Here is a 115,343-nt window from a genome sequence, read left to right on the forward strand (position 1 = left end):
TGGGCACTGTAGTATTCACTATGTCTTCAAGTGATGCTTTAATTGATATTGCTAAAAGTGATTTTGAGAAAAACTTACAAATATCAGACGTTATTAGTAATGTTATTCCGTATGTTGCCGCTGGCGTTGGTGCACCTATGCCAATAAAAAGGGAAGTTTAAAAAACCTTATCATAATTTAGATATGCTACTTTGTTTGTAGGCTTGAATTATGTAGAGTAGCAGCACTTTTAATTATTGTAGTGCTGTTATGGGTCCAGTCATGATTGATGTGCAAGGCACATCACTTTCACAAGAAGATAAAGAAATTTTAAAACACCCACTTGTTGGTGGGCTTATTTTCTTTACTCGCAATTACCAATCTCCTGAACAAATCTCAGATCTAAGTGCACAAATTAGGGCGGCGGCAGATAAATCTTTGTTAATCGCTGTCGATCATGAAGGTGGGCGAGTACAAAGGTTTCGTGAGGGTTTTTCCCGTATCCCAGCTATGGGGACGCTTTGGCAAATGTCAGGTGAAAACTTAACACGAGCAAAAAATTTGGCTGAGCAAAGTGCGATTCTAATGGCATTGGAAGTGCAAGCGGTTGGTATTGATATTAGTTTTGCCCCTGTGCTTGATATTAACAACATTAGCGATGTTATAGGTGATAGAAGTTTTCACCCTGAAGCTAGCTATGTTAGCGAGCTAGCGCAAGCGTTTATTGCTGGGCTGCACCGAGTAGGTATGAAAGCTACAGGTAAACATTTTCCCGGACATGGCAGTGTTAAAGCGGATTCGCATATCGATTTACCTATTGATAACCGGCAGCGAACGGAAATATTTCAACAAGATCTATTACCTTTTAAGCACCTAATCGCCAAGAAAAAATTGGACGCGTTAATGCCAGCACATGTTATTTTTCCTGATGTTGACAGTCAAGCAGTTGGTTTTTCTCGTTATTGGCTGCAAAATATCTTACGTGAACAATTAGGCTTTAATGGCGTTATTTTTAGTGATGATTTATCTATGGAAGGCGCGAGCAGTGCAGGTGGCTATATTGAGCGTGCGGAAGCGGCGCAAAATGCCGGTTGTGATATGTTGTTACTTTGTAATAATCGCCAAGGATGTATAGAAGTACTTGATGGTGCAAACATAAAGACGAGCCAAGAAAGTAATGCCCGCTTAACTAAGCTACTAAAAAATAATCACAACACTGAGAGTTGGGCAAGACTTAACCAAAGTACCTTATGGCAAAATGCTAATAAATTACTGAGCAGTTTCCAGTAAGTTGAAGTAAAAGTTCTTTTTAAAAATAATAACAACGGACGAATGTATGAAGTTATCTAAACAGTTATTTATTCCGCTGGCGCCAATACTTGCACTAGTATTTTACTTTTTTTTACAAACAATCGGCTTAGAAAGTAAGCCAGCAGCTGCGGCAGCTATCACCTTACTTACTGTTATTTGGTGGGTGAGCGAAGCTATTCCGATTCCGGCAACATCTTTGGTTCCATTTGCCTTATTGCCTTTATTTGGCATTGTTGATCATAAAACCGTTTCATCTGCGCTAGGTAGTCATGTAATTTTATTGCTGATGGGGGCATTTATGCTTTCTAAAGCCATTGAAAAAAGTGGTGCACATGAACGTTTGGCTGTTTACATGGTGAGGCTAGTTGGGGTAAATAGTGGTCGACGTATGGTGTTTGGTTTTATGCTGGCGAGTGCATTTTTAAGTATGTGGATATCAAATACCGCTACAACCTTGATTATGTTGCCGATAGCGCTGGCTATTTTAAAACATATAGACAATCAAAACTTAAAAGTGGCCCTTATCTTAGGCATAGCATATGCCGCAAGTGTTGGTGGTGTGGGTACGCCGATTGGCACACCGCCTAATGTCATATTTATGGGCATATATGAAGAGCAAACCGGAACTGAATTTGGTTTTCTACAATGGATGAAAATTGGTGTTCCTGTAGTTTTACTTGCAATACCACTGATCGCGTTTTGGTTAACACGTAATGTAAAACTTGAGCAGGAATTACATTTACCGACATTAGGCGCATGGCGGGTGGAAGAAAAACGAACACTTTGGGTTTTCGGCTTAACCGCGCTTGCATGGATAACGCGAAAAGAACCTTTTGGTGGCTGGAGCGGAGCGCTAGACATTAATATAGCAGGTGACAGTACAGTAGCATTATTCGCTGTTGTGATAATGTTTCTTGTGCCTAATGGTAAAGGTTCGCGCTTACTTGACTGGGAAAGTGCTAAAACGATTCCGTGGGGAATGTTATTGTTATTTGCCGGTGGTATTGCATTAGCTAAAGGTTTTGTCGCTTCTGGTTTAAGCGGCTTATTAGGTGAATGGTTGTCATCATTTTCAAATTTACCGGTTATTCTAATGATAATTACAATTTGTTTAGTGGTTACCTACCTTACTGAAATTACTAGTAATACCGCAACAGCAACCTTATTGATGCCTATACTAGCCGCAGCAGCAATTGCATCGGGTTATGATCCTAAAGTACTTATGATCCCTGCGGCGATATGCGCAAGCTGTGCATTTATGTTACCGGTTGCCACAGCGCCTAACGCAATAGCTTATGGTACTGGCGAAATAGAAATTAAAGAAATGGTTAAGGAAGGGGCAATACTAAGCTTTATTGTCGCTTGTTTGGTTGGAATTGTTTGTTATTGCTTTTTGCTTTAAACCAACACGGCAATCATAGTTAATTAGCAAAGCGACATTTATTGTCGCTTTGCTGTTTCTGCGTTAGCTATTTAACCGATGGCAAGATTTTCTTTGTGGTTTTGCTGTTGGCTATTGTTATTATGCGCTTGTTGCCATTTTGGTAACCATTTAATTTTAAAAATAACCAAAACAATAGCGCTAATAACACCAATAGTGGCGAACATTAGCCACATTAACATCGGGCTATTTAACTCTTTAGCAAAGTAACCGTAGCTCCAACCAGAAAGTAACCCAGCAAATAAGTTACCTAGCGCCATTGAAACAAAATAATAGCCCATGTACATAGCGGTATTTTCTTTTGGTGCAATTGCGGCAACATATTCCTGACTTTTAGGGGAAGCAATCATTTCTCCAAATGCAAAAACAATTATGGCTGTTACCATAACCGTGCCGCCAAGCAATAAACCATGTGCTAGTCCGCCTAAAAGTAAACCAAATGCTACAACTAATGTTCCTACAACAATCACTGGCAAGGCCTTATATTTAGCGCATAAGTTACTTATAAATAACTGGCAGAATACAATCACACCAAAATCTAAATTAATAATATACTCGGGGTTAATTTGGCGATAATTTTCTGCCCATTGTTTTGCAATATCCAAAGTACTAATTTTATTTTGTTGAATAAGGCTAAATGCTCGTTGAATTTCGTCGATAGGTACCATTACTTTGTAGTTGACTAATTCAAAGTAAAGCTGCTGTAAGTCGCTTTGGTTTATGCTATCACTCAGTATTGTTTTAGCCCTGATAAATTCGGTGAGTTGTTCAAGATTCACTGCTGCAAGAAATGGTAGCCATGAAGGCATATTGTTACGCAAAAATACGACCAAATCTTGCGTATTTATAAAGTCACGAATATATAAAGGGGTAGTAATAAAAAGTTGCAAATACATTGCCCAAAAGCCAGTTAAAATAAGTAAATAAACGATAAAGGGCTTATTGCCTAATTTTATTGGCGAGCAGTACCAAGCAGAGGAATATTTGTTTTTTGCAGCTTCGGCTCGTTTTAATAATTTGTCCCAAATGACGTTAATGGCTAACCAAGTGGCAATAATTATCAGGCAGGTATTAAAACTAAAAACGCCTTTTGCACTAACCATTAGTAAAATAATTAACGGCACTACGAGTAACGCTAAGCGGCCATTGCCAAGTACTTCTTGAACTTCTGAAAATACGGTTTTAATCGACTTTGAGCTTTCTTTTGTAGTTGGCTCTTGATAGAAAAATATTGCAGGGATAAAGTTAATTGCTATCCAAAGTGATGACATAATAAACACCATATCCCAGCCTATTACTCGAACGTATCCCGCTATTAATGGCCCTAAAAAGCCACCAATATTTACCATGGTATAGAAAATACCAAAGCCTAAACCTCGGTTTGAATTGTCGGTTACGCGGCCTACAGTGCCCACCACAATAGGTTTAAAGCACGCAGCCCCTATAGCAACCGCTAAAAACACCATGCAAAATGACCAAAACTCGGTAACTTGCCCAAGTAAATAATAAGAAGGGGTCATAATAATGAACGACAATATGAACATCTTTTTATAGCCATATCGGTCAGCGAGTGCACCAGTAAATACAGGAAATAGATATAAAAGAAAGGGGATCATTCCTTGTAAAAAACCGCGCTCTTGGTCGCTAAATCCTAAGCCACCTTGGGTACTTGGGCTCGTCATATATAGCGAAGACAAAGTGAAGAAGCCATACCATGCCAAGCGTTCGAATATCTCCATGGTGTTGGCAATGTAAAAAGTTGAATTAAATGGTGTTCGTTTATTATTGTTATTAGCCGTATTTTCCATATTTACCTACACTGCAAGTATACTGTATACAATTTAAGTCATGGTAAAAAAATAAGCAAATCAAATATTCCTGATTTGCTTAAGCTATAGTTTATTTGCTAAAGCGAGCCAATATGCATGTGGCTTGCTTGTAATTGGTAGTTATTAAAACATCTTTTCTTTTTGCAAGCGTGCAAGTAGCACTGCGGCAAATGCAACACTGTACACGGCAAATATTGCTACCATAACTTGTGGCATAGTGAAGCCAAAAAACTGCCATTTAATATCACCACAATCTCCCGTTGCTTCAAATAAAGCAGGTAGCCATTCATGTAGTGGTGCCCAAGATGGGAAGTTAGGGATAAACTCACAACTAAATAGGAATGACATGGTTGTTGACTGCATTTCTACATGCTCTAAGGCAATAAGTAATCCCCATATCGCGCCAGTTGCCCAAAGTCCATATGCGAGTATACGAGCTAATACAAATTGACAGCCTAATGCGCCTATAACACCAGCAAAAAATACACCCCAAATTGCGGTTCGTTGATAAATACACATAATGCAAGGCTCAAGCCCCATTACATATTGAAAATACAGTGCACATAATTCAAAGCACAATGCACTAACAGCTAATAACTGCCATGCACGTTGATTTAGCGATAATTGACTTAAGAAATTCACGAAATACTACCTATGACTGAAGTGTTATTATTATTAATATCTGCAACGCATGCTATCAATAAACAAAAAGCGCCACAAGGGCGCTTTTGTTAGTTTTTATATCTGCTTACAACTTTATAGCTTAGTGTCCACCAGGTGCTTCTGTTGCTGGTTTAGTACTATGATGTTGAATCAAGTTTGAGTCATAGTATGACTGTGTTGTATCAACTAAATGGCCTGATGAAATAGCGATTAAGCCAACAATGGTTAACACAACAGTATATGGTAATGCCATAATCACCATGCGACCGTATGACAAACGAATTAACGGTGCTAATGCCGACGTTAATAAGAATAAGAACGCAGCTTGACCATTTGGCGTTGCAACACTTGGTAGGTTAGTACCTGTATTAATTGCTACAGCTAATAAATCAAATTGATCACGTGATATTTGGCCAGCAGCCAAAGCTTTCGTAATTTCAGTTATGTAAACCGTACCAACGAACACGTTATCACTAACCATAGATAACAAGCCATTAGCTAAGTAGAACATAACAAGCTGCATGTTACCTTCAAAGGTTAATACCCATGTAATAACAGGTGTAAATAACTGCTGGTCAACGATTACCGCAACAACAGCAAAGAAAACAGCAAGTAAAGCAGTGAAAGGTAAAGCTTCTTCAAAAGCATGGCCAATTTGATGCTCTTCCGTTACACCAGTAAAGGTAGTAGCTAAAATAATAACAGATAAACCAATCATACCAACAGGCGCTAAATGTAACGCTAAACCTATAATTAACCATACCGCAATAACACCTTGCATGATCAATTTAACGTTATCACGACGGTTACGTTTTTTGCTTTCTGCAATATCAAAGTCGTTTAGAATTTTATAAACGTTTTCAGGCATGGCAGCACCGTAGCCAAACCATTTTACTTTTTCTAAAAATAAACAAGTAAGCATACCCGAAATAAATACAGGGATGGTTACCGGTGACATGCGAATCGCAAACTCAGCAAAATTCCATCCTGCCTGTTGGCCAATAACCAAGTTTTGTGGTTCACCAACAATTGTACAAACACCACCTAACGCCGTACCTACACCTGCATGCATTAATAAGTTACGTAAATAACCGCGAAACTGTTCTAAATCAGTACGCGAATATTCAGCTAGTTCATGATCACTGGTGTGATCATGGCTGTGATTATTATCTTTTCCTGACGCTACTTTGTGGTACACAGAGTAGAAACCAATCGCAACACTAATAATTACAGCAATAACAGTTAATGCGTCTAAGAATGCTGATAAAAGGGCACCTGAAAAACAAAATAATAACGAAACCAACATTTTAGAGCGAATTTTTGTCACTATTTTAGTAAACAAAAATAGCAGTAAGTTCTTCATAAAATAAATACCAGCAACCATGAAGATTAGTAATAAAATAACTTCAAAGTTGAGCACCATTTCATGCATAACTTGTCCTGGTGTCGTCATACCTATGGCAACGGCTTCAATGGCAAGTAAACCACCGGGTTGCAACGGATAACATTTTAATGCCATTGCTAAAGTAAATATAAATTCAATAACCAATGCCCAGCCAGCAACATAGGGGTCTACAAGAAAAAATAAAATGGGGTTGATAACTAAAAATGACAGTATTGCGAGTTTGTACCATTCTGGTGAATTACCAAGAAAGTTTTTATAGAACGCACTCATAAATGATTGCTGCATAGTGAACCTTTTAAAAAAAATAAGAGCTAGGAATAGTGTTTGGGTTTAATCTATTGAATGATTTTTATATAAATTTATGACTGTGGGAAGTTTAAGCGTAATTATATATATTGTAAATAAGTCATATATTGCTCATGTGATTGATTTGTACTTAGATACAGGAAAACTTTCATTTCAATAATCTAGATCAACTTTAACAATAAATTACTATGAATTTTTATACGATGTTGCTTATGTTAACTCAATAAACTTTATATGTGATAGGCACTCTGAGGACAAAATTTATTTACGTTTTGTTAAGAAATCATTAATTCTAAAAATGTGATTTATAAAATTCTCGTTCTGTCTCGAATTCTCAATTTAAGTGGCACTCGCCATAATTAAATTGCGATTTATAGCGCTTGTGTCAATTGTCTGTTCTGGTACAATCAGTTTCAATTACAGTCAACTCTAAGTGATGTGGAGCCCTATGGTTATAAAAGCGCACAGTCCAGCAGGATTTGCCGAGCAGTATATAGTTGAGTCTATTTGGAATGGAGGTTTCCCTCCTGGCACAATTTTACCCGCTGAACGTGAGTTATCAGAACTTATTGGCGTTACCCGTACTACGCTGCGCGAAGTGTTACAGCGATTAGCGCGAGATGGTTGGTTAACGATTAAGCATGGTAAACCAACGAAAGTAAATAATTTTTGGGAAACGTCAAGCCTAAATATTCTTGAAACCTTAGCGCAACTTGACCAAGAAGGTATTCCTGATTTAGTTGATAACTTGATGTCAGCGCGGACAAATATTAGTGCTATTTATGTACGTGGTGCGATTAAGAATAACCCGGAAAAGGCTATTGAGTTATTGTCAGCATTTGAAAATGTTGAAGACAACGGCGAAGCGTTTGCTGAGTTTGACTATCAGTTAAATAAAGAGCTGGTTGTTGCATCAGGTAATTCCATTTATCTACTTATATTGAATGGCTTTAGAGGCTTATATTCTCGCTTAGGTAGCTTGTATTTTGCTCATCCAAGTGGTCGCGAAATATCACGTGCTTATTATAAAAAGTTGATAGAGCTTGCCAAGGCTGGGCAATTTGACGAGTCAGTTTTTGCGGTTAGAAAGTACGGTGTTGAGTCAGGTAAACTTTGGCTTGAGCTCAAAGATGAAGTGTTAAAAGAGCTTGCTGAATAAATTATTATTCAGCGCATGTGATAAGTTTTCTTAATCTAGACTTACCAATAAGCTAATACCGAGTGGCAAGTAGGGCAATAGACGTATCATTCTTTTATATGATCACGCGGTTGCCTTTTTTTCTGTCTCTGTTTTTGGGCATTGGGCAATAACTTCATCTATACCTTGGTTATTCTCTTGCAATAGTTTTACCTCAAATTGCCACAAGTAGTATAGGTGCTTTAGCACTTCGTCTTTTGAGTCGGCTAAATTAACGCCTTGGTGTGGTATATAACGCAGTGTTAGTGAACGATCGCCCGTAATATCAGCATTGGTAATTTGAATATTTGCTTCTAAATTACTCAAGTTATATTGATTTGATAACATGGCTCTAATTTTTTGATAGCCACTTTTATTGTGAATAGCACCAACTTCAATATAATTTTTGGCATTGTTATCATGTAAATGGAATAGTTTGAAATCACGCATTAATTTCGGTGATAGAAACTGGCTTATAAAGCTTTCATCTTTGAAATTTTCCATCGCAAAATGCACGGTATCTAACCAGTTGCTACCAGCAATTTCAGGAAACCATTCCTTATCTTCTTCTGTTGGGTGTTCGCAAATTCTACGAATATCAACAAACATATTAAACCCCAAGGCATAAGGGTTTATGCCTGAGTAATAAGGGCTGTTATATTCAGGTTGTGCAACAACATTAGTATGGTTGTGTAAAAATTCCATCATGAATTTATCAGTGACTAAGCCTTCATCATACAAGTGATTTAAAATAGAATAATGCCAAAAGCACGCCCAGCCCTCGTTCATGACTTGTGTTTGCTTTTGCGGGTAAAAGTATTGTGATACTTTGCGCACAATTCGCACTAATTCTCGCTGCCAAGGTTTAAGTAGTGGTGCGTTTTTTTCAATAAAATACAGAATGTTTTCTTGTGGCTCTGTCGGAAAGCTAGCCTTTGTTTTATCTTTTTGTTTATCGTTATCTGGCACTGTTCGCCAAAGCATGTTTACTTGCGATTGCAGGTAAGATTCTCGCTCTTTCTGACGTTTTATTTCTTCCTCCATCGAGATTTTTTGTGGGCGTTTATAACGATCAACACCATGATTCATTAAAGCGTGGCAAGCATCAAGGCAAGCTTCTACCTCATCTATACCGTATTTGTGTTCGCAATCTGCAATATAGTTTTTGGCAAATAATAAGTAATCAATTATTGAGCTGGCGTCGGTCCAAGATTTGAATAAATAGTTACCTTTAAAAAATGAATTATGACCATAGCAAGCATGCGCCATTACCAAAGCTTGCATGGTCATGGAATTCTCTTCCATTAAATAGGAAATACAGGGGTCAGAGTTTATTACAATTTCATAAGCTAAGCCCATTTGCCCGCGTTTATAGGTTTGTTCTGTTTGAATAAATTTTTTGCCAAATGTCCAATGGTTGTAGCCTATTGGCATACCAACACTGGCATAGGCGTCCATCATTTGCTCTGCGGTTATCACTTCTATTTGATTGGTATAGGTGTCTAAGCGGTAATGTTCAGCCACTCGTGCAATTTCCGTTTGATACTGCTCAAGTTTGGTAAATGTCCAATCACTGTTATCGTCAAGTGGTTTACGTTTTGTCATAAAACCCCCTTACTTATTATTAGGCTGCTTGTTCGCTTTTTTTCTTAAATAATGAACGAAATACTGGGTAAATATCTGACACGGTTTTAATGTGTTCAATAGAAAAGGACGGATCAGTATCAGCAAGCTGTGCGTACTGCTGCCATAAACTTTGGTGTGCGCGTTGAGTTATTTCAATGTAGCTAAAATAACGGGTTTTTGGCAAAATTTGATTACGCATTAATGCTTGGCAATGTGGGGAGTCGTCTGCCCAGTTGTCGCCATCGGAAGCTTGTGCGCCATAAATATTCCACTCATTTTCATTGTACCTATCATTAATAATGTCAATCATTAACTCGAGTGCACTAGACGCAATTGTGCCGCCAGTTTCTTGAGAGTAGAAAAACTCATGTTCATCAACTTCTTTGGCTTGAGTGTGGTGACGAATATAAACTACATCAATAGTTTTGTAGGTACGGGTTAAAAACAAATAAAGTAAAATATAAAAACGTTTTGCGATATCTTTTGTTGCTTGGTCCATAGAGCCCGACACATCCATTAAGCAAAACATTACTGCTTTAGATGTAGGCACGGGCTGTTTTGCATAGTTTCGATAACGCAGGTCGAATGAATCAATAAAGGGAACTTTGTTTATTTTGCGTTGTAGTTCGTCAATTTCGCTGGATAATTGTTTTTTTGCCTGTACATTATCATGAGGATCTTGTTCAAGCAGTGCCAACTCTGCTTTTAACACTTTTAACTTTCTACGCTTGTCAGAGGTCATGGCAATTCTTCTAGCGATTGAGCCTTGTAATGATTTAACTATGTCAATATTTGAAGGCACGCCATCTGCACAAAATCCAGCGCGCACGGTTTTATAATCAATCAGTTTATCTAATTGATTTTTTTCTAAATTTGGTAACTCTAAGTCTTCAAAAAGTAAATTCAGATATTCATCTTTAGATATTGAAAAGACAAAGTCGTCGCTTCCTTCGCCTGAGTCACTTGCATCCCCTGAGCCACTACCTTGCCCTTGTTGCTGCGGCGGGCGAGCAATTCTGTCGCCTGTGCTAAATTGGTCGTTACCCGGATGCACACGATCTTTTATACCGCCTTTACCTTGATGGAAAACCGGTTCACTTAAGTCTTTCTTGGTAATGGTTACATTTTCTCCACTATCGACGTCAGTGACACTGCGATGATTCACAGCGTCAGAAACAGACTTCTTTATTTGACTCTTATAGCGCCTGATAAAGCGCTGTCGATTGACTGTGCTTTTATTTTTACTATTGAGTCGTCTATCAATAAAATTTGCCATAAATACTCCTTACTTAGTTTCAATTTTTGCTACTAAGTACAGCTTAAGAAGATTTTCTGACGCGTAAATACCATTCAGAAAGTAACCTAACTTGTTTTTTTGTATAACCTTTGGCCATCATACGTTCAACAAAGTCATCGTGTTTTTGCTGGTCATCGTTCGAGGTTTTGGTGTTAAATGAAATAACAGGCAGCAAATCTTCCGTATTTGAGAACATTTTCTTTTCAATAACGGTGCGCAGTTTTTCATAGCTAGTCCAAAGTGGATTTTTACCATTGTTATTGGCTTTTGCGCGCAATACGAAATTGACAATTTCATTGCGAAAGTCTTTCGGGTTACTAATGCCTGCTGGTTTTTCTATTTTCTCCAGTTCATTGTTTAAAGCTTCTCGATCAAATAATTGTCCGGTTTCTGCATCACGATATTCTTGGTCTTGGATCCAAAAATCAGCATAGGTAACATAGCGATCAAATATATTTTGACCATATTCAGAGTAAGACTCTAAATAGGCGGTTTGAATTTCTTTGCCGATAAATTCAATATATTGATGTGATAAGTATCCTTTTATGAACTCTAAATAACGCTCAGCGGTTTCTTGTGGTAATTGCTCTCTTTCTATTTGCTGTTCAAGCACATAAAATAAATGTACTGGATTTGCCGCAACTTCTAAGTGATCAAAATTAAATACTCTTGAAAGGATTTTAAACGCGAAGCGCGTTGAAAGGCCTGACATTCCTTCATCTACACCAGCGTAATCGCGATATTCTTGGTAAGATTTTGCTTTAGGGTCGGTGTCTTTTAAACTTTCACCATCATATACTCGCATTTTTGAGTAAATGCTGGAGTTTTCCGGATCTTTCAATCGTGATAGTACAGAAAATTGCGCTAAGGTTTCTAGTGTGTCTGGTGCACATTGGGCGTCGCTCAGCTCGCTGTTTTCAAGTAATTTTTTATAAATTTTTACCTCTTCAGAAACCCGCATACAATAAGGTACTTTTACGATATACACACGATCTAGAAATGCCTCATTATTTTTGTTGTTTCTAAAAGTTTGCCATTCTGATTCGTTTGAATGTGCGAGCAAAATACCATTAAACGGCAAGGCAGAAAGTCCTTCTGTGGGATTATAGTTTCCTTCCTGAGTGGCGGTTAATAACGGGTGCAGCACTTTTATTGGCGCTTTAAACATTTCTACAAATTCCATGACACCTTGGTTAGCACGGCATAACGCACCAGAGTAGCTGTATGCGTCAGGGTCATTTTGGGCGAAATGTTCTAGCTGGCGAATATCAACTTTGCCAACCAATGCTGAAATATCTTGGTTATTATCGTCACCCGGCTCGGTTTTCGCGATTGCAATTTGGTCAAGAATAGAAGGATAAACTTTAACAACCTCAAATTTGGCAATATCACCTTTAAATTCATGTAACCTTTTCGCTACCCAAGGAGACATTATGGTACTTAAGTAACGCTCAGGAATATTGTATTCTTGTTGCAGTATTTTGCCGTCAGAGTTGGCGTCAAATAAGCAAAACGGATGATCGTTAACTGGGCTACGCTCTCCATTTGCACTTAACACATAAATAGGCTCTTGTTGCATTAATGCTTTTAGTTTTTCTGCTAAAGAAGACTTACCGCCACCAACGGGACCAAGTAAATATAATATTTGCTTCTGTTCTTCTAACCCTTGAGATGCGTGTGTAAGGTAAGCAACGATTTGTTCAATTGCTTCTTCCATACCATAAAACTCTTTAAAGGCCGGATAGCGGGCAATAACACGATTAGAGAAAATGCGACTTAATTCTGGCACAGTAGACGTGTCTATCATTTCAGGTTCGCCAATGGCTTTAAGTAAACGTTGGGCGGCGCTGGCGTATGCCATAGGATCTTTTTGGCAGAGACCTAAGAAGTCTTGAATTGAGTAGCACTCTTCTTGTGCTTCGTCGTAACGTGATTGGTAATGCTGAAATATACTCATAACCGCCTCCAGAAGATAAAACGTACAGACAGAGCTGATAATTCGACCGTATGCGTTACTATCAAACTCTACATAATTAATTAGACCGCGTTTTTCACAATTTCTATTTATAAGCGTAGTTGTAAATTTATAAAGTCGTTAAGAAATAACGAAAATAAATTGTAACGATAGAAGAAAATATGAGCTGCTATGTTGTTGAATAAACAATTAACTTTGACAGGTGATGAGAAATTTTAGCGAATAAAAAAGCCAGAATATATTCCGGCTTTTTTTGATTAAATGTTACTAGTTAGCATTAAGCGAAGTTGGCTGATGCAAAATCCCAGTTAGCTAATGCCCAGAAACCTTCCATGTAGCTTGGGCGAAGGTTACGGTAATCGATATAGTAAGCATGCTCCCATAAATCAACAGTTAAAAGTGGTGTTACACCTTCATCTGTTAATGGTGTGGCAGCATTTGATGTATTAACAATAGCTAAACTACCGTCAGCATTTTTCACTAACCATGTCCAGCTTGAGCCAAAGTTGTTGATCGCGCTATCAGTAAATTTAGCTTTAAATTCTGCAAAAGAACCGAAGTTCGCAGTAATGGCGTCAGCTAAAGCTCCCGTTGGTTCGCCGCCGCCGTTCGGGCTTAAGCTGTTCCAATAAAATGTGTGGTTCCAAATTTGTGCCGCGTTGTTAAAAACACCAGCTGAAGATGATTTTACGATGTCTTCTAAAGACTTACCTTCAAAATCAGTACCTTCAATAAGGCCGTTTAATTTTACAACGTAAGTGTTGTGATGCTTACCATAGTGAAACTCTAGTGTTTCTTGTGAAATGTGTGGTGCTAATGCATCCATTGCATATGGTAGTGCAGGTAATTCGATAGCCATTATATTCTCCAGGATATGATTATAAAAATTTATTCTTATGCAAACGTAAAGAAGTAGTTTGTTTTTTTCTAAAACCTAGTAAACTACTCGGGTATTAAAGCTTACATAGTTTACCCAAATATATAGGTATTACCACAGGTTTTATCAAGGCTATTATGTTTTAATATATAAATTTTTTGCTTTAGTATTTATTGCACTGTGTATTTGGTCAGTTCTTATTAAGTATTAAGGGCAATAAGTATTAATTTTTGAGGTTATTATGGATACTATCGAACGTATTAAAGAACAAATTAGTGAAAACACAATCCTTCTATACATGAAGGGCTCACCTAAATTACCAAGCTGTGGTTTTTCTTCGCAAGCTTCACAAGCTATTATGGCCTGTGGTGAAAAGTTCGCATATGTTGATATTTTACAAAATCCAGATATCCGCGCAGAATTGCCAAAATATGCTGATTGGCCAACATTTCCTCAACTTTGGGTTGAAGGTGAATTGGTTGGTGGTTGTGACATTATTATGGAAATGTACCAACAAGGTGAATTACAAACCTTGATCAAAGAAACTGCTGCAAAGCATAGTTCAGAAGAAAGTGCAGAATAACTATTGAATTATAAGTTAACGTCACCATACTAGGTGATGTTAACGTAAAACAAAAAATAAATATTGGAGAATATAATGAGCGTATTAGTCGGTCGTCCAGCACCAGATTTTACAGCAGCAGCAGTTTTAGGTTCTGGTGAAATTGTTGATAGTTTTAACTTAGCAGAAGCTATTAAAGGTAAAAAAGCAGTAGTATTTTTCTACCCACTTGATTTTACTTTTGTTTGTCCATCTGAGTTACTTGCTTTTGATCACCGTATGGAAGAGTTCAAAAGCCGTGGTGTTGAAGTTATTGGTGTTTCTATCGATTCACAATTCTCTCACAACGCATGGCGTAACACACCAGTAAACGATGGTGGTATTGGTCCAGTTCAATACACTTTAGTTGCTGATGTTAAACATGAAATTTGTCAAGCATATGACGTAGAACATCCAGAAGCTGGTGTTGCATTTCGTGGTTCATTCTTAATCGACGAAGAAGGTAACGTTCGTCACCAAGTAGTGAATGACTTACCATTAGGTCGTAATGTTGATGAAATGATCCGCATGGTTGACGCATTACAATTCCACCAAGAACATGGTGAAGTTTGTCCAGCAGGTTGGAACAAAGGTGATAAAGGTATGACAGCTTCTCCAGAAGGTGTTGCATCTTACCTAACTGATAACGCTGATTCACTTTAAATCGTCGTTAAATGTATCAGTGAAAAAAGCCGCTTAATTGCGGCTTTTTTGTCACTTTTATTTGTCGATTACAGTTTTTTAATTCGCTGAGGGATTAATAGGTAAATTTCAAGTTAAATAACAAAAGTAAAATAATTGTGCTAAAACAAAAGGTAGGGTTATTAAACTGATAACTCTTTAGTTGAACAAAAATAGAAGGACTTGTAGTGTTTTTTCCAAAAGCAATTTACGAAAACCTACCTTATTTTTACTTGCTCATTTGTGCATATTTACTTGCATACTATGATACTTGGCCAGTCTATGCTTCTGCTAGTTTATTTTATATCGCCGGTTGTATTACGTTAGTAACACGCTCTGATTATCGTCGGGTTGATCGGTTTAAAGATGGCAAAAATTGCAAACAAACGCTACCAACAGTGATATATGAATATTTACCTTATACATACTTTGCAGTAGCAATGCTCTTGCTACTCAAAACAGAACATCCAGCACTTAAATTTTCTGCATTTTGCTTAATGATAGTAGCGTTAAGGAATTTGCTTTTAAGAGTTAATAATCGCCGGAAAGCTAAATCCCTATTTTAAAAGCACTGCATTAGTTTAAAGAGCCAATCTATTGGCTACTCAGCTGTTTGATTGTTGCTATCATTGTCGATATTGGTTAATGGCCAACCACCTAACTGTTGCCATTTATTAACAATATAGCAAAATAGCTCAGCCGTTTTCTCTGTATCATATAAGGCAGAATGGGCTTCATTATTATTGAAATCGATGCCGGCAGTCGCGCAAGCTTTGGCTAATACCGTTTGACCAAGTGCTAAGCCAGATAAAGTAGTTGTATCAAAGCTAACAAATGGGTGAAAAGGAGAGCGTTTTATTGCACATCGCTCAGTTGCAGCATTCACGAAGCCTAAATCAAAGGCAGCATTATGGGCTACCATAATAGCGCGCTGGCAACCGGCTGCTTTCATTTTTTTTCGTATCAACTTAAATATGTCAGTTAGTGCTTTTTTCTCATCAACAGCACCTCGTAATGGATTGCTTGGGTCGATACCGGTAAACTCTAATGCTGCAGGCTCTAAATTTGCCCCTTCAAATGGGTCAACATTAAAATGAATGGTTTCATCTAGACTAAATTGTTCAGTGTTTTCATTTAATGATAATGTGGTTGCTGCAATTTCGAGTAAAGCATCAGTTTGGGCATTAAAACCAGCGGTTTCAACATCAATAACAACAGGGAAATAGCCTCGGAAACGTTGTGCAAATAGTGACTTATCGGAAGCCGCGTTGATGGAGCTTGAGTTATCAGACATAAAATTGAAAAAGCTAGAGATAGATTGTGAGTTCGTTAGATTATCTCAGAAATTTGTACGTAAGGCATCATTGAAAGTTAAAAGCCAGCAATTTAATTGCTGAAAATGCTCATTTACTGTTAAAGTTATCATTGATAGTGTCGATAGAGTGATTGTCGGAAGTTTTAATTTAGAATAAATGGCATGAATAATATTGTTATGAAAAAATTGCTCGCGGTAGTTAGTTTACTTATAGTCGTTGCACAAGCAAATGCTGGCATCAGGCAGTACCGTGCCGATATTGAAAACTCCCATTGGCAGCTTACCAGTAATTCACGCCTGCAATGTACCTTATCACACCAAATTCCGCGTTACGGCGAAGCAAAATTCTATAGTTCAGCAAATCGACAAATGAACATGGAATTTGAACTCGATATGATGCGTTTGCCCGATAGTTATTCGTTAGCTGAGGTGCGTTCAGAAGCGCCTAATTGGCGCCCAGGTATTTCTGGTAGAACTATTGCTGACATGAAATTACATAAGCAGTTTTCGCCAAGCTTGTCGAAGAAAATTGCTTGGAGCATGCTTAATGAGCTGGACCAAGGCATGAGTCCTACTTTTTATTATAACGATTGGTATAGTGACAATGAAAAAATTAGTGTTGGCTTATCCACTGCTCGTTTTCAAAAAGCCTACCAAGATTTTGTTAGCTGTGTAGGTAATTTACTAAACTTTAGCTTTGAAGATATTTCTTACACTGTATTGAACTATCAATTCGGCTCAGACAAGCTGACTAAGGCATCGCAAAAACGTATGAATATGATCGTCGAGTATTTGTCGTTAGATCCAGAATTAGAGCTAGTATTAATTGACGGTTATTCAGATAGTTACGGTGGTCGTAATACAAACTTGAAAATGTCACAACGCCGTGCCAATAAAGTTAAAGATTTAATTGTTAGTAGCGGTATTGATGCTAGCCGAATTGAAGCGGAAGGATACGGTGAAAAACGCCACGTAGCATCTAATGCGACAATCATCGGCCGAAGCAAAAACCGTCGCGTTGTGATCAGAATGGAACAACCTTGATATTTATATAACAATTAGCACTTGAAGAGGCCTGTAGATTCGCTGTAATCTACAGGCCTCTTTCGTTTTGGATACAATTTATGAAAATTTTTATTCGTCTTGTCGCCACAATGTGCTGCATTGTTCAGCTAGCTTGGGCACAATCGGCAACTGCACAAGTAAATGACGCATTAACCTATGCAAATTATGATCAGGTTAAAGTGGAGCATTTATATTTAGATTTAGCGGTAGATTTTGATGAAAAGTCACTAAAAGGTTTTGCTGAATTAAGTTTAAATTGGTTAAGTGATGATGTCGTTGATGTTTTTCTAGATACTCGAGATCTAGAAATTCATCGAGTTATGGCAAAAGCGGCGAATGGCCAATGGCGTAACGTGGCATTTGAACTCGCAAAACGTGACGATGTAATGGGTGCTAAATTAACGGTTAAAACTAGCTTTAAAACGCCAAAACTAAGAATTTACTATAACTCATTACCTCAAGCTTCGGGTCTACAATGGCTATCTCCTGAACAAACGGCGGGTAAGGATAAGCCATTTATGTTTAGCCAAAGTCAGGCTATTCATGCTCGTTCTTGGATCCCAATTCAAGATACGCCAAGCGTACGTATGACTTACAATGCACGTATTACCACATCAGATGATTTACTTGCGGTAATGAGTGCTAACAATGAGCCAAATACGGCTAGAGATGGTGATTATTCCTTTTCAATGCCACAGGCCATTCCTGCCTACTTAATTGCCATTGGTGTTGGTGATTTGCAATTTAAAGCAATGAGTGAGCAAACCGGTATTTATGCTGAGCAATATATTTTAGATCGTGCTGTGGCTGAGTTTGATGACACACAAGCCATGATTGATGAAACTGAAAAGTTATTCGGTGCTTATCGTTGGGGTCGTTATGACTTACTTATTTTACCACCAAGTTTTCCTTTTGGTGGTATGGAAAACCCACGTTTATCATTTATCACACCAACCGTTGTTGCTGGCGATAAAAGTTTAGTTAACTTAATTGCCCATGAATTAGCGCATTCTTGGTCGGGTAATTTAGTAACTAATGAGAGCTGGCATGATTTATGGTTAAACGAAGGTTTCACTAGTTATGTAGAAAATCGTATTATGGAAGCGGTATTTGGCGTAGATCGTGCGGTAATGGAACGCGCATTAGATGCCCAAAACCTAGGCTATGAGATTGCAGAGTTGCCGCCAGGCGATACCCAACTGTTTATTGATCTAAATGGTCGTGATCCTGATGACGCCTTTTCTGGCGTACCTTACACAAAAGGCCAATTGTTTCTTGTTTATCTAGAAGAAAAATTCGGTCGTGAAAAGTTTGATACCTTTATTATGCAATACTTTGATGATCATGCATTTGAAAGTTTAGGTACGAAAAACTTTGTTAAGTACTTAAACGCTAATCTTACCCATAAGTATGCAGGTATTGTAAGTGATGAAGAAGTGAATGAGTGGATTTACGAGCAAGGTTTACCTAGCTTCACTCCTAAACCTAAATCAGACGCTTTCGTTGTTATTGATGATTACATTGCAAAATGGACAAATGGACAGCTAGAGTTGACGCAATTACCAACGAAAAACTGGACCTTGCATGAATGGTTGCACTTTATCAACAATCTGCCATTAGATATTTCAACAGAGCGTATGGCGAGCTTAGATAAAGCCTATAATCTAACCAACAGTACTAACGCTGAAGTAGCACATGCATGGTACTTGTTAGCATTACGTTCAGGTTATGACGTGGTATACCCAGCAATGGCTGAATATTTAGAATCAATTGGTCGTCGTAAATTGATTGTACCTTTATATAAAGAGTTAGCGCAGTCAGCAAAGGGCAAAGAATGGGCCAAAGGCGTGTATGAGAAGGCGCGTCCAGGTTATCACCCATTAGCACAAGGCACGGTAGATGCTATTTTATTAAATTAAATAAATTGGTCATTTAGTAAAATAAAAAACACCGCAATTGCGGTGTTTTTTATTTGTAGCGAGTCAATAACGAATTACCTAACATTCGCTTATTAAATGAGTTTAGTTGTCACCTTCAACGATAACATCAACTTGACGAGCATTATTTTGCTGAGAAATAACCACACGAACATTATAAGGAGCATTATTAAAGTTTAATGTTAGCCGTCCGCGTTTACGCTCTTGTTGAATAGGCTCACCATATTGTGTGCTATAAAACTCAATAACTTGAGCCTCTTTAGCGGAAGTAAAGTAATTCACTACTGCGGGAATTTTATCGTCAAATTGCGCGAAAATACGGGCATTTTCAACTACAGGGATATCAATCTTTTCAGCCTCTTTAGCGTGAGCATTGACTGTTAGCCCTGAAATAGAGAAAAGTAATACGCCAACAATGACTGAGGCTTTATGAAGAGTGCTATGGCGTTGCATGGCTGATTCCTTGTAAATTTATTAGCAATTTTAATAAGCTAGCATATGTTCAGTTTGCGCTTTGATTTTTTAGCTGTCAAATTTTACCTAATAGTTCAAAGCGTAAGCGCTAATAACGCTATAAGTATAAACAAAAATGCTTAATTGAATAACTTGGCAAAAACTCTTACTTGTTCAAGCAAGCAGCAAATAATGTTTACTGCTTGCTCGGTTTGTATAAAACTTAGTAACTTGCTGATTATTATTTAATTTTATGTACGGTCAACAAATTCGTCACGATAATGGTCAACCCAAAGTGCAGTGGCACCACAAATTGCAACCGGCATAACTACTAAATTGATAAAAGGGATCATTGAAAATACGGCAGTGGTTATACCAAAACTATAACTTAAGCCTTGGCGTTGTTTTAATGCTTGGCGCATTTCATTGAAGGCGACTTTGTGATTATCAAATGGATAATCTTTATATTGTACAGCCATCATCCAAGCAAGAAATAAAAACCAAAGTATTTGCCCAACGACTGGAATTATCCAATACAGTAAGAAAAAGCCAATAGCACGTGGCAAATAATAACCAAGCTTACTCACTTCTCGTCCTAGCGTTCTTGGGATATCTTTAATAATGTCAAAGGCACCGCCGTTATTTAATGATTTATTCGTTAGTAGTGCTTCAACTTTTTCAGATAAAAGGCCGTTAAAGGGCGCGGCTATCCAATTAGCAACAGAGCTGAATATAAATGAGAAAATGATCAAAGCAAAAAAGATAGCAAGCGGCCAAATAAAATGACTTAACCAAGCAAATGATTCACCAAGCCAATCTTCTATGGTTAACATATAACTTTCCAGCTGTAAAAACATGTAGTAAAAAGCGCTAGCAAAAAGTAACAAATTGACCGTTAAGGGAATAAATACAAAGCGACGAATACCTGGCGTTCTGATCAATTCGAAACCTTTAAAAAAGTAACCGGCACCGCCGTTAGCTAATGGAGGATTATTATTGTAGCTCATTGCTGATTTATTAACCTAACTAGTTGATATTCATAGCTCGATTATAGGATCCTTAGCGCGCTATGAACAGCATTGTGATGTTACAAAGTACATCAATCTCTGATACAGTGAGCGCAATTACGCGAGTTTTTATTTATTGCCGTTAAATTGTTCGAATTTTACAAAATTATTGTTGAAATAATAACAACAGGCATCAACGACTAGGTTATTCGATTTAATGCGACTAAAGCATATAAAATTGGCAGGTTTTAAATCATTTGTCGATCCAACAAAGGTACCGTTTGAACAACAAATGACGGCTATCGTTGGGCCAAATGGTTGTGGAAAGTCAAATATTATTGATGCTGTTCGTTGGGTTTTGGGGGAAAGTTCAGCCAAAAACTTGCGCGGTGATGCCATGACCGACGTTATATTTAACGGTGCGGCTAGCCGTAAACCTATAGGGCAGGCTAGTGTTGAGCTGGTTTTTGACAACACCCAAGGGCGTATTCAAGGCAATATGGCCGATCGTAGCCAAGTATCAGTGCGACGAGTGGTCAATCGTGAAAGTCAAAATAGTTATTTCCTAAATGGTAGCAAATGCCGACGCCGAGATATTACAGACATATTTCTTGGTACCGGTTTAGGTCCGCGTAGTTACGCTATTATTGAACAAGGTACAATTTCACGCTTGATTGAATCAAAGCCGCAAGAACTGCGAGTTTTTATTGAAGAAGCAGCGGGTATTTCAAAATATAAAGAACGCCGCAAAGAAACCGAAAACAGAATTCGCCACACTCGAGAAAACCTTGCTCGTTTAAGCGACATTCGTGTTGAGCTCGATGTACAAATTGATAAACTGCATCAACAAGCACAGGCCGCTAAACGTTTTCGAACGTTAAAACAGCAAGAACGCAAGTATAAGGCTGAGCTAGCAGTTTTACGTTGGCAAAAGTTTGAGCAACAAAGAGAGCAGCACCATAAGCGAATTGTTGAAATTGACAACAAAATAGCCGGACAAAATGCGCAAATTAGCCAGCATGAGTTAGACGTTATTAAGTTAAAAGAAGCCGTAATTAACTGCAACGACACTAATCAGACTCTGCAACAGCAAAAGCTGAACTTGACGCAAGATATTACCCGTGCCGAGCAAAATATAAAGCACTTGAAACAACAAGCTGAAAAGTCACAATCGGATAATGTGCTTACTCAACAGCAATTATTAAATGCTCAGCAATTGGTATTAACAGAGCAAGAGCAGCTGCAACTATGTGTAAAACAATTAGCCGATAAACAACCGCAGTTGCAAGCCATAGAGTTGGCGCTAACCACAAACCAACAAGAATTAGCTGAGCAGCAAGAAAAACAGAAAAACTTAAACTCGCATTGGCAACAGCAACAACAGGCGCGTGAGGCATTTCAACAGCAGTCGTTAAAAATTCATGCCGAAATTAGCCAGCAGCAAACGATTGTTGAGCAAGCTAAGTTGCGAATTGAAAAAAGTCAGCAACAAATTGCAAAATTACCTCCTAAAAACGATAGTGCTACAACAAAATACCAACAAGAAAAAAATGTAATTTTAGCCACTAAAGAACAATTGCAACAACAAATCAAGAAGCTGACATTGACTCAAGAACAAGCGATTAGAGAGCAGCAGCAATTGCAGCAAGAGTTTTCTTTGTTATCGGCGCAACAAATGGTTAGAAAGCAAGTTGTTGCAGATCTTAAGGCTAAAGTTGCTGATCAAGCATTGTGGAGTGAACAACAAGAGCAATGGCTAAATAAACGGAATAATACCGCATATACAGCGATAAAAAATAACTTGCAAGTTTCCCCAGGTTGGGAGTTGGCTGCGGAGGTGGTTTTATCTCATCTTATGGCTGGCCACGTAGTTGCTAATTTACCTGATGCTGATCAAAACAAAAGTTTATCGGTAGAAACTCTATGCTTAATTTTTAAAAGTAATACCGCGGAACAAGTGCTAGAAAGCGTTGCAGCTGGAACTGATACGGTAAAAACGGGTGGAAAAACCAGTAAAAAAATAAGAGAAAGTTTAGCCAGCAAAGTGTCAGGAGTTGATGAGCTTTCCCCTTGGTTAAATAATATTTTCCTTGCCACAGATTATGCCAGCGCTGTAGAGCAATTAGATGCATTAGCAAGTTATCAAAGCTTTATTTGTCCTGACGGTACTTGGCTTAGTCCGCAAGTATTAAGAAAAGGGAAACTAGAGCAAGGCTACGACTATATCAGCTTACAACGCCAATATGAGCTTGAGCAAGCCCAGTTAACTAATAACCTTGAGCAACATCAAATATTAGAAAAAAAACAAGCCGAAAGCACTGAAAATATTGGAAAATTACAGCAACAAAAATTAGTACTATGCGCAGACTTAGAGCAACAACAAGACAGGCTCTATAACCTTGAGCAAGCACACTCATTAACTCAGCAAGAAAAAATTCACCAACAACGAGAGTGTGAGAATTTACTGGCACAAATTGAACAAGAGCAGAAAAACAGTGATATCGCTGAACAAGCATTGTTGTTATTAACACAACAACTGACATCATTATCTGATAATAATGATGTTGACTTGAATGACCATGGCCAACAACAAACTGAATTACAGTTAGCTATTGAGAAAATTCAGCAAGGTAGCCAAGAATTACATGCGCAACGCCATCAATTAAGTTTATTGGTTGAACAACTTAAAAGCCAGCAGGCGCAACGAGAACAAACCATCAGAGGCAATCAAGAAAGCATTAACGTGCTGACACAAAGATTAACATCGAATAGCCAAGTGGTTGATGATGGTAGTTCGTCATTACAAGAGTTAGAGCAAAACCTACCGCAGTGGTTGGATAACTTATCGGCAATTAATGAAAAGTTACAGTTTAATCAGCAAGTACTAAATGATAGTCAAACACAGTTATCTTCATTAGAACTGGCGCTGAAAACCAGTCAAAACAAGGTGAGTACGTTAAATGAACAACTGGCTCGTTTGCAGTTAGACAGTGAAGGATTTAAATTACGCGCAGAAAATGCCATGGAAGTCTTGACAGAGCTACAACAAAATATTGATAGTGTTATAGCTGATATGCCAGAGCATGCAAAAGAATCACTTTGGCAAGCACAGTTAATAAAGTTAGCGAAAGACATTCAAGTATTAGGGGCAATAAACCTAGCTGCGATTGAAGAATATGAAACACAGTTTGAGCGTAAAAATTACTTAGACCAGCAAGATCAAGATCTTAATAGCGCAATTGCTACTTTAGAAGCAGCAATAGCAAAAATTGATAAGGAAAGTCGCCATAAGTTTAAGGTTACATTTGAGAAAATTAATAGTGACCTTCAAACATTGTTTCCTAAGGTGTTTGGCGGTGGACAAGCTTATTTGGCGCTAACAGGTGAAGACTTACTTGATACCGGGGTGACAATTATGGCGAGGCCACCGGGTAAAAAAAATAGCACAATACATTTATTATCTGGTGGAGAAAAAGCGCTGACCGCATTATCATTAGTATTCGCGATTTTTCGACTTAACCCTGCGCCATTTTGTTTATTGGATGAAGTAGATGCGCCACTTGATGATGCTAATGTTAGTCGTTTCTGCAACTTAGTGCAGGAAATGTCGAAAACAGTGCAGTTTATTTATATAAGTCATAATAAAATTGCTATGGAGATGGCTTCGCATTTAACAGGGGTGACTATGTTTGAACCTGGAGTTTCACGCATGGTTGCCGTTGATATTGACGAAGCAATCGCTATGTCAGAAGTATAAAAAGAAGTAAAGAATAGGCTAGATAATGGAAGACAGTTTCAGAAACACATTAATTATAATTAGTGCTATTGTGATAGCAGCCATTTTCATCCATGGTTACTGGACCATTAGGAAACAAAAAAATCCTTATAAATTGAAAACCAAAGATGAGTCCATTGTGCCTGAGTCGCGCGGCTTTGACGGTTCGGGTTTTGATCAAGACGGAGTTAGTAAGCCTAAAGTTGTAGGTAATAACCCCTTGCACGATGAATCTACGCTTAAGTCTCATTTGGTGCAAGACAGTGAAGAGTTTCATTCAGATAAGCCTATGCCAGAAACTGTGCCGCCGGCAGCGTTTGAAGAAAAGGAACAAGGGCTTAACTTTGGTGCCTTACTTAACGACACGGAAGAAGTGCCTGAACACTTAAAACAGCAAGCGCTGTCAGATGCGCCTAATTATGGTAGTGAAAATAGCTATGAAGATGACTTGTTTCCTGAATCAACGAATGAAGAAAATACTGTAAAAGAACAAATCAAGCCTGAGCCAGAGCCTGTTTATCAACAACCCGTTACACATGCTAAGCCTAAAGTTACCGTAGAAAAAGCGCCAGCACGAAAGAAAAATGTCCGCAAGCATACGGCTAAACGTAATCAAATGGAAATTAACTTTGGTGATGAAGCTATAGATGACATGCCGAGTATGTCGGCAACTGATACTAAAATTACTGAAAAAGCAACGGAAGTAGAGCCACAAGTTATTGTGCTTTCAGTGGTGATGCCTGAAGGGCAAGTTATGTCAGGTGCTGCATTATTGCCAACATTACTGACCTTAGGGTTGAAATACGGTGAAATGAATATTTTCCATCGCCATCAAGACAATGCTGGCAATGGCAAAGTTACTTTTAGTTTAGCGAATATGATGAATCCAGGTACGTTTGATTTAGACGATATTGAAAACTTTAGTACTCAAGGTATTACCTTATTCATGACCTTGCCAAATGCGGGGGACGCATTTGAAGTGTTTGAGCAAATGCTAAATGCCGCCAAACAACTTGCCGTTGAATTTAAAGGGCAATTACTAGATGACAAGCGCAGTGTGATGACGAAACAAACTGAACAACATTACATTGGTACTATTCGAGAGTTTGAACGTAAAAGCCGTATCGGTTCATTCTAATCTTTCGCCACTATTTACTGAGCAAGCACATTAAACTTGCTCAGTAGCACAATGTTAACCACGCGCACCACTTTAACAGCAATTATCTAAAGTAAATTAATTATGTCAGAGCAAGCTCCTAAACACCGTATCGCTGAAATTTGTCAGCTTATCCATCAATACAATCATCAATATTATGTTCTCGATGAACCGAGTGTACCTGATGCGGAATATGATCGCTTGATGCGAGAGTTAGTAACATTGGAAACTGCTCATCCAGAATTGAAAACTCTAGACTCTCCGAGCCAAAAGGTTGGTGGTGAGGCACTAAAGGCATTTAGTCAGGTAACGCACCAATTGCCAATGTTATCGCTAGATAATGTTTTCTCGGCAGATGAATGGCAAGCGTTTGTTAAGCGTATAAAAGACCGTTTAAAGTCTGAGAATGAATTCGCCATTTGTGCGGAGCCAAAACTTGATGGTTTAGCGGTAAGTTTACGTTATGAAAAGGGGATTTTTGTACAGGCGGCAACACGTGGTGATGGCAGTGTTGGTGAGAATATTACAGAAAACATTCGTACTATCAAATCGATACCACTGCGCTTACAAGGGCAAAACTACCCTGATATTTTGGAAGTGCGTGGTGAAGTATTTATGCCAAAAGCGAGTTTTGAGCATTTAAACCAACAAGCAATTAAAAAAGGCGAAAAAGGCTTTGCTAACCCACGTAATGCGGCGGCTGGCAGTTTACGTCAACTTGACTCAAAAATAACAGCTAAACGCAATCTTGCTTTCTATGCCTATGGTTTAGGTTTTGTTGGTGCAAATGAAACTGATGATGACCAAGGTATTGATGAAACTTGGTTAGCAAATTCACATTATCAACGTTTATGCCAAATAAAAGCACTAGGTTTACCTATGTGTCCAGAAGTTAAGTTGCTGGAAAATGCTGAGCACGTTGAAGCTTTCTACCAAGATATTTTACAACAGCGAGAAGCACTTAGTTATGAAATAGACGGCACAGTATTTAAAGTTGATGATATTGGCTTGCAAGAGCAACTAGGTTTTGTTGCCCGTGCACCACGCTGGGCAACAGCTTATAAATTTCCGGCGCAAGAAGAATTAACTATTCTTGAAGCAGTTGATTTTCAGGTAGGGCGTACGGGCGCAATTACACCCGTTGCGCGTTTAAAGCCGGTGTTTGTTGGCGGTGTAACCGTAAGTAATGCCACGTTACATAATCAAGACGAAATTAATCGTTTAGGTATACAAATTAACGATACGGTGATTATTCGCCGTGCCGGCGATGTGATCCCACAAATTGTTAGCGTTGTACTTGAACGTCGTTCAGATAATAGTGAAACCATAGAGTTTCCGAAAAAGTGCCCTGTCTGTGAATCTGCGGTAATGAAAGCAGAAGGTGAAGCAGTTTTAAGGTGTACTGGTGGTTTATATTGTCAAGCTCAACGCAAAGAGGCGATTAAGCACTTTGCTTCTCGAAAGGCGATTGATGTTGACGGTTTAGGAGATAAGTTAGTAGAGCAGTTAGTAGATGAAGGTTTAATCAAAACACCCGCAGATCTATTTAAATTGACTGAGCTTGATGTCAGTACCATGGAACGTATGGGCAAAAAATCGGCTGATAATTTAATTAAAGGCCTTGAAATTGCAAAAAATACCACGCTAGCAAAGTTTATATATTCATTAGGTATTCGCGAAGTTGGTGAGACTACAGCAGCAAACTTGGCACTGCATTTTTTAGCATTTGACGCTATAAAATCGGCCAATGAAGAACAATTACAACAAGTACCTGACGTTGGGGTTATTGTTGCCAAAAACATTGTTAACTTTTTTGCTCAAAGTCATAACCTTGATGTAGTGAATGAATTAGAAATGATCATGTCATGGCCTGATATTGAAGTAAAAAGTGATGATGAACTCCCACTAAAAGATCAAACTTTTGTGTTAACGGGTACGCTTAGCCAAATGGGAAGAAATGAAGCTAAAGCGGCACTACAAGCACTTGGTGCTAAGGTTTCAGGAAGCGTTTCTGCAAAAACGCATTATTTAGTTGCTGGAGAAAAAGCGGGCTCTAAACTGACAAAAGCACAAGATTTAGGTATTAAAATACTCACCGAAGATGAGATGATCGCGCTTATTAATCAAGATTAAATGTAACGCTTATCGTACATCTTTGTACAAGATACTCAGTTGAAAATATAGTATCTTGGTGTAACTATCTGTAACAATTAAATAGAGAATATTTTGTCTAAAGTTTCATTACCTGCTGGTATATACATAATTGGTCCGTACACAGTTAATTGTAATGAGCTAACTGTCAGTAACGATAGAGACACCATTAAATTACCAGTTAAAGTATTCGATTTACTGAAATTATTTATTCAATCGGAAAATCAATCGGTTCAACGCAGTGTTGCGATAGATATTATTTGGGAAGGCAATAAAGGGGTTGGTGAAAGAGGCTTTACCAACGCTATGTGGCATTTACGAAAAACATTTTCCGATTTAGGTGCTGAGCCAGAAGAGGTTTTTAAAACCTTAAGAAAAGTCGGTTATATTTTGGTTTTAACGCCAGAACCTGTTATTACGGCTCCCATTGTTAATGCTGTTGAAGAACAGTCGCAAAAAAATGCTTTTAGCGTACGCACGTGGCTGTCATTGGCACTACTTTTGGTTTTAATTTTTATTGTTACTTTTTATTGGTTTACAAATTATTCCAGTAAAAAAGTTGCTAGGCAACAAGAATTCAATTCTCACAGAGAGACCAATTATCAAGGGATGGAAGATCACCCATCAATTTCTCATGATGGTAATTATCTAGCTTTTCGTTGGGTTCAAGAGTCGTCAAAAGGGCAATTATATATTAAAGATCTTGCCAATGAAGGCGCACCTTTAAGAATGCTTACGCAAAGTAATTATGAAGAAAGTTCACCTGCTTGGTCTCCTGATGATGCGTCTATTGGCTATATACGCAAGATATCAAATTCAGAATGTGAGGTGCGGGTCAGAAACCTAGTCAGTAACTTAGACATTATGTTAGATACTGGTTGTGTTTATAACCCGATGAGACACAGTTTAAGTTGGTCACCGGATGGAGAGAAGCTACTTTATCCAAAGGCTTATGGCTCAGAAGTTGCCATTTATAGCTTTAATGTAAATAGTAAAAAGGTCACGCAAGTAAGTTTTCCAAATAAAGATGAGCGTGATGTGATGGCTATTTGGGGGCAAGATTCCAAATCAATAGCACTGATTCGTGAGCAGTATGTTAAAGCTAAATTAGTGTTCATTTCTGATGAAATGGTTGAACGTGATTTACTAGATTATGATATTTCAATCGTAGGTTTAGCCTGGGATCATAACAATAATGAGATTTATACAAATTTATTAGACGATGCACATTATGCAATCCATAAGTTTAGTTTGAATACAAACGAATGGCAGGTTGTTCGAAAAATATCAACACCTTCAAACTTAAGCTACAACGAAGCCAAGGGGCGATTATTTTACTCTCGCTACTCAGCACGAGAGCATATTACTCAGCAAAAATTTAGTGATGGTACAAAAATACGTAAAGTGTCATCCTCATCTCGGGATATCTATGGTACTTACAGTAGTGACAATGACGACATTATTTTTCTATCTAATCGTGACAATAATTGGGATATATGGCTTAAATCACAAAAACAATCGAAAAATTTAACTAAAGGTAAAGGAGTTGCTTTAGTGCCAAGTGCGTCACCAAATGGGCAAAAATATGCTGTTAATATTCAGCTTCCTAACCGCAAAAAATTCTCGTTATTTCTTGGTGATATTGATACAGGGGAGTTAACCGAACTAGATTTAGGAGATATTGAACCACAGCATCCTGCGTGGTCTTTCGATGGAAATGATATTATTTTTACTGCCGCTAACAACGGTATATCTGCTGCTTATCAATATAACTTAATGACGTCTGAAGTTTCGTTAATTAGTCCTCAAAGTGCTCGGAAAGTAGTTCATGGTAAAGATCATATGTACTATTTGAGCCGAGAAGAAGAGGCGGGTATATGGCAGTTTAACCCACAAACCAAGCAATATAAAAAAATTATCTCAGAGTTAGCGGTTAATGATTATGGCGCTTTTTTTTGGCAAGGTGACAGTCTTTTTTATTTAACACGAACTGATAGTGAAGATTTAGTGAAAAAATATGTAAAAGACGGTTCTGACATTATTGTCACTCGCTTTCCTGCCAATAGCATTAAAAAATATTTTGGTATTAGTGCTGCCAATGATGATAGCTTTTTAATTTCATTGGTGAGTTTGAATGATGCAGATATTTACACACTTGCCGTTAATAAAATAGTATCACCAAAGTAATTTATTCCTCCTCGTAACAACACTTTTTTTGCCTATTTACTTTGTTTGAAGTTATTGAAACTAAGTAAATAGGTCGACCTTTCTTGCGTCAATATTCGTTATTTTTAAATATTTATCTATAAATTGTATTAATCTGTAACCTGATGGTGTTGTTGTATCTTTTTGTTTTTATTGAGAATTGATGTTTAATTGATGTTTAATTGAGTTCAATTTGATTGCCGTTACATTGTTTAAATTTACTTTCTTCTTTACTAATAGCCTACGGTCAACTATTCACAATAAAAAATATTAACAAATGTGATTAGTTGAAATTCTAGTACGTAAAATGAAAACAAGAGGTTATATATGATTTTCAAATCATCAACCGTTGTGTTAGTTGTTTCATCAGCTTTAGCATTTTCTGTAAATGCAAGCGAAAGCAATTTTTCCAGCGAAAACCCCAGTGCAAATGGCTTAGCTAGTTCTTTGTCAGCAAGCGCTTCAGATACGCGAACTGCTTTTAGGCAGATTGTTGAAGATTCGGGTGTTTATTTATTGAGCTTAAGCCAAAAAAGCGCATTAGATGCTAGTTATGCACATTTGGGAGACAATCGAAGCACCGTTGTTACTGCAATTGAGAAGCAGCAAAATAGCGTGCTAAAAAAAATCCGTAGTCTTGATAGTGCAAGTATTTTAATTGGCAAGGTAAGGCTGACAGGTAACGAAATTTCAGTGCAAATGTCGCATGAAGCGGCAGAACAGTTAAAAGACGACACTAACATTCTCAAAGTTGAGTTACTTAGTGAAAATGCGAGCTTTAACACTGATGATGAATTTAAAGGCTTACCATTTTTAAAAGTAAAAGATCCAGGTGATAGCGTAACAGTTGCCATTGTGGGAAACGGAATCGATTATACGCACGCAGCGCTAGATGGCGCTGGCACACCAGAAGCTTACGCACAAGCATGGGCCAACAGGAGTAATGCTTGGGATGGTTTTCCAACCAATACGGTTATTGGCGGTTTAGATTTTTCTGCGAGTGAAGAGGGTTACCATAGTCTTGATTATAACCCAATTGAAAATGCTAATGATGCCAATGTAGCATCAGGTAATGTTCCGTCTGGTACAACCATCGCTTCTGAGATTCTTAAACAAGCGCCGGATGCAAAAATTCTATCTTATAAAACCTATGATTGGGCGAGTGCGTACTTTATTCAAGTGCTCGATGTTATTGTTGATCCTAACCAAGATGGTGATATCAGTGATCGACCTGACGTAATTGTTTTAAACTCTTATGGTAACGCTGGCTTTTATGTTGAGGATGATACCCAAGGATCTGCTGCAACACGTGAAATAGGCTTAATTCGACGTTTAAGTGCATCAGGCTCTTTAGTAGTCATGGGGGCAGGTCAAACTAATTTTAATTATTACTTTAATTTAGCATGGCGTGGCGCGGCACCGGAAGCCTTAACCGTTGGCTCAGTAAAAATGGAAGGTGATAATATTACCTTATCTGAGTTTACCCCAGCAGGCCCAACGCGTGGAACGCATCAGCTAAAACCTGAAGTTGTTGCACCAGCAGAAAATGTTATTGGCCCTGTTGTTGGTTCAGGTGATGAAGAAATGCCTTATGCTTCACACTCTACTTATGCAGCAGCGTATGCGGCGGGTACTGTTGCGAAAATTTTAGCCAATTACCCACAATTAAGTCCTCTTGAAGCAAAAGCACTTGTTGCTAATACGGCGATTGCTGACGGCATAAAAGGTGCTACAACCTATAACGAAGAGGCTGAACGTGAAATTACTAATGTTGCTGAAGTGTCATTTATGGGCACAGGCTTAGTCAATGGTGAAATTGCAACAACGGCTGATGCAGTTGTTTGGGACTCTGAAAACTATCACCCAGGTTTAGCTTTTGGCTTTGTTGAAGCGTCAAGTTCTGCCTCAGTTACGCGTGATATTACCATTAGAAACTTAACGGATGAAGTGCAAACATATTCATTAAGTACGATGACCAATGGAGAAAAAGCAAACAATGCAGCGATAAGCTTTATTGTGCCTGAAACTATTAATGTACCGGCTAACCATTCATTAACGTTTAATATTACTATGATGGTAGATGGCTCAAAAGTCGCCGCTTCACAGATATTAGCTACTAATGACTTTACCATTGAAAATTACACGAAAGAAAATGTTAACGGGTATTTAGTCTTTGATAATGCTGACGAAAATTCAGCACAATTAAAAATGCCATGGCAGGTATTTCCTAAGAACGCAAAACCGTTAACACGAAGTAATTATCTTTCTGGTTATCCAACACCTTTTACGGAGTGGGATCAACGCGTAATGGAGGAAAGATCATTTGCGCTAACTTATGCGATGGATTTTACTAACGACAGTAATGTTGATAAAGCACTGTATAGTATTCCTCGTATGCATGCGGTTGACTTTATCGATTCGGTAAAAGAAGGTGGCCAAGGTCATATGATCAAGAATATTGGCGCGAACATCAATCCTGATGCAAGGTGTGAGTCTGGCCAGAAATTATCCGTTGCGGTACAAATGTTCGACAATTGGGACCTGCCGATGGCGGAACATTTTGATAAAGCGGGCCACTTATTAACATTTTTCAGTGTTTATACCGAAGAGTATACTGACAGCAAAAATGGTGATGCTAGAGCAATTGCATCAGATGAAATGCGTGATGACAATACAACGTTAGCTTATATCGAAGTGCTTATGGATGAAAATGGTAAGCCGCAAGTAGAGTTTGTTGATTTCGATCAGGAATATGAGTGGTGGAATCCACGTAAGCGTTTTGTTACCTCAAGCTTAGAAACAGACGTTAGTATCGGTAATGATACTGTAGTCGCCAACGCTTGTATCGATGAATTATACCATGACGATATTCAATCAATTGATGCGTGGGACGGTCAACTAGGTTGGCAATTTGCAACAGATCGCGATGCAAAAGCTGGCCCAGATGAACAAGTGCTTCGTTTTAATCCGGTGATTATGGGTCACTCTTTTACAGAGATTATTGACCATACTGGTAGCCCAGACTATCCACCATTTCAATTTAGACCTTGTGATCCAAATGATACCGATTGGATGGGGAACCCACTTCCAGATGATTACTGTATCGAAGTTAAAAATACCTTTGTTGCGAATAATGCTGCGTTAAGTCAATTGTCAGTAGAAGGTGAAGCTTCAATGTGGAGTAACCAAGTTGCATTAGCTCCGAGTGAAACAGCAAGACTTGCCCTATCGACAACGTATGAGTGTGATAATCAGTTAGGTGGTATCGGTGGTTCTATTAGACTTTCTGAACATTGCCCGCCAGGCATTATGATTTTTGAACTTGGCTCTGACAATAAGTTATTTTCAAGCGTTCAATTTGCCGATAGCTTTGGTATCAAAAAAGAGCAAGCATTTAGCGTTTACGAAGGTGCTGAAAATGGCACGGTTATAGGCACACTTGAAGACGAAAGTGAACTATTATTCATTGGTGATGAATACATTGGCGATATTTATCTAGTCAATGCCATACCTGGTACGCCATTTAGTGTGGGTACTGACGGAATCATTAAAGTGGCTAATAGCGCAGCGCTAGATTACGAAGTAACCAAGTCTTATACCTTAAAAGTGCATGTAGATTATGTGAACCATGATAGCCAATTGGTTGACGTTACAATTCATATTAATAACCGCAATGATGTGGCTCCCGAGGCGACACAGCAGTTAGCTAAAATTTCAACAAAAGCAGGTCAAGCCATTGAAACGTCTATTGCCAGTGCGTTTGTTGACGTAGAAGGTGACGGAATAACATTTAGCTCTGACAACTTACCTTCTGGTGTTGCCATTTCAAAAGCAGGAACGATTACAGGGTCAATCAACACTGCTGGCGACTATCAAGCAAATATTTTAGCAACCGATGGTGTCAATACAACATCAGCGAATGTCAACTTCTCTGTGGCAGCAACACAGGCTACAACAGAGCCTGCACCTGTAGTTGATGAGTCAACAAGCAGTGGTGGTAGCACTAGCTCGTTATTTATACTACTCGCTAGTCTTGCACTATTTAACCGTCGCGCCCGTAAGTAATTTAAATTGAGAGGCATAGCCTCTCAAAGAGGAAATATATTGTGAATTTTAAACTAAATAAAATAGCTTTAGCGCTACCGATGAGTTTATTAACTCTTGCTGCTGGTGCAACAATATCGGTTGATGATATTCCAAAAGTTGAATTGAATCAGTTTCAAAAAAATAGTTTAGCAAAGGCTGCTAAGCAGACTTTTGCTAAGCGTTATATCGTATTACTAGAAGATGAGCCAGTAGCTTTATATCAAGGTGGTATCAAAGGCCTAAAAGCAACAAATGTGGCTGCTTCACACGGTATAAATTCATTAAGTGATGGTAAGTTAGACATCAATAGTTCTGCATCTATTACGTACAGTAACTACCTTGCTAAGCGCCAAAATGACACTATTGCAGGTATGAATAAGCTATTAAAGCGTCAAGTTGAAATTAAGAAGCAATTTAAAGTTGCTATTAATAGCTTAGTGGTTGACCTAGAACCGAATGAAGTTTTAGCGCTGCGTAAAATGCCAGGTGTGTTGGCCGTTGAAAAAGAAGAAATGCATCAGTTATTGACTGATGTTGGCCCTCAGCATGTTGGCGCACCTGCTATTTGGGATAACGCTGATATTGAAGGTTCAAAGGGTGAAGGTTTAGTTGTTGGTGTACTTGATACAGGTATCTCGTCATTTACTTCACAAGTATATAACCCATCAAATTTCGATGGTAAGGCGTTCCACCCTTCATTTGCTGATGTTGGTGCTGATGGTTATGACCACACAAACCCGAATGGTGAAGGGGTTTATTTTGGTGATTGTGTTGACACGCCACAATGGTGTAACGACAAGCTTATTGGTGTTCTGTCATTTGAAGGATTAACAACCCAAGTTCAATGGGATATGCGTGTTGGTACCGGGCAAGATGATCATGGTCATGGTACTCATGTTGCATCGACTATTGCTGGTAACCGAGTGGATAATGTTCAATATCCAACGGTTCACCCAAGTGATGAAAATGAATGGCAACATAAGTATTATAATTCAGAAATGACGGTATCTATGAGCGGTATTGCCCCTCATGCTAATATTGTGTCGTATAAAACATGTTCTGTTTCAGGTTGTTCACCTACGGCGGCAATTGAAGCCATTGAACATGCTATCGCTAACAATATAGATGTTATTAATTATTCCGTGGGTGGTACAGCAAGCTCACCATGGTTCTCGTCTGACGCGTTAGCATTTTTATCGGCGCGTGAAGCGGGCATTCATACCGCAGTTGCTGCCGGTAACTCTGGCGCGCAAGGTGAAAAAACCATTGGTTCACCAGGTAACTCTCCATGGGTTACTACTGTTGCAGCCTTGACTCACTCTCGAGATTTCACTGAAGAAAAAGTTGCAACTTTCAGTGGCGGTAACTCTGAATTAGGTGAGTTAATTGGTAAAGGTGCAACGTCAGGTGTTTTAACACCAGCGGATGTTGTTTATGCTCGTGATGTTGAGGATCAAGGTAAAGCTGAAGAATCTGGAGGCGTTGCCTATTGTAGTGACTGGTCTTTGCCAGGTTCATGGTCACCTGAGTCAGTTGCCGGCAAAGTTGTTGTTTGTCATCGTGGTGGTTTAGACTCAAACGGAAACCCATTATCACGTTTATCAAAAGGCACTACAGCATTACAAGCGGGTGCTGCGGGTTTAATCCTTATCAACTCAGAAGATGAATTTGATAATGTTGTGAATGATTTGCATGTATTGCCTACCGTACATTTAAATAAAGCTGATGGCGAAAAATTATTAGCTTGGTTAGACGAAGGTGAAGGCCATCAAGTAAGTTTTACTGCATCTGAGATGGAACTTAATGATGATAAAGCCGACGTGACAGCGAGCTTTACATCACGTGGCCCTGATTACTTTACCGGTGATTATCTGCTTCCTGATGTTGGTGCACCGGGGGTTGAAATTCTTGCTGCGGGTATCGGAAGTTATATGCACAGCTCCGCTGCTGCTGTTTGGGAGAAAATTAACGGTGACTTCCGCTTTATGAGCGGTACATCAATGGCGTCTCCACACATTGCCGGCATGTATGTATTAATGAAAGCGGCACAACCAACATGGACACCTGCTGAAGCACAGTCGGCACTAATGATGACTGCGTTCACTGATGTTAAAGAAGACGATAATGCCGACGGCGAATTAAATCGCGCTGATATGCATAGAACGGGTTCTGGTAGTGCGCGCGTTAATTTAGCGATTAATGCTGGCTTAGTAATGAATGAAACTCGTGCTGGCTATGAAGCTGCCAACCCGCATGCTAAAGAGCAAGGCATTAGTGATGATATTGCTGATTGGCACGGGCAACCACATCAAATGAACTTACCAAGTTTGTCAAAAGAGAACTGTTTAGTTTCATGTGATTGGACGCGTACATTTAGGGCAACTAAAGCGGGCTCTTGGACCGTGAGCTTTGAATATTACAATAACGGCTTCACCATGGTGTCGGATAACGAAACTTTCACCGTAACTGAAGGTGAAGAAGTTGATGTAACTTTTACCGCTGAAGCTATGCAAGGTTTAGCTGATAAGTGGGTTAATGGTCGCGTTATACTTACGCCATCTGATAGCTCAACACCAGTGCAAACACTGCCTGTAACGGTGAACTTTATTGCCGGTATCGTACCAGAGCAAGCAGATATTATTGCTAAACGCTCAATTGACTCTGCGCCAGTATCAGGTGTTATGACAATTGGTAGCGATGACTTACAAGTGACAAAATCTGGTTTAGCTAAAGCTGACGTGTATGACTTTGAATTAATGCGAGATGCAACTAATGACACCATCTTCCATTATGATATTCCTGACAATCAAACGATTAAAGTTATTCCATTAAATATTCAAGCAGATTCTAAGCGTTTAGTTATTGAAGTACTTGAAACAACTTCACCTGATCTTGATGTATTTGTCGGCATCGACTCTAACCTCGATGGCAAGCTTGCACACAATGAAATGGAATTGTTTGTTTATCGCAGTGCTACAGAAATTGCTTTAGAGCGCATTGATGAGGTGAGTCCACGTAATGATACTTACTGGGTATTAGTACACAACTGGGCAGAAGGGCCTGCACCGTTACAAGATAATCAAATGGCTTGTGAAGAAGGGCAAGAGCCTGAAGAAGGTATGGAATGTGTAAGTTCAGATGACTTACCAATCATGGATAGTGTCAAGCTAGCGATTACCAATGTACAAGTAGATTCAGATAACATGGCAATAGAAGCGCCATCATCTGTTGAGCCTTTACAGGATGTCGAAACACGAGTTGTTTGGAATGAAACTATGATGGAAGGCGATATTTATCATGGCGTATTCTGGTTAGGTACATCTGCTGAACTAGATAAGAATATTGGTTCAGTGCGCGTTAATGTACGTCGCGGTGAAGATGATGTGAAAATTTTAGAGCCTACAATTGCAGGTGATAAAATGACAGTTGCTATCGACGTATCAGGAAACCACACGGGTGAAGATCGTAGCTACAACTTTAGTATGGAGCTAGCAGACGGTGTCACTGTTGATACATTAATTGGTGAAGCAAGTACCAATGTATCTTCGATGCGTATGAGTACCACTGATGTTGACTACACTTTAGATGGCAATGTTTTATCTTGGGTTCATGTACAGACCGATGGTGCAGCTAAGCAAACATTTAGCTTAGTTATTGATACTGCGAATGTTTCAGGTATGCAAGATACTACACCTGTTATTGAAAGTTCAGTTAACACCAGCACAGAAAGTGAAACATCGGCGCCACAACAACCAGTATTTGTTGAAGGTCGTCCTGTGTTTTCAGCATCTGCGTCTAGTAGCTCTGTTAAAGAAGGTGAGTCAATTACGTTGACGGCGACAGTCGTTGATGCGGTTATTGATAGCCCTGAATTAAGCTACCAATGGACACAAGTGTCTGGTCCTACGGCAAGTTTCACTGGTAATGGTTCATCAATTACTTTTGAAGCGCCTTCGGTTAAGTCTGACGAAACTATACGCTTTGAGTTAGTTGGCTCAAACGGTACTAAGTCAAGTTTACCAGCTGAGGTTTCTGTTAATGTTGAAAATAAGAGTAGTGGTGGTACCTTTGCTTGGTTGTTAACATTATTAGCTGGTGTACGTTTTTTTGGTCGCAATAAAAAGTAAACTAATAATGCTATAAATTAGCATTACACCAAAGCACGATTATAAAGCCAGTCGTTTTACGACTGGCTTTTTATTTTCAGTATTTATGAAAGTGTTTTATTACAAATGATTGTGAATTTAGTTTTTCTCGAAATTGCTACAGAACTCAAAGTACTACGTGATAATATTTGCTTAGTGTCAGTAGAGGAGTAAAACAACAAGTTATGAGTGAACTATTAATTGACATTGGTCAGTGGTTTCGTGGTTACCAATATCAAGTGGCGATGGCAATTGTCGCAACGGTATTGGTTTTATTTGGTGGTGATATTAATAAAATGGTTCGAAGCTTAGTTCGCAAACGACATTTTATTGTGCGTAGTTTAACCTTTGTGGTCGTTTGTGCGTTTGGCTATGGTTTACTTACTGTTTGGCTAACAAAGTTACTTTCGCAACAATTATCGCAAGTACCAAATATTTATATTTTACCGCTGATTGTCGGCATATTTTTGCTACTAGGAGCATATGCACAAAAGCATCGACATATCTAAAGGACAATAAAAATTACAAGGCAGGTTATTTATATTGCTGATAAACGTATGAAGGCATATATAAACAATAGTGCCGGTAATGGCAGTAAAAGACAGAATAAAATAGCTTCACACCACTCAATTACGCGGTAAAACTTTTGCCAATGAATATTGTTTTCTTTCGTTGAAGGTAGTATTTGAAAGAAAAAAATAAAGGCTGCAATCACTAAACTTTCTATAGCAGTAAATAAGATAAATATTGCTAACCACACTAAAAAGTTTGGTGTGTTAAATTGAATTTGTGTTTGAAGTAATACAAATAAGCAAAATAAGAACACACTCCACGCAAGTAGATGCCATTTAAAGCGTGATATCGATATCGCGATATAATTAAAAAGCTCTGGGGTAATGGGTGGTTTCATTTTATAATTATGTTCATAAAATTTTACTGAATTATTTCATTAGTATATCGTCTAATTGTTCGAGTCGAAAATAGTAATTGTCAATAAAGGTTAAATTTAATTAGCTGGTAAAGCGCTATAATTTCATTATAAAAGCTGCTGTAATAGCTTTAGGGATAATTCACAAACCAATGTACAAAACACAAAATATTGAGAGCAATATGAGTCTAAATTTATTTAAGAGCCTTGCTCGTTCTTCCATTTTAATTGCTTTACTGACCGTATCAGATATTAATATGGCAACTGCAACAACACTTGCAGAATACCTACTTGAGAAAAATGAAAAACTCGCGGTGATGGAAGGGCATGCTCAAGCACAAACTGCTCATGTGACCTCGCGGCTAAATTCAACCACTGATAATAAAAAAGCGAGCCCTCTCGCCCGTGCTATGGCGCAGTCTTCAGCTGAGTTGCAACAAGAAAGCGCTTTGGTTGAAAAAACCTTAACCCTTGAAATTAGTGAACTGCAAGATAACAGTGGCTTGGTTTATTTAGGCGGTAAGGTACCGGAAGTAGAACTTAGTCGTTATTTAAAACAGCTTGAAACTACACTTGGAAAAGAAAAGTATGCTATTTATCGTCAACATCAAGCTGCGAGAGATCACCAATCTTTTCATGTTACCTTAGTTAATCCGTATGAATATCAAACGATAAATAAAGAAAAATTTAATTTATCACAAAAATTTCGAGTAACGTTACACGGTATAGGTAAGGTGGCTAAAGGCGATAAAGAAAGTTATTTTGTTGTCGCATCGTCGCCAGATGGGCAATTTATTCGTCAAAAATTATTATTAAATAACAAAGACTTCCATGTAACGCTAGGCTTTTATTCTGACGATGTCTATGGCGTTAGTAAAGGCCGAGACACGCTAATTAACAAATAAATTTCATTACTTTTAATTTAAACTCTTGTGATGAAATTGTGATAACTCTGTGAAAGTTTAGCAATGTTTGCTTTGCATACTGAATGCGAAATCATTTAGTCACCAAGGGAAACTTATGAAACTTTTTAAAGCAGCATCTGCTATTGCATTAGCTTGTTCAAGTTCAGCATTAATGGCACAAACCATTGATATTGAAATTACTAATTTAACTCACGCACAACATTTTACACCGCGCTTAGTTATCGCACATGACAACACAGTTGACGCCTTTGAACCGGGTGTTGATGCCTCCTCAGCGCTAGCATGGCTTGCCGAAGCCGGTGTCATTGACGATGCTCAAGAGCCTGCGTCATCTGGACAAAACTTTGAAGCGCTTTTAGGGCCTACAGATACCGATAACACTTCAAACACTTGGCATCGATTTGGTGGTTTAGTACCGCCGTCAATGTCGGTAAGTTATCCGTTTGACACTATGGATAAACCTTACCTTTCTATTTTATCAATGCTAATTCCAACCAATGACGCTTTTGTTGGTTTAGACAGTATTAAAATTCCGACAGAGCCAGGCACTTATACGTACATGTTACATGCCTATGATGCCGGAACTGAGTTGAATGATGAATTAAACAGTACCCGTACTGATATTGTTGAACAAGGTGGTACACCACTGGGTGGTTATGGCGCTCCTGGTGTTGCCGGTGTTGGCGCTTCTCCTGTGCCATTAGGTGTTGGCGGTACGGGTGTGGCAGTAAAAGTTGGTTTTGCACAAGACGGTACTGCCATTGGTGCGAATGAAGTTGTTGACGGTACCGACGGCCCAGTACATATTCACCGCAATGTTTTAGGTGATACTAGCCTTACAGACGGTGCAAGTGATCTGCAATCTACTCAACATCGCTGGTTGAACCCTGTAGCTCGAGTAACTATTACTATCCCAGCACCTTAATTGAGGGAGAATAGATCATGAAAATTAACAAAATAAGTTTAGCGTTGCTACCACTTATAGCAGTATTAGCAACCGGTTGTGGTGGTGATGATGGCCGCAATGGCGTTGACGGTGCTGATGGGGCGCCCGGTGTAGATGGTACTAATGGTACCGACGGCACAAATGGAACTGATGGCACCAATGGTGTTAATGGCAACCTTGCGGTTTATACGGTGCAATTAACAAATTTAACCTATAGCCAACCATTTTCTCCTGCTGCGATCATTTTGCATGAGCCAGGATATAATGCATTTATTGATGGTGAAGCAGCCAGCCTCGGTTTAGAACAGTTAGCCGAAGGTGGTAACCCGGCAGAATTAATCGCTGAAGCATTGGCTGCAACACAGTATCTTGACGCTATTGCGACTAATAGTGCAACACCGCCACGTTCAATCGGTGCAACATCGACATTACTAGTACCTTTACTTGATGTTGATGATTTAAGACTGACGTTTACCACCATGTTGGTTGATACCAACGATGCCTTTACCGGACTCAATGCGGCTGATATCAGCAATATGACGGTAGGTCAGTCAGTAAGCTTTATGGCGCCAACTTGGGATTCAGGCACTGAAGCCAATACCGAAACGGCTAGTACTATGCCAGGTCCAGCAGCAGGCGCGGCAGGTGGCGGCGGTGCAAGTGCCGGTTTTGATGCAGCGCGCGATGACCTTTTTGACCGTGTTCATTTTCATCCTGGCGTTGTCACTAATGCCAATGCAACAGATGCAAGTAAAGAAGGTTTAAGTACGTCAGTATTAACGGAAGCTGATCGTTGGGATAACCCGACAGCACGTATCGTCGTAACACGTACGCGTTAGCTAAAGTAGCGCCGACAAGTTATTAATGTTGTCGGCGCTGAAAATTTAATATTCATTGCTAACAACTAATATTCTAAGTTGGTTGCAAATAACTTTAGTAATGTTTCGAAAGTATTTCTGTGTAAACAAGTTCTTATGATGCAGGCACAGAAAAATATTCAAACGTAATAACTTTTAACTTAAGGTATTAGTTGATAACCAAGTACATAAATTATTGGTAATTAATACATTTTTGTGCCGACGTTTTTATAACTAAAAAGATAATAACGACGGAGCAGAGCATGGATAACATATTGGTTGTTGAAGATGATCAAGATATTGCTGATTTAGTCACTTTAAGCTTACAAGAAATTGGCTTAACAGTTGAACATTGTTTATCAGGGGAAGTTGCCTTAGATAAATTCGCCAAACAGAACTACGACCTAGTCATGCTAGATGTCATGTTACCTGGTATGTCGGGCTTAGATGTTTGTCGGCAGTTACGAGAGCAGAAACCCGAACAGGTGATTTTAATGGTAACGTCAAGAAATAGTGAAATAGATCGCGTACTGGGCTTAGAGCTCGGCGCTGACGACTATATGACAAAGCCGTTCAGTGTGCGAGAATTACAAGCAAGAGTGCGCGGTCAATTGCGTCGGGTACATCTTTTATCAAGATTGAGCCAACAACAATTAGAAAAAAAACTACCTGAGCAATATTTAACTCTTGGCGCGTTGCAAATTGATAATATTTCTCATCGAGCCACCCTTAATGGCAAGAATGTCGATCTTACTTCTACTGAATTTGACTTACTATTTTATTTAGCGTCACACCCCGATCAAGTATTTTCTCGTGAGCAGTTATTAAGCTCTGTATGGGGTTACCATCACAGTGGTTATGAGCATACGGTGAATTCACACATCAATCGTTTAAGAAATAAAGTTGAGCGCAATGCCACCAAGCCTGAAATAGTGCAAACTGTTTGGGGTGTAGGTTATAAGCTATGTCGCCAGGGCGTTGCGGCGTGAAACTATCCCTATACCACAGGCTATCTTTATCATTGTTAGTGGTATTTATTGTTATTATTAGTGTGTTTTTCATTTGGGCTGAACACTTAGAGCAAACGACACGATATGAATCAACACAGCATTTACATCTTTCACTTGCTGCCAGTCTTGCTCGAGACAATCCACTGCTCCAAGAGGGGGCATATGATCACCAAGCGTTGAAAAACCTATTTCATACTCTAATGGTGCTAGGACCAGCATTTGAGTTTTATTTCGTCGATCCAAGCGGCGTCATTTTAACGCATTCAATAGCACCCTCTTTAATAAAGCGTGACCGAATTGATATAACGCCGTTAATTCAACTCACGCAAAACCAAATCAGTTTGCCTATTTATGGTGATGATCCACAACATCAGCATCGACAAAAAATATTTTCAGCGGCGCCTGTTTTCAATGGCAGCGAATTAAGAGGTTATTTGTACGTTATTGTAGCAGGGGAACGATATGAGTCAGCATACAGTAAAATTGATTCAGATAACCAAGCTGAGCTTTCTATGGTGATGCTTGCTGGCACTTTACTGTTTCTCTTTATTGTTATGTTAGGCATATTTTATTACTTTACTCGGCCATTGCGTCGCTTAAATAAAGACATACAACAACTTAAAGATGTTGGCTTTAATAAAGCAAAAGTCAGTTTAACGCCATGGATGGCCAATAGTAGTAATGAAGTGCATCAACTGGGGGTGGCATTTGAAGAAATGGTCAATCAAATCAACGCTCAGTTAAGTTTATTACAGCAAAGTGATGTGCAACGGCGGGAATTACTTGCCGATATTTCTCACGACTTAAGAACCCCTTTATCGTCTTTGCAAGGCTATATTGAAATGATGGCACATAAAGGCGAGGCATTGAGCCTGCAAGATAGAGAAAAATATACTAATACCGTATTAAAAAATACCTTGCAGCTTAAACTACTTATTGACCAAATTTTTGAATTAGCGCACCTTGAAGGAGGGCAGGTTTCACTTAACTTTGAAAGCTTTAATTTAGCGGAATTACTCTATGACGTCATTGCGAAGTTTACGTTAGAGGCGAGTGCTAAAAATATTGATATTTCAATTAAACCGAGCAGCTCTTATACCCAAGTGCATAGTGATATTGCAAAGCTTGAGCGGGTAATTAGCAACCTGTTGGAGAATGCTATTCGTCATACTAGTAAAAACGGTAAAATTATTTTTGTTATTAAAGAGCTAGACGAGAATCAGTGCCAGTTAACTATTACCGACAATGGCACAGGCATAAAGGCTGAGGAATTATCGTATATTTTTGATACTCGTTACCGTGCCAGTAATGCCATACAGGATAAGAATAAGCATACAGGTCTTGGATTAGCCATTACTAAAAAACTTCTAGAGTTACTTAAAACTGATATTAAAGTGCAAAGTACATTAGGTATAGGTACATCATTTTCATTTAACTTAAGACGCGTAAATCACTAACGCTTTTAAGTAGATAGCTGATTCACAGATAAAAGAAATAATAGATATTTATTTTGCCATTACCTAAAATAAACTAACAAAGGATTATTTTTTAGGAACCTCAATGAAATTCAAACTAGCAATGTGTGTTGCTGTAATTGTGTTATCAGGCTGTACAAAGTCCTCTACGGGTCGTTCGCAATTAATGATGATGTCAGACAGTGAGCTTAATAAAATGGGTAGCGCTTCATTTGAAGAAATGAAAACTAAAGAAAAAATTAGTCAATCATCTGCAATTAATCGTTATGTGCAATGTGTCGCAAATGCTATTACAAAAAATGTACCTAAATCAGCTCACGATGGCGCCTGGGAAGTCGTGGTGTTCGACTCTGAGCAAGTTAATGCTTTTGCGCTCCCAGGTGGAAAAATAGGTGTTTACACCGGGATTTTAAAAGTTGCTGAAAACCAAGATCAATTGGGTGCCATTATTGGTCATGAAGTAGGGCACGTTATTGAGCGTCATTCCAATGAACGCTTATCTTCAAATCAGGCTAGTCAAATGGGCCTTTCGTTAATTAATGTGCTGTTAGAAAGTCAAAATATTGAAAGCCGAAATACCGTTATGGCAGGTTTAGGTTTAGGTGTGCAATATGGTGTATTAATGCCGTATGGCCGTAGCCATGAAAGTGAAGCTGATATTGTCGGGCAAGACTTAATGGCAAAGTCAGGCTTTGATCCAAAGGCGAGTATTGCTTTGTGGCAAAATATGGCAAAACAATCAAAAGGCGCACCACCGGAATTTATGTCCACTCACCCGTCTAATGCAACACGTATTAAGCAGTTAACTGAGCATTTACCAAACTCTACACCGTTTTATGCCCAATCAACGCCGCCTAAATGTGCTAAACCTAATATGTAGTTTAAAAAGTAGAGATACGCTAAAGCGTTAAAAACGCTTAAGCGGCATTTCAATTCAACCATTACTTTTTGGTTATTCGCCAAAAAGCAATACTAGCGACTACCAATAAAATCAACGGGTAGTAGGCATTTGAAACAACTTCAATGGGCGATATTTTTAAAGTTGCACCCAGTAGTAACGCTTGGGCGCCATATGGTAATAAACCTTGGTTTATACAGGCAAATATGTCGAGCAAACTTGCCGAGTGCGCTGGGCTCAACTCGCCATCTTGCGCTAAATCTTTTGCTGTTTCACCGGTCACTATAATTGAAACGGTATTGTTCGCGGTAAAAAAGTTACAACTGAAAGCCAATGAGGCAATGCCAATCCCTGCAGCACGTTTTTGATTATTTGGGCTAAGTTTGCGAGTAAGCTTTTCAATACTTGATGTTAGTGCAGCTAGGCCACCTTGGCGCTTGATAAGTTCACTTAAACCACCAATAAATAAAGACAAAATAAAAATATCTTGCATACCGGCAAAGCCTTTATTGATATCGCTAACCCAAGTCGCTAGCTGGTAGCCATTATTTAACATACCGATTGCTGCAGCTAAAATAATGCCAATGATGAGTACCATAAATACATTCATACCAGACAGTGCTAGTGCCAAAATAACGATGTAAGGTAAGAAGCCGATAATATCGAGTTCATGGTTGGCTTGGTGCTCAATAGTGACACCTTGGGCTGCAAAAATAGCCAAGCAAATTAACGCAGCAGGGATGGCAAACTTAAAGTTAACTCTAAATTTGTCTTTCATATGTGCACCTTGGCTGCGGGTTGAGGCTATTGTGGTATCAGAAATTATCGATAAATTATCACCAAAAATTGCCCCAGAAATAATACAGCCGGCAATAATGCTAGGGTCGATATTTGATGATTCGATAAAACCTAAGGCTATGGGCGCTATTGCGGCGATAGTGCCCATTGAGGTGCCCATTGCTGTTGCAAGAAACGCGGCCACTAAAAATAATCCTGGCAATAGTAAATAGTCTGGGAATATTGATAATCCTAGCTGCACACTGGCATCGACACTACCTGTTGCCTTTGCTACCGTTGCGAAAGCACCTGCTAGCAAGTAAATAATACACATGGTAATAATATTTTGATGACCCGCACCTTGAATAAATTGGCTTATTTTCTCATTAATGGTTTCTCGGCCCATAGCAATTGCTAACAATATGGCGGGAATAATGGCGATGCTGGCAGGTAATTGATAAAAAGCAAAATCAACACCTTGCAAGGTTAATATGATGCCAGTACCAAGAAATAGCCCAAGAAAAACGCCAAAGGGAAGTAAACTCTTTAAGCTTTGCTCAGTTTTGTTTTTTTCAGGTGTTGTCAGTGAAGACTTTTCTGATAATTCTTTAGTCATGAGTGAGATCTTTTTTAGTTATTATTATTTATTTAACTCAAACAATAACGAATTTGAGCACAATGTCTATGGTGGAATGCATTATAGGGGCTTAGGTGACTTTGTCAATCTAGACGTCTAGAGCTTTATTTGTTCTTAAAAATCTTTAGGCGAGGTATTTTTGCATAGCTATTAAGTAAAGGTTGATGTAAAACCATTCAATGCCAATTAACACAATTAAGAGTTTTATTGATGTTTATTAACATTTGAATGACTATGGATTTAATAACCGCTTTCGTTATATTACAATAACTTATTATTTCCTATCGCCATTACACGGCTTGACATAGATTAAATTTAACTTGTATGAAAAATATAAATACTGACACCGATACTAAAGCTAATGTTTCATCAGCTTGGCTTTTAGTATTTGCTTGTTGGGTAATTGCCACAATTGCGACATTGTCGAGCCTATTTTTTAGTGAAGTTGTTAAGTTACCGGTATGTGTTTTATGTTGGTATCAACGTATTGCCATGTACCCTTTAGTGTTAATGTTACCTCTAGCGTTATTCCCTTTCGATGGCAAGGTGATTCGCTATGCTGGTGTATTGACATTATTTGGCAGTTTAGTTGCACTATTTCATGTTTTATTAGTTGCCGGTGCAATTCCTGAAAGTGCTCAGCCTTGTGTTGCAGATATTCCTTGCTCAGAAACTCACTTAAATATTTTTGGCTGGCTTAATATGCCAATGATGTCTTTGCTAACATTTGCAGTGATCGGCATACTTTTATTTTTCGCTCACACTAAAACTAAATGAGGTTACCTTGAATAAAAAAATTCTATTTATAAGCACCGTGATTATATTGTTTTTGGCTTTTTTCGTTGCCATGTCAATATTTCAAACGCAGCAAGAAGCTAAAGAAAATGAGTTAGCGAAAAGTAATATTGACTCGGTAAGTCGTTCTGGCTCTCCTAGTAAAGGTGCCGCAGATGCTAAAGTTACTATTGTTGAGTTTTTTGATCCCGCTTGTGAAACCTGTGCGCAATTTTATCCTTTAGTTAATGACCTAATTAATAAATACCCAGGAAAAGTAAAAGTAGAAATGCGTTATACACCATTTCACAAAGGAGCGGATAAGGTAGTCGCTATGCTTGAAGCGGCTCATCTGCAAGGAAAATTTTGGCCGGCGCTAGAGTTGTTATTTGCTAATCAGCGCGGTTGGACGCGTCATCATGTAGCTCAACCTGAGCAAGCTTTACAAATATTGTCGCCACTAGCGTTAAATCAGCAGCAACTACAAACCGATATGTTTAGTGAACAAGTATCGCAGGTTATTACGCAAGATGTTGTTGATGCTAAAACGCTTGGAGTTCGTGCAACTCCGCAGTTTTTTGTTAATGGTAAACCTCTGATACAGTTTGGTTACCGAGAGCTCGTTCAAATGGTTGAGCAAGCGATCGAACAAGCTTATTAATAGGGGCACTTATTTGAATAATGATATATTAAACAGTATTTAATATATCATTACCTTTTACATCAATTTTAGTCGTAATTTCTTGGCTGTTGCGCAAAATTATTCATTAATTAAGGGGAGTTTACTCAGTCAACAATAAAGTTGTTTTTATCTTGATATACATCAACTTATCTAATTGAACTTTTCACTTTGTCTGATATGTTTAAGTTGTCGCTATCGTGGGATTTGCGATTCAAAACGGTAATAGGAATAGCCATTCAGTTATAGAATTTTTTAATTACTGTAAGTTTTAAGGATATCAGATGTATAAAACTATTATTTGTGCAATAGAAAATAGTGATGAAGGTGAACAAGTTTTAGCGAAAGCTTATCAACTAGCACAACTCACTAAAGCCAAGTTGATTGTTACTCACGTTATTCCATATACGTTTCTTCCCAATGACTATCAAAAAGAACTAAAAGAAAATGCTTTGCCTGTAATTGAAGCGAAAGCTGCATCTTTTGGTATATCGCTGAAAAACGTTAAAATTAAATTTGGTAAAGCTTATGAACAAATATGTTTACTGGCAGAAACTAAAAATGCAGATTTAATTGTGCTCGGCACGCACTCGAAAAAAGGTATAAATGCACTTATTGGCTCAACGGCCAATGCAGTCGCAAATTATGCACAATGTGACGTTTCGCTGGTTAAGGTCTAACGTGCATGTCCTTACTTGACTTTAAAGCGCTAATTATTTTGCTTTTGGCGTGGTAAACTTCAGCTATTAGTCAAAGAATTCAGGTAATAAAGGACGTAGAATGCATTTTGTTATTGTTGGTTGTGGTGCTGTAGGCGGATATTTTGGTGCTCGCTTAGCTCAACATGGTGAAAATGTTACATTTGTGGTGCGAGGCCAGCAATTAAATGCAATGCAAACATCTGGCTTATCAATTAAGAGTATTGACGGTGATATTCATCTTGAAAAGGTTAATGTGCTTGATGCCAATAGCATAGAGGCAGATAACTTATCTACGCCAGCAGATGTTCTTTTTCTTTGTGTTAAATCTTATCAATTATCTACGGCCATAGAGCAAATTAAGCCATTAATTAAGCCGCACACCCGTGTTGTTCCATTATTAAATGGTGTTAATGCAGTGCAGGTAATGCAGGATATGGGGATTGCTAAAACTCATATTTATGGTGGCTTAGCAAAAATTATTGCAGAGAAAGCTAGTGATGGTGTGATACATCATACGGGGGCTAAACCTCATATCACTTTAGGTGCTTTAACAAGTGAAAGTACAACAGAACAAAAACAAGAACAAATACTTGCAGAAGCCATTGACGCGAAGCACCTCAGTGAGATTGCCAAGAGTTTAAAGTTATCGGGTATTAGCGTTGGCGTTACCAGTGACATTAACTTGGCCTTGTGGCGTAAATATATTTTTGTTGCTGCATGGGGCGCATTAGCGTCAGCAAGAAAACTAAATCTAGGTGAAATTCGTTCACAAAGTCATCTTGAGTTTTTACTAGAGCGTATTGTTATAGAGTACGCTGAAATTGCACGTAAGTTAGGCGTTCAACTTAGCGACAAGCATATTAAAGAAACTATGACCTTTCTTTCCCGCTTGCCAGATAGCAGTGAAACATCAATGCAGCGAGATATTGCTCAAGGACAAGAGTCAGAATTTGATATACTTGTTGCTTACCCCATGGCGTTAGTGAACAAGCTTAATATGTCTGCGCCAGTTTTGGCTCAATGCTACCAAAAGCTTATTGATATCACGAGTTAGTTAGTATTCGTTATGTAAATGTCGTCTAGTCAGTCAACATTAGTTTAATCAGGTAAAAATTTATAAGAAATAACAAATTTGCTGCCTCTAGCACTACAGACTATGGCAAGTTTGTGCTATTCTTGCGCGAATTTTTATCGTATCCATTAATGTGAAGATTAAATAATGTCTGAAAATAAAATCGAAACTATCGAACAACGTGTAAGTTACGGTGTAGGTCGTCAATTAGGTGACCAATTACGTAACAATCCTTTTAAAGATTTTGATGTATCTGCTGTGCAAGCTGGTTTAGCTGATGCAATTGCAAATGCTGCAAGCCAAGTATCTGATGAAGATTTAAATGAAGCTTTTGCTGTTGTATCTAAAAAGATGCAAGAATTAGAGCAAGCGGAAGCGAAAGAAAAGTCAGCTGAAGGCGAAGCCTTCCTTGCTGAAAATGCTAAGCGTGACGAAGTAACTGTTACTGAGTCTGGTTTACAGTATGAAGTATTAGCAACAGGTGACGGTGAAAAGCCAACAGCAACAAACACTGTACGTACACACTACCACGGTACTTTCATCAACGGTGATATCTTTGATAGTTCTGTTGACCGTGGCCAGCCTGCTGAATTTCCAGTAGGTGGCGTTATCGCTGGTTGGACTGAAGCATTACAATTAATGACTGAAGGTTCAAAATGGCGTTTATATGTACCTTATAACTTAGCGTACGGTGAGCGTGGTTCTCAAGGCGCCATTCCTCCTTATGCAACCTTAGTTTTTGAGGTTGAGTTATTAGCCATCGTTAGCTAATGATACTATTTTTTAAAAGCCCTCATTTGAGGGCTTTTTTATAGGCTTTGTTTACTAAAACTAACTAGCTAAGAGTTAAACTCACTAAATGAATACTTTGATTATTGAAGCGCTATTTGAGCAGTACGTTACGGCATTTGAGCAACAAGATATAGCAAAAACATTATCTTGCTATCAGTTACCTTGTACTTTACATACGCCAGATAAAGCCGTGTTAATTTGTGATGTAGATGATTTTGAACGTGAATTTTCAGATATTTTCGATGTTTTATCACAGGCAGGTATAAAAACATTCAATAGCGCAAAAGCGAGTTTTAGTGAAGTTAATTCAGATTTAATTTTAGCCTGTATTGATTGGCAGTTTTTTACTCAAGATGGTCAGCTGTTTACCGATTTTTCAGCTTTTTATCATATTGCTTTAGTTGATAAACAATGGAAAATTGTCAATGTAGTTTCGCAAGAGCTTAGCCAGTCAGTGGCGCTAAGTACCCCTTTTGATATTTCTAATAATACTGAAAATAAGATAACCGAATAGGAAAAGTCATGATAGTTAAAGTTGCCATTTTAGGCTGTAGTGGGCGAATGGGACGCAATTTAATCGAAGCGGCAATTGAGCATAAATCAATTGAGCTAGTTGGTGGTAGCGTACGCAAAGGGTCGTCATTTGAAAATTTTGATCTTGGTGAACTTGCTGGTATTGGTGCAATTGGTCAAAAGACAACGACAGATTACCAAACATTGTTAGCGGCCGATGTGCTCATTGACTTTACTTCAATAGAGTCGACTCTAGAACATATTCAATGGTGTAAGCAACACAAAAAAGCACTGGTGATAGGCACCACAGGTTTTTCTGATGAACAGGTTGAGATAGTTAAAAAAGCAGGTGCAGACATTCCAGTTATCTTAGCGCCAAATACCAGTGTTGGCGTGAATCTATTATTTAAGTTGCTTGAAGTAACAGCGAAAGCAATTGGCGACTATACTGATATAGAAATTTTTGAAGCGCACCACAGATTTAAAAAAGATGCTCCGTCAGGTACAGCGGTAAAAATGGGCCAAGTGATTGCTGATACCTTAGGAAGAGACCTAAATAAAGTCGCGGTATATGGCCGAGAAGGCATAACAGATGAACGACACTCAGACACTATAGGCTTTGCGACGGTACGTGCTGGCGACATTGTTGGTGAACATACGGCATTCTTTGCTGATATTGGTGAACGACTAGAATTGACCCATAAAGCCAGCTCAAGAATGACATTTGCGTTAGGCGCAATGCGCGCGGCATTTTGGCTGAGTGAAGCACCTGCCGGTTTTTACGATATGCAGGACGTATTAGGATTAAAAGATTAATGATTTTGTTAAATCACTTAACTAAAAATAACATGACCAACTGGTCAGTATTTATAGGTGTTTTTAATAGATAAGTATTGCTTTTGGCGCTTTTGCTTCAATATCGCTAAAAGTAGAGAGTTTTTTACTATTACTACTAGACGAAAGAGGCTTTCAGGCGTAAAATAAGTGGATTTTGTCAAAAATTTACTGTTCATGATGAACTGGTTGTAATTTTTGGCATTTTTTGTGCGTATCGCTTTTGTAATTAATGGTGAAGTTATTAGTTGTTTTACCATTAATATTCTTTCTTCTTAACGGAGGTTAAATTGACTAAATCTGCCATTTTAGTGCTTGAAGACGGCACTGTATTTAAGGGCACCGCTATCGGTGCAGAAGGGGCGGCTGTAGGTGAAGTAGTATTCAATACTTCAATGACCGGCTACCAAGAAATTCTTACAGACCCTTCCTATGCAGAGCAAATTGTTACTCTTACATACCCACATATAGGTAACACAGGTACCAATAGTGAAGATGAAGAATCTAGCACTATTTGGGCAAAAGGTTTAGTTATTCGCGACTTACCGCTTTTAGCAAGTAATTTTCGAAACGAACAAAATTTAAGTGACTACTTAAAAGCTAAAAATATTTTAGGTATCGCAGACATAGACACTCGTAAATTAACGCGTATTTTACGTGAAAAGGGTGCACAAAATGGCTGTATACTTGCTGGTGATTTGACTGATATTAGTGCAGAAGAAGCAAAGGCGTTAGCACAAGCGAAAGCTTTTCCTGGCCTTAAAGGTATGGACTTAGCAAAAGTTGTTTCGACAAAAGAAGCATACCAATGGACAGAAGGTAGCTGGCAGCTAGGCAAAGGACATGTTAGCCCAGAAAAGTCTGAGTTTCACGTAGTTGCTTATGATTTTGGTGCTAAACGTAATATTTTACGTATGTTAGTTGATCGAGGTTGTAAATTAACGGTTGTGCCTGCACAAACTTCAGCAGAAGAAGTTTTAGCGCTTAACCCCGACGGTATTTTCTTATCAAATGGCCCAGGCGATCCTGAACCATGTGATTACGCTATTACCGCGATTAAAAAATTCTTAACAACAGATATCCCAGTATTTGGTATTTGTTTAGGCCATCAATTACTTGGTTTAGCTAGTGGTGCTAAAACCATCAAAATGAAATTTGGTCATCATGGTGGCAACCACCCAGTTAAAGATTTCGACCGTAATGTTGTGATGATTACGGCGCAAAACCATGGTTTTGCAGTCGATGAAGATAATATGCCTGAAAATTTAACCGTGACCCATAAATCGCTGTTTGATGGTTCAATTCAAGGTATTCATCGTACTGACAAACCAGCATTTAGTTTTCAAGGTCATCCAGAAGCGAGCCCAGGTCCTGCTGATGCAGCACCTTTGTTCGATCATTTTATTGATTTAATCGTTGCAGCTAAAAAAGCTTAGTTCCTAGACAAGAGAAGAGAGATTATAAAATGGCAAAACGTACTGATTTAAAAAGTATCTTGATCTTAGGCGCAGGCCCAATTGTTATTGGTCAAGCATGTGAGTTTGATTACTCTGGCGCACAAGCATGTAAAGCATTACGCGAAGAAGGTTACCGAGTTATTTTAGTTAACTCAAACCCAGCAACTATCATGACAGATCCAGAAATGGCCGATGCAACTTATATCGAGCCTATTCATTGGGAAGTTGTTCGTAAAATTATTGAAAAAGAGCGCCCTTGTGCCGTACTACCGACTATGGGCGGTCAAACAGCATTAAACTGTGCGCTTGAATTAGAAGCCAAAGGCGTTTTAGAAGAGTTTAACGTTGAAATGATCGGCGCAACAGCTGATGCGATTGATAAAGCTGAAGATCGCAGCCGTTTCGACAAGGCTATGAAAGCAATTGGCCTAGAAACCCCGCGTGCTGAAATTGTGCACTCAATGGCTGAAGCACATGATACTTCTACACGTATCGGCTTCCCTTGTATTATTCGCCCATCATTTACTATGGGTGGTACAGGCGGTGGTATTGCTTATAACCGCGAAGAGTTTGATGAAATTTGTACCCGTGGTTTAGACCTTTCTCCAACTTCAGAGTTATTAATTGATGAATCATTAATTGGTTGGAAAGAGTATGAAATGGAAGTGGTTCGTGACAAAAATGATAACTGTATCATTATTTGTTCTATCGAAAACTTCGACCCTATGGGTATTCATACGGGTGACTCAATCACAGTCGCGCCAGCACAAACGCTTACCGATAAAGAATATCAAATCATGCGTAACGCATCGATTGCAGTATTACGTGAAATTGGTGTTGAAACGGGTGGTTCAAACGTACAGTTTGGCATTTGTCCTAATACTGGCCGTATGGTTATTATTGAAATGAATCCTCGTGTATCACGTTCGTCTGCACTTGCTTCAAAAGCAACAGGTTTCCCAATTGCGAAAATTGCCGCGAAACTTGCGGTAGGTTACACGCTTGATGAATTGTCAAATGATATTACTGGTGGTGCAACACCAGCGTCATTTGAACCGACTATCGATTACGTTGTGACTAAGATTCCACGCTTTAACTTTGAAAAATTTGCAGGCAGCGAAGACCGTTTAACCACGCAAATGAAGTCTGTTGGTGAAGTGATGTCAATCGGTCGTAATCAACAAGAATCATTACAAAAAGCATTACGCGGCTTAGAAGTTGGCGCTAGCGGTTTTGACTCTATGGTTGACGTTACACAGCCAGGTGCTAAAACTAAAATTATGCATGAGCTTCAAGAAGCTGGTGCCGACCGTATCTGGTATGTTGCTGATGCATTTCGCCTAGGTTTAAGTGTTGATGATGTTTTCCGTTTAACCAAAATAGACCGTTGGTTCTTAGTACAAATTGAAGATATTATTTTAGAAGAAGCAAAAGTTACTGAGGGAGGCTTAAAAGTATTAACCCCTGAATATTTGCGTAAACTAAAACGTAAAGGTTTTGCTGATTCTCGTTTAGCATCATTAATAGGTGTTGCTGAAGCTGAAGTACGTAAAAAACGTCATAACGCTGATATCTTCCCTGTTTACAAACGTGTTGATACTTGTGCGGCTGAGTTTAGCTCAGATACGGCTTATATGTACTCAACTTATGACGAAGAATGTGAAGCTGCGCCAACTGACAACGACAAAATCATGATTTTAGGTGGTGGTCCTAACCGTATTGGTCAAGGTATCGAATTTGATTACTGTTGTGTACATGCTGCATTAGCACTTCGTGAAGATGGTTATGAAACTATTATGGTTAACTGTAACCCTGAAACGGTTTCAACTGACTATGATACCTCTGATCGTTTATATTTCGAGTCAATCACCTTTGAAGATGTACTTGAAATTGTTCGCATCGAAAAACCTAAAGGCGTTATTGTGCAATACGGTGGCCAAACACCGCTTAAATTAGCGCGCGCTTTAGAAGCCGCTGGCGTACCAATTATTGGTACTTCACCTGATGCAATTGACCGCGCAGAAGACCGCGAGCGTTTCCAACAAGCGGTTGACCGTTTAGGTTTATTACAACCTGAAAATGCAACTGTTACTTCACTTGACGAAGCAATGGCGAAAGCTGAAGCGATTGGTTTCCCACTCGTTGTACGTCCATCTTATGTATTAGGTGGTCGTGCCATGGAAATTGTTTATGACTTGGATGACTTACGTCGTTATATGACCGACGCGGTTAGCGTTTCAAATGATTCGCCAGTATTACTTGACCACTTCCTTGATGATGCCATTGAAGTAGACATTGATGTAGTTTGTGATGGCACAGACGTTGTTGTTGGCGGCATTATGCAGCATATTGAACAAGCCGGTGTTCACTCAGGTGACTCAGCCTGTTCACTACCTGCGTACTCATTATCGCAAGAAGTGCAAGATGTTATGCGCAAGCAAGTAACTGACTTAGCGTTTGAGTTAGGGGTAAATGGCTTAATGAACACGCAAATGGCAGTGAAAGACGGCAAAGTTTACTTAATTGAAGTCAACCCACGTGCAGCGCGTACGGTACCATTTGTGTCAAAAGCGACCTCAGTACCACTGGCAAAAGTTGGTGCGAGAGTTATGGCAGGTAAATCTCTTAAAGAGCAAGGTATTGTTAAAGAAGTTATTCCTTCATATTTCTCAGTAAAAGAAGTGGTAATTCCATTTAATAAATTCCACGGTAGTGATCCTTTAGTTGGCCCAGAAATGCGTTCAACAGGTGAGGTTATGGGCGTTGGTAAAACCTTTGAAGAAGCGTATGCAAAAGCTAACTTAGGTGCGGGTGTATCAGTTCCTAAAGATGGTCGCGCTTTAATTTCGGTAAGAAATAGTGATAAAGAGCGAGTGGTAGAATTAGCTAAGCAAATGGTAGCGTTAGGGTATGAACTTGACGCAACGCACGGTACTGCGGTTATTCTTGGTGAAGCAAATATTCCATGTCGTTTAGTTAACAAGGTACATGAAGGTCGCCCACATATTCTTGATAGAATTAAAAATGGCGAGTATAACTATATCATTAACACTACCGAAGGTCGTAAAGCGATTGAAGACTCAAAAGTGTTACGTGGTGGTGCTTTACGCTACAAAGTTGCATATACTACAACTTTAAATGCCGCATTTGCTGCTTGTCAGGCACACGCTGCTGATGACAGAAATACAGTAACATCGATTCAAGAGTTGCATAAAAACTGTTGATAATTAGGTGACGTTTATTTATTTTTGATAAGCGTCCCTCATGAATTATTATAAAGGTGGTGGTCACTGATAGTGCTGCCGCCTTTGTTGTTAGAAGAACTAAGGATTAATATGAGTCAATACCCAATGACTGTGCACGGCGCCGATGCGTTACGTGAAGAATTAAATTATTTAAAAACCGTTAAACGCCCAGAAATTGTTAATGCAATTGCTGAAGCACGTGAACATGGTGATTTAAAAGAAAATGCTGAATATCATGCGGCACGTGAACAACAAGGTTTTTGTGAAGGTCGCATTCAAGATATTGAAGGTAAGTTAGGTAACGCACAGGTAATCGATGTCACGAAAATACCAAATCACGGTAAAGTCATTTTTGGTGTAACCGTTACCGTACTTAATATTGAAACAGAAGAAGAAGTAAAATATCAAATTGTTGGTGATGACGAAGCTGATATAAAGCAGAATCGAATTTCTGTAAACTCTCCTATCGCACGTGGGTTAATTGGCAAAGAAGTTGATTCGGAAATAGAAATTTCTACGCCTGGTGGTTTAGTTGAATACGAAATTATTGCAGTTGAACACATTTAAATAGTGATTTATGTAATAAGCACTGTTTGATAGCAGTGCTATACGTATGATAAAACCAGTAGCATTAATGTTACTGGTTTTTTTGTGCCAGACAAACGTCATCGTGTTTGCAACTTATAGCTTTAACGTTTGTATAACCAATACGTTGCAGTTGTTCAGCGGCTAAGGCAGCGCGTCCGCCAGACGCACAATGTAAATAAATATTAGTGTCAGCATTACTGCAATGTTTAGCAATATTCATTTCTAGAACCCCACGAGGTATTTGAATAGAGTTACTAACCGGTGAAGCGTTAAATTCAGCGGGTTCTCGTACATCGATGAAAATGGCATTGTTATCTGTATATGCTTGTTTTGCGCTAACACAAATCACATTCTTTTTTGCTAGTGTAACTAACTCAGGTATCGATAAAATCATAGTGATCCTTGTAATTATTTATACGGTTAACCTATTCTATGATAGCAATAAAATATTGTATATTAGTTTTCTCTAATGTAATGGTTTTATTTTTTAAGATATAAAAAAAAGGGCCTTTGCCCTTTTTTAAATTAATCTATTATTACTTATCAAATAACATATTGATTATAGTTTTGGAATACGAATTTTCTTTTCTTCAGATTCGCGGAAGATAATCAAAGTTTTACCGATCACTTGCACTTTTATCGCATTAGTTTCGCGACAAATCGCTTCGACAATAAGCGCTTTGGTTTCACGATCATCGGTTGGAATTTTAACTTTAATTAATTCGTGGTGATTTAAAGCGAAGTCTATTTCAGCAACTACCGCTTCAGTAAGGCCGTTGTTACCAAGTAAAACAACGGGTTTGAGGCTATGTGCTAAGCCTTTTAAATATTGAATTTGTTTTTTATTTAAGTTCATTAACAATTTTCGTTACAAGTTAGCTTGAATTATCGCTATTTTACCTCCATCTAGTTTGTAATACTAATATTGTTTACAAAGTGACAGCCTTTTAACGTACTTTTTGATTGTTTTTGTTTAACCTCGCATTATTTTTTAACAGCAATTTAAATAAAATAATCAACACCGATAAAATATGAAGCGCTTTAGACAGCATAAACAAAAATAAGTGGATTAAATGAGTAAGAAAAAGGTCAGTGTTAGTAGTGCTCGTTGGCTACAAGAACATTTTGATGATGAATACGTTAAGAAAGCGCAAAAGTTAGGGCTTCGTTCACGCGCGGTTTTTAAACTTGAAGAAATCAATAAGAAAGATAAATTAATTAAACCAGGCATGAAAGTTGTGGATTTAGGCGCAGCTCCCGGTGGTTGGTCAGAATATGCAACTAAAGTGGTTGGCGATAACGGTCAAGTGGTTGCTTGTGATATTTTGCCAATGGATCCGATCGCTGGTGTTGATTTTCTTCAAGGTGATTTTCGTGAAGAGGCAGTTTTAGACGCTTTGTTAACCCGAATTAATGGTAAAAATATTGATGTTGTAATGTCTGACATGGCAGCAAACTTTACCGGAAATGATGCTGCAGACGCGGCGCGTAGTATGTATTTGGTCGAGCTAGCGCTTGATATGTGCAACCAAGTATTAAAGAAAAATGGCGCTTTTGTTGTGAAAGTGTTCCAAGGAGAAGGCTTCGAGCAATTTATGAAAGACGCTCGTGCCGCATTTAAAACCGTTAAAACCCGCAAGCCAGAATCTTCCCGTGCTCGTTCACGTGAAGTTTATCTTGTAGCTACCGGCTTTAAATTGTAGTAAATTAGATGGAATTATTTCATCGCACCATTTTGAACATTAGCAAGAGGTCATTAAGTTGAGCGATATGGCAAAAAATCTTATTTTATGGTTAGTTATTGCAGTTGTATTAATGTCTGTTTTCCAGAGTTTTACTCCGGGCAGCGGCAATGAACAACAAGTAGATTACACTCGGTTTATCCAAGACGTACGTCAAGGGCAAATTCGTGAAGTTGACGTAGACAGAAACGGTGTAATTAACGGTATTAAACGCAGTGGCGAAAACTTTGTAACGGTTATCCCTGGTGGTTACGACCGTGACTTAATCAACGATTTAGTTAAACAAGGCGTTAATGCTTCAGGTGAATTGCCTGAAGAACCAAGCATTCTTACGTCTATTTTCATTTCTTGGTTCCCAATGTTATTGCTAATCGGGGTGTGGATTTTCTTCATGCGCCAAATGCAAGGCGGTGGCGGTAAAGGTGCGATGAGCTTTGGTAAGTCAAAAGCGCGCTTATTAAGTGAAGACCAAATTAAAACCACGTTTGCTGATGTAGCGGGTTGTGATGAAGCTAAGGAAGAAGTTTCTGAGTTGGTTGATTACTTAAAAGACCCATCACGTTTTCAAAAACTCGGTGGTCGTATTCCATCGGGCGTATTGATGGTTGGTCAACCAGGTACAGGTAAAACATTATTAGCAAAAGCCATTGCTGGTGAAGCGAAAGTACCTTTCTTTACTATTTCAGGCTCAGATTTTGTTGAAATGTTCGTTGGTGTTGGTGCTTCACGTGTACGTGATATGTTCGAGCAAGCAAAAAAATCTGCGCCATGTATTATCTTTATCGATGAAATTGATGCTGTAGGTCGTCAACGTGGTGCAGGCATGGGCGGTGGTCATGATGAACGTGAACAAACACTGAACCAAATGCTAGTTGAAATGGATGGCTTTGAAGGTAACGAAGGCGTTATTGTTATTGCCGCGACTAACCGTCCTGACGTATTAGACCCTGCATTATTACGCCCGGGTCGTTTTGACCGTCAAGTTACGGTTGGTTTACCTGATATTCGTGGACGTGAGCAAATTCTTAAGGTACATATGCGCAAAGTACCATTAGGTGATGATGTTAAAGCATCGGTAATTGCTCGTGGTACCCCAGGTTTTTCTGGCGCTGATTTAGCTAACTTAGTTAATGAAGCTGCTTTATTTGCAGCTCGTTCAGCACGTCGTGTTGTTGGTATGGCTGAGTTTGAAAAAGCGAAAGATAAAATCATGATGGGGTCTGAGCGTCGTTCAATGGTGATGGACGAAGCAGAGAAAGAAATGACAGCGTATCATGAAGCAGGTCACGCAATTGTTGGTCGTTTAGTACCGGACCATGATCCAGTTTACAAAGTGAGTATTATTCCTCGTGGCCGTGCACTGGGTGTGACTATGTATTTGCCAGAGCAAGACCGTTTTAGCCACAGTAAACAGCATTTAGAAAGTAATATTTCGTCACTTTATGGTGGCCGAATTGCAGAAGAAATGATTTACGGTTTTGAAAAAGTTTCAACTGGCGCTTCAAACGATATTGAACGTGCCACCCAACTTGCGCGTAAAATGGTAACGCAATGGGGTTTCTCAGAAAAAATGGGCCCGATGCTGTTTGCTGAAGAAGAAGGTGAAGTATTCTTAGGCAGAACATCATCAAAATCGTTAAATATGTCTGACGATACTGCGCAAGCTATTGACGCCGAAATTAAAGAGTTTGTTAATCGCAACTATCAACGAGCTGAAAAAATCTTGAAAGACAATGAAGATATTCTTCATGCCATGAAAGACGCCTTAATGCAGTACGAAACCATTGATGCCTTACAAATTGATGATTTAATGAACCGTACTAAGGTACGTCCACCAGCAGATTTTGGTGCCATGGGCTCTGATGACACTGACAATAATGCAGACTCAAGTAAGCCTTCTGCAAAAGTAGACAGTGAAAAAAAGGAATCAGCTGAGCCAACAAGCTCAAATGATCCATCTGATTTACCGGCTAAATAAATAGTAACTGAACCCCAAAGCCTCAATAGTTTGAATCAACTGATTTACACTATTGAGGCTTTATATTATTTTAGCATTTGCATACTTTGTTTAAGTGTTTAAATGCTAAAACAATAAAGTTAGAAAACGAGAATAGCGTGCATTACCAACTCAATTGTCCTAATTCAATACTAGATTTATCAACGCCACAAGTGATGGGTATTTTAAATGTTACACCTGATTCGTTTTCTGATGGTGGTCAATTTACTCATTTTGAAAATGCACTTGCCCAAGTTCAGCAAATGATAGATGCCGGGGCAACTATTATCGATATCGGTGGCGAGTCGACTCGCCCCGGTGCCGCTGAAGTGAGTGTTGAAGATGAGTTAGCGCGAGTTATCCCGGTTTTGAAAGCCATAAAGCAGCGCTTTAAGGTACTAGTGTCAATTGATACCAGCAAAGCTTCGGTAATGAGTGCCGCCATTGAAAATGGCGCTGATATTATTAATGATGTGCGTGGCTTGCAAAACGAAGGTTGTCTTGAGGTTATGGCAAAAAGTAAGGTGCCTATTTGCTTAATGCACATGCAAGGACTACCAAGAACCATGCAAAACGAACCTCACTATAACGAGGTAGTAAACGATATTGTGTTATTTTTTAAGCAACGTATTCAGGCATGTGTTGATGCGGGCATTGAGCGAGATAGGTTGATATTAGACCCTGGTTTTGGTTTTGGTAAAACCTTAGCGCAAAACTATCAATTGCTTGCGAATTTTTCGGCCTTTTCAAGCTTGCAATTGCCTTTGTTAGCTGGGGTTTCAAGAAAGTCCATGATAGGGAATTTATTGCAACGAGATGTTGATAAACGTCTGGCGGGTAGCTTAAGTGCTGCCATAATTGCTGCGCAGCGTGGCGCAAGTATTATTCGCGTTCATGATGTAGAAGAAACCGTAGACGCACTGAAAATTTTAACTGCTGTTAATGAATATCAATAGGCAGCAACCAATATAATAATTTGTACATTAATATAGAAATGACAAAGCGCTTAACGCGATGGAGATTATAATGTCAGAAAGAAGATACTTTGGTACCGATGGCGTAAGAGGGTTAGTAGGGCAATATCCTATTACACCACAGTTTGTAATGAAATTAGGTTACGCAGCAGGGCGTGTGTTAGCCGCGCAAGGTACAAAAAAAGTGTTAATAGGTAAGGATACGCGAATTTCTGGCTATATGCTGGAGTCGGCACTTGAAGCGGGATTTTCGGCTGCAGGTATCGATATTGGTTTGTTAGGGCCAATGCCGACCCCAGGTATTGCTTATTTGACTAAAACCTTTCGTGCGGAAGCTGGTATAGTGATCAGTGCATCACATAACCCGTTTTATGACAATGGTATTAAATTCTTCTCACAAGATGGTCAAAAACTTCCTGATGAGGTTGAGCTTGCAATAGAAGCTGAACTTGATAAAGAAATGGGTTGTGTTGAATCGGCAGAACTAGGAAAAGCGAATCGAATTGACGATGCCGCTGGTCGATATATTGAATTTTGTAAAAGTAACTTTCCAAGCCAGTTTTCACTAAAAGGCATGAAAATAGTGGTGGATTGTGCCCATGGCGCAACTTACCACATTGCACCGAACGTATTTCGTGAACTTGGCGCTGACGTGATTGAAATAGGTACTTCACCAAATGGTACTAATATTAATCACGATTGTGGTGCAACGTCTATGGATGCCATTAGCGCTGCTGTACTTGAACATAAAGCTGATTTGGGTATTGCCCTAGATGGTGATGGTGATCGCCTAATGATGGTGGACCATACCGGTTATGTGGTTGACGGTGATGAGTGTGTTTATGTGATCGCTTGTAACGATTTACAAAGTGGTAGTATTCGCGGCGGGGTTGTTGGCACGTTAATGAGTAATATGGGGCTAGAATTGGCACTTGCCGATATGGGCGTACCATTTGCTCGTAGTAAAGTCGGTGACCGCTACGTTATGGAAATGCTAAAACAGAAAGGTTGGCAGTTAGGTGCTGAAAACTCAGGTCATGTGATTAACTTAAATCATACATCAACGGGCGATGGCATTATCGCAGCATTAAACGTGCTAACGGCAGTTTGTAACTCAGGTAAAACCTTATTTGAATTACGCCAGGGTATGACAAAGCTGCCACAGGTACTTGTTAACGTAAGGTTCTCTGGCGATAACGATCCTTTAGTGAATCAAGCGGTAGTTTCTGCTGTGCATCAAGTTAATGAGAAACTAACTGGCCGTGGACGTGTTTTATTAAGAAAGTCAGGCACTGAACCACTTATTCGCGTTATGGTTGAAGGGCCTGAGCACGACGAAGTTAGTGCTTTAGCAAATGAAATTGCCGCAGCGGTTAAGCAGGCTTGCTAATTTGATTTAAACTCTCAAATTAGGGTGTCGAACGAATATTGAGCAAATGAACGAGATATTGCTTGAAAAACTTGTAACTTGCCTACAGGTTAGTTAATATCTCGCCGCTTTGATTTAGGAATGAAAAATGAATAGACGCGCAATTGTTGCAGCAAACTGGAAAATGAATGGCAGTTTAGCATTAGTCAACGCAATGGTTTCAGAATTAAATAACGTTACGTTAAATGAAAATGTTGAAGTTGTCGTTTGTCCTAGTTCTCCTTACTTAGCCGCATACAGTTTAGCAAGTGCCAAGGCTAGCTTAAGTAAAACGTTTAGCTTAGGCGCTCAAAATGTAAATGAGCATGCTAAAGGTGCGTTTACTGGTGAAATATCAACGGCAATGCTACAAGAAGTTGGTGTTAATTATGTCATACTAGGACATTCAGAACGTCGTAGTATATATAAAGAGTCAAGCACGCTAGTAGCGCATAAAGTTAAAACAGCGTTAGATGCGGGTCTTAAACCTATTCTATGTATAGGTGAAAGTGAAGACGAGCGAGTAGCAGAGCAAACCGAAACTGTTTTAGCTGCGCAGTTACAGCCAGTTATTGACGAAATCGGTATAGAAAAATTTGCAGATGTTGTTGTTGCGTATGAGCCTGTTTGGGCAATAGGTACTGGAAAAACAGCATCGCCAGAAATGGCACAAGAAACCCATCAATTTATTCGCGAATTTATCGCAAAAGTTGATGAAAACGTCGCAGTTAAAGTACCATTGTTATATGGTGGCAGTGTCAATGCGACAAACTGTGAAGAATTATTTGCACAAGCTGATATCGATGGTGGATTAATCGGCGGTGCTAGTTTAAAAGCCGACGAATTTAAAGTAATTTGTTCGGCAGCAAAGGGATAATAAAATGTTGTATCAAGTGTTAATCGTAGTGTATTTGATCGTTGCCTTATGTTTAATTGGCTTAGTGCTAATTCAGCAAGGTAAAGGTGCGGATATGGGCGCATCATTCGGTGCTGGTTCTTCAGCTACTATTTTTGGTTCAAGTGGTTCTGGTAACTTCTTAACTAAATCTACCACTTATTTAGCGATTGCATTCTTTGTTATCAGCTTAGTGTTAGGTAACTTAACGGCGAACCGTGTTAAAGCGGGCGCTGATTTTGATGATTTAGCGGTTCCTGCTGGTCAAGTTGCTCCAGCAACTGATGCTATTCCAAGTGAAAGCATAGAGCCAAAAGCTGACAACGCTGATGTGCCAGCAAGTGATGATACTGCTGCTAAAGATAGCGACGTACCAAACTAATTTAATAAATATGCAGATGTGGCGGAATTGGTAGACGCGCCACCTTGAGGGGGTGGTGCCTTAGGGCGTGAGAGTTCGAGTCTCTCCATCTGCACCAAATACAGGTTCGATAAGAACCAATAAAAGCCGAAAACTTCTAATTATAAAGGGTTTTCGGTTTTTTTGTGTCTAATGTTATCCAATAGGGGTCTTTGCAATCCGCGTTTTTTAGTAGTTCTGTTAGTAGTACCAGTTAAATTTGACATCAAATAGAACTACTAAAATGGCTAGAATCGTTACTTCATTTACTCGTACACAAGTCAAATAAATAAAGTCTAGCAATAAGTTATGTAAACTGTCTGATAACGACAGTGTAACGGTATAATTTAACTAGAGACTTCGTTTGAGGTAAAATACCATTAACTAGCGAGGTCAAAATGCCAAAGAAAACAATAACAGTAGTAATTAAAATCACAGATTAAAAGGGATATTTTGAATTTTATTTGCGCTGTATGCGGCATTTTTTTCATTTCTGCAATGAGTTACCGTCTCATCTCGAGGTTGCGATAGTAACAAATCATAAAAAGGCTTACAGCAATATAAGTCTTTTAGCTGTCTATTGTTCTACGTCTATCACTTTTGTGCTCTAAGTATTTTGGGGGAAAGCTTCATTTAGCGGTTTGGGTATGTGAAATCTCGGTTGAATTTGCACGTTGCTTTTCAAGTTCTTTGTAATCTTGCAGTTTCCGCACCGGGTAGGATAATGATTGAGCATTAGTCTTGATATTTTTATCAATAAATTTCAGTGAAGATTTGTTTGTTTTTTTCATGACAACTCCTAACATACCTGTGTAAATATTTAGGCATTAACAGAGCGAAGTATGCTTATAACTTCGCTCTTAATAACCAAATGTTTTAGTTATTTACTCATTACTTTTTTGGTGGTTGTGGCTATTTTTGCCACCACACGTCTATTTAATTTGTGTGCTGCAGCCGTATTTTCTGTTGAAAGTAGCTGCTGTTGTCCGTACCCTTTTGCTGATAAACGGTTACTTTCAATATTGAATTTTTCAATAAGAATTGTTTTAACAGCATCGGCGCGTTTTTGTGACAGCATTAAGTTGTATTTCGCACTACCTGTGGCAGAGCTATGTCCTTCTATTTCAACGGAAGTGTTTTTGTATTCTTTCATAAAGTCAGCTAAGCGCTGAATGTCATCTACTACTGCCGGTTGTACAATTGAGCTGTTATTGGCAAAGGCAACGTTAAGGCTAATTTCAACTTCACTTTCTGAATATAGCGTGCAACCTTTTGAGTCGACTTTTACTGTTGCGGGCGTATTGTCACAGCGGTCGTTATCGTCATTTACACCGTCATTATCGCTATCTTGCACTTTTACTTGAATTGTTGCTTTTTCAACTACAGGTTTTTCTACGGCTTTAGGCTTAGCAATTACTGGTGCTTGTTGGGTTTCACCAAAAGCATATTTCACACCTAGCTTTACACCTTGGTCAACAAAGCCGTAATCTAAATCTTTATAGATGGCTGCTTCACTATACAGTGAGAAACGGTCATTAATTTGAAAATTGTAGCCAGCGCCAACGTTTACTGCATTGTAACTTTTTACATTGTTAAAGCGCTTTACACCGGCAAAAAGATATAAATCACTGTCTTTTAATTTATAAATGGCATCAATACCGGCACGACTACCATAGTCTTTGCCATGGCCATTTTTTACGTCGTAACGAGTTTTTGCTAGCTCAATACGCATGTTCCAGTCGTCATTTATGATTTTTTGTAAGTCGATACCAAGAGACTTTCCTGCTTCAATTTGCTGCCATGAGCTTTTTGCTTCTTTATTGGTGCTTGATTTTATATAGTCGCCAAATACACCAACCTCCCAGGTTTTATCTATGTTTTCTGCAGCAAGTGGTGAGCTGATCAGGGCTGCGATAAGTGAGATTTTAAAAGCTTTCATTGTTATTCCTTGATTATATTTAAATAATTTTTATTAGTTTCTGCTAGCTATAACGGGAGAGATTTAGAAAAGTCACAAATTTATTTATTTTTTTACATAAAATAAGTTTTTGATAAGGAACTGTAGTTTTTACGAGTAAATAAATTCAGCGTTGCAATACTGTAAATTGTGAACAAATTAACTGAAAACTAGCGTAAAATTCGCCGGCGTTTATTTGTAAGTAACAATTAACAACTAAATAGAAAATTATTGTGACTTTTGCGACGGTACGTCGTTATTAGTTAGGGCAACTGAAAAATTGCTAGAGGAAATGATGAAAAATATTGAACAAGATTTATCAAAGAGTTTTGAAAACGATGATGATATTACTTTTGTAACTTCTGATGATGAATTATTTAAACGAGCTGTAACCACTGTCAATGTACAGCAAGGCAGTAAGGATTTAATCGCGCTAGGTATGGCCTCAATTTGGGTGGTATTTGCCAGCATATTCATGAAGATATTAAAGCCAATATTTAAAAGCATGGCACAGAATAGGAGTAAATAATGGACACTGAAAATATTACGGAAAAAACTTATAACGGCCTGATGGCTGTTTGGCACAAAGTCGTCACATTTATGCCTGATTTAATTGTCGCGCTGGTATTTTTACTTGTTGGCTGGGTTATTTCTTCATTGATTAAACGTTTTCTTAATAAGTCATTGATCAAAATAGGCTTCAATAGCTTTTTAGATAAGCTTGGCTTAGATCTATTGTTTAAAAAAATGGATCTTAATATTCAAGGAAGCCAAGTTATCGCGAGTATTATTTCTACGTTTATATTACTGATTTTTTTACTTGCGGCATTAGATATAGTTGGCCTTAAAATGTTATCGGGATTGATCGATACATTAGCGCTATTTTTACCTAAGTTGCTTGCAGCTTTAGCGGTATTATTGTGTGGTTTCTTTGTTGCACAAATTGTTTTCAATGGAGTGAAAATTGCTGCGAAAAATACGGGAGTAGATTATGGCCGCTCTGTTGCTGAAGTCTGCCGTGGCATTATTATTATTATAACCGTTTCCCTTTCAATAACTCAGCTTGATATTGATGTTTCCTTACTAAATAACATTCTTTCTGTAGTAATCGCCAGTGTTGGTTTAGCAGCAGCTATTTCTTTAGGAATAGGTACTAAGTCGATGGCACAAGAAATTGTTGCTGGGGTTTATCTGCGGGAAATGTATCAAGTTGGTGACAGTATTGAGGTTAAGGAAGTAAAAGGAACACTGGTTTCAATTGGTAGTGTGGCAAGTAAAGTGATGGCCGAAGAAGAAAGTATTGTAACTGTACCAAATACTTTTCTTTTAGCAAATAAAGTGATTAAGCAGTAGCTAGGTTACTTTTCACTTGAGCGCTTTAAATGAGCGGCAGCTCGTTGCGTTAGTGCAAGAGAGTTTGCCCTACGACACAAAGTTTTTTCAGCAATTGATTATGCCATATTTACCTAAATTAAAAGGGTATTGTGCAAAGGTTCTCAATAGCCAATCAGACGCTGAAGATGTGGTGCAAGAAACGATTATAAAAGCCCTGACAAATTTGAAGGGCTTTAAGTGGATCGTATCTTTTAAGGTTTGGCTATTTAAAATTGCTCACAATGAGTGCATTAATAAAATTCGAGAGCGTCGTTGGGAATTACATGAGAGTGACGATGGTTACCTTGATACGCTTGAAGCAGAACTACCTAACGAAGAAGATATGGCGTTACTTATATCGTCACTACTGGAAAAATTATCTTTTATTGACCGCAACATTATGTTGCTTAGATATAGAACAGGGTTAGAGTTTCAAGAGATTGCTGATATTTGTGAAATGAAAATATCGGCAGTTAAAATGCGACATAAAAGAATGATTGAATTTTTGACCGAGCATATGGATCAAGGTAATTAAAAGCTAATGTATAGTAAAAGGAGGCTTAGTTCGCTCCTTTTACTATGCATTAGAAATTACTTTTTAACCCATTGCCCAGCAGCATTTTTGATAAAGTGGCCAGATTGAGTTTTAGCTAACGCTTTTTCACCAGCTAACGCGGTTACTTGTTGCATGGTAATTTTGTTTTTTCTTGCTAAGTTCATGTAAATGCTTTTACGCTTTTTATTGACGCTAGCGACTAAACTTTTAGCTTCAGGGCTGTCAACAACAACACCTAAGTAGCCATTTGGCATTTCGCCAACTAAGCCTTGGTTTTTGGCCTCACTAAGTGAAATAGCCCATGCTGAAAACGCCATAGTTGAAATTAACAGGGCACAGCTGAATTTTTTTATCAGTTTATTGCTAAGAATGTTCATTATATCTCCCTAAAATACGTCGCTTTCTTCACTAAATATGTCGTCGAGTTCTTTATCTACTTTTACTTTTATCTCATGATCAATTTTTAAATTTAAATTAATCGTGATTGGCTCTTTTGCGCTCACCTCTACTTTATGTGTGCAGCCCGTTATTATAAAAATAGCTAACGCGACGGTTAGTATTTTACGCATGTTTACTCCTTAGTTTTTTGTAAACCCTTAATAAGGCCTTCTTCGAAACGTTGTGTTATTGATAAAGATTCAAGTAAGCCGAGTAAGTCGTAACTTAAATTTAAATTTAGATTAACATCGTTATCTATGTCAGGATTTCGGCCTTTTATTATTGTTTCTAAAAGCATATAACCATCATCGGCCATAGAGACCGCAGAGGATAATTGGTGGTAATGTAAATTTTGTAAAGCGTCAAAGGCCAATTGCAGTTGGCTGTTATTGGCTTTTAACTCATTAACCGCAGGATTATCCATCACCTGAATAAGGCCATTGCTAATATTGTGCAGTTCGCCATTTTCTATAGTGTATTTCTCACCGTCAAAAGTAATTGGCAGTTGGCCTGAAATATTACCGGTTACTACAATGCCTTGTTTTTTATCTAATGCCAATACTTGCTCTAAGTCTATACTGTTAAGCTGAACATCAACTGAATGACCATGCTCAAATGGCCATTGTATTTTCGGGATTGAAAAACTGCCTCCCAAAACATTGGCTTTTAGTTTGTTTGCCGAAAAACTAAAGCTTTTGTTAAAACGCCAATTTGTATTAAATGACAGCTTAGAAATAGGCGTTGGTGTTTCAATTAACTCAACAGTTAAATTCTCTTTTGAACTTGGTCGAGTTGTTATTTTGCCAGCAAGTAGCGTGAAATGTTGCTGCCAATTTAATTCTTGCAACCATATGCCGTCAATATCGCCACTGGCCGAGGTGACAGCCACTGAAACTTCAAAAGGAGTATTGTTTAGCTGTTTAAAGTCGGCTATTTGACCTGAGAAGTTGTAATCTAACAAGCCATCGATAAGTTCTACTTTTGTTGGTAGTTGTATGTTTAATGAAAGTAGATCGGTTAATGGCAATGCTTGCTTTGCAATTTGGATTTTAGGCGATAATGCTGGGCCGGAAATCATAATGTTGCCAAGGGCAAGGTCGTCGGCATTGAGTGATGCAATTATGTTGATATCTTCCAAGTTGCCGTTAATTTCACTTGCTATGTCAAAGGTGTTAATTTGCATGGTTTTAGGGACAACTAAATTTTTTGCTCGATTTTTTATTGCTAAATTCAATTCAATTGTTTTATCAGACAATAGCTGAATGTTTCCTGCTAACGATGTATTTAATTCATCTATAGTCATGAGTAATTTTCTATTGCCTGATTTGCTAGCTTTTTTGATAGATATGTTTTGAGTTGTGATTGCCGAGATATCTGCCAAATTAATGCTTGTATTATTTGTTAATTTTTCTAATGAACCCGTTAAATTTAATGCAATAGGGTGTGTGGTAAAGTCTTTTATCTCATTGATTTTCAATGGGCTTTTAAGGTTAAAATGCTTAATAGCTAAATGGTTAAATAAACTTGTATTATTACTCGCTAATTCCGCGTTTATATCGCTTAGCTTTATGTGGTGAATACCATGCTCGCTATTTGCACTTAGTATAATACGACTAAGATTTACATTGTTATTAGTTAAGGTAAATAAGCTGTTGCTTGGCAGGGTTAACTTTACCTCATCGACAGGATTATTTTTCAGTAAGGTGATTATCGCTGGTGACAGCTGATTTTTTTCCAATAATGTTAATAGGCTATTTGGTTGATAAATTAGTGACAGAGAGTTTTTGTCAGCAAAGGTTAGCTGCAAGGCTTTTTTATTGTCACTATCTTCTAAAGGCAATGTTCCCGTAAAGCCTAGCGCACCAGTTAAGTGAAATACACCGCTATTGGCTATGGCATCGTTTGATGCTACCGATAATTCAGTTAATTGGTTTGTAAATGTTAGAGTATTTTTTTGCTGGTTTACTTTTAAGTTAAGTGTGCCTGACATTTGAATATTTTTAATGGTTTCTTCAATTTCAGCCGTTGTTGGAAGTTGGTGTGATGTAATTAAGTTTTTAAGTAATTTGATATTACTTGTGACAGCAAGGGATATATTTTGCTGTTGCTTGTTCAATACTACTTGCGCAATGTCGTTATTAGCCTTATTACGCAATAACAATAAAGCCTTGTTGTTTGTTAAGGTGAACTTTCCTTGATATTGAGTTTCTGAGCTTTTAAATGGCATATAAGTTAGCGCATTTATATTGATATTTGGCGCTTGCAGTTGCCGTATTTGCTCAAAAATAGGCTGCAATACTGTGGCAATTTGTTGTGTTAAAGCACTGGTGTTTGTTTGCTTATCGCTAATAATTGGAGTTTCTATACGGGAAAATAAGTGTTCAGAGCCTGAAATTGTTATTTTATCTATGTCAATATCAGTGATTTCTATTGCGGCGTTATAACGCCACTTTAAACTTGCTTGTTTTATATTTAATTCAGCTTTGGGGTGTTGCAAACATAGTTTGTCGATCACTAAAGCAAGTTTGCTGTTAAGGCTTACTTGCAAACAGCTTATTTTTATTTGGTAGTGATTCAGTTGTTCATTAGCAAAACTATTGATGATATTAATTCGGGCACTGTAGGCAATAGCTAGAGCCGTAAAAATGATAAAAACGCTTGCTAATGTAACCTTAATAAGTCGCACTTAGGTCTCCGTTATGCGGTTTGGTTTTAGGGGATTGCAAAGATGCCTTCTAAGTTAAGCTAATTAAATTATGCACCATTAACTTTGTTAGTTGGAAACTCCTTCGATGTTTCCACGCATAACAGGGTAGCCTAAATTCATCCAACCGAATATACCTTCCCACAAAACAGCTGTTCGGGTGTAACCACGCCTTCTTAGTTTTTTTATTGTGTGATCTGCCGCCGCTCGTGGACAAGAACAATAAGCCACTATTTGCACATCTTTTGGAATACCGGCTACGGTCTCATCTAAGTCGGCGTAGTAAGGGAATGGAATTGAACCTTCAATATGTGCGGTTTGCCAAACTGATGGTACGCGGGTATCTAGCAAAACCATTTTTTTATTTGCTTTTAGCGCTTCAAATAGATGTTCAGAAGAAACGTACATGTTATCTTGCAAGGTAAAGTTTGGATCTTGGCCGTTTTTATTAATAACGTATTGCTCAGGTGTTGGTAGCGCTTTAAGTATGGTTCGTTCGTCTTTCCAGCCTAGTGACTTACTGCGCAAGAAAGCGGTAATGTTGTTGATTTCCGTTTGAGATAGAATATCTTTGAACGGTTTCATAGGCGTATCTTGACGACCATTTTCTATCGCGTGACGTATAAATTCATCTGTGTTGTGTGCCAGTGCTGATTGATTTGTTAACGCTGGCGCTGTAACGCCTTGGCCTTTATCGCCATGACAAGCAGTGCAATGTTGTTGATAAGTTAAAGCACCGGCTTTGCTATCACCAATAACCGGATTAGTAGAGAACTTTAAACGCTCAACACCAGACATTTCAAATAACCAATAGGTAAGGTCCCACGTTTCAGCTAACGTCATTGGCCCGCCAACTTCATCTAAATAGCCCCCCATTGCTGTGCCTTTTCGACCATATGACATAGGGCGTAATATTTGGTGAGCAACACCAGACTCCATTAAACTTTTGCTTCGTAAAGAAGGGGCATGGTCATTAGCATGTCCTTCGCGATTTTCACCATGGCAAAGCGAGCAATATTTTTGATAGTTAGCGGCGGCAACTTTTGATTGCTCTGCGGTTAGTTTTCGTGGTGGAGGTATTGTGCTGCGATCTTGCTGTTGAGCAAACGCCATACTCGGTAACCATATCATGAAAAATAAACTTACTATTTTCGACATTTTTGTCGCAGTTAATTGTTGATTTTTCATGGTACTTCCAGCGCTATTTAGGTAACTTATGGTGTAACTGTATGGTGCTCAATGCGCAGCGTCAATGTTTAATAGGTAATTGAAAACTCTAGTAACAATTAAATATTCAAACTGTATTTTTAGTTGTTAGGTTTTGATTTACTTAATCGATTTTTATTGATGCAGTTGCTTGTATCACGTTCGTTAGAAACGGTATGATAGCGGCAATTAGAAAACTTAAACATTAAGAGGGAAGCATGTCGACTGCTCCGTTAGATCGTATAACCATCGAACCTAAAGTACCTGCAACAGCTTGTGTAATTTGGCTACATGGATTGGGGGACTCGGGTGATGGTTTTGCACCTATTGTTCCTGAATTAAGATTACCCAATAATCATTCAGTAAGGTTTGTTTTTCCACATGCGCCACAGCAACCGGTAACCATTAACCAAGGTTATGTTATGCGCTGTTGGTATGACATTAAAAGTATGGACTTACATAATCGTGCAGATATGGCTGGCGTTATTGAGTCTGAAACTAAAGTAAGAGACCTTATTAAAGAGCAAATAGACGCTGGTATTCCTGCGAGTAATATTGTTTTAGCAGGTTTTAGCCAGGGTGGTGTCGTTGGCATGTTTACTGGTTTACGCTACCCTGAAAAGTTGGCGGGCATTATGGCATTGTCTTGCTATTTACCAAATGCGGATGCGCTACCTGAGCAGTTAAGTGCTGCTAATAGCCAAACCGCTATACTACAACAGCATGGTGACAATGATGATGTAGTGCCAGTAAGTGCCGGTAAAATGGCGAATAAATTATTGAAAGATAAGAATTATCCGGTTAAATGGCAAACTTACCCTATGGCACACAATGTTCATCCGAATCAAATTCGTGATATTGCTGATTGGTTAAGCACACAGTTAAACTTAGCGTAGATAAATTTTTCAAGGGCGAAGCCAATGTCAGAAGTGAAAGTTAAGTTAAGTTTTGAAAAAGAAAATAAAAATAGCATTCGATATAAAGAAGTGCCAGAGGCTGGAAAAGCCGAAGTGCTAGGCAGTGTTTATTTGCAGAAATGGGTTGCTGGTAGCGCTAAGTCAATTGAGGTGTCGGTAAAAGTTCTTGATGAATAAATTTTGCTATTTTAATTGAGCTTGGCTTAGAGCAAGTTAAGCTAATGATATAAAAATGCGCTAGTTCATCGACTAGCGCATTTTTACATTTTATGACTCTGTGCTTCGTTAACCCGAACTCGGCGTAATGAAAAACACAACCATTTCATCGTATTATCAGCATACAATCAACAGTAGCATTTTGCTTATCTCTAGCTCAGCTTAGTTAAGCTTTTTGAATATTAACAGGCGGTTATTTGCAGGCATTTCATGGTCATTTTCTAGGTGTAACCCTGCTTGTAATGCAAGTTCAATAATTGCTTCTATGTCTCTAATGCCACTTTGCGCATCACGTTCTTTAAGCCAAAGATCAAAGGCGGCATTACTGTCGCTGGTAAATTTACCTTGGTAATTAAATGGCCCGTATATACATAATTTACCTTCCGCACTAAGGTGGCGTTCAACCCCTTGAAAGAATGCCTGTACCAGTTGCCAACTAACAATATGCAAAGTATTAGCGGTGTAAATAGCATCAACCTGCTTAATTGGCCACGGGTTGTTTAAGTCGAGTTCTATAGGGGCATATAAATTTTTTGCTGGAAAATCATTAAGCCACAAATTTATACCTTGGTGATTATCAATAACATCACTGGTTTGCCATGTTAGCCAAGGCATATTAGCGGCAAAATGAACGGCATGTTGCCCTGTACCAGAGCCGACTTCTAGCAGATTTTTACTTCTTTGAAGGCTAGTTAACAAGACGGATAAAATATGCGGTTTGTTATTTTCACATGCTTGAGAGAATGGCTTATTCATATATTTACGCTCATTATGTTTCAGTATTGAGTGCTTTAAACGGTAGTCTTAGTTGGCACAGTGCTTTGTAGTTTTGCATTTGTTGCTGTTCTTGCAAACAAAAAGCTTTAATAGCCGGCCTAAATGCAGGGTGTTTTATCCAATGATAAGACGTTGTTAACTTAGGTTCAAATCCGCGCTGAATTTTATGCTCACCTTGCGTGCCGGGATGAAATAAGGCCAGTTTGTTTTCAATGCAAAACTCTATCCCTTGGTAGTAACACAATTCAAAGTGTAAATTGTTATAAGATTTAGTACAGCCCCAGTAACGACCATATAAATTTTCATTGTCGTAGAAAAACCAAGCACTGGCAATATCCTCACCTTCAGCGTTAGTAGCAATAACTAACAAAATATTGTCTGGTAATTGTTTGATTATCGATTGAAAAAATTCAAATGTTAGGTGCGGGGTGTGACCTCGCTTCATGTAAGTTAGCTGGTATGTTAAGTAGAAAAACGCTAACTCCTTCTCACTTATATCTTTGCCATAAATGCGCCGTATTTGTATACCTTGCTGAGCGATAGATAAGCGTTCCTTTCGAGTATTCTTCCTTTTTCTTGCGGTAAATTTTGCGAGAAAATCATCAAAATTTTGATAACCATAATTAAGCCAAAGAAATTGCACAGTATTACGCTGAAAAATGTTATTCTCAGTTAAACAGGTTGACTGTGTTGCACTGTTGGTTGTGGTTTGAGCAAATAATATATGCCAGCTATTTAGCGATAGTTGTTGGCAGTGCTCAGTTAAATTAGCAAAGAGCTGTTGCTGTGGAATTTTATTAGATAACAACTTATTACTCGATACTGGCGTAAACGGGATAGTCGCGACCAACTTAGGGTAATAAGCTAGATTATGTTGATGAAAAGCGTCAGCCCATGCCCAATCAAAAACATATTCGCCCCAAGAATGAGATTTAATATAAGCTGGTAAGATAGCATCAACAGAGTGTGTGGCTAATTTTTTGTTTATATTGGTAAATTTGAGGTGATGAGGTTGCCAACCTTGCTTCGTGGAAACAGAGTGACTATTTTCTAAACATTGAAAAAATTGATAGCTTGAGAAAAATGACGATTTATTTGCAAGTTGTTGCCAGTCACGAACTTTGATTTTTTCTATACTGTCTACAATTTCAATTTTCAAACTATCTACTGTTATGTTAACTAAAGTTATTTGTAGCTTAACAGAAGTTTATTGCTTTTTAAGCTAGTAATAAAAATAGTAGATAGTATGCATTACACACTATCTACTTAACTATATTAAGAAAAATATACCTTTTAGCTTGATCTAGTTCTAATGGCTAACCCAACTAGTGCTAAACCGAATAAGGCAACAGATGTTGGCTCTGGTACTTGGCTTTGTGCGGAAAAAGAAGTTCGCATATTTATTGTATTCGGCGTTACATCATCTTTGGCAAAGCCACTTAATGCTAGCGGCTGATCAAACGATAAAAAAGTAATGCCATTCGTAAGGCCAGACAAGTCACTAAAACTAATATCAATATCAAAATTTTTCATATCAAATAATTGAAATATCATGCCGTCATTTTTACCTGAGTTCCATCGCCAGTTAATACCATTGGTAACTTGCTTATCTCCTGGATCATCTTTAAATAGAATATCGCCAAAATTACTCATGTTATTTATTCGCATCTTAGCTTTACCACCATCGCCTTCTCCTGGCTTATCAACCAAGGTAAATAAAGCTAAGTCATCATTGTACTCTGCAAAGAACATGACAATGCCATCGTTTATTTCAAACCCTGTATTTGATGACCAACGATGACACATTGAATTGTAATCGTAAAAGTCCGTAAAGCTTTCATCTAATACTAATGGCTTAACGGGAGTATTATTGTTTAGCGAGATTAATGTTGCACTTGTTGTGGTTGCAAATGCTAGTAACATAAGTGCTGCAGCTTTATTAAAGTATCTCATATTCATATCCTCACTCTTCACGGTTACTTAAAATTTGCAGCATGCATACCAACACCGACTTTTGTTCATGTTTATTTTGTTTTTAGTTGTATAAGTAATTGTAAAACAGAGGTTTTTTGTGTTTATTGGTTAGGGCTGATAGCTTTGTTAACTAACATACAGCATGTTGTTTTATGCAATTTGCAAAAGTTTACTATGGCAAATTTGCAAATTGCGAAAATTATTTTGCGAAATGCAAAGTAAAGTACATGGGCTTTAAAGTGGGGGAAGTAGAATTTACTACATTGAGTAATAACTTATGTCACCGTATAATGGCGACAAATTTTACGGGTAAATGAATCTCATGTCGGCAACAACTATATTGAACACTTTCATTAAACACATTAAAGACTCTCAAACATTTTGGGCACTGCAAGATCAAGCCAGTGAAGACTGGGTAGTACTTGACTCTATTAACTTTGAAAATACAGAAGTGATGCCATTATGGTCTTCAGAAGACTTAGCGAAAAAGCATTGTGTTGAAGAGTGGGCAGATTATATTCCTGCTCAAATTAGTATTGCTGATTGGATGGAGTTTTGGGTTGAAGACTTGTTAGAAGATGCGGTAATTATTGGACTTGACTGGCAAGAAAACGAAGATTGTTTTGAATTAGAGTTGCCTGATTTTACCCAAGCACTAGCCGAAATTGAAACCTTATAGATAAACCTGATGCCAAATAAGCCGATTTTTTTTAATATATCGGCTTTTTAACCACTTAAAAATGGGCTCATTATAGTGTCTATTTTCCCCAAACGCTTTCCACAATTATTGCATTTGTTTTCAAATTAATACTCTTTTATCTTGCATGAATGCAATAAAATTTGGTGTAAAAGTCGTCTTGATAAACAGATAGTCGGAAAATTTTAAATAAAAGAATAATTTATTTTTCATTATCGCTTTTGGCCATCGTGAGAAATTCTCTATTTCAATATTTATGCTTTGATTTTTTTTTAAAGTTTTTAAAGTTATTTAAATTCAATTATTTATCTTTGTTTTTGGTTCAGTCGTTAATTTCATTTCCGATTAAATTATGCAAGTTCAAATTGTCGAACGATATTTCCTGATAAAAATTTCAAATTAATTTCCGTGTGCTATTTACTGAGATTTTCATTAATTAATTTGAAATGGCGCTTCAGTTTATCGGGTCAAATTAGGCTGTTAGCAAAACATTTAGCTTTAATTAATTATTTAGACATTGATTAATTTGGACTAAAGTTAAACTTTACATAGATGAATGACAGGAATAAATATGGTGAAAGCAATATTGGAAAAAGGTTACAACGTATTAAATTCAACCAAGAAGTTAGACTTTTTAGCTCCGTTATTGATGCGTTTGTATCTGGTTCCTATTTTTTGGATGGCAGGTACGCATAAAATTGAAGGCTTTGACAATATTGTTCAATGGTTTGGTAATGATGATTGGGGCCTAGGTTTGCCTTTTCCATTTGTGCTAGCCATTTTGGCCATTGGTGCTGAAGTTATTGGTGCTATTGCATTATTGCTGGGGTTTGGTGTTCGTTTAATGGCCGTTCCTATGATGTTTACCATGATTATTGCCATGACCAGTGTTCATGGACAATACGGTTGGCAAGCAATTGCTGATGCTAATGCACCATTTGCAAATGAACGTGTTGAAGCATCGGTAGAGAAAAAAGAAATTATTATCTCTATTTTGCAAGAGCACGGGAATTATGAGTGGTTAACCAGTAGTGGCAGCATTACCATTTTAAATAACGGTATTGAGTTTGCCGCAACGTATTTCATTATGCTATTGGCACTATTTTTTATCGGTGGCGGACGTTATGTCAGTCTTGATTATTGGTTTAAGCGAAAAGTAATGCCAGAAGCATAATATTAAATATAACAAAATAATGTACTAGTACCTCCGGAGAATAAAATGAATCAAAATGCTAAAACTAAATTTCAAGGCGCTGCTGTAGCCCTTGCTGTAGCGGGTTTGATGGGATGTTCAGCAGTGACAGCTGAATCATCTAGCAAAACTGCAGCGTCTAACTCAAATACGGCTGAAATGGCACATTGTTACGGTGTTAATAAATGTAATGGTCATAACGACTGTAAAACCGCTGAAAATGCTTGTAAGGGCCAAGCGTCGTGTAAAGGCCACGGTTTTGTTGCTATGTCGACAAAAACTTGTGACGATATTGGTGGAACAGTTAAAGACGATTGGCGCGGGGAAGTTAACACCGCTGAGCTAACCCATTGTTATGGCGTTAATGTTTGTAAAGGACATAACGACTGTAAAACCGCTGAAAATGCCTGTAAAGGTCAAGCTTCATGTAAAGGCCATGGTTTTGTTGCGTTATCAGCGCAAGCTTGTGATGATGTTGGAGGTACAGTTGGCGAATAAGCAAGCTGTAAAAAACAACAAAGGAGAGCACTCGCTCTCCTTTTCTAACGGCGATATTCCGGAACACTTTTTGGGCTTTGGCTTAGGTTTAAGAACAGAGCATTTTCAAGATGTTCTTGATAACAAGCCGGCAATTGATTGGTTTGAAGTCGTGTCTGAAAATTTTATGGTTGACGGTGGTAAACCTAAACATTATTTGCATAGCATTCGAGAGCTGTATCCTATGGTGATGCATGGTGTTTCCTTGTCAATTGGCTCGACTGATGCTTTAAATTTTGATTATTTACGCAAACTCAAAGTATTAATTAATGAATTACAACCGCAGTGGATTTCTGATCATTTATGCTGGACAGGGGCACATGAGAAAAATAGTCATGACTTATTACCATTGCCGTACAATGATGAAGCATTAATTCATGTATGCCAGCGCATTGAGCAAGTACAAGAATTTTTAGGCCGTCCTATTTTATTAGAAAATGTCTCTAGTTATTTAACCTATAAAAGCTCTGAAATGACGGAATGGCAGTTTTTCAATGAAGTTGCACGTCGCTCAGGCTGTGAAATATTGCTTGATATCAATAATATTTATGTCAGTGCTCGTAACCATAATTTTGCTCCACAAGATTATCTTAATGGTATTGATAAAGATAAAGTGAAACAATTTCATTTGGCAGGACACAGTGATTATGGTGACTATGTTATTGATACTCACGATCATCCTGTTGCCGACCCTGTTTGGCAGCTTTATAAACAAGCACTGCAACGTTTTGGATGGGTCAGCACTATGATAGAACGAGATGATAATATTCCCCCTTTGGCTGAACTGTTAGCGGAAGTTGACGTCGCTCGGGAAATTGCTACTAAAACACTTGGTACCATTCCGTCAATTCTAACGGCGTAATTTTTCTTTTTCTTGTGGTGTTAGCAGATAGCTTTTTAATATAATTTTAGCCTTATAAATTGAGATTTAAATAACGTGACTGAACTTTCACTACAAGCGCTCCAGCAACAGATGATGAATTACCTAATGGATGACGAGTTAGCAATTGCCAAGCAGGTGGTAGCGCAAGGTAATATAAGTTGTGATGCACGTTTACATATTTATAAAAATGCTTATCAAATGCGTTTAAAAGAAACTATAGATAATGACCATCAGCTACTAGGGATGTATTTAGGTGACGATTTATTTGAGCAAATGGTTATTGGTTATATTAAAGCATACCCATCTAACAATACCTCATTGAGAAATTATGCAGACTTTTTACCTCAATTTTTGGCCAATCATGCCCCATTTAATGAGCACCCAATAATTTCAGAGTTAGCACATTTTGAACGTTTGTTAATGACGGCATTTGACGCCGCAGATGCAAAGCGTTTCAGCCGAGAATTATTATTACAAACACCACATGAGCAATGGCCCGATTTAGTGTTTCGATTTCACCCCAGTGTTCAGCTTATAAATTGCCATTATAATACTGTTGAAACTTGGCAAGCATTAAAGCAAGAACAAGCACCAGAGCCAGCCAAGAAACTGGCCAGCACTTGGTTATTATGGCGTAATAATGACAGGTTAACCCAATTCAGATCTATTGCTCAGCAAGAGCAAAGCTTAATTTGTATGATGCTTGAAGGTCATAATTTTGCTGATTTATGCCAGGCTTTACTTTCACAAGTGTCAGAGCAAGAGGTTAGCCAACTGGCATTGAATTATTTATTATCATGGATAGATGACGGAATAATCGCCAACCTTTGATAATTTTATAATATGTTCATATATTGAACAGGCTTAAGTTTTCTTACGCTTTTCTTACATTTTCCCAACAAAGTATTGATTGCTAGTCGTCTATAATAGCTATACTTTATAGATAACCGCAGCGGACAAAAGTTTACATAAACTTACGTAACATGACAGAGAATTACGTTAAGTGTTTTATCATTGTGCTCATTAAAAACCACGCGACAAAACTATATGGAAGTCAATTTATTGTATATGAGTAAGTATTTTTCTAAGCGTATTATTATTGCTCTTTCATTTTCTGTGTTATCGGGTTGTGCATCTCTACAACTGGCTGATCTTTTTCAAGGCTATGGTAGCCAAATGCGGCCGGTAAAATTGGCTCAGCGCCAAGGTGACTTTGTCAAAGCGCAAAACCTTTTAGGAGAGCGGGCGGCAAGTAATAATAGTTATGTGCTGAACTTACTAGAAAGAGGGCGCTTACAATTTTTAGCGGCAAACTGGCAAGCGAGCCAAGAAAGCTTTGAAAAAGCTTACGCAGAAATTGAAGTACAACGCAACAAAGCGAAAGTTCAAATAAGTAAAGGTATTGAAAAACTTGGTGCTGTGGTAAGCAATGATAATGTGATTTCTTATCAGGTGCCTTACTACGAACAGGGGATGTTACATAGTTATCAAGCACTAAATTATTTGTATCAGCGTGATTTTGAAGGGGCATTAGTTGAAATACGTCGGGCAAATTTAGTACAAGAAAATGCCTTAAAAGCGTATCAAAATGAAATTTATAAAGCTGAAGATGAACTTTATAAATCAGGAATGAGCACTGACAGTTTAGATAATGCCTACCCAAGTATGGCAGCGAGTATTGGCGAGGTTAAAAATGGTTTTCAAAATGCTTTTACATTCTATCTTTCTGGCATTTTATACGAGGCAAGTGGCGAACTAAACGATGCCTACATTGATTACAAACGGGCAATAGAGATTTACCCCCAAAACCAATACTTACAGCAAGATGTTTTACGACTAGCAACCAAGTTAGGTATGCAAGATGATTTAGACGACTTTCAACAACGTTTTGGTCTATATCGGTCGCCGGAAGCAACACAGCAGGGTCAGGTAGTTATACTGATTGAACGAGATATAGTAAGTAGTAAACAAGACGTTGGCTTAAATTTACCGGTAGGGCGTAGTAATCGTGGTGTAAAGTTTTTTAGTTTCTCTTTGCCTGTATATCGCGGAGCGTTACCGACACATAACAATGTAACGGTACATTTAAATGGCGAAACATATGAGTCGAATGAAATTGTTCGTATTCAGTCATTAGCAGCGAAAGATTTACAAGATCAGTTACCGGCATTATTAACCCGACAAGTTGTGCGAGTTGTTGCAAAAGAGCAAATGAGACAAAAGCTTAATCGTGAAGCTGGTGATGTTGGCAATATTTTAGCGAGTATTTATAACATCGCCTCAGAAAAGGCGGATACTCGCAGTTGGTCAACCTTAGCTGATGAAGTGGATATTGTGCGAATGAATGTGCCAGCGGGCAAACAAATTTTGCAAGTACAGGTTAATGGTCAAATGCAAAATATCGAGGTAAATGTGCAAGCTAATAGAATAACCTTAATTAATTTTTCTGCTATAGGTAATAACACTAACTATCAGAGTATTAACTTATAGCGAGATAAAATCACGGCGCTCTACCATTGATATAAGAGAATATTAGCCAGGAGGAATTATGTTAAATAGTCAAAGTAGTAAAACAACGAGCCAAAAAATTACTCACAGTTTAAGTGTGATATTACTCAGTGCTTTTGTTATTGCCGGATGTGCTAATAACAAGCCTCCTGTAACGTCAGGTACAGGTACAAGCCAAATGACACAAGGAGATGACTTTAATCAACACCTTGAAATTCATAATGATGAGCTTGCCGACCGGTTATACATTAGTGATGTTAAGTCACGAAAAGTTAATGGTTTGCTAGAGGTAAACTTAGAGTTAATTAGCCGCTACGAAAAATCACAAAAACTGCAATACCATTTCAATTGGTTTGACAGTGATGGTTTCGTTATCGAGTCAAGAAAAACACCTTGGAAGCCACTAGATTTACACGGGCTTCAGTCAACGACATTAAGAGGTTTGGCACCAAACATAAATGTTAGTACGTTTAGTATTTATGTTCGTGAAATACCTGAAAAAGCATACGAATATTAATAGTTAAGGAAAAAATTATGAATAAATTAGCACTGATTACAACCCTAGGCTTAACACTAACGCTTGCCGTTGGTTGTGCTAACAAATCTGTTGTCCGCTACGGCGATGCGACAGCAGTAGAAACTACAGACATTAACTTTGGCTCAACTGATTTACAAAAAGTGGCCGCTGAAATGACTGACTCATTATTACTGTCTCCTGTTGTTGGTAGCTTAACGCAAAATAAACGCCCAGTGATGTTTGTTGAGCGCTTAAAAAACAAAACCAGCGAACATATCGACACTGAGTCAATTACCGACTCTATTTCAACCAAATTATTGCGCTCAGGAAAATTCCGCTTTGTTGATATGGGGCGTGTTGAAGCTGCGCGTGAGCAGTTAAAATTTCAACATGAAGGTGGCATGGTTGACCCAAACAAAGCATTGCAGTTTGGTCGTCAAATTGGCGCACAATATATGCTTTACGGCAACTTATCGAGTATTGTTAAAAGCAACCAAGATAAGTCAGATGTTTATTATAAATTTACCTTACGTTTAATGGATCTTGAAAGTGGCCTGGTTGAGTGGGCAGATGAAACAGAAATTCGTAAAACAAAAGCGAAAGAATCAGTAGGTTGGTAGCTTTTAGCTAGTGCCAAAATAAGCACTAGCTAAATGATAAATAAGGAGAGCGGTATGAAAGCAATTTACTTATCGTTAATGTGCTGGTTAGCATTAATACCTTTTGCACAAGCTGACTATGATAGAAATAAAGCGGTACCTGTGGAAAAGGTTTTATTTGGGCAAGTAATGTCGGTGCGTAATATAACTGAGCAAGAACTTATTCGAGACAAAAACCAAGGTTGGAAAACTTTTGGTGGCGCATTGATTGGCGGCGCGATAGGTAATCAATTTGGCAGCGGTAGTGGCCGCGATGTTGCCACTATATTAGGCGCTATTATTGGTGGTTCAGTTGCTCATAATCGTAATCCTGAATATCGCGAAAGGACACTGCATTTAGTTGAATTGATGATCAGAGTGGAAAATGGCGATGAATATATGGTGGTACAAGACCTAGATCGCAAAATGTTATTTCAGCCAAAAGATAAAATTCGTATGGTTTATTTAGCGAATGGCTCGGTAAGAATAGATAAGCAAATGTAGTTTTTTCAGGTTTAATGTTTTCGTGGGGCAAGGACTATCTTTTGCTTTAATACTAGTGGCAACACGTATGAACTATGCGATAATTTATCTAGGTTTTATGAATAAATGCTAGGGGATAGGTAGTTGCTAGCAAACTCTATTGTGGTACTCGATTTTGAAACCACAGGTTTGTCGCCTGACCAAGGTGATCGAGCAATTGAAATTGGTGCGGTGAAACTTGAAAACGGTATTGAAGTTGATAAATTTCAGGCTTTGATGAACCCAGGGCGACGCATTAACAGTTTTATTGAAAACTATACTGGTATTACTAATCGCATGTTAGCACCTGCGCCGCCTTGTGAAAATGTGATGGCAGACTTTGCCGATTTTATTGGCGATAGTAACTTACTTGCCCATAATGCATCTTTTGATGGTCGTTTTCTAGCAGCTGAGTTCTCTCGTATCGGCCGCGAGGTAGTTGGTGAATTTAGCTGTTCGTTATTAGTTTCGCGCCGTATTTATCAACAAGCGCCTAATCACAGGTTGGGCACTTTAATAGATTATAAGAATATTGCAGCTGATGGCGATTTTCACCGAGCCTTGTTCGATGCTCAAATGACAGCGAAACTCTGGCTAACAATTCTTGATGATATTAGTGAGCATTATGGTATTGAAGAAATTCCTTTTAGTTTAATTCAACGTATTGCTAAAACGCCAAAGGCGCAAGTACCTAAATTATTGAATAAATTTGCAGCTTCTTTACTTTGATAGATAAATAAAAGGGCATATGAATATGCCCTAATTAATATTAGAAATTTTTGTTCCTGTTATTTATTCGACGCCTACTATTACACCGTTGTCGAGTAGTTCGACATCATTTGCTGCAGGGTGTTTTGGTAAACCAGGCATGCGCATAATATTCCCCGTTAATACGACTAAGAAACCTGCACCGGCGTTAATTTGAATTGAGCTTACTGTTACTTCAAAATCACGAGGTCGACCGTGTAATAATGGATCGTCAGATAACGAGCTTGGCGCTTTAGCAATACATATGGGTAAATGGGTTAGGCCAAGTTGTTCAACATGCTTAAGGTCTTTTTCTGCTTGCTTTGAGAAAGCAACATCGTCAGCACCATACATGGCTTGGCTAACTATTCTTACTTTTTCTAGCACGGGTTCATCGAGCTGATATAGAGGAATAAAAGGCTTACTCTTATCGACAGCAGACATTACCATTTTAGCTAAATCAACGGCACCTTTACCACCTTCTGCATGGTGATTACTTTCTGAAAAAGATACGCCCAATTCAATACAGCGATTGCGGATTATACCGATTTCGTCGTCTGTATCGGTAGCAAAACGGTTTAATGCAACTACCGCATGTTTATTAAAAAGTGCAACACTTTCAATGTGCTTGTCTAAATTTTCTAAACCTTGCTGAACCGCTGCTATATCTTCTTCTACTAAATTATTTTTATTTTTACCGCCATGCATTTTTAAGGCGCGAACGGTAGTAACGAGTACCACCACATCAGGGTCGAGTTCTGCAATACGACATTTAATATCAAAGAATTTTTCTGCCCCTAAATCAAAACCAAAACCTGCTTCGGTAATTGCCCAGTCAGCATGATGCATGGCCATTTTAGTGGCAATAACACTGTTACATCCATGGGCAATATTGGCAAAAGGGCCGCCATGAACAAAGGCAGGTGTACCTTCAAAACTCTGTACTAAATTAGGTTGTAGGGCATCACGTAGCAAGGCCATCATAGCGCCGGTAATATTAAGTTGCTTGGCAACAACAGGCTCTCCGTCGTATGTGTAACCAATTAATGTTCGGTCTAAGCGTGCTTTTAAATCTTTAGCATCATTGGCTAAGCAAAGCATTGCCATAACTTCTGATGCGGCGGTAATATCAAAACCGCCTTCGCGCGGTATACCTTGCATTTTGCCACCTAAACCTAAGACAATTTTTCGAAGACTACGATCATTCATGTCCATAACACGACGCCAAACAATCTGGCGTGGGTCAATGTGTAGGTCGTTTCCTTGATATATATGGTTATCAATTGCAGCAGATAATAAGTTGTTAGCACTGGTGATTGCGTGAAAGTCGCCAGTAAAATGTAAGTTGATGCGATCCCCTGGCATTATTTGGCTGTAGCCGCCACCCGTTGCGCCACCTTTCATACCTAAGCATGGTCCTAAAGAAGGTTCACGTAATGCCAAACATACGGACTCATTAAGTTGCGTAAAAGCTTGTCCCAAACCTATAGTCGTGGTGGTTTTCCCTTCTCCTGATGGGGTTGGTGTGGTGGCTGACACTAAGATTAGTCGACCATTTTTACCTTGAGGCTTTTTTAGTGCGTTAACGTCAACTTTTGCGATATCGCGACCATAAGGGTTTAAATCTTCTGGTGAAATATTTAAGGCATCACTAATTTCAGTGATAGGTCGCGGGGTAAACTGTTGTGCAATTTCTACATCGGTGGCCATATGCTTTCCTAAATTTTGTAATAGTTATTAACGTTAGTGAAGCTAATCTATACTTAATTTACCGAGCATTAGTTGATTTGCAACAAAAGCTATACGATTTATTGATTTATAAAGCGAGACAATAGTAGCGTCTGCTTTCCACTATGAAAGTTACAAGGTACTATCAATAAAGATTTATTTTACGTTGTTTATATTTTAAGCCTGTATGAATATTAATACTTCTGTACCCGTCATTGTTCCCGAATGCACAGCTACAACGGAGCTGAGTAAGTTTCGTTATCATGCGACTAGCCGAGTACTGGAATCTGATCACGTGATTGTTGAGCAACCTTTACAAATAAGGTTGTTATGGCAAGAAGCAGACAATACTGACTACTTGAGTCAAGTATTTTCAATCACCATGCGTACACCGGGTAATGATAGGGCGTTAATTACCGGGTTATTGCTCTCGGAAGGTGTGATTAAGAGTAATCATCAGCTAGAGAGCATTTTACCAGAAATTGATGATGAAAATGTTAGCTCGGCTAGCAATGCGAAATTTGATAACCAGTGGGAAGTAAAACTTAATGCTGGCGTGATACCTGATATAAAGTCGCTTGAACGCTTTCAGATAACATATAGTAGCTGTGGTTTATGTGGCAGTACATCATTAAAGTCATTAGAGCTGAAAAACCCGCCGAGCTTAAATGACGCTAAACATTGGCTATCATTTGCGACTGTATGTGCAATGCCTGAACATATGCGTGTGCAGCAATCTCAGTTTGTGCAAACGGGGGGATCACATGCCGCCGCTTTATTTAACGAAACGGGTGAGGTGATTGACATCAAAGAAGATATTGGTCGTCACAATGCTTTAGATAAACTGCTTGGTGCTCGTTTAATGCAAAGTGATATTAGCTTATCGCAGCACTGCGTGCTGGTAAGTGGGCGAATAAGTTTTGAAATTGTACAGAAAACGGTGATGGCAGGTATTCCTGTGCTTATTGCTGTAGGCGCGCCATCTGAGTTGGCAGTATTAGCAGCTAAACGTTTTAATTTAACTTTAATTGGCTTTACCTCAAAAAGCGGATTTAATTTATACCATGGTGATTGGCGATTATTGCCATTGGAGGAAGCATGTCAAAAAATTTAACGGCATTGGCGAAACGTCAAGGCATTGATCACACCTTATTTCAAGAGCTTGCTATTGGTGAAGACTCTAAGTCAAAAGCAGAGCGCAAGGCGTTAGCAAAAAAAATACTCATTGGTGAAGCTATTGTTCACGGTACGGCGAGTTTTTATGACTTTATTGATGGCGACAATGCCAATAAAAAAGCCTATGTTTGTAATGGCTCGTCTTGTATGTGTGCAGCAACACAAGCCGATGTTATGACAAAATTGCAGGCTTATTATCAAGCAGATGAAATTGGTCATGTGACTTGTTTAGGGCGTTGTGCAGAAAATAGTGCTTTTCAAATCAATAAAGAAAACTATTCCGGCGGCGATATTGAACATTTAGCAGAAATTGTGGATGCGGGTAGTAAAACATCTTTAGAGCATTACCATGTTGAATCAAGTTTATCGCAACCTATATTAACAGCTGAAATACCTGATGTTGCTCAATATTACCATGTTTTTACTGAGGCTATAGCGCAACATAATATTGATGAATTGTTGCAAAAAATTACTGACTCTGGCTTACGCGGACGTGGTGGTGCAGGTTTTCCCACTGGCTTTAAGTGGCGTTCGTGCCGCGATGTGGTAGGCGATGAAAAATACATTGTTTGTAATGCTGATGAAGGTGATGCTGGTGCGTTTAGTGATAGATATCTATTAGAACAACGTCCTCATTCAGTACTCTTTGGCATGTTAATGGCGGGCTTTTTATCGGGCGCACAAACAGGTGTTCTTTATATTCGTGATGAGTACCCACAGGCAATCAGAGCCACTGAACAAGCCATAGTTGAGTTTCAAGCGTTAAACTTGTTAAAAGATATAACTTTCAATTTTAGCTTTAAAATTATTCGCGGTGCTGGCGCCTATATTTGTGGTGAAGAAACTGCATTATTACGCTCGATTGAAGGGCAGCGGCCACTAGTGTCGGTTCGGCCACCATTTCCAACACAAAGTGGCTTGTTTGGTTGTCCAACCATTTTAAATAATGTTGAAACTTTTGCCTCTATTAATTTTATTTTAAGTGCAGGTGATGATAAATATTTGGCCTTAGGGAATGGTAAATCAACCGGCAGTAAGTTGGTTTCATTAGATGGAAGTTTTAAAAAGCCAGGTATATATGAGGTTGCCATGGGCATGCCATTGGCGGAGCTTTTTACTATGGCAGGCGGTTTCTCTAAACCTTTAAAAGCTTTGCATATTGGTGGGCCATTAGGCGGTGTGGTGCCTATTTCAGCGGTAGATAATTTAACTATAGACTTTGAATCATTTGCAGAAAATGGTTTTTTACTGGGTCATGCTAGTGTGATTGGCTTGCCTGAGCCACTATCTATGATTGACTATATTGAGCATTTATTTGAATTCACCGCCGCGGAGTCATGCGGTAAATGTTATCCATGCAAATTGGGCTCAGTGCGAGGCCAAGAAATGGTGCAAGATGCCATAGCGGGCAAACAGTTACTTGACCAAGAGTTACTGGATGATTTATTAGAGACCATGCAGTTAGGCTCGTTGTGCGCTTTAGGTGGTGGCGTGCCATTGCCTATTCAAAATATATTGCAGTATTTTTCTGAAGAAATTCGACCATATATTAAGCAAAATGTTACTACATCGGAGCAAGCTCATGTCTAACTCTATTGATAAAAAGATTGCATTTTTAAATGGCATTGCTCATGAAATTACATCTGGTGAAACTGTTTTAGACTTTAGCCGACGACTTGAACAAATTGATCAGCATAAAATTCCAACCTTATGTGATGACACTCGCTTAGATGCGTACGGAAGTTGTCGTGTTTGCTCGGTAGATATTGCTTTATCTGCTGATGGCCCTAGAAAGGTGATGGCGTCGTGTCATACGCCAATTTCAGATGGTATGCACATTTTTACCAATTCAACTCGTGTAGAAAAGTTGCGGAAAAATATTGTTGAATTGGTATTGAGCGATCATCCAGATAATTGTGAAGAATGTCCGTCAAACAATTACTGTGAATTGCAAGATGTTGCTGTTGCAACGGGTGTCAGAGAAATTCGCTTTGGTAATGGCCAAAGTAGAGGTAAACAAAGCCGTGATTCATTGCCAGCCGTCAGTAAAGATGATGGACATCCATATATGCGCATGGATTTATCTTTGTGTATTGATTGTAATCGCTGTGTGCGTGCTTGTGACGAAATACAAGGTGAACAGGTATTATCAGCCGTTGGTCGCGGATTTGATACAAGGATCATTAAAGGTCAAGATGTTAGTTTTAGTGATTCTGATTGTGTTTCTTGTGGAGCTTGTGCACAAACCTGCCCAACCGGAGCCATAAGCGATGTATTTCGCGCTAATAGAACACCAGACGCTGATAAAATTCGCACTATATGTTCCTACTGCGGTGTTGGTTGTAACTTAGAGGTTTCGGTAAAAGATAATCAAATACTTTCAATTGAAGCGCCGAAAGATGCGGAGGTAAATGCCGGACATACGTGTTTGAAAGGGCGTTATGCGTGGCGATTTTATAATCACCCTGATCGCCTAACTTCACCATTAATTCGTATTGAAGGCGAGTTAACACAGGTTTCTTGGTCACAAGCATTTGAATATTTAGCCGAGCGTTTATTATCAATTAAAGCTGAACACGGTAGTGATGCTATTGCAGGAATTTCGTCTGCACGTTGTACCAATGAAGAGAATTACCTGTTGCAAAAAATGATCCGCGTTATTTTGGGGACCAATAATATTGATTGCTGTGCTCGTGTTTGCCATTCACCAACCGCGTATGGCATGCAAAAAAGTTTTGGTACTGGAGCGGCAACTAACTCGATAGATGATATCAAGCATACTGAATTTATTATGCTTATTGGCGCTAACCCAACGGCGGCACACCCAGTTACTGGTGCAAAAATAAAGCAAAAAGTAATGAAAGGAACGCCGTTAATCGTAATTGATCCAGTAGAAACTGAGCTAGCACGATATGCTCAATGGCATATTCAATTACGCCCCGGTACCAATGTTGCTGTGCTAAATATGATGGCATACTTTATTATTGAAGCTGGCCTTGTTGATATCAGCTTTGTTGATAACCGCACTGAGGAATATCAAAGTTATCATGATGCCATTATGGCACTTGATATTAACGAACTGGCGACTATTGCTGGCGTTGATAAAACACTCGTTAAAGATGCCGCTATAGCGTATGCAATGGCAGGGAATGCCATGAGCTTTCATGGTTTAGGAGTTACCGAACATTCGCAAGGTAGCCGTGCGATTATGTGTATTGCTGACTTAACCATGTTAACGGGTAATATTGGTCGTCCTGGTGTTGGCATGAACCCATTACGTGGTCAAAATAATGTGCAAGGCGCTGCTGATATGGGCTGTCAGCCTCATCAGGGGGCAGGGTATTTTCCGGTTGATAGCGATGAAAACCATCAATATTATCAGTCGCATTATCATGCGGATATGCCAAAAGAAATTGGCTATAAAATTCCAGAAATGTTTAACGCTGCGCTCGCAGGTGATTTAAAAGCATTATGGATTTTAGGTGAAGATGTAGTACAAACCGACCCGAACCAGCAGCATGTTGTGGCTAGTTTATCGAACTTAGACCTATTGATAGTACAAGAAATCTTTATGTCAGAAACGGCGAAAATGGCAGACGTAGTATTGCCAGGAACCTCGTTTTTAGAAAAAAATGGTACTTTCACTAATGGTGAGCGTCGAGTGCAGAAGGTAAATGCCGCGGTACCTCCTAAAACAGGCTGTAAAACTGATGGCCAAATTATTGTCGAAATGATGAATGCTTTAGGTTATCCGCAAGCTGATTATCAAGCTGAGACTATGCTAGAAGAGATATCACAAATAGTGCCATTTTTTGCTGGCATTACGTGGGACAATTTAGGCGAAAATGGTTTGCAATGGCCAGTTGTAAAGGGCGGTCAGGATACAAAAATTTTGCATACTGAGTCATTTAAACGTGGTTTGGGGCGTTTTCATTTTTATCCTTTTGAAGAAAGTGTAGAAATTGAGAAAAATAGCCAGGCATTTCCTTATATTCTTACCACTAGTCGTAATTTAGAGCACTACAATTGTGGCACTATGACCAGACGTACCGGTAACGGTGATATTGTTAGCGAAGATGTATTATTGATTAACAGCCGAGATGCTGAGCAGAAGAAAATTTTAAACGACAGTAAAGTTCGGTTATTTTCCGCTCGCGGTGAAATTGTTTTAAAAGCGCAAGTCAGTGATAAAGTTAATCAAGGTATATTGTTCACCACTTTCCATTTTCCCGAGTTGATGATCAACCGCGTTACGGGTGATGTTACCGACAAGCACACTAAATGCCCTGAATATAAAGTGGTATCAGTAGGTATTGAAGCGGTTTAAGAAAATGTGTCATTACTAAGAGAAAATAAGCGAGATAATTATTGAGTTATCTCGCTAGTTTCTTGCTTTACTAATTGTTCATTAAGCCAAGTTAATGCATGTTCTCTGCCGAGTTCAAGGCCTGAAAACTCTTTAATGCTTAAATTGTCGAATTGGCGAACAGCTTGTAAGTCTTTTGTTTGCTGTGCGCTTGCTGCACTGTAATTAATAACAGCGGCAGCGACTAGGTTCTTGCTTGAACCAACACAGAGCAAGGCTTCAAAAGCATAACTATATTGGTTAACTCTATTAACTAATACCGCGTAGCTGTTCACGAAGTATTCACTCATTATTGCTTCATACTCTTCCACTAGCTCTAGTGATATTTCTATACCTTGGCGAATAATAATTTCGGCAATATTCGGGGAAATAATGTTAATTTGACCAAAGCTAGTGGTAATACGCATAACCTATTTAGTTCCTAAATTGAGATTTGATTTCAAGGTGCTAAATATAGGTTATATTGTATATTTGTTCAAATACATATCGATTGCAAAACACAATATTTACCCCTTTAAACTAGTGAACTGTTTTGCTTACTTTTGGGAAGGTGCGATTAATCACTGGTACGTTGGCTGATGTAGTGTTGATAGTCAGGAATGGATTTTTTATATTCATTGCTAAATAACGACGAGTTGATAATAAAATCTGCGGTGGCTTCATTGCATGCAACAGGTATATTCCAAACAGCAGCGAGTCTTAGTAAGGCTTTAACATCAGGGTCGTGCGGTTGCGCCTGAAGTGGATCCCAAAAGAAAATTAGCATATCTATTTCTTGCTCAGTGATTTTTGCGCCTATTTGTTGGTCGCCACCTAAAGGGCCACTGATAAGCTTGTTAATATCAAGTTTGGTTTCAGACGCTAATAGATTGTCGGTTGTGCCAGTAGCATACAAGTTGTGCATCATTAATTTATTCTGGTATTTTTGACACCAAGCTAATAAGTCAGCTTTCATATTATCGTGTGCAACTAAAGCGATAGACTTAAATTTTGCTGAGGCTACTTGTTTGTAATACATATTTTTCTCTAATCATTCTGGCCAATATTTTGAGTTTGTCATGATTCAATTAATTTTGGCAATAAAGTTAATTTATAGCTTAGCTATTTCTCATCTAAGTTTTCTTCTGTATGCTCAATAGCAAATTTAATTAAGAATAAACAGGAAATTAGATTGTCTGAACAAGCGAGAACTTACGTTAAAGGCCTGGCATTGAAGCTTAGCGATAATAGCGAATTGACATCATCACAGCGAATATTCTTAACCGAAAAATGCTTACCTAAGTTAAAGAAAGGGCAAGTATTAATAAAAATGTTGGCGGTACCAGTTAACCCATCTGATTTAGTCTATTTATTAGGGAAATATGGTGTCGCGCCGAATGAAAATGCATTTGTTGGTTTTGAGGGGTGTGGCCTTGTAGTAGATGCAAATGCAGGACTTTACGGTAAATGGTTGCGGGGCAAACGTGTTGCAGTATCTGCGCAGCCAGGCAATGATGGCGTTTGGGCAGAGTATGCTATTACCAAAGCAAATTTTTGTCTGCCAGTGCGAAAAGAACTATCTGATGAGCAAGCGGCAACTATTATTGTTAACCCTTGCACTTCAGTATGTTTGGTTGAACGAGCGATTGAGTTGGGGGCAAAAGCAATTGTTATAAATGCAGCAGCAAGCCAAGTTGGCAAAGGCGCGATTCGTTACGCTAAGCTCAAAGGTATAAAAACCATTGCCTCGGTACGCAGTGAAAGCAATGTTTCGGTACTACAAGCCTTGGGCGCAGATAAAGTTCTTCTAACTTCAAACCAAGATTTTGATGAAAAATTAAAGCGAGCAACTAAGCTATTGAATGCGAATGTGTTACTTGATGCCGTCGCCGCAGAAGATACCCCGAGATTGTTAAAGGCGATGCCTAATAGCTCTACGGCGATTGTGTATGGCCGGCTAACCGAAACCTATGATCCCGTTGGTGGCATGTTTAGTGTTGCAGATGTGATATTTAGAGATATTCGTATTGAAGGCTTTTGGCTGGCCAAATATATGTCAGATGCTTCTCCACTTAAGGTGTTAGCATTGAGCACAAAAGTGCAGAAGTTATTTGCGCAAGGTATTTTCAAAACCGATATTTATGCCAAGGTTGGTTTTGATAAGTTTGGTGAAGCACTTGATCACTATGCAAAACATAAAAGTGACGGCAAGGTGATATTAATGCCACAACAGCATGAATCACTAGAATGATGATTAAGGACTGTTAACTTTTTATCAAATGGCTAAGGTTTTCAGTTCAGGCGGTTATATCGACAAAATTTGCCTTGAGTATTGTACTTAGGCAACTTGGCGCTAATTCTATTTCTAACCCTCGTTTACCACCACTAATAAACAATGTTTCAATAGTGCGGGCGCTAATATCAATAATGGTTTTTAATAGTTTTTTCTGTCCTAATGGGCTGACACCACCAAGTACATAGCCAGTCGAATTTTGTACTATATTAGCTTCAGCCATTTTGACTTTTTTAGCATGCAAATTTTTTGCAACTTTTTTGCAACTTAAAGAGTCAGCTACAGGAATAATGGCCACTGCAAGGTAACTGTTGTCGACACTAACAACCAAGGTTTTAAAAACGACTTCCTTAGCAACATTTAACTTTTCAACGGCTTCCATACCAAACGAGTTGCAGTTTGCATCATGCTGGTAATGATGCAGCTTGTAGCGAACAGACAACTTATCTAGTTGGATAATGGCAGGTGTCATTAGTGTTAAACATTTCTGGTTTTCATTGGTTAACCTTTGTAAGGTTATCGGTTATTTTTTTAGCAAGTAACTGTGTTGCTTGACGCATTTTTTCGACAGCATGAGGGTAACCATCGCTAACTAAATCAACTGCTATGTTAAACTGGTTTGTGCGAGTTTTATGACGTGAAATAAGCGACGGGTTATTGATGAAATAGCTTCCTGTTAATATAACTTGCGATTGATGAGTGGCCTGAAATGCGGAAATTTTTAAGGTGATATCTGCTTTTTTATTGGCATTAATACTTGCATCAATAATAAAGTTAAAGTTGCTTTCATGGTTATTCAAATCTTGGCTTAGTGCTTGAGAAATGCCTAAGTTTAACGGCTCTGCCCACATATGAAAGTGAGAGTAGTGTAGCTGGTGATCAGAAAGCTGCAAAACTAAACTTGGCTGTGTCAAGTATTCTGGGAGTTCAAACAAAGTAACAGATACCGTTGATTTTTGCTTATTTTCTGGAGTTACAATTTCTTTAACCTTAGCCGCTAATGTTGGACTGTTAAGTAAATAGTATTGCGTTTTAGGTGTGTTATTCGAGCTACACGCCGTGATCGAAATTATCGACAATAATGTGAGCATTACGATTGTTTTCATTGTTTGGCTCCATTGCGCGTTGTGGGTATCGGCTCTATTGTTTCACCGTCATTAAAAATTAAGCTATTAGGTTTATGTTTTAGCTGGTTTAATAATGGTTTGAGCTCATTCATTGTCGCCGTTAAGGTTTTTAAAGTAACCCGCAAGTCTTCGTAACCTTTTGAGCCTGACGATAAGTCTTTTGTTAAGGCGTTAATTCCTTGTAACGCTTTAGCCAATTGGCTACTAATTTCTTGCTGTTGAACTTGGCTCATTACGCTATTTAAACTTTGACTGACCGACTGCAGCTCTTTTGCCGTTTGCGTATATTCCTGCATCAGTAGATTAGCGTTTTCAGATAAATTGTTTAGTGGGATATTGTTTAAATTATCCATAAACTGCTCGGCTTTTGCAGTAATTTGTGAAAAGTCATCTGTGCTGGTTGGTATAACAGGGTAATTGTCATACATAGCAATTTCAGTAAGGGATTGGTCTTTACGATGCTGTAAGTCAACAAATAGGCTACCAGTCAGGATATTGCCGGTACGCAGTACCGCCTTTAAGCCGTGCTCTATCCAATATAAGTTTTGCTCAGACATTAGGTTTTCACCTTCATCATTATCTGGTAATCCGACACGGCCAGGTTGCAAACTGATCAATACTGGGATTTTAAAATCTTCTTTTATTAACTTATCTTGTGGGCGAGAGAGAATTAAATTGGTTGATCGAACTTTACCTATTTGTACACCGCGATATTCAACTGGTGCGCCAACCGATAAACCTCGGATAGAGTCACTTACTAACACGACAAACTCAATAGAGCGTCGATATCGCTCATCATCAGCTGCTTCATAGTTGGCGTAAATATCATAGTATGAACGTTCACCTATTTTTTCACCAATTTCCATGCCGTCTGGAATGCCAAAGGTGACGCCGTTGGTTAACATGGTTTCAAAATTTCCAGTTTTAACTGAAATTCCATCAGCATTTAAATCGAGTCGTAAACCACTTACGTCCCAAAACTTGGTGTTACTGGTAATTAATTGATGGTATGGCGCTTTGATAAAAGCATTGTAATACACCACGCGCTCTTCAAAGTTAAAATAAATATCTTCAAATTGTCCTACCGTTAGCCCTTTATAAATGATTGGATCACCTTTGGAGTAAGCAAATTGGTCGTTACTATTAAGTGTAATATGCAAGCCCGGTGTACCAACCGGCGTTACAGGAGGGGATTCTAATGCCTGAAATTCGACACGTTCGTTGCTACTTTTTCCCGGTGAAATTTCAATGTAAACACCTGAAATAAGCGTACTTAAACCTGATACGCCGGTATGTGATATTTGTGGCGAAACCACCCAAAACATGCTGTCATCAACAAGAAATTTCTCAGCTGTTTTTTTTATCTTCGCTGTGACAAATACCCCTGTGCCACTATCATCAAGTTCGATTTGGCTAACTTCACCGATATCTACATTGCGCGATTTAATTTTCGTTTTACCAGCTTCCATTCCTTCAGCGGTAGCAAAGTGAATGATAATTTCAGTGCCTTCATTTCGCCATTGGTAATAAATCATCCAACAACCAATAAATACCGCTATTAGGGGAATAAGCCAAATTGCTGAGATAGTTTTGACTGGCTTTATTGTTGCGTCGGGTGTTGATGCATCATTCATCATTATTTATATTGTTCCATATTAATGTTGGCTCAAAACTCATGGCAGCAAGCATGGTTATTATTACCACGCCGGAAAAGGCTAAAGTAGCGGCACCTGGCGTTATACTCATGGTAGGACCTAGCTGTATTAAACTTGCCAGTACAATAACTACAAAAACATCTATCATTGACCAACGGCCGACAAACTCAGCCATGCGATACCACTTTACTCTTTCTAAGCTTAATCTATCACTTTGTTTTTGAACACTATAATTTAACCAAGCTAAGACTAATATTTTAGCAACCGGCACTATTACACTGGCGATAAAAATAATCGCGGCGATGGGGTAGGAGCCAAGGCTCCATAAAAGGATAACTCCACCAATTATTGTGCTTGGGTCTTCTTGGCCAAATAAACTTGTTGTCATTATAGGTAGCGTATTAGCCGGTATATATAAAATAACAGCGGTGATGAGGTATGCCCAGGTTTTTTGAACGCTTAATGTATGCTCAATAGGATCTTCATGAGCAACTTTATTCCGGCTTTCTTGATTTTCTATTTTATGCGCTTTTTCAACCTCGCTGAGCTGCTGATACAACTGACGTTGATCTATATGTAATACCACTAAGGTCATAGATAACGAAAATAATGTAAAAGCATAAAATGATAGCCCTAACTCGATATCGGCCATAGAGATTACTTTAATCAAGCTCACCAAGGCACCAATAAGGAAAATTTCAGCCATACACCAAGGCAAAAGCTTAAATACCCAATTGAGCACAGCTCGACCATGTTTAGGGTGCAGACCTTTATTTATCGGAATAAGTAAATAGATAACGGACAGCAGCACTATAGAGGGAATTGCAAAAATGGTAAGCAATTCAATAACGGCTAATAATTGGTATTGGTTGTCAATAAGGCGTACGAAACTAGAAATAAGATTAAAGTTATTTTCTAAACCATTGCTACTAAAAGATAAGAATTCAAAAGGTAACGACGCCATTAAAAATATGAGCGCAGTAATTGCAAATGCAACTATCCGTTCGTTAGCGTTTTTATGCAGGGTACTTAAAGTGAAACCACAGCGTGGACATTGAGCTTTTTGGTTTTCTACCATGGGAGGTACGGCAACGACTAAAGCACATTCGTGGCATTGAACTTTACCAGTTTGGGATTCTTGGTTTTGCAAATGCATAAGTGACTTAGAGCCTAGCCCCATGTTCGTGTAGTGAATTAAATTACCATATATTATGACTGATTTAATTACAATTTTCGTTAAATATTAAATCTTGTTTACTAGCATGGTTGAGTTTTGTTTATTAATTTAGCTGAGAGGTTAAATTGCCTTAACTTAGGTTAAATGCTGCAACTAGGTCATCTAAGTCAGCCATTCTCTACCCAAAGTAAGGCTATTTTTAATGTTATTAGCATTTGAGTCTCACTTATTCGGAGCAATCAAACATCCTTCAATCTGCTTTACTAACATTAAAAATAAATTACTGCTAAAAACATTAACAAAGACTAGGAGTTAATAAATATGGTGAATATAGCTAATTAGCTTGCTGAGCTGGGAAAGATACTATTTTTGACTATATTAATTAAAGTAATTCAATAATTTAACGGGGATTATTTCTGATGGAAATAGATAACTCTATCGAGTTTTGTTTTTTGGCGGAGCCTACCGATGTGAATTTTGGCGGTAAAGTTCATGGCGGCATGGTGATGAAATGGATAGATCAAGCATCTTATGCCTGTGCTGCTAAATGGAGTAAGCGCTATTGTGTCACGATTTCAGCTAATGGTATTCGCTTTATTCGACCTATATTAGTTGGGCAATTGGTAACTGTGAAAGCACAAATTGTGCATACAGGCAAAACGAGTATGCATATTTATGTTGCTGTAAGGGCTGGCGATCCCAAAGAAGGAAACTCTGTGGTAACTAATCGCTGTTTTATTACTTTTATGGCCATTGATGAGTCGGGTTTCCCCGTTAAAGTGCCTTCATATTCACCGAGTTCAGAAGAAGACGTAATGTTAGAACAAGTGGCTATTGAAGCGAAGCAATTTGCGAAAACACTTGATAATGATTTTGTAGAAAAACTAGGTTGGAAATGAAGTAGAAGTTTTTTAGCAGTATAGATTTTATTTACATAAAATATTTTGCACTTGTTGTTGCAATGCTGGAATCACTTCGAGCTCAAACCAGGCATTCTTCTTAAGCCAAATATTATTACGAGGGCTTGGATGAGGAATTGGCAGTACTGCAGGAGACATGTTTTTTAAATAAAATTGCCAATTTTTAACGGTATTGGTTAGTGTGTTTTTTTGTTTGTCTGCTATATGCCAATGTTGAGCATAAGTGCCTATAGCGATGATAAGCTCAATATTTGGTAATTGACATAATAGTTTTTCCCGCCATTGTTGCGCACATACTGGTTTTGGCGGTAAATCACCGGACTTTCCTTTACCTGGGTAACAAAATGCCATCGGCAATATGGCAAATAACTCATTATTATAAAACTGGCTTTTGTTAACACCAAGCCAGTTGCGTAACCTTTCACCGCTTTTATCGTCAAATGGTATACCAGATTGGTGTACTTTTAGTCCTGGTGCTTGACCAGCGATAATAATTTTAGCGGATTTGGCAGCCTGCAATACAGGATTGACCCCTAGCGGCAAATCTTGCTGACATAAGGTACATTGCTTTATGTTGCTTAATAGTATTTTCAATGACTCTGACATTGGCTATTACCACTGGAATGTTGGTCGTTATGACGTCGAAATTTACGCTCTTCTACCGCTGTATAAATTAAAAAAAAGCGCTGATACTTTATGTGAGTAACAGCGCTTAAACTTATGATTAGAAGATATTATCGTTTAACAGCAACTTTACTTTTTACTGTTACTTTTGCTTCTATACGTCTGTTTTCAGCATGAGCTACAGCGTTGTTTTCTGGGTTTAATAATTGCTCTTCACCGAACCCTTGAGCCGTTAAGCGCGATGCATCAATGCCAAATTCATTTGTTAATACTTCAACAATAGCATCGGCGCGTTGTTGCGAAAGCTTTTTATTATATGCTGCTGAGCCTTGGCTTGATGTATGGCCATTAATTGCTAATGATGTGTGTGGGTATTTCTTTAAGAAATCTGCCGCAACTTTAATATTGTCATAATATTCAGGCTTTACAATGGCCTTTGAATTGTCAAAATTAACTTGTAAATTTAACTCATCATTTTCTTCAGTAAAAATAGTACAACCTTGGCTGTCGACTTTATCGGTCACTGGTGTCGCTTTACAGTGGTCTTTACTATCAATTATACCGTCTTTATCACTATCAATAGGCTTAGCAACTGCAGGCGCAACAGGTGCTGGTTTTACTGGTGCTTGTTTAGGTGTAGAACGAACCACCTTTTTGGCGGTATCTCCAAAAAAGTAGATGAAACCAATTTGTGCACTTAAATCTGTGTACTTGTTGTCAAATTGGTAATGACCATTACCTTCAAAATATACGGCACTTCTTTCACTAAGGTAGTGACGGTAGCCTGCACCAACGTTGGCTGACAAGTCTGAGTCAATCACATCAATAACACTCGCGCCACCCATAACATAAAAGTTTTGCTTATTTGGGAAATATAAATAATTGGCAGCATAATTTTTGCCAGATGGCGTATCAGGAACCCAATCAGTTAGTGTTAAATTTAGGTGGGTATATGACAGTCTTATTTCTGAATGCTCAGAAAAACGGTAGCCAAACTCAGCACCTACACCATTAGCATGTTTTACAAAGTCGGTATCATTCCATGTTAATCTATCATCATCAGTGTTCATTCTCATGCCATGAACACCAAGGTAGCTTTTACCGATAAGGTCTTCTGCTTTAGGTTGCTCTTGCGCATTCGCCGCGAATGTACAAAGTAAGCTTGAAATTAACAGTGTTGATATTTTTGAATGACGCACAATAAAATTCCTTTTGATATGAGAAATGTTAATAAATTGTTTTTATTGTAACCATTTTATTGCAATTACTAAATTTTTGCAGCATTTATCTGAAAAATAGATTGTTTTTGCATGTTAAATTTTTTAGCCAAAGATTCATTTATATCAATAAATGAAAGCTTAAGGTCGTGTGTTCGTTGATAAAATGGTAGAACAATGAATAATTGCAATTAATTAGTACTTGCGAGTTATTAACGCAGGGTATAATTAACCCTACTTACGGCTAAACATATAGCTATTAAAAATAGATAATTAGGTACCTCGATGACAGACAAAACAATGTATTCAATTGGCATAAAAGGTCAAAAGTGGACTGATGAACACAAGGCTCAATGGCTAAGCGCGCAAACGGTTAAACGAAGTTATGCTGAACAGGTTGTTGCAAAGCTTGACGTGTTAAAGCAAAGCTTCATTGTTGAACAATACGGTCAGCTTGATTATGAAAATAAAAGCTACCCTTTGTTTGCTGTGAAATCAAAAAATTGGCAAGCAGATAAACCGACTATTTTAATTACTGGTGGTGTTCATGGCTATGAAACCAGCGGTGTACAGGGCGCTATACGTTTTGTAGAAACATCAGCTCAATTATTTGAAAGTGAATTTAATTTTATTGTATTGCCGTGTATTAGCCCATGGGGTTACGAAACAATTAACCGTTGGAACCCTTTAGCAATAGACCCGAACCGTTCATTTTATAAAAACAGTCCTGCAAAAGAATCGGCTGCGGCAATGCAATATATTGAGTCTTTAGCAATTGAATTCTTGGCGCATATTGATTTACATGAAACAACCGATACCGACAATAGTGAATTTAGGCCTGCATTGGCAGCAAGAGATGCAATTGAACAAAAAAATTGGAACATTCCTGATGGTTTTTATTTAGTTGGGGATAGCACTAAACCGCAAGCAGAGTTCCAAAAGGCGATAATAGAGTCGGTTGAAAAAGTTACACATATTGCACCAGCGGACAATGATGAAAAGCTCATAGGAGTACCATTAGAGCAATTTGGCGTTATTAATTACGCGGCTCGTGAACTAGGTTTGTGTATGGGCTTAACCAATGCACCATATGTAACGACTACAGAAGTGTATCCAGATAGTCCGTTAGTTGATGATGAAAATTGTATCCTGGCACAAGTGGCTGTTGTTACTGGAGCGCTTCATTATTTACAGACAAGTTAACGAGCATCTTTTTAATTATATTGAAAAGAAAAGTTATTGATTTATATGAATAAAGCTCTGAATGGTCTAACTAAGCAGAGCTTTTTTATAGCCATGAAAACCACTATGTTTTGCTTTCTAACCCTAAAAGGCAATAAAGTCGTTTTCACTATTGCAAGATTTAGCTGAAAAAATTTCATCTTGGCGGCTAATGGTGAGTTGGGTATGTTCAATGTTGGCAATAGTTGGTTTAATAAGTTGAGAGAACTTATCAGCGACAGCGCCTATACGCTTGCCTTGTGCGCTTAATGCGTCAAAATCTTTTTGATGTAATGCTATTAACTTGTTGAGTTTTTTAACCACTAACTTTTGCTTCGCTAATGCCGCTTTATTAATTTTCAATGACTGTGCCGAATCAGCAAAAGCCTGTTGAGCTAATTGTTCTATTTGTGAGGTATATTTATTAAGTTGTTGTTCAATTTTGGGGATAGGAACTTCTAATTTTCTCATGATTTCCTCTTCATCTTTTAATGCGAGGTAAGCTTGCGTTTGCTTTGGCGTGAGTGGTATTTCCTTGAACACTTGGCAGTCTTCTATCAATTTAATTGTGTAGTTTTGCGTAACACTCTTTTGGCTAGCAAATGTTGTATAGCTAAACAATGAAATAGAAATGATTGCTGTAGTCGCGATGACAAGTGCTTTAGTTGTGTGCATATTTGGCCTTAATTCGTGAACTTAATAGTAAGGTCGTTGTTGCTAGTAAAAAGTTTGATTTTGCATGTAATTAAATGCTGCTACTTTGATTTAATGTTTGTGCATGCTTATAACAACAAGCGATAGAAGCGAACATTGCTTGCATAAATTGCAAGACGTGGTATTTTTCCAGCATTAATTAATTTAGGAATATTTTCCATGCCAAAAGCAAGTGATATAAAGAAGAATGCCGCAATAGAATATAACGGCAAAGTGATGATTGTACGTGATATTGAACGTTCTGTACCTCAAGGTCGTGCTGGTGGCAGCCTTTATAGAATGCGTATGTACGATGTGGTTACTGGCGGTAAAGTCGACGAAACGTTTAAAGCAGAAGAAATGTTAAATTTTGCTGACTTAACACGCCGACCATCAATGTTTTCATATATCGACGGCGATGAATATGTTTTTATGGATAATGAAGATTATACGCCATACAATTTAAATAAAGCTTCAATTGCTGACGAGGTTTTATTTATTAACGAAGATACACAAGGTCTACAAGTCATTCTTGTTGATGGTTCACCTGTTGCTATAGATTTACCTTCGAGTGTCGAGTTAGTGATCACAGAAACTGATCCATCCATTAAAGGTGGCTCAGCCACGGCTCGTACTAAGCCTGCAATTTTATCAACGGGTTTAACTGTCCAAGTACCTGAGCATATTTCAACTGGCGATAAAATTAAAGTAAATACTGAAGAGCGTAAATTTATGGGACGCGCTGATAAGTAATATAGCAAATTATCAACAGCTCCTATTATATTGCAGCCAACAATAACTTTGTTGGCTTTTTTTATGTTGAAAAATTACCGATAATACTGAAACCATTTTCTAAATAAAAAGCCTTGTACGTAATCAACATTGATTTTTCGAGCAAAAACAATATCGCTTTCTGTTTCAACCCCTTCCAAAATAATTTTTTTGCCAGCACTATGTGCAAAGCTAATTAAAGCTTTCACGAGTAGCATAAACTCTTTATCGTGTTTTTGCGCGACAACATGTTTGTCTAGCTTTATGTAATCGACCAATTGAATAACAGATGTTGAAATCATTGATAATGGGTTACATACATCATCAATTGCTGTATTTATATTGTTTTTTGCCAAGGTATCAATCATGTCTAAGCTTTTAATGGCATCATTAATTTCAGAGTTTTCAATTAGTTCAATAACAATATTTGAAGCGCGGAAGTTTCTAAATAATGTTAAAAATGGATTGTCTTCGTTGTTTTTTTTCGCTGCAAAATAAGAGTCTTGATCTAAGTTAACGAATATATCACTGTTTCTTGGAGCATTATCTAACTGCAGCATTTTTTGTTGATATTCTACTTGAAATAAACTCACCGGACTTTTATGCAATGCGGCATAAATTATATCGGGTGGAATATAATTGTTATTTCTATCAGAAAACCTAGCAAGGCATTCATATGCCATAATGTCTTTAGACTTTAAGTTAACAATTGGCTGGTATTCTACGCCATAACGTTGTGCTTCAATTAATTCGATTAAACTCGAAGTAGGAATAGTTCTATTTTTCATTTGTTATCACAAATAAAATAATTATTTGTGTACTTCCTTTATTATTATTAATTATCTTAAATAAGAATCATTATCATGTGAACAGTATCAGCCTGTAAACAGATTTATTTCGCTATTTGCAAAGTTGCTTGTTGCTGAACTAACTTATTCACTCCAACTTTATACAAAGCTTTTGCGCTCTTTTAGCGTAAGTTAAAGTTATTATGATCATAAAAATTTAACCTTGGTATAATAAATTTGTACATTTTTGTAACGTTTGTTACTGGGTTGTTAATTTCGAGTTTGTATAATTTTAATCGAGGTTAGGTTTAAAAATATGGCTAAACTGCCCAGTTTTTAATTAGTTATAAATTCCCGTTGAATTTATAACTGTTTAGGGGGGACGTTTGAGAGAAAGCACTACATGGATTAAATAACATAATCATAGAGTCATCTAAATTCTTGATTTTGTATCTACCTACTTAAAAGCGTAGATAGTTTCAGCTTTATTACTTGAATTAGTGTCAGGTAAGTACTCTAGATAAGCTCGAAGTTATCTTCGTTTACAAACGAGTGAATTAAAGTAACTCACTCGCAATTAGTTTTAATAAAAAGGTTTCGCGTTCAATGGATAAGCCTTTTTTATCACTATTACGGATCACTTCTTCATTGTGCTGAATGGCTTGATGGATATTTTTCCAAATGGGTGTCATGCCATTTTGAATTTCATGAGGCTCTAATTCGGGTGTCAGTAATTGCGCGTCAATATCACAGGTATAACAATAAGAAAGCATATGCACGACATCAAAGTCACATTTATGCCAATTACGGTATTCCTCATAGCAGCCGAATGCTTTTATATTTGTAACGCTATGGGCACCTGTTTCTTCGCGTAATTCTCGAATCAGGCCTGATATATTATCTTCACCGTCATCAATCCCTCCGCCTGGTAAACTAAAGTCATGGTAGCGCTTCGTATACAGCAACAGGATATCTTCACCTTTTAATACTATGGCGCGGCTTGCTCTGCGGGTAAATTTGTTGTCAATATTGGCGTGTAAGTCTGGTACTTTTGTTGATTTTAATAAACGCATAGTAGGTGGCTGTAATAAAGTGTTTTTGATAAGTGGGGACAGAGGAGGGCAAATTCAATGATGAAAATAGCTTTGTATATGAACTTGACGATGAAAGTTTTTATATAGTCACTTTATGGTGCCTTAAAAGCGCTTTATTGTTAATTTTATGTTTCGTTTCTTTCTTTTTGAGCGTGTTAAGTTTCGTTTTGAAATTTAATTTAAAAAATAATGAGTAAAATGAAAGTTATTGTGTAATAATACAGGTGTTGTAACGTGAATTGGGAGAGCACTATGTCACACGAAGAAACTGTAAATGCAATTGAGCCTAGCGAGAATGCTACGGAAATGTCTAAAACGATTGAACAGCAATTAGTTGATGCCAATAATGAAATTGCAGATTTAAAAATGCAAATTGCTTGGTTAGAGCGCTCTTACGAATAAAATATGAAAAATTTACTTAAAAGGCCAAGATGACACTATCATCTTGGCCTTTTTCTTTTGGTGATTTCAGGTTATGTAGCTAAACAAGACTTGTTAGCATTTCTTCTATATAAGGAGTAATTTCTTCGCCGTTGCGAATTTTTTTTACATAGTCAGGGTTCGCGATAAAAGGGCGACCTATGGCAATTAAATTAAAATTATTATTTGCTATCGCTTTACTTGCGGTTTCCGCGGTGTAACTACCAACACCGACTAAGGTATTATTATAATTGGCTCTCACATAGCTAGATGCCGTCCCACCTAGATAATCAAACTCCATAGCATCATCAAAAATACCAATATGCAAAAATGCAAGTTGGCGTTTTTCCAGCTCTGGTAATAAGAAATCAAAGACTGCTCTGTCTTTGGCATCTGTTGCCATATTAAAGTAGGCTCCTGGAGTTATTCGTAGTGCGGTTCTATCCCTGCCTATGCGTTCGATAATCGCATCTACAACAGCGAGTGGAAAACGAGCCATATTGGCCGGTGTTTGGCCATATTCATCTTGCCTTTTATTACTGTCAAAATGTAAAAATTGATCAATTAAATAGCCGTTAGCACCATGTATTTCAACACCATCAAAACCTGCTTTTATAGCGTTTTCAGCTGCTTGCGCATAGTCATTTACTAGACTTTCAATATCAGATTTTGTAACGGCTTTCGGCACTTGGTAAGTTAACTCCCGCATTCTTGGTACACTACCTTCAACGGCAATTGCTGATGGCGCAAGTACATCGCCATGTTCAAAAAAGTGAGGATGTGCTACTCGGCCAGTATGCCAAAGTTGAGCAAATATTTTTCCGCCATTACTATGAACTCTACTAGTTACTACTTTCCAACCGTCAATTTGAGCTTGCGAGAATAACCCTGGCGTATTGGGATAACCCTGACCATCAGGGCGAATAATAACCGCTTCAGATATGATCAAGCCAGCGTCAGCACGTCGGCCATAATATTCAGCCATGGCTTGTGTTGGCACTAAATTCTCATCTGCCATACAGCGAGTCAATGGTGCCATTAATATACGATTATTTAGGGTAATTGTGTTATTTAGCGCATAGGGTTCAAATAGATTTTCAGTCATAGCATTATCTCTTTCTTGAATGTTCGTTCAAGATACTCTTATTTGAATGAGCGTTCAAGTATTATTTTGAACAAGCATTCAAATAAAGGTACACTAAGGTTATCTATTAGAAATCAAAACTGAACTGAATGAGAAATGCTGAATTTGACAAAGAATCTGTGCTAAGAGCGGCGATGATCGCATTTATGGATAAAGGATACGCCAAAACCAGTATGCAAGATTTAAAGGTCGCAACAGGTTTGCACCCAGGTTCTATTTACTGTGCTTTTGAAAATAAACGTGGTTTATTATTAGCAGCGTTAGGTCAGTATCGTGCTGACAGAGCACAAGAATTCCAAGGATTTTTTTCCGAATCAGGTGCTAAATTAGCGCAAATGCAGGCTTATCTAGAGCACATTGTACAAGAGTGTTTAAGTTGTGAAGCGGCACAAGCTTGCCTGTTAACTAAAGCATTGAATGAATTAGCGGAGCAAGATAATGAAGTTCAAGCAATATTAATTGAAAACTTAGCCGACTGGCAAAACTCGATTGAAATGGTGTTTGCAACGGCAATTGAAAATAAAGAGTTACTCAGTAAACGCAGTGCTAAGCAATTATCTCGATTTTTTATCATGGGAGTGTACGGCTTAAGAACTTATGCGCAAACTCATCCCGAACCTGAGGTTATGCGTGAGTTGGCGACGCAATTATTTACTGATTTGTCCCGATAATTTTACCATGGAAATCATAGGTCTAGTAATTTATTGACCTCTAAGGATAATTTACCTACTGTAGTGAAGAGTGGCTGAAAAACGCTTGCTGAATGTCAACTTCAAACGAAAAGGAATGATATTGTCATTAAATATTCGCTCTCTTAGTCATCAGATAGTTGATGGCAACCATACTCGAAACTTATTATCTGAACTTTCTCTTTCAATTCAACAGGGGGAATGTATTGCGCTAATGGGCGATAGTGGTAGTGGTAAAACAACACTCTTAAACCTGATTGCTGGCTTAGAGTCGATTCAAACGGGGGATATTCATGTTGCTGGGGTGTCGTTAGTAGGCGCTTCAGATAAGCAATTGAGCCAACTGCGTAAACAATACCTAGGAATAATATTCCAGCAATTTAACTTACTTACTGGGCTATCGGTTAAAGATAATATTGAGTTTAGCGCTAAGTTGTCGGGGCGTTTTCAAGTCGGTTATGGTGATGAATTGGCGAAAGAGCTGGGTATCGACTCACTATTGAATAAATTTCCTGCAACACTTTCTGGCGGCGAAATGCAAAGAGTGGCAATTGCCAGAGCGTTAAACGCACAACCGCGGTTATTACTAGCTGATGAGCCTACCGGTAATTTAGACAATACCAACAGTGAACATGTTGTTGAACAGCTGGTAAAGCTTGCCAAGTCAAACAATACCGCTTTGCTTATGGTAACTCATAGTTGTGAGGTGGCAAGTCGCATGGACAAAGTTTATCGTTTAGCCAATGGCAAATTAACTAGCTGATCTTATGAGCGATTTACTTGGTCGTAGAGCCATCATTAATAGCGTGTCAGAGTTTTTACTAGTCGCGAAAGTTTGTATTGCCGAATACCTTAGAAAACCTTTGTTAAATATCGGCTTTATTTTCAGCTTAGCAATAGCAACAAGTACTTTATTAAGCATTTTAATTTTAAACGATGCCAGTAAACAGCAATATCAAGCTGCGAATACTCGTTTAAAATCGCCTATTGCGTTCAATATTGTGCCGAAAAAAGGCGGAATAATTACTATTGCTGATTTTGCCAGATTACGCGCATTAGGCTTTTCACAAATTAATGCTAGTCATTTATTTCAAAAAACTTTCGCAAATGGCAAAAAAATTAACTTTCGCGCCTTAGATATTTTGCCCTTTGTATTAACGTCGCCACAAAGCTTTACCAGCGAAGCGGTGAATATTAGTCAAAGTTACGCAACTAAACTCGGCCTTGCTGTTACAGCTCAGCATCTACCTAAGCTATTATTTGCAAATCAAAAAAGTGTGCCGTTAAAGGTTAACCAATTTAATGACTGGGGTTCAGTAGCGCTTATCGATATTACACTTGCTTGGCAACTATTTCCTGATATTAAAGGCTTTAGCCATTTAATGGTTGGGCCGATAAGTGATAGAGCGTTAGCACAACTCACTTCGGTTTTACCCCAACATTTAACTATAGAGCAAGTTTGGTCAATTGAAGAGCGTGAAGGTTTTGCCGAGGCCTTGCACCTTAATTTATTTGCACTGGCGGTTTTAGGCTTTATTGTAAGTTTATTTATTGCATTTCAAGCGGCTAATCAGGCTTGGACTAAACGAGGTGAACTCGCTACGCAGTTAAGATTATTAGGGGTAGAATTAAAAATAATACAAGTAGTGATGTTATCTGAGGCGCTACTTTTAACCTTGTTAGCCAGTATTATCGGTGCTGTTATCGCTATCGCTTTAGTGTCGTTCTTATTACCTATGCTAGGAGTCACTTTAGAACAATTGTATCGCTTGCAAACCAGTGGTCATTTTCAGTGGCGTGGTGACTATAGTATATGGGCATTTTTGATATCATTTGTTGCTGTTATTGCTGCGCTAATAAAGCAGTTTTTTGCCATTAGCGCTGACAACATAGAACAATCTGCTCGTGCAACTACAACTCGGTTTAGTTTCAAGAAAAATGCCGTTATTGCGCTGAGTTTAGTTGTGGTACATATATGTTGGCCTAACGATAGCTGGTTACAACTTATGTTGAAATATGGCTTGTTACTCGTTGCAAGTGTTGCCTTGCTACCTATGATACTGAGTTATTTATTTTTGTTGTTAAGCTATATCATTAAGCCTTTTCGAATACAGTTTATTTTGGTCGATGCTGGTCAGCAAATTACTAGACGCTTTTTGCCAATAGCGGCTTTTTATTTGGCATTAACGGCAAGTATTGCTGCCGCATTAATGGTACATAGCTTTCAAAGTTCATTTGAATCCTACTTAAATCAATTATTAAGTGCCGACTTGTTTGTTCGCTTTGATGAGCAACAAAAGCCAAAATTAGCTCAACGTCTTGCGCAAAACGACCGTATTGATGAGTATGTTTTATTTGAAAGTACTTTAGCTAAATATCAGCAAGATACCGTTGAAGTTTATCGACTGGCAGCTGATCGTCAGCAACAAAGTTTAATTCTAAAATCAGGAAGTTTAGTAGCATTTAGTGCGACAAAAAAGCATTGCTATATTAATGAACAATTGGCCTATAAACGTGATATCGCATTGGGTCAAAAAATTAATATTGCACAAAATCAACGAGCTTTCTCTTGTCAGGTCCAGGGGATTTATTATGACTATGGCAATCAGGGATTTGCCATAAAAGTGCCATCTTTTCATAAAATAACCGAATTGACTGGCTGGCGGGAAACCGGCTTTGGCATATTTTTAGTTCATGATAGTCAATCAAATGTGCAAATTGTTATCGATGCTTTAACCTTAGATGATGAGTTGAGCCTGACAAAAGAGCAAATTTATCAGCCTGAACAAATTAAGGGACTTGCTTTAGCTATTTTTAAGCAAACCTTTTTATTGACGCAAGCTATTGCCTTTGTGCTGCTTTCAATAGCATGTTTTGGTTTATTTTTATCGGCAAATAGCCTGGAGTTGGCTCGCAAAGCTGATTTACATATTTTAAGCAGTTTAGGTTATAGTCGAGTGGAGGTATTTGCTCATATGTTATCACAGTGGTTTTTAATAGCTTTTGCCACTATTTTACTAAGTTGGCCTATGGCAATTGTTCTTGCTAACGCATTAGTTAGCTTAATTTTGCCAGCCTCATTTGGCTGGTCAATGCCATTACAACTAGACGTAACCTCCTTTTCTGTTAGCAGCTTTATTGGCCTAGTATTATTGATCCCGGCGTTAGCAATTCCTTTATATAAACTTAATATTAGAGCAAGTTTGTCATGAGCTACGCCAGTGTTAATTTCACTTATTCAAGCGATAAGATAAGCAATAAACTTCTCCGGCTATTGCTACTGATCTTTTGTATTTCTGCTTGCAGTGACAACAAAGTAGAGAAACGTTCTGCACTGAAAAGTCTTGGTGATACTGCAGGCAATTTTGCAAAACCTTCTCGCAATAATGTCATTAAATTTCCTGATGCCCATGGGCCGAAAAAGTCATTTCAGCAAGAGTGGTGGTATCTTACGGCAAATTTGACTACAGAAAATGGCGATACATTAGCAACGCAATGGACTTTATTTCGTCGCAGCGTTGAAGATAAACATTGGTATTTTGCTCATGCCGCATTGGCCGATGCTATTGAACATCAATCGGCATTTCGCAGCGCCAGAGAAGAGTTAGGTCATCTAGCTATAAGCACTGAGCCTTTTAACGCTGTAATTGATGATTGGCAATGGCAATCATCAAAAGCATTACTGCCAGCAAACTTACGCTATGGTGAATTTATAGATTTGGCTATCGCTGACAGTGAACCGCTAAACTCTTCATTGGCCAAGCCATCGCAAGAGCGAAGGTCGCGTTGGCAAGTAAATCTTGATTTATCGCTTGATATTTATGATGAAAATACTCCAACATTTTTTTTGCAAGGCGAACAAGGTTTTAGCCAGAAGCATCATACTTTAGATATTGCTAGTCATTATTATTCGCAGCCTTTTATTCATGTTAGCGGTGAGGTTTACTGGCACAATAAATGGCAAAAAGTTACTGGTAAGGCTTGGTTTGATAGAGAGTGGGGCTCGCAAATGCTCGCGGAAGATCAACAAGGTTGGGATTGGTTTTCATTACGTTTAAACGCGCAAACCGCTTTAATGGTTTATCGTATTCGTTCTAATAAGAAAGATTACCTTTATGGCAGCGTTATGCACAAAGATGGCTCAATAAAAACCTTGTCAAATACTGAAATTGTTTTACAAAACAACAGTGTAATAGTGGCGAATGAGCAATATCCTGACGCATTTAACATTAAAATTGCGCAACAGGGCATAGATATTAATGTCAAGGTGATAAACAAAAACCAAATTATGCGATTTGGTATTGAATACTTTGAAGGTATGGTGTCGTTTAACGGCAGTCACCAAGGCCAAGGTTTTTTAGAAATGACCGGATATAAGTAATAGCCAAAGACCTGATACAGTAAACATAGTGGCATCAGGTCTACTCGAAAGTTTTATTTAAGCTGTTGCGGATTATTACTGACTAAACTGGCAAAGATAATTAAATTAGCAATAAACCAAATATCTTTGATCAAAAAATGTCCCCCCGTTGACAGTAATGTTTCACTTGATAGCGCTGCCGGCCAGCTTAAGAAAAAACTTTGGGTAACTATAAATACCGCTCCTGACATTAGTACAGCAGGTAATAGTAATTGTTGCTTAAATACCGCTAATATCAGCAAAGTTAACGCTACAATGTCGTAAACACCGATCAAATTTGAGGTTGTTTGAAGATCCCAAACATCATACATCCAAGACATCAACGGGGAAGTGCTAACTAAATCTTCAATGCCCTTTGCTTCCAATAAAGTAAACTTCATTCCGCCTATCCAAAGCAAAACGAGTATTACCGGAAAAGCATTTAGCCAGATGGCTTTTTTAGCTGGTAAATAAGGTTTTGCTAAAAATATCCCAATGGCCAACAATGCAAAGTATTTAATTACCCCTTGCCCTGAACCAATCGCAGGAAAGCCGCCTAGTGATTCAATCCACATGCTAGAGCCAAGTAATGGTAGTAAGGCGGCTATGCTAATAGCACTAATAAATAAACCTAATTTCGCACGTAGTTCAATGCGTTTGATGGCAAGAGCTGACCATACTGCGGCGATGACAAGACTAATGCCAGCAATACTATTGAAAGCTAACTCAGGTAAAAACTCACTAATGCCATAAAAGTCAGTAGTTAAAGATATGTGCTTGTGATGGCCCATTAACAAAATACTCAAACCGAGTAGTGCCATCGAAATAGCAAGTAACGTTAATAATGCGGTGAAGTGTGATTTTTTCATTTATGTATCTTTTTAGTCAAAATGCTGGGGGAAGTACGCCATTGTCGATATGGCAACTTGTACTGTTGCTGCAAAAGACCTAAGCAGCGCTAAAATTATTTCAATGTTGTGATGATATTGATCATTATTTAATTGATGGCTACTAGGTGAGGGGGGGGTTACTGTATTTTTTTTTCGCAGTTTAGTGAACGTTTATGCAAGACAGAACTTAAGTCATGCGGTTGTTCTCGACTTTGTTTCCTGAGTTATTTTAATTCTTGCATCTATGCAGTCACACATAATTAAGTGATAACGCAATCGAAATATTCAATAAACACTGTCTTTTGAATACGCTTAAAAGTAATTTGCCCATTGTTGTGGTTCATTTATATAGAATAACTATACCTCATTCACTCCGCCTTCATTAAATCACGTTTAATCAAACAAAATATAACTGCATAGATCAACTCGCCCTAAATAAATGAATTATGAATTCGTATGCAATTGGCATGGTGAAGATTAAATGTGTACTCTCGAAAGATTAATTTTGTTGTTGATATTGCTTGGATTGTTTTTACAACATTCCTGCTACTACTTTCTAAGGTACTTAAATGCGTCGTAACTCGCCAAAATCTAACTTAGCTATGTTAAGCAAACTAAAAAACTTTAAAACGATAAGCTGTGCCGTTTTACTTGGACTGGGCTTAACAGGTTGCATTATTGCCATAAAAGCGCCAGTTACCAATTCTGAAATTGGCCAATTTGTGGCAGTAGATAACACAATTATTAGCGAAGAAAAAGTCAAGGGTAAGCCCGTAGTCTACCAAGTGTTTACGCGCTTATTTGGTAATAAAAACAGCACTAATAAACCTTGGGGTACTATCACTGAAAATGGTGTTGGTAAGTTTAGTGACTTTACCCAACAAGCATTGCAAGGAATAAAAGAACTTGGCGTTAGCCATGTTTGGTATACGGGGGTAGTGCACCATGCTTTAATTGGCGACTATACAGATTTCGGTATTGAAAATGATGACCCAGACGTAGTGAAAGGGCGAGCAGGCTCACCATATTCTGTTAAAGATTATTACAGTGTTAACCCAGATTTAGCCGATAACCCAGCCAAACGTGTTGAAGAGTTTGAAGCGCTGATCAAACGTACCCATGAACAAGGCATGAAAGTTATTATCGACATAGTGCCAAACCATGTTGCCAGAGCTTATCACTCGTTAGATAAACCCGCGGGCGTTCGCGACTTTGGCGCTGATGATAATACCCGCGTTGAGTTTGATCGTAACAATGATTTTTATTATGTTGTTGGACAAGACTTCAAAGTACCTGAAGCTATGAATAGTTATGCCCCACTAGGTGGTGAAAAAAATGATTTAGCTGACGGAAAGTTTACTGAGTCACCGGCAAAATGGACAGGTAATGGCTCACGTGCAGCGCAACCACACTTCAATGATTGGTATGAAACCGTAAAGGTAAATTATGGTGTAAGACCCGATGGTAGTTATGCCTTCGAGCAGTTACCTGAATCATATCGTTTTAAAGACTACCAAGCACACGCAGATTTTTGGGCTGATAAAGATGTGCCTAGTTCATGGCGCAAGTTTCGTGATATTACCCAATACTGGTTAGCAAAAGGGGTGGACGGTTTTCGTTATGAT

General features: G+C 38.4%; 103 protein-coding genes and 1 tRNA gene (2 of these 104 cut by a window edge). 67 read left to right on the plus strand and 37 right to left on the minus strand.

The features are described 5' to 3' along the window. The 3 genes from psrA to AC27HL_RS09790 form a co-directional block, all read left to right on the plus strand. On the plus strand, positions 1-161 hold the 3' portion of the coding sequence (gene psrA, locus AC27HL_RS09780) for a TetR family transcriptional repressor PsrA (protein ID WP_487080801.1). 475 nt of this gene lie to the left of the window's left edge; the window shows 161 of its 636 coding nt (coding positions 476-636); its start codon lies beyond the left edge, outside the window; its stop codon occupies positions 159-161. A gap of 88 nt (positions 162-249) precedes the next feature. Then, positions 250-1,269 carry a beta-N-acetylhexosaminidase gene (gene nagZ, locus AC27HL_RS09785; protein WP_487080802.1) on the plus strand — a complete coding sequence of 340 codons (1,020 nt, stop codon included), beginning with the start codon at positions 250-252 and terminating at the stop codon, positions 1,267-1,269. 46 nt (positions 1,270-1,315) lie between these two features. Further along, complete coding sequence (locus tag AC27HL_RS09790) at positions 1,316-2,692, plus strand: SLC13 family permease (protein ID WP_487080803.1); 1,377 nt, start codon at positions 1,316-1,318, stop codon at positions 2,690-2,692. A 71-nt stretch (positions 2,693-2,763) separates the two neighbouring features. On the opposite strand, the gene AC27HL_RS09795 is transcribed toward AC27HL_RS09790, so the two are convergent. The 3 genes from AC27HL_RS09795 to nhaB form a co-directional block, all read right to left on the minus strand. After that, positions 2,764-4,539, minus strand: a complete 1,776-nt coding sequence (locus AC27HL_RS09795; RefSeq protein WP_487080804.1) for an MFS transporter — start codon at positions 4,537-4,539, stop codon at positions 2,764-2,766. Between the two features lie 144 nt (positions 4,540-4,683). Next, on the minus strand, positions 4,684-5,202 hold the full coding sequence (gene dsbB, locus AC27HL_RS09800) for a disulfide bond formation protein DsbB (protein WP_487080805.1): 519 nt from the start codon (positions 5,200-5,202) through the stop codon (positions 4,684-4,686). Between the two features lie 121 nt (positions 5,203-5,323). Continuing rightward, complete coding sequence (gene nhaB, locus AC27HL_RS09805; RefSeq protein ID WP_487080806.1) at positions 5,324-6,913, minus strand: sodium/proton antiporter NhaB; 1,590 nt, start codon at positions 6,911-6,913, stop codon at positions 5,324-5,326. A 469-nt stretch (positions 6,914-7,382) separates the two neighbouring features. Here nhaB and fadR point away from each other — a divergent pair, with 469 nt between their 5' ends. Beyond that, complete coding sequence (gene fadR / locus AC27HL_RS09810; protein ID WP_487080807.1) at positions 7,383-8,093, plus strand: fatty acid metabolism transcriptional regulator FadR; 711 nt, start codon at positions 7,383-7,385, stop codon at positions 8,091-8,093. Positions 8,094-8,195: 102 nt separating this feature from the next. On the opposite strand, the gene AC27HL_RS09815 is transcribed toward fadR, so the two are convergent. The 4 genes from AC27HL_RS09815 to sodB all read right to left on the minus strand — a co-directional run bounded on the left by AC27HL_RS09815 (position 8,196) and on the right by sodB (position 13,868). Then, the gene (locus AC27HL_RS09815) at positions 8,196-9,716 is read right to left on the minus strand and encodes a SpoVR family protein (protein WP_487080808.1); all 1,521 of its coding nucleotides are present in this window, start codon (positions 9,714-9,716) and stop codon (positions 8,196-8,198) included. Positions 9,717-9,735: 19 nt separating this feature from the next. Next, positions 9,736-11,013: a YeaH/YhbH family protein gene (locus tag AC27HL_RS09820; protein ID WP_487080809.1), complete on the minus strand. Its 1,278-nt coding sequence runs from the start codon at positions 11,011-11,013 to the stop codon at positions 9,736-9,738. Between the two features lie 43 nt (positions 11,014-11,056). After that, complete coding sequence (locus AC27HL_RS09825) at positions 11,057-12,991, minus strand: PrkA family serine protein kinase (RefSeq protein WP_487080810.1); 1,935 nt, start codon at positions 12,989-12,991, stop codon at positions 11,057-11,059. A gap of 295 nt (positions 12,992-13,286) precedes the next feature. Continuing rightward, a complete protein-coding gene (gene sodB, locus AC27HL_RS09830; RefSeq protein ID WP_487080811.1) occupies positions 13,287-13,868 on the minus strand; it encodes a superoxide dismutase [Fe] in 582 nt (193 codons plus the stop codon). 259 nt (positions 13,869-14,127) lie between these two features. Here sodB and AC27HL_RS09835 point away from each other — a divergent pair, with 259 nt between their 5' ends. From AC27HL_RS09835 to AC27HL_RS09845, 3 genes are all read left to right on the plus strand, one after another. Then, positions 14,128-14,469: a Grx4 family monothiol glutaredoxin gene (locus AC27HL_RS09835; protein ID WP_487080812.1), complete on the plus strand. Its 342-nt coding sequence runs from the start codon at positions 14,128-14,130 to the stop codon at positions 14,467-14,469. Between the two features lie 75 nt (positions 14,470-14,544). Further along, positions 14,545-15,150 (plus strand): peroxiredoxin, encoded by a 606-nt coding sequence (locus AC27HL_RS09840; protein ID WP_487080813.1) that lies wholly within the window; start codon positions 14,545-14,547, stop codon positions 15,148-15,150. 206 nt (positions 15,151-15,356) lie between these two features. Continuing rightward, positions 15,357-15,734, plus strand: coding sequence for a hypothetical protein (locus AC27HL_RS09845; protein WP_487080814.1), 378 nt, complete (start codon positions 15,357-15,359; stop codon positions 15,732-15,734). Positions 15,735-15,769: 35 nt separating this feature from the next. Here the strand turns inward: AC27HL_RS09845 and rnt are convergent, their stop codons facing one another. After that, positions 15,770-16,462 (minus strand): ribonuclease T, encoded by a 693-nt coding sequence (rnt, locus tag AC27HL_RS09850; RefSeq protein ID WP_487080815.1) that lies wholly within the window; start codon positions 16,460-16,462, stop codon positions 15,770-15,772. A 183-nt stretch (positions 16,463-16,645) separates the two neighbouring features. On the opposite strand from rnt, the gene AC27HL_RS09855 reads away from it, so the two are divergent. After that, positions 16,646-17,527, plus strand: a complete 882-nt coding sequence (locus AC27HL_RS09855; protein WP_487080816.1) for an OmpA family protein — start codon at positions 16,646-16,648, stop codon at positions 17,525-17,527. A 110-nt stretch (positions 17,528-17,637) separates the two neighbouring features. Beyond that, positions 17,638-19,467, plus strand: a complete 1,830-nt coding sequence (locus AC27HL_RS09860) for a M1 family metallopeptidase (RefSeq protein ID WP_487081212.1) — start codon at positions 17,638-17,640, stop codon at positions 19,465-19,467. Positions 19,468-19,569: 102 nt separating this feature from the next. Here the strand turns inward: AC27HL_RS09860 and AC27HL_RS09865 are convergent, their stop codons facing one another. Beyond that, the gene (locus AC27HL_RS09865) at positions 19,570-19,938 is read right to left on the minus strand and encodes a hypothetical protein (RefSeq protein WP_487080817.1); all 369 of its coding nucleotides are present in this window, start codon (positions 19,936-19,938) and stop codon (positions 19,570-19,572) included. Between the two features lie 251 nt (positions 19,939-20,189). After that, entirely contained in the window at positions 20,190-20,945 is a 756-nt protein-coding gene (gene cysZ / locus AC27HL_RS09870) for a sulfate transporter CysZ (RefSeq protein ID WP_487080818.1), read from the minus strand. Between the two features lie 217 nt (positions 20,946-21,162). On the opposite strand from cysZ, the gene smc reads away from it, so the two are divergent. The 7 genes from smc (at position 21,163) to AC27HL_RS09905 (ending at position 38,972) form a co-directional block, all read left to right on the plus strand. Beyond that, on the plus strand, positions 21,163-24,702 hold the full coding sequence (gene smc / locus AC27HL_RS09875; protein WP_487080819.1) for a chromosome segregation protein SMC: 3,540 nt from the start codon (positions 21,163-21,165) through the stop codon (positions 24,700-24,702). A gap of 25 nt (positions 24,703-24,727) precedes the next feature. Further along, entirely contained in the window at positions 24,728-25,858 is a 1,131-nt protein-coding gene (zipA, locus tag AC27HL_RS09880; RefSeq protein ID WP_487080820.1) for a cell division protein ZipA, read from the plus strand. A 99-nt stretch (positions 25,859-25,957) separates the two neighbouring features. After that, positions 25,958-28,009: an NAD-dependent DNA ligase LigA gene (gene ligA, locus AC27HL_RS09885; RefSeq protein WP_487081213.1), complete on the plus strand. Its 2,052-nt coding sequence runs from the start codon at positions 25,958-25,960 to the stop codon at positions 28,007-28,009. Between the two features lie 93 nt (positions 28,010-28,102). After that, complete coding sequence (locus AC27HL_RS09890; protein ID WP_487080821.1) at positions 28,103-30,214, plus strand: winged helix-turn-helix domain-containing protein; 2,112 nt, start codon at positions 28,103-28,105, stop codon at positions 30,212-30,214. Between the two features lie 345 nt (positions 30,215-30,559). Further along, on the plus strand, positions 30,560-34,297 hold the full coding sequence (locus tag AC27HL_RS09895) for a S8 family serine peptidase (RefSeq protein WP_487080822.1): 3,738 nt from the start codon (positions 30,560-30,562) through the stop codon (positions 34,295-34,297). 41 nt (positions 34,298-34,338) lie between these two features. After that, positions 34,339-38,445: a S8 family serine peptidase gene (locus AC27HL_RS09900; protein ID WP_487080823.1), complete on the plus strand. Its 4,107-nt coding sequence runs from the start codon at positions 34,339-34,341 to the stop codon at positions 38,443-38,445. Between the two features lie 203 nt (positions 38,446-38,648). Further along, positions 38,649-38,972, plus strand: a complete 324-nt coding sequence (locus tag AC27HL_RS09905; protein WP_487080824.1) for a DUF3392 domain-containing protein — start codon at positions 38,649-38,651, stop codon at positions 38,970-38,972. A gap of 29 nt (positions 38,973-39,001) precedes the next feature. On the opposite strand, the gene AC27HL_RS09910 is transcribed toward AC27HL_RS09905, so the two are convergent. Next, positions 39,002-39,373, minus strand: a complete 372-nt coding sequence (locus tag AC27HL_RS09910; protein WP_487080825.1) for a hypothetical protein — start codon at positions 39,371-39,373, stop codon at positions 39,002-39,004. Positions 39,374-39,573: 200 nt separating this feature from the next. On the opposite strand from AC27HL_RS09910, the gene AC27HL_RS09915 reads away from it, so the two are divergent. The 6 genes from AC27HL_RS09915 (at position 39,574) to AC27HL_RS09940 (ending at position 45,485) form a co-directional block, all read left to right on the plus strand. Continuing rightward, on the plus strand, positions 39,574-40,296 hold the full coding sequence (locus AC27HL_RS09915) for a hypothetical protein (protein WP_487080826.1): 723 nt from the start codon (positions 39,574-39,576) through the stop codon (positions 40,294-40,296). Between the two features lie 115 nt (positions 40,297-40,411). Then, complete coding sequence (locus AC27HL_RS09920) at positions 40,412-41,242, plus strand: spondin domain-containing protein (RefSeq protein WP_487080827.1); 831 nt, start codon at positions 40,412-40,414, stop codon at positions 41,240-41,242. A 17-nt stretch (positions 41,243-41,259) separates the two neighbouring features. Then, positions 41,260-42,102 carry a spondin domain-containing protein gene (locus tag AC27HL_RS09925; RefSeq protein WP_487080828.1) on the plus strand — a complete coding sequence of 281 codons (843 nt, stop codon included), beginning with the start codon at positions 41,260-41,262 and terminating at the stop codon, positions 42,100-42,102. Positions 42,103-42,383: 281 nt separating this feature from the next. Next, positions 42,384-43,109 (plus strand): response regulator, encoded by a 726-nt coding sequence (locus AC27HL_RS09930; RefSeq protein WP_487080829.1) that lies wholly within the window; start codon positions 42,384-42,386, stop codon positions 43,107-43,109. Beyond that, complete coding sequence (locus tag AC27HL_RS09935; protein WP_487080830.1) at positions 43,106-44,587, plus strand: sensor histidine kinase; 1,482 nt, start codon at positions 43,106-43,108, stop codon at positions 44,585-44,587. Before AC27HL_RS09930 ends, AC27HL_RS09935 begins: the two co-directional genes overlap by 4 nt. A 103-nt stretch (positions 44,588-44,690) precedes the next feature. After that, entirely contained in the window at positions 44,691-45,485 is a 795-nt protein-coding gene (locus tag AC27HL_RS09940; protein WP_487080831.1) for a M48 family metallopeptidase, read from the plus strand. A 61-nt stretch (positions 45,486-45,546) separates the two neighbouring features. Here the strand turns inward: AC27HL_RS09940 and AC27HL_RS09945 are convergent, their stop codons facing one another. Beyond that, on the minus strand, positions 45,547-46,896 hold the full coding sequence (locus AC27HL_RS09945) for a Na+/H+ antiporter NhaC family protein (RefSeq protein WP_487080832.1): 1,350 nt from the start codon (positions 46,894-46,896) through the stop codon (positions 45,547-45,549). Between the two features lie 345 nt (positions 46,897-47,241). Between AC27HL_RS09945 and AC27HL_RS09950 the strand changes: the two genes are divergently transcribed. From AC27HL_RS09950 to greA, 10 genes are all read left to right on the plus strand, one after another. Then, positions 47,242-47,694: a disulfide bond formation protein B gene (locus AC27HL_RS09950; RefSeq protein WP_487080833.1), complete on the plus strand. Its 453-nt coding sequence runs from the start codon at positions 47,242-47,244 to the stop codon at positions 47,692-47,694. Positions 47,695-47,764: 70 nt separating this feature from the next. Further along, positions 47,765-48,352 (plus strand): DsbA family protein, encoded by a 588-nt coding sequence (locus tag AC27HL_RS09955; RefSeq protein WP_487080834.1) that lies wholly within the window; start codon positions 47,765-47,767, stop codon positions 48,350-48,352. Positions 48,353-48,654: 302 nt separating this feature from the next. After that, a complete protein-coding gene (locus AC27HL_RS09960; protein ID WP_487080835.1) occupies positions 48,655-49,050 on the plus strand; it encodes a universal stress protein in 396 nt (131 codons plus the stop codon). Positions 49,051-49,150: 100 nt separating this feature from the next. Then, positions 49,151-50,125 carry a ketopantoate reductase family protein gene (locus tag AC27HL_RS09965; RefSeq protein WP_487080836.1) on the plus strand — a complete coding sequence of 325 codons (975 nt, stop codon included), beginning with the start codon at positions 49,151-49,153 and terminating at the stop codon, positions 50,123-50,125. 165 nt (positions 50,126-50,290) lie between these two features. Continuing rightward, positions 50,291-50,914, plus strand: coding sequence for a BamJ family beta-barrel-assembly machinery protein (gene bamJ / locus AC27HL_RS09970; protein WP_487080837.1), 624 nt, complete (start codon positions 50,291-50,293; stop codon positions 50,912-50,914). 88 nt (positions 50,915-51,002) lie between these two features. After that, entirely contained in the window at positions 51,003-51,449 is a 447-nt protein-coding gene (locus AC27HL_RS09975) for a hypothetical protein (RefSeq protein ID WP_487080838.1), read from the plus strand. An 8-nt stretch (positions 51,450-51,457) separates the two neighbouring features. Beyond that, the gene (gene dapB, locus AC27HL_RS09980; RefSeq protein WP_487080839.1) at positions 51,458-52,264 is read left to right on the plus strand and encodes a 4-hydroxy-tetrahydrodipicolinate reductase; all 807 of its coding nucleotides are present in this window, start codon (positions 51,458-51,460) and stop codon (positions 52,262-52,264) included. A gap of 308 nt (positions 52,265-52,572) precedes the next feature. Next, positions 52,573-53,718, plus strand: a complete 1,146-nt coding sequence (gene carA, locus AC27HL_RS09985) for a glutamine-hydrolyzing carbamoyl-phosphate synthase small subunit (protein ID WP_487080840.1) — start codon at positions 52,573-52,575, stop codon at positions 53,716-53,718. Positions 53,719-53,747: 29 nt separating this feature from the next. Beyond that, positions 53,748-56,963, plus strand: coding sequence for a carbamoyl-phosphate synthase large subunit (gene carB / locus AC27HL_RS09990; RefSeq protein WP_487080841.1), 3,216 nt, complete (start codon positions 53,748-53,750; stop codon positions 56,961-56,963). 111 nt (positions 56,964-57,074) lie between these two features. Next, complete coding sequence (greA, locus tag AC27HL_RS09995) at positions 57,075-57,551, plus strand: transcription elongation factor GreA (RefSeq protein ID WP_487080842.1); 477 nt, start codon at positions 57,075-57,077, stop codon at positions 57,549-57,551. Positions 57,552-57,621: 70 nt separating this feature from the next. On the opposite strand, the gene AC27HL_RS10000 is transcribed toward greA, so the two are convergent. Next, positions 57,622-57,966 carry a rhodanese-like domain-containing protein gene (locus AC27HL_RS10000; protein ID WP_487080843.1) on the minus strand — a complete coding sequence of 115 codons (345 nt, stop codon included), beginning with the start codon at positions 57,964-57,966 and terminating at the stop codon, positions 57,622-57,624. Between the two features lie 165 nt (positions 57,967-58,131). Further along, on the minus strand, positions 58,132-58,428 hold the full coding sequence (gene yhbY, locus AC27HL_RS10005) for a ribosome assembly RNA-binding protein YhbY (protein ID WP_487080844.1): 297 nt from the start codon (positions 58,426-58,428) through the stop codon (positions 58,132-58,134). Positions 58,429-58,645: 217 nt separating this feature from the next. On the opposite strand from yhbY, the gene rlmE reads away from it, so the two are divergent. The 7 genes from rlmE (at position 58,646) to AC27HL_RS10040 (ending at position 65,066) form a co-directional block, all read left to right on the plus strand. Next, positions 58,646-59,275, plus strand: coding sequence for a 23S rRNA (uridine(2552)-2'-O)-methyltransferase RlmE (rlmE, locus tag AC27HL_RS10010; protein ID WP_487080845.1), 630 nt, complete (start codon positions 58,646-58,648; stop codon positions 59,273-59,275). Between the two features lie 58 nt (positions 59,276-59,333). Beyond that, on the plus strand, positions 59,334-61,292 hold the full coding sequence (gene ftsH, locus AC27HL_RS10015; RefSeq protein WP_487080846.1) for an ATP-dependent zinc metalloprotease FtsH: 1,959 nt from the start codon (positions 59,334-59,336) through the stop codon (positions 61,290-61,292). A gap of 194 nt (positions 61,293-61,486) precedes the next feature. Further along, positions 61,487-62,266: a dihydropteroate synthase gene (gene folP / locus AC27HL_RS10020; RefSeq protein WP_487081214.1), complete on the plus strand. Its 780-nt coding sequence runs from the start codon at positions 61,487-61,489 to the stop codon at positions 62,264-62,266. Between the two features lie 70 nt (positions 62,267-62,336). Continuing rightward, positions 62,337-63,674 carry a phosphoglucosamine mutase gene (gene glmM / locus AC27HL_RS10025; RefSeq protein WP_487080847.1) on the plus strand — a complete coding sequence of 446 codons (1,338 nt, stop codon included), beginning with the start codon at positions 62,337-62,339 and terminating at the stop codon, positions 63,672-63,674. Positions 63,675-63,801: 127 nt separating this feature from the next. Next, positions 63,802-64,569, plus strand: coding sequence for a triose-phosphate isomerase (tpiA, locus tag AC27HL_RS10030; RefSeq protein ID WP_487080848.1), 768 nt, complete (start codon positions 63,802-63,804; stop codon positions 64,567-64,569). 4 nt (positions 64,570-64,573) lie between these two features. Beyond that, complete coding sequence (gene secG, locus AC27HL_RS10035; protein ID WP_487080849.1) at positions 64,574-64,969, plus strand: preprotein translocase subunit SecG; 396 nt, start codon at positions 64,574-64,576, stop codon at positions 64,967-64,969. Positions 64,970-64,981: 12 nt separating this feature from the next. Beyond that, positions 64,982-65,066 (plus strand) — tRNA-Leu (locus AC27HL_RS10040). A gap of 550 nt (positions 65,067-65,616) precedes the next feature. Here AC27HL_RS10040 and AC27HL_RS10045 read toward each other — a convergent pair. Both AC27HL_RS10045 and AC27HL_RS10050 read right to left on the minus strand, forming a co-directional pair. Beyond that, on the minus strand, positions 65,617-65,778 hold the full coding sequence (locus tag AC27HL_RS10045) for a hypothetical protein (protein WP_487080850.1): 162 nt from the start codon (positions 65,776-65,778) through the stop codon (positions 65,617-65,619). Between the two features lie 89 nt (positions 65,779-65,867). Beyond that, a complete protein-coding gene (locus AC27HL_RS10050) occupies positions 65,868-66,926 on the minus strand; it encodes an OmpA family protein (RefSeq protein WP_487080851.1) in 1,059 nt (352 codons plus the stop codon). A gap of 310 nt (positions 66,927-67,236) precedes the next feature. Here AC27HL_RS10050 and AC27HL_RS10055 point away from each other — a divergent pair, with 310 nt between their 5' ends. The 3 genes from AC27HL_RS10055 to sigX are packed head-to-tail and all read left to right on the plus strand — an operon-like array spanning position 67,237 to position 68,853. After that, on the plus strand, positions 67,237-67,473 hold the full coding sequence (locus tag AC27HL_RS10055) for a hypothetical protein (RefSeq protein WP_487080852.1): 237 nt from the start codon (positions 67,237-67,239) through the stop codon (positions 67,471-67,473). Continuing rightward, positions 67,473-68,297, plus strand: a complete 825-nt coding sequence (locus tag AC27HL_RS10060; protein ID WP_487080853.1) for a mechanosensitive ion channel family protein — start codon at positions 67,473-67,475, stop codon at positions 68,295-68,297. The genes AC27HL_RS10055 and AC27HL_RS10060 overlap by 1 nt, the downstream gene beginning before the upstream one ends. Before the next feature lie 16 nt (positions 68,298-68,313). Beyond that, positions 68,314-68,853, plus strand: coding sequence for an RNA polymerase sigma factor SigX (gene sigX, locus AC27HL_RS10065; RefSeq protein ID WP_487080854.1), 540 nt, complete (start codon positions 68,314-68,316; stop codon positions 68,851-68,853). 56 nt (positions 68,854-68,909) lie between these two features. Here the strand turns inward: sigX and AC27HL_RS10070 are convergent, their stop codons facing one another. The 4 genes from AC27HL_RS10070 to AC27HL_RS10085 form a co-directional block, all read right to left on the minus strand. Then, positions 68,910-69,251 carry a YdbL family probable chaperone protein gene (locus tag AC27HL_RS10070; RefSeq protein ID WP_487080855.1) on the minus strand — a complete coding sequence of 114 codons (342 nt, stop codon included), beginning with the start codon at positions 69,249-69,251 and terminating at the stop codon, positions 68,910-68,912. A 9-nt stretch (positions 69,252-69,260) separates the two neighbouring features. After that, on the minus strand, positions 69,261-69,443 hold the full coding sequence (locus AC27HL_RS10075; protein WP_487080856.1) for a YnbE family lipoprotein: 183 nt from the start codon (positions 69,441-69,443) through the stop codon (positions 69,261-69,263). 2 nt (positions 69,444-69,445) lie between these two features. Next, complete coding sequence (locus AC27HL_RS10080; RefSeq protein ID WP_487080857.1) at positions 69,446-71,998, minus strand: intermembrane phospholipid transport protein YdbH family protein; 2,553 nt, start codon at positions 71,996-71,998, stop codon at positions 69,446-69,448. An 87-nt stretch (positions 71,999-72,085) separates the two neighbouring features. Then, positions 72,086-73,204, minus strand: coding sequence for a c-type cytochrome (locus tag AC27HL_RS10085; RefSeq protein WP_487080858.1), 1,119 nt, complete (start codon positions 73,202-73,204; stop codon positions 72,086-72,088). Positions 73,205-73,440: 236 nt separating this feature from the next. Between AC27HL_RS10085 and AC27HL_RS10090 the strand changes: the two genes are divergently transcribed. Together AC27HL_RS10090 and AC27HL_RS10095 are read left to right on the plus strand one after the other, a co-directional pair. Then, a complete protein-coding gene (locus tag AC27HL_RS10090) occupies positions 73,441-74,118 on the plus strand; it encodes an alpha/beta hydrolase (protein ID WP_487080859.1) in 678 nt (225 codons plus the stop codon). Between the two features lie 24 nt (positions 74,119-74,142). Next, positions 74,143-74,316: a hypothetical protein gene (locus tag AC27HL_RS10095; protein WP_487080860.1), complete on the plus strand. Its 174-nt coding sequence runs from the start codon at positions 74,143-74,145 to the stop codon at positions 74,314-74,316. Positions 74,317-74,517: 201 nt separating this feature from the next. Here AC27HL_RS10095 and AC27HL_RS10100 read toward each other — a convergent pair whose 3' ends face one another. The 3 genes from AC27HL_RS10100 to AC27HL_RS10110 all read right to left on the minus strand — a co-directional run bounded on the left by AC27HL_RS10100 (position 74,518) and on the right by AC27HL_RS10110 (position 77,085). Beyond that, entirely contained in the window at positions 74,518-75,111 is a 594-nt protein-coding gene (locus AC27HL_RS10100; RefSeq protein ID WP_487080861.1) for a DUF938 domain-containing protein, read from the minus strand. A 13-nt stretch (positions 75,112-75,124) separates the two neighbouring features. Beyond that, positions 75,125-76,291 carry a GNAT family N-acetyltransferase gene (locus tag AC27HL_RS10105; protein ID WP_487080862.1) on the minus strand — a complete coding sequence of 389 codons (1,167 nt, stop codon included), beginning with the start codon at positions 76,289-76,291 and terminating at the stop codon, positions 75,125-75,127. 134 nt (positions 76,292-76,425) lie between these two features. After that, positions 76,426-77,085, minus strand: coding sequence for a PEP-CTERM sorting domain-containing protein (locus tag AC27HL_RS10110; RefSeq protein ID WP_487080863.1), 660 nt, complete (start codon positions 77,083-77,085; stop codon positions 76,426-76,428). A 343-nt stretch (positions 77,086-77,428) separates the two neighbouring features. Between AC27HL_RS10110 and AC27HL_RS10115 the strand changes: the two genes are divergently transcribed. From AC27HL_RS10115 to AC27HL_RS10160, 10 genes are all read left to right on the plus strand, one after another. Next, positions 77,429-77,785, plus strand: a complete 357-nt coding sequence (locus AC27HL_RS10115; protein WP_487080864.1) for a DUF2750 domain-containing protein — start codon at positions 77,429-77,431, stop codon at positions 77,783-77,785. 589 nt (positions 77,786-78,374) lie between these two features. Next, the gene (locus AC27HL_RS10120) at positions 78,375-78,977 is read left to right on the plus strand and encodes an HvfX family Cu-binding RiPP maturation protein (RefSeq protein WP_487080865.1); all 603 of its coding nucleotides are present in this window, start codon (positions 78,375-78,377) and stop codon (positions 78,975-78,977) included. A 45-nt stretch (positions 78,978-79,022) separates the two neighbouring features. After that, positions 79,023-79,493 (plus strand): BufA2 family periplasmic bufferin-type metallophore, encoded by a 471-nt coding sequence (gene bufA2, locus AC27HL_RS10125; protein WP_487080866.1) that lies wholly within the window; start codon positions 79,023-79,025, stop codon positions 79,491-79,493. Positions 79,494-79,548: 55 nt separating this feature from the next. Next, a complete protein-coding gene (gene bufB / locus AC27HL_RS10130) occupies positions 79,549-80,394 on the plus strand; it encodes an MNIO family bufferin maturase (RefSeq protein WP_487081215.1) in 846 nt (281 codons plus the stop codon). A gap of 75 nt (positions 80,395-80,469) precedes the next feature. Continuing rightward, positions 80,470-81,246 (plus strand): HvfC/BufC family peptide modification chaperone, encoded by a 777-nt coding sequence (locus AC27HL_RS10135; RefSeq protein ID WP_487080867.1) that lies wholly within the window; start codon positions 80,470-80,472, stop codon positions 81,244-81,246. 237 nt (positions 81,247-81,483) lie between these two features. Next, positions 81,484-82,905 (plus strand): COG3014 family protein, encoded by a 1,422-nt coding sequence (locus tag AC27HL_RS10140; RefSeq protein ID WP_487080868.1) that lies wholly within the window; start codon positions 81,484-81,486, stop codon positions 82,903-82,905. A 58-nt stretch (positions 82,906-82,963) separates the two neighbouring features. Beyond that, on the plus strand, positions 82,964-83,440 hold the full coding sequence (locus AC27HL_RS10145) for a YcfL family putative periplasmic lipoprotein (protein ID WP_487080869.1): 477 nt from the start codon (positions 82,964-82,966) through the stop codon (positions 83,438-83,440). Between the two features lie 17 nt (positions 83,441-83,457). Next, a complete protein-coding gene (gene lpoB / locus AC27HL_RS10150) occupies positions 83,458-84,060 on the plus strand; it encodes a penicillin-binding protein activator LpoB (RefSeq protein ID WP_487080870.1) in 603 nt (200 codons plus the stop codon). A gap of 54 nt (positions 84,061-84,114) precedes the next feature. Further along, on the plus strand, positions 84,115-84,582 hold the full coding sequence (locus AC27HL_RS10155; protein WP_487080871.1) for an outer membrane lipoprotein: 468 nt from the start codon (positions 84,115-84,117) through the stop codon (positions 84,580-84,582). Between the two features lie 123 nt (positions 84,583-84,705). Next, positions 84,706-85,329: a 3'-5' exonuclease gene (locus AC27HL_RS10160; RefSeq protein ID WP_487080872.1), complete on the plus strand. Its 624-nt coding sequence runs from the start codon at positions 84,706-84,708 to the stop codon at positions 85,327-85,329. Positions 85,330-85,392: 63 nt separating this feature from the next. Here the strand turns inward: AC27HL_RS10160 and AC27HL_RS10165 are convergent, their stop codons facing one another. Continuing rightward, complete coding sequence (locus AC27HL_RS10165) at positions 85,393-87,057, minus strand: formate--tetrahydrofolate ligase (protein ID WP_487080873.1); 1,665 nt, start codon at positions 87,055-87,057, stop codon at positions 85,393-85,395. Positions 87,058-87,262: 205 nt separating this feature from the next. Here AC27HL_RS10165 and fdhD point away from each other — a divergent pair, with 205 nt between their 5' ends. From fdhD to fdhF, 3 genes are read left to right on the plus strand one after another with little or no spacing between them, the layout of a single operon-like run. Next, positions 87,263-88,189 (plus strand): formate dehydrogenase accessory sulfurtransferase FdhD, encoded by a 927-nt coding sequence (gene fdhD, locus AC27HL_RS10170; protein WP_487080874.1) that lies wholly within the window; start codon positions 87,263-87,265, stop codon positions 88,187-88,189. Continuing rightward, entirely contained in the window at positions 88,174-89,841 is a 1,668-nt protein-coding gene (locus AC27HL_RS10175) for an NADH-ubiquinone oxidoreductase-F iron-sulfur binding region domain-containing protein (RefSeq protein WP_487080875.1), read from the plus strand. The genes fdhD and AC27HL_RS10175 overlap by 16 nt, the downstream gene beginning before the upstream one ends. Beyond that, positions 89,834-92,578, plus strand: coding sequence for a formate dehydrogenase subunit alpha (fdhF, locus tag AC27HL_RS10180; RefSeq protein WP_487080876.1), 2,745 nt, complete (start codon positions 89,834-89,836; stop codon positions 92,576-92,578). Before AC27HL_RS10175 ends, fdhF begins: the two co-directional genes overlap by 8 nt. Positions 92,579-92,616: 38 nt before the next feature. Here fdhF and AC27HL_RS10185 read toward each other — a convergent pair whose 3' ends face one another. Beyond that, on the minus strand, positions 92,617-93,024 hold the full coding sequence (locus AC27HL_RS10185) for a hypothetical protein (protein ID WP_487080877.1): 408 nt from the start codon (positions 93,022-93,024) through the stop codon (positions 92,617-92,619). Between the two features lie 149 nt (positions 93,025-93,173). After that, on the minus strand, positions 93,174-93,635 hold the full coding sequence (locus AC27HL_RS10190; protein ID WP_487080878.1) for a methylglyoxal synthase: 462 nt from the start codon (positions 93,633-93,635) through the stop codon (positions 93,174-93,176). Between the two features lie 153 nt (positions 93,636-93,788). On the opposite strand from AC27HL_RS10190, the gene AC27HL_RS10195 reads away from it, so the two are divergent. Next, the gene (locus AC27HL_RS10195; protein ID WP_487080879.1) at positions 93,789-94,847 is read left to right on the plus strand and encodes a zinc-binding dehydrogenase; all 1,059 of its coding nucleotides are present in this window, start codon (positions 93,789-93,791) and stop codon (positions 94,845-94,847) included. 46 nt (positions 94,848-94,893) lie between these two features. Here the strand turns inward: AC27HL_RS10195 and ybaK are convergent, their stop codons facing one another. From ybaK to AC27HL_RS10215, 4 genes are read right to left on the minus strand one after another with little or no spacing between them, the layout of a single operon-like run. After that, positions 94,894-95,361: a Cys-tRNA(Pro) deacylase gene (ybaK, locus tag AC27HL_RS10200; protein ID WP_487080880.1), complete on the minus strand. Its 468-nt coding sequence runs from the start codon at positions 95,359-95,361 to the stop codon at positions 94,894-94,896. Between the two features lie 22 nt (positions 95,362-95,383). Further along, the gene (locus AC27HL_RS10205) at positions 95,384-95,995 is read right to left on the minus strand and encodes a PqiC family protein (protein ID WP_487080881.1); all 612 of its coding nucleotides are present in this window, start codon (positions 95,993-95,995) and stop codon (positions 95,384-95,386) included. Beyond that, a complete protein-coding gene (gene pqiB / locus AC27HL_RS10210; protein WP_487080882.1) occupies positions 95,992-97,653 on the minus strand; it encodes an intermembrane transport protein PqiB in 1,662 nt (553 codons plus the stop codon). The genes AC27HL_RS10205 and pqiB overlap by 4 nt, the downstream gene beginning before the upstream one ends. Further along, entirely contained in the window at positions 97,643-98,827 is a 1,185-nt protein-coding gene (locus AC27HL_RS10215) for a PqiA/YebS family transporter subunit (protein ID WP_487080883.1), read from the minus strand. The genes pqiB and AC27HL_RS10215 overlap by 11 nt, the downstream gene beginning before the upstream one ends. A gap of 440 nt (positions 98,828-99,267) precedes the next feature. On the opposite strand from AC27HL_RS10215, the gene AC27HL_RS10220 reads away from it, so the two are divergent. Beyond that, positions 99,268-99,747, plus strand: a complete 480-nt coding sequence (locus AC27HL_RS10220; RefSeq protein WP_487080884.1) for an acyl-CoA thioesterase — start codon at positions 99,268-99,270, stop codon at positions 99,745-99,747. A gap of 27 nt (positions 99,748-99,774) precedes the next feature. On the opposite strand, the gene AC27HL_RS10225 is transcribed toward AC27HL_RS10220, so the two are convergent. Further along, entirely contained in the window at positions 99,775-100,374 is a 600-nt protein-coding gene (locus AC27HL_RS10225) for a uracil-DNA glycosylase family protein (RefSeq protein ID WP_487080885.1), read from the minus strand. A 128-nt stretch (positions 100,375-100,502) separates the two neighbouring features. Further along, on the minus strand, positions 100,503-101,591 hold the full coding sequence (locus AC27HL_RS10230; RefSeq protein ID WP_487080886.1) for an OmpA family protein: 1,089 nt from the start codon (positions 101,589-101,591) through the stop codon (positions 100,503-100,505). Positions 101,592-101,894: 303 nt separating this feature from the next. On the opposite strand from AC27HL_RS10230, the gene AC27HL_RS10235 reads away from it, so the two are divergent. Further along, complete coding sequence (locus AC27HL_RS10235; RefSeq protein ID WP_487080887.1) at positions 101,895-102,812, plus strand: M14 family metallopeptidase; 918 nt, start codon at positions 101,895-101,897, stop codon at positions 102,810-102,812. Between the two features lie 123 nt (positions 102,813-102,935). On the opposite strand, the gene AC27HL_RS10240 is transcribed toward AC27HL_RS10235, so the two are convergent. Next, complete coding sequence (locus tag AC27HL_RS10240) at positions 102,936-103,505, minus strand: hypothetical protein (RefSeq protein ID WP_487080888.1); 570 nt, start codon at positions 103,503-103,505, stop codon at positions 102,936-102,938. A gap of 198 nt (positions 103,506-103,703) precedes the next feature. On the opposite strand from AC27HL_RS10240, the gene efpL reads away from it, so the two are divergent. Beyond that, entirely contained in the window at positions 103,704-104,276 is a 573-nt protein-coding gene (gene efpL, locus AC27HL_RS10245; protein ID WP_487080889.1) for an elongation factor P-like protein EfpL, read from the plus strand. A gap of 74 nt (positions 104,277-104,350) precedes the next feature. Here efpL and AC27HL_RS10250 read toward each other — a convergent pair whose 3' ends face one another. Together AC27HL_RS10250 and AC27HL_RS10255 are read right to left on the minus strand one after the other, a co-directional pair. Continuing rightward, entirely contained in the window at positions 104,351-105,082 is a 732-nt protein-coding gene (locus tag AC27HL_RS10250; RefSeq protein ID WP_487080890.1) for an EAL domain-containing protein, read from the minus strand. A gap of 557 nt (positions 105,083-105,639) precedes the next feature. Next, on the minus strand, positions 105,640-106,155 hold the full coding sequence (locus AC27HL_RS10255) for an NUDIX hydrolase (protein ID WP_487080891.1): 516 nt from the start codon (positions 106,153-106,155) through the stop codon (positions 105,640-105,642). 273 nt (positions 106,156-106,428) lie between these two features. Here AC27HL_RS10255 and AC27HL_RS10260 point away from each other — a divergent pair, with 273 nt between their 5' ends. Continuing rightward, positions 106,429-106,578, plus strand: coding sequence for a hypothetical protein (locus AC27HL_RS10260; RefSeq protein WP_487080892.1), 150 nt, complete (start codon positions 106,429-106,431; stop codon positions 106,576-106,578). Between the two features lie 79 nt (positions 106,579-106,657). Here AC27HL_RS10260 and AC27HL_RS10265 read toward each other — a convergent pair whose 3' ends face one another. Beyond that, positions 106,658-107,701 carry an alkene reductase gene (locus tag AC27HL_RS10265; protein WP_487080893.1) on the minus strand — a complete coding sequence of 348 codons (1,044 nt, stop codon included), beginning with the start codon at positions 107,699-107,701 and terminating at the stop codon, positions 106,658-106,660. Positions 107,702-107,829: 128 nt separating this feature from the next. On the opposite strand from AC27HL_RS10265, the gene AC27HL_RS10270 reads away from it, so the two are divergent. From AC27HL_RS10270 to AC27HL_RS10285, 4 genes are all read left to right on the plus strand, one after another. Then, complete coding sequence (locus tag AC27HL_RS10270; protein WP_487080894.1) at positions 107,830-108,411, plus strand: TetR/AcrR family transcriptional regulator; 582 nt, start codon at positions 107,830-107,832, stop codon at positions 108,409-108,411. 121 nt (positions 108,412-108,532) lie between these two features. Further along, the gene (locus AC27HL_RS10275) at positions 108,533-109,192 is read left to right on the plus strand and encodes an ABC transporter ATP-binding protein (RefSeq protein ID WP_487080895.1); all 660 of its coding nucleotides are present in this window, start codon (positions 108,533-108,535) and stop codon (positions 109,190-109,192) included. 4 nt (positions 109,193-109,196) lie between these two features. Further along, entirely contained in the window at positions 109,197-111,641 is a 2,445-nt protein-coding gene (locus AC27HL_RS10280) for an ABC transporter permease (RefSeq protein WP_487080896.1), read from the plus strand. Continuing rightward, entirely contained in the window at positions 111,638-112,810 is a 1,173-nt protein-coding gene (locus tag AC27HL_RS10285; protein WP_487080897.1) for a lipocalin-like domain-containing protein, read from the plus strand. Before AC27HL_RS10280 ends, AC27HL_RS10285 begins: the two co-directional genes overlap by 4 nt. A gap of 53 nt (positions 112,811-112,863) precedes the next feature. Here the strand turns inward: AC27HL_RS10285 and AC27HL_RS10290 are convergent, their stop codons facing one another. Then, positions 112,864-113,697, minus strand: coding sequence for a DUF417 family protein (locus AC27HL_RS10290; RefSeq protein WP_487080898.1), 834 nt, complete (start codon positions 113,695-113,697; stop codon positions 112,864-112,866). Positions 113,698-114,287: 590 nt separating this feature from the next. Here AC27HL_RS10290 and AC27HL_RS10295 point away from each other — a divergent pair. Beyond that, positions 114,288-115,343: the 5' portion of an alpha-amylase family glycosyl hydrolase gene (locus AC27HL_RS10295; protein ID WP_487080899.1), read on the plus strand. Its footprint extends 918 nt past the window's final position; the window shows 1,056 of its 1,974 coding nt (coding positions 1-1,056); its start codon is at positions 114,288-114,290; the stop codon falls past the right edge of the window.

Source organism: Colwellia aquaemaris (assembly GCF_057548755.1).

Coding starts and splice junctions, on each gene's coding strand:
- nagZ (WP_487080802.1), top strand. CDS start 250: ATGGGTCCAGTCATGATTGATGTGCAAGGCACATCACTTTCACAAGAA.
- AC27HL_RS09790 (WP_487080803.1), top strand. CDS start 1,316: ATGAAGTTATCTAAACAGTTATTTATTCCGCTGGCGCCAATACTTGCA.
- AC27HL_RS09795 (WP_487080804.1), bottom strand. CDS start 4,539: ATGGAAAATACGGCTAATAACAATAATAAACGAACACCATTTAATTCA.
- nhaB (WP_487080806.1), bottom strand. CDS start 6,913: ATGCAGCAATCATTTATGAGTGCGTTCTATAAAAACTTTCTTGGTAAT.
- fadR (WP_487080807.1), top strand. CDS start 7,383: ATGGTTATAAAAGCGCACAGTCCAGCAGGATTTGCCGAGCAGTATATA.
- AC27HL_RS09815 (WP_487080808.1), bottom strand. CDS start 9,716: ATGACAAAACGTAAACCACTTGACGATAACAGTGATTGGACATTTACC.
- AC27HL_RS09820 (WP_487080809.1), bottom strand. CDS start 11,013: ATGGCAAATTTTATTGATAGACGACTCAATAGTAAAAATAAAAGCACA.
- AC27HL_RS09825 (WP_487080810.1), bottom strand. CDS start 12,991: ATGAGTATATTTCAGCATTACCAATCACGTTACGACGAAGCACAAGAA.
- sodB (WP_487080811.1), bottom strand. CDS start 13,868: ATGGCTATCGAATTACCTGCACTACCATATGCAATGGATGCATTAGCA.
- AC27HL_RS09835 (WP_487080812.1), top strand. CDS start 14,128: ATGGATACTATCGAACGTATTAAAGAACAAATTAGTGAAAACACAATC.
- AC27HL_RS09840 (WP_487080813.1), top strand. CDS start 14,545: ATGAGCGTATTAGTCGGTCGTCCAGCACCAGATTTTACAGCAGCAGCA.
- rnt (WP_487080815.1), bottom strand. CDS start 16,462: ATGTCTGATAACTCAAGCTCCATCAACGCGGCTTCCGATAAGTCACTA.
- AC27HL_RS09855 (WP_487080816.1), top strand. CDS start 16,646: ATGAATAATATTGTTATGAAAAAATTGCTCGCGGTAGTTAGTTTACTT.
- AC27HL_RS09860 (WP_487081212.1), top strand. CDS start 17,638: ATGTGCTGCATTGTTCAGCTAGCTTGGGCACAATCGGCAACTGCACAA.
- AC27HL_RS09865 (WP_487080817.1), bottom strand. CDS start 19,938: ATGCAACGCCATAGCACTCTTCATAAAGCCTCAGTCATTGTTGGCGTA.
- cysZ (WP_487080818.1), bottom strand. CDS start 20,945: ATGAGCTACAATAATAATCCTCCATTAGCTAACGGCGGTGCCGGTTAC.
- smc (WP_487080819.1), top strand. CDS start 21,163: ATGCGACTAAAGCATATAAAATTGGCAGGTTTTAAATCATTTGTCGAT.
- zipA (WP_487080820.1), top strand. CDS start 24,728: ATGGAAGACAGTTTCAGAAACACATTAATTATAATTAGTGCTATTGTG.
- AC27HL_RS09895 (WP_487080822.1), top strand. CDS start 30,560: ATGATTTTCAAATCATCAACCGTTGTGTTAGTTGTTTCATCAGCTTTA.
- AC27HL_RS09905 (WP_487080824.1), top strand. CDS start 38,649: ATGAGTGAACTATTAATTGACATTGGTCAGTGGTTTCGTGGTTACCAA.
- AC27HL_RS09910 (WP_487080825.1), bottom strand. CDS start 39,373: ATGAAACCACCCATTACCCCAGAGCTTTTTAATTATATCGCGATATCG.
- AC27HL_RS09915 (WP_487080826.1), top strand. CDS start 39,574: ATGAGTCTAAATTTATTTAAGAGCCTTGCTCGTTCTTCCATTTTAATT.
- AC27HL_RS09920 (WP_487080827.1), top strand. CDS start 40,412: ATGAAACTTTTTAAAGCAGCATCTGCTATTGCATTAGCTTGTTCAAGT.
- AC27HL_RS09925 (WP_487080828.1), top strand. CDS start 41,260: ATGAAAATTAACAAAATAAGTTTAGCGTTGCTACCACTTATAGCAGTA.
- AC27HL_RS09930 (WP_487080829.1), top strand. CDS start 42,384: ATGGATAACATATTGGTTGTTGAAGATGATCAAGATATTGCTGATTTA.
- AC27HL_RS09940 (WP_487080831.1), top strand. CDS start 44,691: ATGAAATTCAAACTAGCAATGTGTGTTGCTGTAATTGTGTTATCAGGC.
- AC27HL_RS09945 (WP_487080832.1), bottom strand. CDS start 46,896: ATGACTAAAGAATTATCAGAAAAGTCTTCACTGACAACACCTGAAAAA.
- AC27HL_RS09950 (WP_487080833.1), top strand. CDS start 47,242: ATGAAAAATATAAATACTGACACCGATACTAAAGCTAATGTTTCATCA.
- AC27HL_RS09955 (WP_487080834.1), top strand. CDS start 47,765: ATGTCAATATTTCAAACGCAGCAAGAAGCTAAAGAAAATGAGTTAGCG.
- AC27HL_RS09960 (WP_487080835.1), top strand. CDS start 48,655: ATGTATAAAACTATTATTTGTGCAATAGAAAATAGTGATGAAGGTGAA.
- AC27HL_RS09965 (WP_487080836.1), top strand. CDS start 49,151: ATGCATTTTGTTATTGTTGGTTGTGGTGCTGTAGGCGGATATTTTGGT.
- bamJ (WP_487080837.1), top strand. CDS start 50,291: ATGTCTGAAAATAAAATCGAAACTATCGAACAACGTGTAAGTTACGGT.
- AC27HL_RS09975 (WP_487080838.1), top strand. CDS start 51,003: ATGAATACTTTGATTATTGAAGCGCTATTTGAGCAGTACGTTACGGCA.
- dapB (WP_487080839.1), top strand. CDS start 51,458: ATGATAGTTAAAGTTGCCATTTTAGGCTGTAGTGGGCGAATGGGACGC.
- carB (WP_487080841.1), top strand. CDS start 53,748: ATGGCAAAACGTACTGATTTAAAAAGTATCTTGATCTTAGGCGCAGGC.
- greA (WP_487080842.1), top strand. CDS start 57,075: ATGAGTCAATACCCAATGACTGTGCACGGCGCCGATGCGTTACGTGAA.
- AC27HL_RS10000 (WP_487080843.1), bottom strand. CDS start 57,966: ATGATTTTATCGATACCTGAGTTAGTTACACTAGCAAAAAAGAATGTG.
- yhbY (WP_487080844.1), bottom strand. CDS start 58,428: ATGAACTTAAATAAAAAACAAATTCAATATTTAAAAGGCTTAGCACAT.
- rlmE (WP_487080845.1), top strand. CDS start 58,646: ATGAGTAAGAAAAAGGTCAGTGTTAGTAGTGCTCGTTGGCTACAAGAA.
- folP (WP_487081214.1), top strand. CDS start 61,487: ATGGGTATTTTAAATGTTACACCTGATTCGTTTTCTGATGGTGGTCAA.
- glmM (WP_487080847.1), top strand. CDS start 62,337: ATGTCAGAAAGAAGATACTTTGGTACCGATGGCGTAAGAGGGTTAGTA.
- tpiA (WP_487080848.1), top strand. CDS start 63,802: ATGAATAGACGCGCAATTGTTGCAGCAAACTGGAAAATGAATGGCAGT.
- secG (WP_487080849.1), top strand. CDS start 64,574: ATGTTGTATCAAGTGTTAATCGTAGTGTATTTGATCGTTGCCTTATGT.
- AC27HL_RS10045 (WP_487080850.1), bottom strand. CDS start 65,778: ATGAAAAAAACAAACAAATCTTCACTGAAATTTATTGATAAAAATATC.
- AC27HL_RS10050 (WP_487080851.1), bottom strand. CDS start 66,926: ATGAAAGCTTTTAAAATCTCACTTATCGCAGCCCTGATCAGCTCACCA.
- AC27HL_RS10055 (WP_487080852.1), top strand. CDS start 67,237: ATGATGAAAAATATTGAACAAGATTTATCAAAGAGTTTTGAAAACGAT.
- AC27HL_RS10060 (WP_487080853.1), top strand. CDS start 67,473: ATGGACACTGAAAATATTACGGAAAAAACTTATAACGGCCTGATGGCT.
- AC27HL_RS10070 (WP_487080855.1), bottom strand. CDS start 69,251: ATGAACATTCTTAGCAATAAACTGATAAAAAAATTCAGCTGTGCCCTG.
- AC27HL_RS10075 (WP_487080856.1), bottom strand. CDS start 69,443: ATGCGTAAAATACTAACCGTCGCGTTAGCTATTTTTATAATAACGGGC.
- AC27HL_RS10085 (WP_487080858.1), bottom strand. CDS start 73,204: ATGAAAAATCAACAATTAACTGCGACAAAAATGTCGAAAATAGTAAGT.
- AC27HL_RS10090 (WP_487080859.1), top strand. CDS start 73,441: ATGTCGACTGCTCCGTTAGATCGTATAACCATCGAACCTAAAGTACCT.
- AC27HL_RS10095 (WP_487080860.1), top strand. CDS start 74,143: ATGTCAGAAGTGAAAGTTAAGTTAAGTTTTGAAAAAGAAAATAAAAAT.
- AC27HL_RS10100 (WP_487080861.1), bottom strand. CDS start 75,111: ATGAATAAGCCATTCTCTCAAGCATGTGAAAATAACAAACCGCATATT.
- AC27HL_RS10110 (WP_487080863.1), bottom strand. CDS start 77,085: ATGAGATACTTTAATAAAGCTGCAGCACTTATGTTACTAGCATTTGCA.
- AC27HL_RS10115 (WP_487080864.1), top strand. CDS start 77,429: ATGTCGGCAACAACTATATTGAACACTTTCATTAAACACATTAAAGAC.
- AC27HL_RS10120 (WP_487080865.1), top strand. CDS start 78,375: ATGGTGAAAGCAATATTGGAAAAAGGTTACAACGTATTAAATTCAACC.
- bufA2 (WP_487080866.1), top strand. CDS start 79,023: ATGAATCAAAATGCTAAAACTAAATTTCAAGGCGCTGCTGTAGCCCTT.
- AC27HL_RS10140 (WP_487080868.1), top strand. CDS start 81,484: ATGAGTAAGTATTTTTCTAAGCGTATTATTATTGCTCTTTCATTTTCT.
- AC27HL_RS10145 (WP_487080869.1), top strand. CDS start 82,964: ATGTTAAATAGTCAAAGTAGTAAAACAACGAGCCAAAAAATTACTCAC.
- lpoB (WP_487080870.1), top strand. CDS start 83,458: ATGAATAAATTAGCACTGATTACAACCCTAGGCTTAACACTAACGCTT.
- AC27HL_RS10155 (WP_487080871.1), top strand. CDS start 84,115: ATGAAAGCAATTTACTTATCGTTAATGTGCTGGTTAGCATTAATACCT.
- AC27HL_RS10165 (WP_487080873.1), bottom strand. CDS start 87,057: ATGGCCACCGATGTAGAAATTGCACAACAGTTTACCCCGCGACCTATC.
- fdhD (WP_487080874.1), top strand. CDS start 87,263: ATGAATATTAATACTTCTGTACCCGTCATTGTTCCCGAATGCACAGCT.
- AC27HL_RS10175 (WP_487080875.1), top strand. CDS start 88,174: ATGTCAAAAAATTTAACGGCATTGGCGAAACGTCAAGGCATTGATCAC.
- fdhF (WP_487080876.1), top strand. CDS start 89,834: ATGTCTAACTCTATTGATAAAAAGATTGCATTTTTAAATGGCATTGCT.
- AC27HL_RS10185 (WP_487080877.1), bottom strand. CDS start 93,024: ATGCGTATTACCACTAGCTTTGGTCAAATTAACATTATTTCCCCGAAT.
- AC27HL_RS10190 (WP_487080878.1), bottom strand. CDS start 93,635: ATGTATTACAAACAAGTAGCCTCAGCAAAATTTAAGTCTATCGCTTTA.
- ybaK (WP_487080880.1), bottom strand. CDS start 95,361: ATGACACCTGCCATTATCCAACTAGATAAGTTGTCTGTTCGCTACAAG.
- AC27HL_RS10205 (WP_487080881.1), bottom strand. CDS start 95,995: ATGAAAACAATCGTAATGCTCACATTATTGTCGATAATTTCGATCACG.
- pqiB (WP_487080882.1), bottom strand. CDS start 97,653: ATGATGAATGATGCATCAACACCCGACGCAACAATAAAGCCAGTCAAA.
- AC27HL_RS10215 (WP_487080883.1), bottom strand. CDS start 98,827: ATGCATTTGCAAAACCAAGAATCCCAAACTGGTAAAGTTCAATGCCAC.
- AC27HL_RS10220 (WP_487080884.1), top strand. CDS start 99,268: ATGGAAATAGATAACTCTATCGAGTTTTGTTTTTTGGCGGAGCCTACC.
- AC27HL_RS10225 (WP_487080885.1), bottom strand. CDS start 100,374: ATGTCAGAGTCATTGAAAATACTATTAAGCAACATAAAGCAATGTACC.
- AC27HL_RS10235 (WP_487080887.1), top strand. CDS start 101,895: ATGACAGACAAAACAATGTATTCAATTGGCATAAAAGGTCAAAAGTGG.
- AC27HL_RS10240 (WP_487080888.1), bottom strand. CDS start 103,505: ATGCACACAACTAAAGCACTTGTCATCGCGACTACAGCAATCATTTCT.
- efpL (WP_487080889.1), top strand. CDS start 103,704: ATGCCAAAAGCAAGTGATATAAAGAAGAATGCCGCAATAGAATATAAC.
- AC27HL_RS10250 (WP_487080890.1), bottom strand. CDS start 105,082: ATGAAAAATAGAACTATTCCTACTTCGAGTTTAATCGAATTAATTGAA.
- AC27HL_RS10255 (WP_487080891.1), bottom strand. CDS start 106,155: ATGCGTTTATTAAAATCAACAAAAGTACCAGACTTACACGCCAATATT.
- AC27HL_RS10260 (WP_487080892.1), top strand. CDS start 106,429: ATGTCACACGAAGAAACTGTAAATGCAATTGAGCCTAGCGAGAATGCT.
- AC27HL_RS10265 (WP_487080893.1), bottom strand. CDS start 107,701: ATGACTGAAAATCTATTTGAACCCTATGCGCTAAATAACACAATTACC.
- AC27HL_RS10270 (WP_487080894.1), top strand. CDS start 107,830: ATGAGAAATGCTGAATTTGACAAAGAATCTGTGCTAAGAGCGGCGATG.
- AC27HL_RS10280 (WP_487080896.1), top strand. CDS start 109,197: ATGAGCGATTTACTTGGTCGTAGAGCCATCATTAATAGCGTGTCAGAG.
- AC27HL_RS10285 (WP_487080897.1), top strand. CDS start 111,638: ATGAGCTACGCCAGTGTTAATTTCACTTATTCAAGCGATAAGATAAGC.
- AC27HL_RS10290 (WP_487080898.1), bottom strand. CDS start 113,697: ATGAAAAAATCACACTTCACCGCATTATTAACGTTACTTGCTATTTCG.